97 protein-coding genes and 3 pseudogenes (2 of these 100 only partly in view) are annotated in these 115,343 nt (G+C 63.0%); 65 read left to right on the forward strand and 35 right to left on the reverse strand.

Annotation, left to right across the window (positions count from 1 at the left end):
* A protein-coding gene (pdxA, locus tag KI243_RS11585; RefSeq protein ID WP_017128800.1) for a 4-hydroxythreonine-4-phosphate dehydrogenase PdxA crosses the window boundary here: on the forward strand, positions 1-384 show its final stretch. 615 nt of this gene lie to the left of the window's left edge; only the last 384 of its 999 coding nucleotides appear in the window; its start codon lies off the left edge, out of view; it ends in the stop codon at positions 382-384.
* A gap of 57 nt (positions 385-441) precedes the next feature.
* On the opposite strand, the gene KI243_RS11590 is transcribed toward pdxA, so the two are convergent.
* From KI243_RS11590 to KI243_RS11600, 3 genes are all read right to left on the reverse strand, one after another.
* A complete protein-coding gene (locus tag KI243_RS11590; RefSeq protein WP_017128801.1) occupies positions 442-1,218 on the reverse strand; it encodes a DeoR/GlpR family DNA-binding transcription regulator in 777 nt (258 codons plus the stop codon).
* A gap of 139 nt (positions 1,219-1,357) precedes the next feature.
* Positions 1,358-2,806 (reverse strand): aldehyde dehydrogenase family protein, encoded by a 1,449-nt coding sequence (locus KI243_RS11595; RefSeq protein ID WP_042936682.1) that lies wholly within the window; start codon positions 2,804-2,806, stop codon positions 1,358-1,360.
* 148 nt (positions 2,807-2,954) lie between these two features.
* On the reverse strand, positions 2,955-4,229 hold the full coding sequence (locus KI243_RS11600; RefSeq protein ID WP_178992378.1) for a serine hydrolase domain-containing protein: 1,275 nt from the start codon (positions 4,227-4,229) through the stop codon (positions 2,955-2,957).
* A 114-nt stretch (positions 4,230-4,343) separates the two neighbouring features.
* Between KI243_RS11600 and KI243_RS11605 the strand changes: the two genes are divergently transcribed.
* Positions 4,344-5,258 (forward strand): LysR family transcriptional regulator, encoded by a 915-nt coding sequence (locus KI243_RS11605; protein ID WP_017128803.1) that lies wholly within the window; start codon positions 4,344-4,346, stop codon positions 5,256-5,258.
* Positions 5,259-5,274: 16 nt separating this feature from the next.
* Here KI243_RS11605 and KI243_RS11610 read toward each other — a convergent pair whose 3' ends face one another.
* The 13 genes from KI243_RS11610 to KI243_RS11670 form a co-directional block, all read right to left on the reverse strand.
* Positions 5,275-6,564: an MFS transporter gene (locus KI243_RS11610; RefSeq protein ID WP_212810844.1), complete on the reverse strand. Its 1,290-nt coding sequence runs from the start codon at positions 6,562-6,564 to the stop codon at positions 5,275-5,277.
* 82 nt (positions 6,565-6,646) lie between these two features.
* Positions 6,647-8,008 carry an outer membrane beta-barrel protein gene (locus tag KI243_RS11615; protein WP_212810845.1) on the reverse strand — a complete coding sequence of 454 codons (1,362 nt, stop codon included), beginning with the start codon at positions 8,006-8,008 and terminating at the stop codon, positions 6,647-6,649.
* Positions 8,009-8,106: 98 nt separating this feature from the next.
* The gene (locus KI243_RS11620; RefSeq protein WP_017128806.1) at positions 8,107-9,234 is read right to left on the reverse strand and encodes an NAD(P)-dependent alcohol dehydrogenase; all 1,128 of its coding nucleotides are present in this window, start codon (positions 9,232-9,234) and stop codon (positions 8,107-8,109) included.
* Between the two features lie 19 nt (positions 9,235-9,253).
* Positions 9,254-10,723: an aldehyde dehydrogenase family protein gene (locus tag KI243_RS11625; RefSeq protein WP_212810846.1), complete on the reverse strand. Its 1,470-nt coding sequence runs from the start codon at positions 10,721-10,723 to the stop codon at positions 9,254-9,256.
* 49 nt (positions 10,724-10,772) lie between these two features.
* Positions 10,773-11,768: an amidohydrolase family protein gene (locus tag KI243_RS11630; RefSeq protein WP_017128808.1), complete on the reverse strand. Its 996-nt coding sequence runs from the start codon at positions 11,766-11,768 to the stop codon at positions 10,773-10,775.
* A gap of 14 nt (positions 11,769-11,782) precedes the next feature.
* Entirely contained in the window at positions 11,783-12,712 is a 930-nt protein-coding gene (locus tag KI243_RS11635) for an MBL fold metallo-hydrolase (protein WP_212810847.1), read from the reverse strand.
* 48 nt (positions 12,713-12,760) lie between these two features.
* Complete coding sequence (locus KI243_RS11640; protein ID WP_177086385.1) at positions 12,761-13,609, reverse strand: VOC family protein; 849 nt, start codon at positions 13,607-13,609, stop codon at positions 12,761-12,763.
* 10 nt (positions 13,610-13,619) lie between these two features.
* Positions 13,620-15,284 carry a bifunctional 3-(3-hydroxy-phenyl)propionate/3-hydroxycinnamic acid hydroxylase gene (locus tag KI243_RS11645; RefSeq protein ID WP_177107124.1) on the reverse strand — a complete coding sequence of 555 codons (1,665 nt, stop codon included), beginning with the start codon at positions 15,282-15,284 and terminating at the stop codon, positions 13,620-13,622.
* An 18-nt stretch (positions 15,285-15,302) separates the two neighbouring features.
* The gene (locus tag KI243_RS11650; protein WP_017128813.1) at positions 15,303-16,142 is read right to left on the reverse strand and encodes an IclR family transcriptional regulator; all 840 of its coding nucleotides are present in this window, start codon (positions 16,140-16,142) and stop codon (positions 15,303-15,305) included.
* A 3-nt stretch (positions 16,143-16,145) separates the two neighbouring features.
* On the reverse strand, positions 16,146-16,997 hold the full coding sequence (locus KI243_RS11655) for a fumarylacetoacetate hydrolase family protein (protein WP_212810848.1): 852 nt from the start codon (positions 16,995-16,997) through the stop codon (positions 16,146-16,148).
* 19 nt (positions 16,998-17,016) lie between these two features.
* Positions 17,017-18,372 carry an MFS transporter gene (locus tag KI243_RS11660; RefSeq protein ID WP_177086384.1) on the reverse strand — a complete coding sequence of 452 codons (1,356 nt, stop codon included), beginning with the start codon at positions 18,370-18,372 and terminating at the stop codon, positions 17,017-17,019.
* Between the two features lie 315 nt (positions 18,373-18,687).
* Positions 18,688-19,815 carry an alkene reductase gene (locus tag KI243_RS11665; protein ID WP_103032869.1) on the reverse strand — a complete coding sequence of 376 codons (1,128 nt, stop codon included), beginning with the start codon at positions 19,813-19,815 and terminating at the stop codon, positions 18,688-18,690.
* A gap of 31 nt (positions 19,816-19,846) precedes the next feature.
* The gene (locus tag KI243_RS11670) at positions 19,847-21,046 is read right to left on the reverse strand and encodes an MFS transporter (RefSeq protein ID WP_042936686.1); all 1,200 of its coding nucleotides are present in this window, start codon (positions 21,044-21,046) and stop codon (positions 19,847-19,849) included.
* Between the two features lie 132 nt (positions 21,047-21,178).
* On the opposite strand from KI243_RS11670, the gene KI243_RS11675 reads away from it, so the two are divergent.
* Positions 21,179-22,075 carry a LysR family transcriptional regulator gene (locus KI243_RS11675; RefSeq protein WP_017128819.1) on the forward strand — a complete coding sequence of 299 codons (897 nt, stop codon included), beginning with the start codon at positions 21,179-21,181 and terminating at the stop codon, positions 22,073-22,075.
* Here the strand turns inward: KI243_RS11675 and KI243_RS11680 are convergent.
* On the reverse strand, positions 22,041-22,562 hold the full coding sequence (locus KI243_RS11680; RefSeq protein ID WP_017128820.1) for a thioesterase family protein: 522 nt from the start codon (positions 22,560-22,562) through the stop codon (positions 22,041-22,043). The genes KI243_RS11675 and KI243_RS11680 overlap by 35 nt on opposite strands.
* Complete coding sequence (locus tag KI243_RS11685; protein WP_017128821.1) at positions 22,559-23,713, reverse strand: iron-containing alcohol dehydrogenase; 1,155 nt, start codon at positions 23,711-23,713, stop codon at positions 22,559-22,561. The genes KI243_RS11680 and KI243_RS11685 overlap by 4 nt, the downstream gene beginning before the upstream one ends.
* A 195-nt stretch (positions 23,714-23,908) precedes the next feature.
* Between KI243_RS11685 and KI243_RS11690 the strand changes: the two genes are divergently transcribed.
* The 14 genes and pseudogenes from KI243_RS11690 (at position 23,909) to KI243_RS11755 (ending at position 41,182) form a co-directional block, all read left to right on the forward strand.
* On the forward strand, positions 23,909-24,709 hold the full coding sequence (locus KI243_RS11690) for an IclR family transcriptional regulator (protein ID WP_017128822.1): 801 nt from the start codon (positions 23,909-23,911) through the stop codon (positions 24,707-24,709).
* 181 nt (positions 24,710-24,890) lie between these two features.
* A complete protein-coding gene (locus KI243_RS11695; RefSeq protein ID WP_042936689.1) occupies positions 24,891-26,117 on the forward strand; it encodes a CoA transferase in 1,227 nt (408 codons plus the stop codon).
* Positions 26,107-26,931, forward strand: a complete 825-nt coding sequence (locus KI243_RS11700) for an enoyl-CoA hydratase-related protein (RefSeq protein ID WP_017128824.1) — start codon at positions 26,107-26,109, stop codon at positions 26,929-26,931. Before KI243_RS11695 ends, KI243_RS11700 begins: the two co-directional genes overlap by 11 nt.
* On the forward strand, positions 26,924-27,712 hold the full coding sequence (locus tag KI243_RS11705; RefSeq protein WP_017128825.1) for a crotonase/enoyl-CoA hydratase family protein: 789 nt from the start codon (positions 26,924-26,926) through the stop codon (positions 27,710-27,712). The genes KI243_RS11700 and KI243_RS11705 overlap by 8 nt, the downstream gene beginning before the upstream one ends.
* 34 nt (positions 27,713-27,746) lie before the next feature.
* Positions 27,747-29,828, forward strand: a complete 2,082-nt coding sequence (locus KI243_RS11710; protein ID WP_177119793.1) for a 3-hydroxyacyl-CoA dehydrogenase NAD-binding domain-containing protein — start codon at positions 27,747-27,749, stop codon at positions 29,826-29,828.
* A complete protein-coding gene (locus KI243_RS11715) occupies positions 29,825-31,006 on the forward strand; it encodes an acetyl-CoA C-acyltransferase (RefSeq protein ID WP_177119792.1) in 1,182 nt (393 codons plus the stop codon). The genes KI243_RS11710 and KI243_RS11715 overlap by 4 nt, the downstream gene beginning before the upstream one ends.
* A gap of 42 nt (positions 31,007-31,048) precedes the next feature.
* Positions 31,049-32,389 carry an MFS transporter gene (locus KI243_RS11720; RefSeq protein ID WP_052328599.1) on the forward strand — a complete coding sequence of 447 codons (1,341 nt, stop codon included), beginning with the start codon at positions 31,049-31,051 and terminating at the stop codon, positions 32,387-32,389.
* 16 nt (positions 32,390-32,405) lie between these two features.
* Positions 32,406-33,866 (forward strand): NAD-dependent succinate-semialdehyde dehydrogenase, encoded by a 1,461-nt coding sequence (locus tag KI243_RS11725; RefSeq protein ID WP_017128829.1) that lies wholly within the window; start codon positions 32,406-32,408, stop codon positions 33,864-33,866.
* Between the two features lie 53 nt (positions 33,867-33,919).
* A complete protein-coding gene (locus KI243_RS11730; protein WP_177086367.1) occupies positions 33,920-34,678 on the forward strand; it encodes an SDR family NAD(P)-dependent oxidoreductase in 759 nt (252 codons plus the stop codon).
* Positions 34,679-34,959: 281 nt separating this feature from the next.
* A pseudogene (locus tag KI243_RS11735) lies at positions 34,960-36,186 on the forward strand (carbohydrate porin).
* Positions 36,187-36,408: 222 nt separating this feature from the next.
* Positions 36,409-36,885 carry a (2Fe-2S)-binding protein gene (locus KI243_RS11740; protein WP_017128833.1) on the forward strand — a complete coding sequence of 159 codons (477 nt, stop codon included), beginning with the start codon at positions 36,409-36,411 and terminating at the stop codon, positions 36,883-36,885.
* Positions 36,882-39,056, forward strand: a complete 2,175-nt coding sequence (locus KI243_RS11745) for a molybdopterin cofactor-binding domain-containing protein (protein WP_212810849.1) — start codon at positions 36,882-36,884, stop codon at positions 39,054-39,056. Before KI243_RS11740 ends, KI243_RS11745 begins: the two co-directional genes overlap by 4 nt.
* Positions 39,057-39,239: 183 nt before the next feature.
* Positions 39,240-40,859, forward strand: a complete 1,620-nt coding sequence (locus KI243_RS11750; protein ID WP_177086363.1) for an FAD-binding protein — start codon at positions 39,240-39,242, stop codon at positions 40,857-40,859.
* Positions 40,856-41,182, forward strand: coding sequence for a ferredoxin family protein (locus KI243_RS11755; RefSeq protein WP_178992519.1), 327 nt, complete (start codon positions 40,856-40,858; stop codon positions 41,180-41,182). Before KI243_RS11750 ends, KI243_RS11755 begins: the two co-directional genes overlap by 4 nt.
* Here KI243_RS11755 and KI243_RS11760 read toward each other — a convergent pair.
* From KI243_RS11760 to KI243_RS11770, 3 genes are all read right to left on the reverse strand, one after another.
* Complete coding sequence (locus tag KI243_RS11760; protein WP_212810850.1) at positions 41,158-42,132, reverse strand: alpha/beta hydrolase; 975 nt, start codon at positions 42,130-42,132, stop codon at positions 41,158-41,160. The genes KI243_RS11755 and KI243_RS11760 overlap by 25 nt on opposite strands.
* Positions 42,133-42,300: 168 nt before the next feature.
* On the reverse strand, positions 42,301-42,888 hold the full coding sequence (locus tag KI243_RS11765) for a plasmid pRiA4b ORF-3 family protein (RefSeq protein ID WP_177109497.1): 588 nt from the start codon (positions 42,886-42,888) through the stop codon (positions 42,301-42,303).
* Positions 42,889-43,433: 545 nt separating this feature from the next.
* On the reverse strand, positions 43,434-44,354 hold the full coding sequence (locus tag KI243_RS11770; RefSeq protein ID WP_017128857.1) for a LysR family transcriptional regulator: 921 nt from the start codon (positions 44,352-44,354) through the stop codon (positions 43,434-43,436).
* 175 nt (positions 44,355-44,529) lie between these two features.
* Here KI243_RS11770 and KI243_RS11775 point away from each other — a divergent pair.
* From KI243_RS11775 to KI243_RS11805, 6 genes and pseudogenes are all read left to right on the forward strand, one after another.
* Positions 44,530-45,146: pseudogene (locus KI243_RS11775) on the forward strand (thermostable hemolysin).
* On the forward strand, positions 45,143-46,708 hold the full coding sequence (locus KI243_RS11785; RefSeq protein ID WP_177119031.1) for an AMP-binding protein: 1,566 nt from the start codon (positions 45,143-45,145) through the stop codon (positions 46,706-46,708). The pseudogene KI243_RS11775 and the gene KI243_RS11785 overlap by 4 nt, the downstream one beginning before the upstream one ends.
* Positions 46,683-47,564: a TauD/TfdA family dioxygenase gene (locus KI243_RS11790; protein WP_212810853.1), complete on the forward strand. Its 882-nt coding sequence runs from the start codon at positions 46,683-46,685 to the stop codon at positions 47,562-47,564. Before KI243_RS11785 ends, KI243_RS11790 begins: the two co-directional genes overlap by 26 nt.
* Before the next feature lie 9 nt (positions 47,565-47,573).
* Positions 47,574-48,701 (forward strand): aminotransferase class III-fold pyridoxal phosphate-dependent enzyme, encoded by a 1,128-nt coding sequence (locus KI243_RS11795; RefSeq protein WP_017128861.1) that lies wholly within the window; start codon positions 47,574-47,576, stop codon positions 48,699-48,701.
* On the forward strand, positions 48,679-50,019 hold the full coding sequence (locus tag KI243_RS11800) for an aminotransferase class III-fold pyridoxal phosphate-dependent enzyme (protein ID WP_042936706.1): 1,341 nt from the start codon (positions 48,679-48,681) through the stop codon (positions 50,017-50,019). The genes KI243_RS11795 and KI243_RS11800 overlap by 23 nt, the downstream gene beginning before the upstream one ends.
* A gap of 2 nt (positions 50,020-50,021) precedes the next feature.
* Positions 50,022-51,437 (forward strand): amidase, encoded by a 1,416-nt coding sequence (locus KI243_RS11805; protein ID WP_177116436.1) that lies wholly within the window; start codon positions 50,022-50,024, stop codon positions 51,435-51,437.
* Between the two features lie 6 nt (positions 51,438-51,443).
* Here the strand turns inward: KI243_RS11805 and KI243_RS11810 are convergent, their stop codons facing one another.
* From KI243_RS11810 to KI243_RS11825, 4 genes are all read right to left on the reverse strand, one after another.
* Complete coding sequence (locus tag KI243_RS11810; RefSeq protein WP_017128864.1) at positions 51,444-52,352, reverse strand: DMT family transporter; 909 nt, start codon at positions 52,350-52,352, stop codon at positions 51,444-51,446.
* A 150-nt stretch (positions 52,353-52,502) separates the two neighbouring features.
* Positions 52,503-53,693: a cyanate transporter gene (locus KI243_RS11815; RefSeq protein ID WP_042936715.1), complete on the reverse strand. Its 1,191-nt coding sequence runs from the start codon at positions 53,691-53,693 to the stop codon at positions 52,503-52,505.
* Positions 53,694-53,845: 152 nt separating this feature from the next.
* On the reverse strand, positions 53,846-54,298 hold the full coding sequence (locus KI243_RS11820) for a cupin domain-containing protein (protein WP_178992018.1): 453 nt from the start codon (positions 54,296-54,298) through the stop codon (positions 53,846-53,848).
* Positions 54,299-54,597: 299 nt separating this feature from the next.
* Positions 54,598-55,320 (reverse strand): pirin family protein, encoded by a 723-nt coding sequence (locus tag KI243_RS11825; protein ID WP_017128874.1) that lies wholly within the window; start codon positions 55,318-55,320, stop codon positions 54,598-54,600.
* A 199-nt stretch (positions 55,321-55,519) separates the two neighbouring features.
* Here KI243_RS11825 and KI243_RS11830 point away from each other — a divergent pair, with 199 nt between their 5' ends.
* On the forward strand, positions 55,520-56,971 hold the full coding sequence (locus KI243_RS11830; RefSeq protein WP_212810854.1) for a winged helix-turn-helix domain-containing protein: 1,452 nt from the start codon (positions 55,520-55,522) through the stop codon (positions 56,969-56,971).
* Here the strand turns inward: KI243_RS11830 and KI243_RS11835 are convergent.
* Together KI243_RS11835 and KI243_RS11840 are read right to left on the reverse strand one after the other, a co-directional pair.
* Positions 56,963-59,758 carry a winged helix-turn-helix domain-containing protein gene (locus KI243_RS11835; protein ID WP_212810855.1) on the reverse strand — a complete coding sequence of 932 codons (2,796 nt, stop codon included), beginning with the start codon at positions 59,756-59,758 and terminating at the stop codon, positions 56,963-56,965. The genes KI243_RS11830 and KI243_RS11835 overlap by 9 nt on opposite strands.
* Before the next feature lie 203 nt (positions 59,759-59,961).
* Positions 59,962-60,417, reverse strand: a complete 456-nt coding sequence (locus tag KI243_RS11840; RefSeq protein WP_017128878.1) for an AraC family transcriptional regulator — start codon at positions 60,415-60,417, stop codon at positions 59,962-59,964.
* 264 nt (positions 60,418-60,681) lie between these two features.
* Here KI243_RS11840 and KI243_RS11845 point away from each other — a divergent pair, with 264 nt between their 5' ends.
* The 10 genes from KI243_RS11845 (at position 60,682) to KI243_RS11890 (ending at position 72,680) form a co-directional block, all read left to right on the forward strand.
* Positions 60,682-61,605, forward strand: a complete 924-nt coding sequence (locus KI243_RS11845; protein ID WP_017128879.1) for a LysR family transcriptional regulator — start codon at positions 60,682-60,684, stop codon at positions 61,603-61,605.
* A 116-nt stretch (positions 61,606-61,721) separates the two neighbouring features.
* Entirely contained in the window at positions 61,722-62,138 is a 417-nt protein-coding gene (locus KI243_RS11850) for a DoxX family protein (protein ID WP_042936721.1), read from the forward strand.
* A gap of 48 nt (positions 62,139-62,186) precedes the next feature.
* Positions 62,187-64,025, forward strand: coding sequence for an amidohydrolase (locus KI243_RS11855; RefSeq protein WP_017128881.1), 1,839 nt, complete (start codon positions 62,187-62,189; stop codon positions 64,023-64,025).
* A gap of 66 nt (positions 64,026-64,091) precedes the next feature.
* Positions 64,092-64,718 (forward strand): isochorismate family cysteine hydrolase YcaC, encoded by a 627-nt coding sequence (gene ycaC / locus KI243_RS11860; protein WP_017128882.1) that lies wholly within the window; start codon positions 64,092-64,094, stop codon positions 64,716-64,718.
* Between the two features lie 267 nt (positions 64,719-64,985).
* A complete protein-coding gene (locus tag KI243_RS11865) occupies positions 64,986-65,882 on the forward strand; it encodes a LysR family transcriptional regulator (RefSeq protein WP_017128883.1) in 897 nt (298 codons plus the stop codon).
* Between the two features lie 100 nt (positions 65,883-65,982).
* Entirely contained in the window at positions 65,983-66,750 is a 768-nt protein-coding gene (locus tag KI243_RS11870) for a membrane protein (RefSeq protein ID WP_017128884.1), read from the forward strand.
* A 43-nt stretch (positions 66,751-66,793) separates the two neighbouring features.
* A complete protein-coding gene (locus KI243_RS11875; protein ID WP_178992038.1) occupies positions 66,794-67,231 on the forward strand; it encodes a hypothetical protein in 438 nt (145 codons plus the stop codon).
* 128 nt (positions 67,232-67,359) lie between these two features.
* Entirely contained in the window at positions 67,360-68,025 is a 666-nt protein-coding gene (locus KI243_RS11880; RefSeq protein ID WP_017128886.1) for a response regulator transcription factor, read from the forward strand.
* The gene (locus tag KI243_RS11885; protein ID WP_212810856.1) at positions 68,001-69,359 is read left to right on the forward strand and encodes an ATP-binding protein; all 1,359 of its coding nucleotides are present in this window, start codon (positions 68,001-68,003) and stop codon (positions 69,357-69,359) included. Before KI243_RS11880 ends, KI243_RS11885 begins: the two co-directional genes overlap by 25 nt.
* Positions 69,360-69,509: 150 nt before the next feature.
* Positions 69,510-72,680 (forward strand): hypothetical protein, encoded by a 3,171-nt coding sequence (locus KI243_RS11890; RefSeq protein ID WP_212810857.1) that lies wholly within the window; start codon positions 69,510-69,512, stop codon positions 72,678-72,680.
* Positions 72,681-73,181: 501 nt separating this feature from the next.
* Here KI243_RS11890 and KI243_RS11895 read toward each other — a convergent pair.
* Complete coding sequence (locus KI243_RS11895) at positions 73,182-74,573, reverse strand: aldehyde dehydrogenase family protein (protein ID WP_177127651.1); 1,392 nt, start codon at positions 74,571-74,573, stop codon at positions 73,182-73,184.
* A gap of 101 nt (positions 74,574-74,674) precedes the next feature.
* Between KI243_RS11895 and KI243_RS11900 the strand changes: the two genes are divergently transcribed.
* The 4 genes from KI243_RS11900 to KI243_RS11915 all read left to right on the forward strand — a co-directional run bounded on the left by KI243_RS11900 (position 74,675) and on the right by KI243_RS11915 (position 77,364).
* Positions 74,675-75,535, forward strand: coding sequence for a LysR family transcriptional regulator (locus KI243_RS11900; RefSeq protein WP_177119017.1), 861 nt, complete (start codon positions 74,675-74,677; stop codon positions 75,533-75,535).
* Positions 75,532-76,347 (forward strand): diaminopimelate epimerase, encoded by an 816-nt coding sequence (gene dapF / locus KI243_RS11905; protein ID WP_177057982.1) that lies wholly within the window; start codon positions 75,532-75,534, stop codon positions 76,345-76,347. Before KI243_RS11900 ends, dapF begins: the two co-directional genes overlap by 4 nt.
* Before the next feature lie 94 nt (positions 76,348-76,441).
* A complete protein-coding gene (locus KI243_RS11910) occupies positions 76,442-76,936 on the forward strand; it encodes a hypothetical protein (protein WP_177106670.1) in 495 nt (164 codons plus the stop codon).
* 131 nt (positions 76,937-77,067) lie between these two features.
* Complete coding sequence (locus KI243_RS11915) at positions 77,068-77,364, forward strand: DUF3144 domain-containing protein (RefSeq protein WP_177106669.1); 297 nt, start codon at positions 77,068-77,070, stop codon at positions 77,362-77,364.
* Between the two features lie 70 nt (positions 77,365-77,434).
* On the opposite strand, the gene KI243_RS11920 is transcribed toward KI243_RS11915, so the two are convergent.
* Positions 77,435-78,139, reverse strand: a complete 705-nt coding sequence (locus tag KI243_RS11920; protein ID WP_017128896.1) for a hypothetical protein — start codon at positions 78,137-78,139, stop codon at positions 77,435-77,437.
* 178 nt (positions 78,140-78,317) lie between these two features.
* On the opposite strand from KI243_RS11920, the gene KI243_RS11925 reads away from it, so the two are divergent.
* From KI243_RS11925 to KI243_RS11975, 11 genes are all read left to right on the forward strand, one after another.
* Complete coding sequence (locus KI243_RS11925; RefSeq protein ID WP_178990497.1) at positions 78,318-81,242, forward strand: EAL domain-containing protein; 2,925 nt, start codon at positions 78,318-78,320, stop codon at positions 81,240-81,242.
* 189 nt (positions 81,243-81,431) lie between these two features.
* Positions 81,432-82,187 (forward strand): GntR family transcriptional regulator, encoded by a 756-nt coding sequence (locus KI243_RS11930; protein WP_017128898.1) that lies wholly within the window; start codon positions 81,432-81,434, stop codon positions 82,185-82,187.
* A gap of 407 nt (positions 82,188-82,594) precedes the next feature.
* Positions 82,595-83,386, forward strand: a complete 792-nt coding sequence (locus KI243_RS11935; RefSeq protein ID WP_017128899.1) for an energy transducer TonB — start codon at positions 82,595-82,597, stop codon at positions 83,384-83,386.
* A 31-nt stretch (positions 83,387-83,417) separates the two neighbouring features.
* Complete coding sequence (locus KI243_RS11940) at positions 83,418-84,116, forward strand: MotA/TolQ/ExbB proton channel family protein (protein ID WP_017128900.1); 699 nt, start codon at positions 83,418-83,420, stop codon at positions 84,114-84,116.
* 1 nt (position 84,117) lies between these two features.
* Positions 84,118-84,519 carry a biopolymer transporter ExbD gene (locus tag KI243_RS11945; protein WP_017128901.1) on the forward strand — a complete coding sequence of 134 codons (402 nt, stop codon included), beginning with the start codon at positions 84,118-84,120 and terminating at the stop codon, positions 84,517-84,519.
* Positions 84,516-85,502 (forward strand): carbohydrate kinase family protein, encoded by a 987-nt coding sequence (locus KI243_RS11950; RefSeq protein WP_212810858.1) that lies wholly within the window; start codon positions 84,516-84,518, stop codon positions 85,500-85,502. Before KI243_RS11945 ends, KI243_RS11950 begins: the two co-directional genes overlap by 4 nt.
* 16 nt (positions 85,503-85,518) lie before the next feature.
* On the forward strand, positions 85,519-86,208 hold the full coding sequence (locus tag KI243_RS11955) for a hypothetical protein (RefSeq protein ID WP_017128903.1): 690 nt from the start codon (positions 85,519-85,521) through the stop codon (positions 86,206-86,208).
* Entirely contained in the window at positions 86,205-87,578 is a 1,374-nt protein-coding gene (locus KI243_RS11960) for an NCS2 family permease (RefSeq protein ID WP_212810859.1), read from the forward strand. The genes KI243_RS11955 and KI243_RS11960 overlap by 4 nt, the downstream gene beginning before the upstream one ends.
* Positions 87,579-87,711: 133 nt before the next feature.
* Positions 87,712-89,883 carry a TonB-dependent siderophore receptor gene (locus KI243_RS11965; RefSeq protein ID WP_212810860.1) on the forward strand — a complete coding sequence of 724 codons (2,172 nt, stop codon included), beginning with the start codon at positions 87,712-87,714 and terminating at the stop codon, positions 89,881-89,883.
* Positions 89,883-90,977: an esterase-like activity of phytase family protein gene (locus KI243_RS11970; protein WP_177072532.1), complete on the forward strand. Its 1,095-nt coding sequence runs from the start codon at positions 89,883-89,885 to the stop codon at positions 90,975-90,977. The genes KI243_RS11965 and KI243_RS11970 overlap by 1 nt, the downstream gene beginning before the upstream one ends.
* 36 nt (positions 90,978-91,013) lie before the next feature.
* Positions 91,014-92,117 carry a nucleoside hydrolase gene (locus KI243_RS11975; protein ID WP_212810861.1) on the forward strand — a complete coding sequence of 368 codons (1,104 nt, stop codon included), beginning with the start codon at positions 91,014-91,016 and terminating at the stop codon, positions 92,115-92,117.
* Positions 92,118-92,207: 90 nt separating this feature from the next.
* Here KI243_RS11975 and KI243_RS11980 read toward each other — a convergent pair whose 3' ends face one another.
* Positions 92,208-92,570 carry a helix-turn-helix domain-containing protein gene (locus tag KI243_RS11980; RefSeq protein WP_017128909.1) on the reverse strand — a complete coding sequence of 121 codons (363 nt, stop codon included), beginning with the start codon at positions 92,568-92,570 and terminating at the stop codon, positions 92,208-92,210.
* A 112-nt stretch (positions 92,571-92,682) separates the two neighbouring features.
* Between KI243_RS11980 and KI243_RS11985 the strand changes: the two genes are divergently transcribed.
* A complete protein-coding gene (locus tag KI243_RS11985) occupies positions 92,683-93,417 on the forward strand; it encodes an SDR family oxidoreductase (RefSeq protein ID WP_017128910.1) in 735 nt (244 codons plus the stop codon).
* 180 nt (positions 93,418-93,597) lie between these two features.
* Here KI243_RS11985 and KI243_RS11990 read toward each other — a convergent pair whose 3' ends face one another.
* Positions 93,598-94,050, reverse strand: coding sequence for a helix-turn-helix domain-containing protein (locus KI243_RS11990; RefSeq protein ID WP_042936887.1), 453 nt, complete (start codon positions 94,048-94,050; stop codon positions 93,598-93,600).
* A gap of 183 nt (positions 94,051-94,233) precedes the next feature.
* Here KI243_RS11990 and KI243_RS11995 point away from each other — a divergent pair, with 183 nt between their 5' ends.
* Positions 94,234-95,172, forward strand: a complete 939-nt coding sequence (locus KI243_RS11995) for an SDR family oxidoreductase (RefSeq protein WP_017128912.1) — start codon at positions 94,234-94,236, stop codon at positions 95,170-95,172.
* A 27-nt stretch (positions 95,173-95,199) separates the two neighbouring features.
* Positions 95,200-95,820 (forward strand): NAD(P)-binding domain-containing protein, encoded by a 621-nt coding sequence (locus KI243_RS12000; protein ID WP_017128913.1) that lies wholly within the window; start codon positions 95,200-95,202, stop codon positions 95,818-95,820.
* A gap of 428 nt (positions 95,821-96,248) precedes the next feature.
* Here KI243_RS12000 and KI243_RS12005 read toward each other — a convergent pair whose 3' ends face one another.
* Together KI243_RS12005 and KI243_RS12010 are read right to left on the reverse strand one after the other, a co-directional pair.
* The gene (locus tag KI243_RS12005; protein ID WP_017128914.1) at positions 96,249-97,343 is read right to left on the reverse strand and encodes an extracellular solute-binding protein; all 1,095 of its coding nucleotides are present in this window, start codon (positions 97,341-97,343) and stop codon (positions 96,249-96,251) included.
* A gap of 114 nt (positions 97,344-97,457) precedes the next feature.
* Positions 97,458-98,345: a LysR substrate-binding domain-containing protein gene (locus KI243_RS12010; protein WP_042936732.1), complete on the reverse strand. Its 888-nt coding sequence runs from the start codon at positions 98,343-98,345 to the stop codon at positions 97,458-97,460.
* 112 nt (positions 98,346-98,457) lie between these two features.
* On the opposite strand from KI243_RS12010, the gene KI243_RS12015 reads away from it, so the two are divergent.
* The 13 genes and pseudogenes from KI243_RS12015 (at position 98,458) to KI243_RS12075 (ending at position 113,035) form a co-directional block, all read left to right on the forward strand.
* Entirely contained in the window at positions 98,458-99,804 is a 1,347-nt protein-coding gene (locus tag KI243_RS12015) for an FAD-binding oxidoreductase (RefSeq protein ID WP_017128916.1), read from the forward strand.
* A gap of 47 nt (positions 99,805-99,851) precedes the next feature.
* Positions 99,852-101,405 (forward strand): aldehyde dehydrogenase family protein, encoded by a 1,554-nt coding sequence (locus KI243_RS12020; RefSeq protein ID WP_017128917.1) that lies wholly within the window; start codon positions 99,852-99,854, stop codon positions 101,403-101,405.
* Entirely contained in the window at positions 101,402-102,781 is a 1,380-nt protein-coding gene (locus KI243_RS12025) for an FAD-dependent oxidoreductase (RefSeq protein WP_017128918.1), read from the forward strand. The genes KI243_RS12020 and KI243_RS12025 overlap by 4 nt, the downstream gene beginning before the upstream one ends.
* A 184-nt stretch (positions 102,782-102,965) precedes the next feature.
* Positions 102,966-104,252, forward strand: coding sequence for a 4-aminobutyrate--2-oxoglutarate transaminase (gabT, locus tag KI243_RS12030; RefSeq protein ID WP_042936734.1), 1,287 nt, complete (start codon positions 102,966-102,968; stop codon positions 104,250-104,252).
* A 68-nt stretch (positions 104,253-104,320) separates the two neighbouring features.
* Positions 104,321-105,787 (forward strand): NAD-dependent succinate-semialdehyde dehydrogenase, encoded by a 1,467-nt coding sequence (locus tag KI243_RS12035; protein ID WP_244861841.1) that lies wholly within the window; start codon positions 104,321-104,323, stop codon positions 105,785-105,787.
* A gap of 9 nt (positions 105,788-105,796) precedes the next feature.
* On the forward strand, positions 105,797-106,126 hold the full coding sequence (locus KI243_RS12040) for a tRNA-binding protein (RefSeq protein ID WP_017128921.1): 330 nt from the start codon (positions 105,797-105,799) through the stop codon (positions 106,124-106,126).
* Between the two features lie 74 nt (positions 106,127-106,200).
* Entirely contained in the window at positions 106,201-106,920 is a 720-nt protein-coding gene (locus KI243_RS12045) for a haloacid dehalogenase type II (protein ID WP_042936738.1), read from the forward strand.
* A 78-nt stretch (positions 106,921-106,998) separates the two neighbouring features.
* Positions 106,999-107,853 (forward strand): EamA family transporter, encoded by an 855-nt coding sequence (locus KI243_RS12050; RefSeq protein WP_017128923.1) that lies wholly within the window; start codon positions 106,999-107,001, stop codon positions 107,851-107,853.
* Between the two features lie 209 nt (positions 107,854-108,062).
* Positions 108,063-109,184 (forward strand): branched-chain amino acid ABC transporter substrate-binding protein, encoded by a 1,122-nt coding sequence (locus tag KI243_RS12055; protein ID WP_017128924.1) that lies wholly within the window; start codon positions 108,063-108,065, stop codon positions 109,182-109,184.
* Positions 109,185-109,257: 73 nt separating this feature from the next.
* On the forward strand, positions 109,258-110,172 hold the full coding sequence (locus KI243_RS12060) for a branched-chain amino acid ABC transporter permease (RefSeq protein WP_017128925.1): 915 nt from the start codon (positions 109,258-109,260) through the stop codon (positions 110,170-110,172).
* A gap of 1 nt (position 110,173) precedes the next feature.
* Positions 110,174-111,453, forward strand: a pseudogene (gene livM / locus KI243_RS12065) (high-affinity branched-chain amino acid ABC transporter permease LivM).
* Complete coding sequence (locus KI243_RS12070) at positions 111,450-112,322, forward strand: ATP-binding cassette domain-containing protein (protein WP_017128927.1); 873 nt, start codon at positions 111,450-111,452, stop codon at positions 112,320-112,322. Before livM ends, KI243_RS12070 begins: the two are co-directional and overlap by 4 nt.
* Positions 112,319-113,035 (forward strand): ABC transporter ATP-binding protein, encoded by a 717-nt coding sequence (locus KI243_RS12075; protein WP_017128928.1) that lies wholly within the window; start codon positions 112,319-112,321, stop codon positions 113,033-113,035. Before KI243_RS12070 ends, KI243_RS12075 begins: the two co-directional genes overlap by 4 nt.
* A gap of 70 nt (positions 113,036-113,105) precedes the next feature.
* Here KI243_RS12075 and KI243_RS12080 read toward each other — a convergent pair whose 3' ends face one another.
* Together KI243_RS12080 and KI243_RS12085 are read right to left on the reverse strand one after the other, a co-directional pair.
* Positions 113,106-114,671, reverse strand: a complete 1,566-nt coding sequence (locus KI243_RS12080; RefSeq protein WP_017128929.1) for a PucR family transcriptional regulator — start codon at positions 114,669-114,671, stop codon at positions 113,106-113,108.
* Between the two features lie 111 nt (positions 114,672-114,782).
* Positions 114,783-115,343 carry the end of an FAD-binding and (Fe-S)-binding domain-containing protein gene (locus tag KI243_RS12085; protein ID WP_244861842.1) on the reverse strand. Its footprint extends 2,094 nt past the window's final position, so the window shows 561 of its 2,655 coding nt (coding positions 2,095-2,655); the start codon falls outside the window, past its right edge — the gene reads right to left on this strand; it ends in the stop codon at positions 114,783-114,785.

The following is a 115,343-nucleotide window of genomic DNA, read 5'->3' on the forward strand; positions in this document are numbered from 1 at the left end:
ATCGGTGTCTGTGGTATCAACCCCCATGCCGGCGAGAACGGCCTGTTCGGTTATGGCGAGGAAGAAGAGAAAATCATCCCGGCGGTGCAGGTGTTGCAGGCGCGCGGTTTCGACGTGACCGGCCCGCTGCCGGCCGACACGCTGTTCTTCCGTGCCGGGCGGGGCGACTTCGACCTGGTGGTCGCGATGTACCACGACCAGGGACATGGCCCGGTCAAGGTGCTGGGCCTGGAGGCGGGGGTGAACGTGACCGTCGGCCTGGAAGTGGTGCGCACTTCCGTCGATCATGGCACGGCGTTCGACATCGCCGGCAAGGGCATCGCAGACGAACGCAGCCTGCTCGAAGCGCTGCGCCAGGGAGCCGAGCTGGCGACGCGGCGATAAGCCGCCCGGCACCTTATCCCGGCATGAGGCCGTGCGGCACCCCGGGGTGCTGCCAGGCTATGGGTGGCTGGCCACGACGGTCTCCACCGTGACCATGTCCATTTCCCGGAACGGCTGGAGTTCCACTTCATCGCGCGATGAGGTGATCAGCCGCCATTCCCGCTCCAGTGGTGTCCAGTGCTGTTGCCGCGCCCGGCCCAGTTTCTCCGAGTCGGCCAGGACAAACACCTCGGCCGCGCGCCGGATGACGCATTCTTTCAGGTAGGCCTGCTGGGCACTGGCTTCGCACAGGCCGAATCCGGCCACGACACCATCGGCACCGAAGAATGCCCGGTCCACGCTGAGCCGGCTCAGTGACAGTTCGGCCAGCGGGCCGAGCGTGCTCATGCTGGATTCGCGAAGCTCACCGCCAATCAGGGTCAGCCTGGCGCCAGGGACATTGGCCAGCGCCATGACGACCAGCAGGTTGTTCGTCACCACGTGGATGTCCTGGTGGGAATACAGATGCATGGCCAGGGCGACGCAACTGGTCCCGCTGTCCAGGAAAATCGTGTCGCCATCCTGGATATGCAGCGCCGCGGCCTTGGCGATGGCGTCCTTCTCGTCGCGGCGAGCGCTCTTGCGTTCTTCCAGTGAAGCTTCCGGTTCATGCACGCCGATCAGCGCGGTGGCGCCACCATGGGTGCGGACCAGCAGGCGCTGTCTGGCCAACAGGGTCAGGTCACGGCGCACGGTGGCTTCGGAGGCGCCCAGCGCTGCGCTCAACTCTTCGACGTTGGTGTCGCGCGTTCGAACCATATCGAGAATAGTACGGTGGCGTTCGGCCGGCTTCATGAAAGATCTCGCTCAATGATGGGTTCCGATATTACAGGACAGTCTGTCGGTGACTCATCTATTTTGCGTTCGGGGCCGGCCGCCCGGCCCGTGCGCCTGCTGTCGAAAGGCATGCGCACGGGCCGGTTGCCGAGACGCTTCAGCCCTGGCGGAAAACCTGCAGGATCTGTTTGTACTCCATGAAGTCATCCAGGCAGGCCAGGCCGCCCAGACGACCTTGCCCGCTGTTCTTGAAACCGCCTTCCTCGAACTCGACCTGCATGCCGGCCCAGTCATTGATGCAGATATGGCCGGCATCGAGCTGGCGGGCGACGCGAATCGGCCGATTGACATCGCGACTCCAGATACAGGCGCTGAGCCCGTATTCGCTGTCGTTGGCCATGGCCACTGCCTGCTCCTCGCTGTCGAACACTTGCAGCGTCTGCACCGGACCGAAGACTTCCTCGCGCGAGATGGCCAGGCCCGCGGCCGGCACCTCCAGCAGCGCCGGGCGGTAGAACGCGCCGCCGGCCAGGGGGCCCTGGCCGATCAGGCCGCCACGCACGATTGCCGTCGCTCCCTCTTCGAGGGCGGCCCTGACCTTCAGGTCCACCCGTTCGGCTGCCTCGCGGTCGATCAATGGGCCCATCTGGCTGGCCGGGTCGGCCGCAGGGCCGGGCTGCACGGCCGAGAGGCGTTGCGCGAGCAGGTCCTTGAGCTTCTGAGCGATACCCCGCTGCACCAGGATGCGGCTGCCGGTCACGCAGAACTGACCGGCAAACACGGTCGAGGAGGCGACGATGGCCGGCACGGCCGCTTCCAGGTCGGCATCGTCGAATACCAGGTGTGGTGTCTTGCCGCCCAGTTCCAGGCCGATGCGCTTGAAATGCGCGGCACCGGCCGCGGCGATCAGGCGGCCGGTCGAGGTGCTGCCGGTAAAGTTGATCACCGGTACGTCAGGGCTGTCGACCAGGAACTTCGCGCCCTCGGCACCGCTCTCGATAAAAATGTTGATCGCACCCCGGGGAATCTCCGGCACGCTGGCCAGTATCTGCGCCGACAGCCAGGCACTCTGCGCGGCCTGGGCCGGCAGCTTGACGACCGCCGTACAGCCGGCGGCCAGCGCCGGGGCGAGGGCGCGGATCAGCAGGAAGGCCGGGGAGTTCCACGGCACGATCAGGCCTGCCACGCCCACGGCCTGGCGCAACGCCATGGACTGGGTGCCGGGGCGCGGTTCGGCCACCCGGCCAAACGTGTGCAGGGCCAGGCCGGCGGCAAAACGCAGGGCACGGACGATCTGCATGGCCTCGAAACCTGCCTCGATTTTCAGCTTGCCGTTCTCCGTGGCCAGGCAGTCGATGATCTCCTGCGAGCGCTGCTCGTAGGCATCGGCCAGGTGACTGAGGGCGGTCGAGCGACGCATGGCATCGACCTTCCAGTCGCTGTCGAGAAACACCTGCCGAGCGGCGGCCACGGCCTGTTGCGCCTCGACCAGGCCACCATCATGGAATGTGGCGAAGGCCGTGCCGGTGGCCGGGTTGATGCTGTCGCGCAGTGGCCCGCTATCCATCCATTGGCCATTGATCCAGTGCTTTGCTGGCTGTGTCATCTGAATACCCTTGAAGTGTTTGAGGAGGGAGAAAAAGAGCGTTACGAGGCGCCCACCCTATCCCGCGAGCGTCGGCTGGCGGGAGGCGCGTCGGGTCGGCAGATCGGCTCGACGGCCGGGTGGTGCGGGCCCGGATCGCGGCGTCGGCTCAGCCCGGGTAGGCGGCGTGGCGCAGCGCGGTCGGGAAGTCGCCGCTCATGCCGGCGACCGCGGTATTGGTCAGGGTCACGACACTCAGGCGTTGCACGGGGTCGACCCAGAAATTCGTGCCGTAGACGCCGGCCCAGTTCCAGCTGCCGGCATTGAGCGGCAATTTCGCCGCCAGCGGATCTTTCAGCACCGCCACCCCCAGGCCCCAGCCGAAACCCGGGCCGGCGGCTGCCACCGGCAGGTCGCCGATGGTGTTGCCGGTCATGGCCGCCATTGTCTGCGGGCGGATGATCCCGGCACCGCCGGTGCGGATCGCTTCGACGAAACGCAGGTAGTCCCTGGCAGTGCCGACCATGCCGACGCCGCCGGAAGCGAAGGCGCCGGCATCGAAGGCCCGGCTGGGCGAATAGACAATCGCACCGGGGCCGAAGGGCAGGGAAAAGGGCTCGCTCATGGCTTCGGGGCGAGGCAGCGCATCACCATAGGGGGTTGCCAGTACGGTGCCGGGCGCGGCGACGAAACGGAGACTGGCAATGCCCAGCGGCGTGGTCACGATCTGGGCGACCGCCTCGGGCAATGTCATGCCGGTGACGCGCTCGATAACCGCGCCGAGTACATCGATGGCCACCGAGTAGTGCCAGGCGGTTCCCGGCTCGAACAGCAAGGGGGCCGAGGCAATGCGGCGCAGATTCTCTGCCAGGGTCAGACCGCGGACGTCCAGTCCGTCGGAGATCCCGAGCCGATGGTAGGGGCCGTCCGGTGCTTCGAGAAAACCGTAGGACAGGCCTGCCGTATGGGTCAGCAGATGGCGCACGGTGATCGGCGGCTCGCGTCCGTCCGCGAGCTTGGGCCGAAAGTCGGGGAGCCAACGGGTCAGCGGATCATCCAGGCCGAGCCGGCCCTGGTCGACCAGGGCCAGGGCCGTCACGCCGACGATGGGCTTGGTCATCGAGGCCAGGCGACAGACTTCTTCCTCTTGCATGGGCCGGCGCTGTTCCCGGTCGGCAAAACCGGCCGCGCGCTGGTAGACGATTTCCCCGTCTTTGGCGGCGATGACCGTCGCCCCGACAATCCGGCCGCGGTTCACCGCGTCGAGGATAACCGCGTCCATCGCCCGGGCCCGGTCCCACGTCGGCCGGGGTGTCGCCGCCAGGGCCGTGGAAAGGGACCCGGCGAGGGCGGCACCGAGGCCGCCCACGGAGGCGCTGACGAGTAACTGGCGACGTGACAGACCCTGGGAGGCCGGTGCGTTCTGGTGTGTCTTGGAGTCCATGCGGATTCCTGTCTCAAACAGAGTGGTGTGGTTGCGCGTCACTCTATATATTTACTGTAAGGGTGATAACTCGTTGGTTTGGTGATTCAGTTTTTATCCGGAGTGAGAAATAAAATGCTTGATCGTATTACCGGCATGCAGATTTTCTCCCAGGCCGCGCACCTCGGCAGCCTGTCGGCCGGTGCCCGGCAGATGGGGGTATCGCCGGCGATGGCGACCAAACATGTGGACGCGCTGGAGAGGCGTCTGGGTGTGCGGCTGTTTCATCGCAGTACGCGAAAACTCACCCTGACCGAGGCGGGCCAGCAGTACCTGGACGCCTGCGGTCGCCTGCTGCCCGACCTCGAGGACGTGGAGGCGGCGATCGCGTCGCAGCGGGTGGAGGCGACCGGGTTGTTGCGACTCAATACGCCACTGTCTTTCGGTGTGCGCTTCGTGGCGCCGTTGTTGCCGGAGTTTTATCGCCAGCACCCGGGCGTTACCGTGGACCTGGGGCTCAATGACCGCGTAGTGGATCTGATGGAGGAGGGCTGGGACCTGACGATCCGCGTCGGGGTGCTCAAAGACAGCCGCCTGGTGTCGCGCAAGCTGGCCGACAGCGCCATGGTCGTCTGTGCCGCGCCGGCCTACTGGGATCGCCATGGACGGCCCGCGCGCTGGGCGCAATTGCACACGCACAATTGCCTGAGTTTTACCTTGTCGGGCCTGTCCCGTCCTGATGAGTGGCGATTCGGCAAGGAGGCTGACAGGCGGGTGGCGGTCAAGGGCAGCCTGCGCACCAACAACGGCGACGCCCTGGTGGCCGCCGCCACCGCCGGCCTGGGGGTGCTGTACGAGCCGGAGTTCATCGTCACGGACGCCATCCGCCGGGGAGAACTGGAGCCTGTCACGCTGGACGCCCCCCCGGCCGACCTGGGCGGGATTCACCTGGTGCGTTCGTCCGACCGTACGCCACCGGCGAAGGTCCGGGTGATGATCGACTTCCTTGTCGAGGCGTTCAACCCGCAGGCACCGTGGGCGCTTCCCTGAGGTCGTTCGACGGGGATCAGTCAGGCTTGCTCTCGGCCGCGTCCAGGCCGGCAGCCGGGAACGCCCGGGCCGGCGTCGATCGACGTTTGCCCGGCTTGGTCTCGCGCAGGAACAGGCCGGCCAGCAGGCCAATTCCCAGGCTGCCCAGTGCCAGCAACAGGGTTTTCTCGATGCCGTAGTGCTGCGCGATGAAACCCGCCAGTGCCGGCGCGACCGCCCCGCCGAACAACTCCGCGGCACCGACCACCAGCCCGGTCGCGGTGGCGATCTGCGCCGGCGACACCGACTCGCTGGTCAGCGGTCCGTTGATCACGCAAATCATGCTGAAGTTGAAGAAGGTGGTCATGAACAACAGGCCGAACAACTGCAGCGGTTCGGCCCCGGTGTGGATCAGCAGCCACAGCGACAACGCGGTGGCCACGAACGACAGCAGCAACACCGGCTTGCGCCCCAGGCGATCCGACAGCGAGGGCATGATCATGTCCCCGGCGAAGCCGCCGAAGCCGATGGCGGACATGACGAACCCCATCTGCGCGAGGCTCAGGTGCAGGTAGTCGGTCAGGTAGTTGGCGGTCATCACACTGACGACAAACAGGCAGGTCAGCGCGCAGCACATGCAGATGATATTCAGCGGCATGTTGCGGTGGCGCAGGACGGTCAGCCAGCGGTGTTTTTCGACGGGTTGGGCGGCGGTCGTCGCGACCTTGGCGGCCTGGGGACGGGTTTCCTTCAGGTTGCGGTAGATCAGCCAGGCCAGGACGAAACCCGGCAGCGCGACGATGGCAAAGACCCAGCGCCAGGACGGCACCACGGTGAGCAATTGCGTGGCGATGATCGGCGCCAGTCCCAGCCCGAGCAGGGGAAAGAAGCCCAGCTGGATGCCCATGTTTCGCCCCCGGCGCAACGGATGGGAGACCTCGGCGTTGGTGGCGATCGAGGTGGTGGTGAATGCCCCTTCGGCAACGCCCATGATCGCCCGGATCAGCAGCAACGAGGCGATGCCCGTCGCCAGGCCCGACACGCCGGCCAGCAGTGAGAAAACGATGAGCGAGGGGATCAGCACCTTGCGTCTGCCGAAGGTGTCCGAGATGCGTCCGATCAGGATCGAGGACAGCGCCCAGGCCAGGGCCAGCACCGCCGAGATATTGCCCAGGTCCTGATAGTCCAGGGCCAGGTCCTTCATGATCGCGGGGAACAGCGGCAGGATGATGAAACGGTCCAGTCCCACCAGGCCGAAACCGAAGGCCAGGAGCAGGACGGCCTGCCATTCGTAACGCGAGTCCCATGCAGTCTTGTGGTTGTTCATGGTTCGGATTTCCAGATTCGAGGATGAGGCATGCCCGTGGCCGGGGAATGTCCGGGGCCAGGAGCGCTGAGGGCACTGCGGTCTAGAAGTAGAACAACGCATCCATGCTGGCGGTCAGCTGATCGCGGTCGCGACCATTGCCGAAGGGGTGGTCCTGGCGGTTGCCGTCGAACCAGTCGTAACGCAGCTCCGGGCGTAGCGAGAGGTAGCGGTTGACGTCGTAGCGAAAGCCGGCGGTGAGGGCGTTGAAGTCGCCACGGGCACTGCTGACCGGGAACAGGGCGAAACCGTCGGGGTCGCTGAAGTGCTCGCCGCGCAGCGAGAACGCCAGGTCCTTGCGGTAGCGGTAGGTCACCACCGCGTTCGCGCCCCACCAGCGGGCACCGTCGAAACCCGGGCCGTTGACGATATCGATGGTCTGCGGCCGACCGTCGCCGGCCTGATGGCCATAAAGCACTTCGGCGCCCATCGACCAGTGCGCGTCGAACTCGTGCCAGCCGTTGAGCGAGTGCTGCTGCTTGAGTTGGCCGCTCGGCGAGATCAGCCGCTGGATCGGTGCCTGGACGTCTTTGTTGCTGCTGTTCTGCTCGTTGCCGACGACGAACTCATAGTCGATCCAGGTTTTCATGTCCGGCGTGCGCCAGCGCACCGCGCCCGTCAGCGATTTGCTGTCGTTGTTGTCACGCAGGTTGTTCCAGCCTTGCACCACGCCCAGCTCGACGCCCAGGACGCCGCTGTCGTTGTTCATCAGGCGCGTGCCCATCAGTACACCGGAAAAGGTGCCGGGCTCCGAGACCAGGGCATAGGTCTTGGTGGCGAAGGCATTGCGCGCTTCGCGGATGTCCGGCGGGATTTCGTAGCCGATCCCCGGACCGAAGATCCCGGCCATGACAGTCAGGCCGGTGCCGATCGGCAGGTACGCGGTGGCGGCCAGGTTGGGCACGGCGAGAAAGCGTTGCTTGTCGCGCTGGGCCTTGGCCGGATCGTTGTCGCCCGGGGCGTTCACTCCCCAGTGCATGTCCCAGCCGAAGGTCCTGGCGAACTGGGCATTGCGCCCGTAGTTGCCTTCGAAGGTGAAGCCGAAGGAGAACTTGTCGGGTGTCGGATCGGGCAGCGGAGTGACCCGCGGGATCATGTTCGAGTCCAGCGGCTTGTCGATGAACAGGCGCAACGAGCCGAACTCCAGGCCTTCGTCGCCGGCGCCGATCAGCGGGAAGTTGCTCATGCCGTCCTTGCGTTCGTCCGCCGTGGAGCGGTTGTTCCTGGAGTAGGTAGTTTCCGAAAGCCCCGAGACGACGATCCCGGTCTGTTTTTCCAGGCTGTCGCCGAAAAGCGCGGTAAACAGGGCGCCTTCGCCACGGTCCTCGGACGGTGCGGCATGGGCGGTGAGCGTTACGCAGGCGGCCAGGGCCGCACCAAGCTGAGCGATCTTGATGATATGCATTGCCTTTCTCTTGTTTTTATAGGTAGGCGAATCCGCTGCCCGGCCGTTCCCGGCGACTGCCAAGGGCCCGGCGGGCAGCGTGTTGTCTGCATCGGGAGTCAACCCATGCGCAGGATCGGTTTGACGGTCAGGCCGCTCTGGGCGTCGGCAACGGCCTGGTTGATGTCCTCGAAGTCGTAGAAGCGCACCAGCTTGTCGAAGGGGAACCGACCCTGGCGATACAGCTCCAGCAAGCGCGGAATGAACACCGAGGGAATGCTTTCGCCCTCGATCACCCCGCGAATGGTGCGGCCCTGGGTCATCACCTCGTTGACGTCGAAACTGGCTTCGGTGCCGGCCGGCGGCGCCCCGACGATGGCGCAGGTGCCGCGCGCCCTGAGCGCATCGATGGCCTGGCGCAGCACCGCCGGGCGACCGCTGGTTTCCAGGGTGCAGTGGGCGCCGCCGGCGGTGATGCGCCGGACCTCGGCCACCGGGTCGACATCCCGGCTGTTGATCACATGGGTGGCGCCCAGCGATCTGGCCAGTTCCAGCCGGCCGGGGGTGATGTCCACGGCAATCAGCGTGGTGGCTCCGGCAATGCGCGCTGCCATCAGGGCGCTGAGGCCGACGGCGCCGGCACCGAATACCGCGAAGGCGGTACCGGCCTTGGGCTGCAGGACGTTGAGCACCGCACCGGCGCCGGTCTGCACGCCACAACCCAATGGCCCCAGCAGTTCCAGCGGCAGGTCCTTGTCGACCTTGACGAGGTTGCGCCGGTTGGCAATCGAGTAGGTGGCGAACGACGACTGGCCGAAGAAATGGTCATGGATCGCGTGCCCGTGACTGTCGCGGGTCGAGCCGCTGCCGTCGAGCCGGCTGCCGCCGAAATTCAGGGCGAAGGTGTGGGTGCAATAGGTCGCCTCGCCGGTGCTGCAGGGTTCGCAGTGCCCGCAGGAGAGGTAGCTCATCACCACATGATCGCCGACGCTGAAATCCTTCACCTCGGCACCGACCGCTTCGATCACCCCGGAGCCTTCGTGGCCGAGGATCATCGGTAGCGGGCAGGGGAAGTACTGGTCGCGTACGATCAGGTCGGTGTGGCACACCCCGCAGGCGACCACTCGCACCAGTACCTCATCGGCACGCGGGGCCTGCAGCTCGATGGCTTCCATCTGGAAGCGACCGCCTTTTTCCCGGATCACCGCCGCCTTGGCGCGGTGCAGGTTTGACTGTGGCTGTTGCATGAACAATCACTCCTCGGTTTCAGAACGGATAGGGACGTGGCGCGTGCTGCACACTGATCCAGTGATCGGTGGTGAAGGCATCGATGATCCAGTCGCCGTTGAAACGACCCAGTCCGCTGTTCTTCACGCCACCGAACATGCTGTTGGGGCTGTCGTTGGCCGGGATGTCATTGATGTGCGCCATGCCCGCCTGGAGCTGTTGGGCAAAGCGCAGGCCACGGCCCTCGTCGCGGGTGAACACTGCGCTGCTCAGGCCGTATTCGGTGTCGTTGGCCATGAACAGGGCATGGGCTTCGCTGTCGGCGCGGATGATCTGCGCAATCGGGCTGAACAGCTCCGCCTGTGCCAGCGCCGAGTCATTGCCGACCGGACCGAACACGTGCGGCGGCAGCACCAGCCCCTGGGGTTCGCCACCGAGCAATTGCGCCAGGCCATCGGCCCGGGCCCGGGCGATATGTCCCAGCGCACCGTCCAGTTGCCGCCGGTTGATCAGCGGGCCGATCACCGTGTCGGCGGCGTCCGGGTCGCCGAACTTCAGGCGTGAGACCCGCTCGACGAACAACGGGACAAAGTCGTTGTAGAGCGAATGATCGACAATGATCCGGTTGGTGCTCATGCAGATCTGGCCCTGGTGCAGGAAGCGCCCGACCACCGCCGCATGTACCGCATGCTCCAGGTCGGCATCGTCGAGGACCACCAGCGGCGCGTTGCCGCCCAGCTCCAGCGCGACATGCTTGAGGGTGCTGGCGGCGGCGATCTGCGCATTGATATGGCGCCCGACATTGTTCGAACCGGTGAAGGAGATGAAGCGCAAGGTCGGGTGCTGGACGAAGGCATCGCCGATCTCGCTGTTCTGCCCGACCACCACGTTCAACAGCCCGGCCGGCAGTCCGGCTTCCTCGTAGATGCGTGCCAGCAGCAGGCCGCCGGTGATCGGGGTTTCCTGCGACGGCTTGACCACCACGGCGTTGCCCAGGGCCAGCGCCGGGGCGATGGAGCGGTGCGACAGGTGCATCGGCCAGTTCCAGGGACTGATGACCCCGATCACCCCGAGCGGCTTGCGGTAGACACGACTTTCCTTGTCGGCGATATCGATCGGCAGGATTCGCCCGACGACACGATTGGGGAAAGTCGCCGCCTCGAGCATACCGTCGCGCACGGCGGCCCATTCCATGTTGGCCTTGGTCCGGGTGCTGCCGCTTTCACGGATCAGCCAGCTGACGATTTCCTCGCGGCGCGTCTGCATGATCTGCACGGCGCGGTGGAACACGGCGCTGCGTTCGGCCGGCAGCGCTCGTGCCCAGAGCGTTTGCGCGGCCTGGGCCGCCTGGCAGGCTTGTTCGAGGTCCGCGAGGTTGGCCAGTTGCAGTTCGGCGAGCACTTCGCCGTCGTACGGGTTGACGTCCAGCAGGCACTGGCCTATGCCGCCGGGGCGTTGTTCAGCGTCGATGTATTGGCCGGCAAAGCCGGTGTAATGACTGCTACTCATGATCTTCACTCTCTGGAGGGTGGCGGGCGCCAGGCGCCCGTTGGCGTTCTCAGCGGCGTTGCAGGCGCGGGAACAGGCGCAGCGCGTTGCCCCGGGCAATGGCTTCGTGTTCGCTGGCACTCAAGCCTTCGAGGGCGCGGAAGTGGTTGACGTTGGCCTCGACGTTGGCGGCCGGCTGGAACGGAAAGTCCGTGCCGAACAGGATCTGCGACAGCGGTGCCAGGGTGCGCAGGCCGTCGAAGGTCGGCTGGTTGGCGGACATCGCCACGTCGTAGTACAGCCGTTGCAGTTCGGCGATCACCTCGGTCCCCGGCTTGGGTGCCGGTTTCATCGCCGGCATGCCGGACAACAGCGCGATACGCCGGGCAATCGACGGCAGCACACCACCGGCGTGAGGCAGGATCAGGTTCAGTTCCGGGCAGCGCTTGAAGGTGTTGGAAAACACCAGGTCGATCACCGTGCGCGCGGTGTCCACCGGGAATTCGAACAGCGGCGCCGGACGACCCAGGCCGACCGCGTCGAAGCATTGCGGCGAGGTCGGGTGCAGGAATACCGTGGCCTGGCGACGGTTGAGCTCATCGAAGATCGGCGCCAGGTCATCGCTGCCCAGGTACTTGCCGTCGGCATTGGTTTCGATCACCACGCCGTCGAATTTCAGCTCGTCGAAGGCGTAGGCGATTTCTTCCAGGGATTGCGCGACGTGGGGCAGCGGCAGGGTGGCGAAACCGCCGAACCGGCCGGGATGTTGCTGGATCACCGCCGCGGTCTCTTCGTTGATCGCGCGGGCCAGGGCCACGCGTTCGTGCTTTTCCTTGAGAAAACCGACGCTGGGCGACGACACCGACAGGATCATCGTGTCGATGTTGCCGGCGTCCATCACCGCGAGCGCTTTTTGCGGCGACCACTCCGGCACCGGATAACCACCGTCCAGGGTCAGCAGGCCGGCCCCGGTCAGCGCCGCCTTGTAGGTGGGCGACAGGCAATGGGCATGAACATCGATCAGGCCGCAGTGGCAGCGGGCCGTCGAAGCGGTTGGCAGGGACATGGGAACTCCTTGACTCAGTACAGTTGCAATTCGATCGGCAGCCAGTGGTAGCCGCCATCGCGGGCGACCAGGTGACCGTGGCCGGGGAACGGGAAGTGATAGGACAGGACGGCGTGGCGCGCGCGCGCAACTTCCTCGAGGACGCGCATGCGGGTGTGGGCGGCGGCCGCGTTGTCGTAGTCGAACAGGAACCCCCATTGCGGCCGCTGCAACAGCAGCACCTGGTGGTGGCACAGGTCGCCCCACAGCACCAGGGTCTGCTCCTGGCTCTCGATTTTGTAGAGGGTATGGCCCGGGCTGTGGCCGGGGGTGCTGACGGCGGTGATGCCGGGGAGCAGCTCGAAACCGTCACAGATCAGGATGATGCGTTCGCGCTCCACGTACGGCGTGAGGTTCTTGTGCGCGCCGAGGAAGTGATCGCGCATGTGCGGGTTCATCGCTTCGCCCTTGGGCGTGGAGAGAATGCTCAGGTCGGTCCAGTAGTCCAGCTCCCTGGGGTCGATGGCGATCCGTGCATTCGGGTAGAGCAGTTGACCGTCATCGTCGACCAGGCCCCAGCAGTGGTCGGGGTGGGCGTGGGTGAGGGCGACGATGTCGATGTCCGCCGGGTCGATCCCGGCCGCGCGCAGGTTTTTCAGGGCCTGGCCGGTCTGGGCGCCGAAAGTCTTGATGCCGAACTCGGCGTTGACCCCCGAACCGGTGTCGAACAGCACCAGTTGGCTGCCAGTGTTGACGATCAGGATGTTCTGGTTCAGCGACATCCGGTCCTTGGGCAGGAAGTTGTCTTCCAGCAACTGATCGATTTCCTTCGGATCAGCCCCGATGAAAGTCGGATGCGGCGCACCCATGTGCAAGGGGCCGTCGGTAATCACCGTGCACTCGAATTCGCCATGCATGAAACGGGTCCAGCCACCTTGCAGTTGCTGAGTGAATGAAGCGCTCATAGGTCACCTGTCTATTGTTTTTGTAGTGTTGATCGAGGGTGTTGCGCTTCAGCTCCTGATCCAGGCCTTGCCCCAGGAGTTGAGCGAGTATTCGCAGTGCGGCCAGACCCCGGCCTGGCGTTCCGGCCCGGTGATCTCCAGCTCCGAGGAAAACTCCAGGCGGTTGCGGTCGGCATCCACCACCATGAAGAACAGGTTGTTGCCGGGGCCGTGGCGGCCGGGGCCGAAGAAGATCGTGATGCGTTCGGCGGCGAAGCGATCGCCCCAGTCGCGAATGTCGTTCCACTCGTTGGTTTCGTAGCAGTGGTGATCCAGTTCGTTCCTGGAACCGCGGAAGAACGCCAGCGAATGGTGCTCGTTGTCCGAGCGCATGAAGCGGGTCATCAGCGCGCCGTTGGCCTCGTCGACCACATCGTCGGACACGGTGAAGCCGACCTTGTTGATGTAGAAGTCCAGCACCGCTTCCAGTTCGGTGGTCTGGAACACCACATGCTGCAGGCGACCCGGCATGCCGGGGTGGATGGCATCGGGAATCCCGCGGCCGACGCCGAACAGCAGTTGCCGGCCCTGGGGGTCGCGAATGCTGAAGGCGTTGTCTTCCAGCAAGGGCGAGCAGGCGTCCTCGGTCTGGCAGTCGCGGGCCTGCAGGTTCACCCGCAGTCGGTCGAGGCTGGCCTGGTCGGCCACGCCATAGGCTGCGGCGAGAAAACCGTTGCTGTCGGCCGGGCTGATCAGCACGGCGCGCTGTGGCCCGGTCAGTACCCAGGTGCCATCGGCCTGCCGATAGCCCTGCAGGTCAAGCATGCGCTGGTAGAAGTCCACCTGGCGCTGCGGCTCCTTGCTGGAGAGGTGCAGGTACAGCAGGTGCGCAGGGGTTTGGGTCTGCAAGTTATGCATGACGGTCTCCTTAGCGTGAATTTCGCAGTAATGATTCGTCGAGGGGCAGCGCATCGACCAGGGCACTGGCCGGGGTCTGCTGGACGCCCAGCAGGGCGGCGAAACCCTCGGCGATGTCCTGTTCTTCGGCGAGCGGGAAAATCGCCGCGACATAACGGTCGGGTCGCAACAGCAGGAGCTGGCCCGAAGGCTCGTCGAGCAGCGCCTGCAGGGCACCGTCGCTGTCGATCCATACCGGACCGGTGTGCGCCGGATCGGGCTTGCCGCCCTTGGGCAGGACCAGGATTCGCCGGGCTTCCAGGCGCTCCCACAGCGGGTGCCGCAACGCGTCCAGACGGCTGTCGACGGAACTGGCGTATTGCAGCAGGGCGAAACCGGTGCCGAGGACTTTGTCCAGCAGTACGCTGTTGCCTGCGGCATCCTCGACCCGGGGTTGCGGGAACATCTGTCCGCAGCTCAACTGCCCGCAACGGCCGTTGCCGATCACCAGGCCTTGGGTGAAGCGCGGCTTGGGCTTGAAACGCATCTGCAGGAAGTAGTCGCGCAGTGGTGGCAGCAGACCGATGACACGGAACGCACCACTGATCAGGTTGGCCCGCCAGACCGTGGACGGCGCCATGACCACGCCCAGGCCCAGGGCCAGCTTGATCAGGGCCCAGGCGTGATCGCGGCGCTCGGTTTCGTAACTGTCCAGCGCGGTGCTGCTGAGCTGGCCCTTGAATACGCCGGCCAGCTTCCAGCCGAGGTTGTGGGCGTCGCGCACACCGCTGTTCATGCCTTGCCCGGCATAGGGCGGGGTCAGGTGCGCGGCGTCGCCGGCGAGGAAGATGCGGCCTTCGCGCCAGCGTTCGGCGACCCGGGCGTGGAAGGTGTACACGGTCTTGCGCACGATGGAGATCGGCTTGTCACCCCGGAAGGGTTTGACCAGTTCCTTGATTCGCGCTTCGTCGAGCATCTCCTCGTCGCTTTCATCGGCCTTGAGCATGAACTCGTAGCGTCGGGTGCGGTGGGGGCCGGGCACGTCCACCGTCGGGCGGCGGGCGTCGCAGTACATCCGGCATTGCCAGAACGGATCGTCATCCTGGTCGGTGTCCACCACCAGCCAGCGCGACTGGAAGCTCGAACCCACCAGATTGATGCCCAGTTGCTTGCGCACCGGACTGCGGCCGCCGTCACAGGCCACCAGGTAGCGGGCCCTGACGATAAGGATGTCGCCGTCGGCGTTGCGCACGCTGGCGGTCACTCCCGTGGCGTCCTGTTCGACATGCAGCAGTTCATGGGCGAAACCGACCCGCAGGTTGTCGAAGCGTTGCATCCCTTCATGCAGGGTCGCCTCGAACAGCGGCTGGCGGAACGCATTGCGCTTGGGAAAGCCATACAAGGTCGAGGTCGGTTCGACCTTGCCGAAGCAGCGGCCGCCTGGACGGGTGTAGTAGTGCACGCCATAGCCGGGCACCACGTCCTTGAGCACGGCCTGGTCCATGCCCACGGCCTGCATGGTGCGCAGCGATTCATCGTCGATCGAGACCGCCCGTGGTTCGCCGACCGTGCTCTGCTTGCGATCGACGATAAACGTCTCCACGCCGGCCTGGCCCAGGTAGTTGGCCAGCGTCAGGCCGGTGGGACCGGCGCCGCTGATCAGCACGCCGGTGTTGATGATATTGGAAGTGGTCATGGTCGATACCGATGCTGTTTAGTCCAACGGCCGGGGACGCCCGGAAAAGGCCTGCATGAGCTGTGAAAGCTGCTGGGCCAGTTGCACGATCTGCTGCCCGTACTCGTCATCGCGCGCGGCGTCGCATTCACTGTCCGGACGCACGCAACTGATGCTGCCGATGGCCTTGCCGTCGCTGTCGAAGATCGGTGCCGCGATGCCGCAGATGCCGCTGTCGACTTCGGCCCGCGAGACGACGTAGCCTTTCTTGCGCAGGCGCTGCATCGAGCGGCGAAACTCTTCCCAGTTCTGCCCCAGGTGGCTGAGCCGGACCTCCTCGTGTTTTTCCAGGTACAGGCGGTTGTGCTGGCGCGAGCCCAGGTTGGCGAGAATGGCCTTGGACGTGGCGCCGAGGAACAGTGGGCGTGGCGTGCCGCGGGTATAGCTGACCTCGCTGGCAATGCTGCCGCTCTGGTGCACGCAGACCACCTGGTCCTTGAACAGCCGGCAGGTCAGCCAGACCTGTGACGGGCTCCACTGGGGGAATTGGCTTTCCAGCTGATTGGCGGCGCGCACCAGCGGATCGCTGACCCGCAGTTGCCGGTCCCAGGTGATGATCCGGGCGCCCAGTGCATACCGGCCGGCCTCGACCTGGAACAGCAGGTCCACTTCGGCCAGCTCCCGCACGTAGCGGTAGATCGTCGAACGGGTGAAGCCCATGGCAGTGCCCAGGTCGTCGACGGTCCATACCGGCTGATGCTCGGTGAACAGGTCCAGCACCTTGAGCATGCGCTCCAGGCTGGAGCCCTTGGCCTCGGCGGTGCTTTCCACCGACTCGGTCGACGCGGGAGAAACAGCGGGGTTGTGGGTGTCGGTCATGATTCAGATCTCGTCCGCGATGGTGTTGCGCAGGATGCCCAGGCCGGAAATCTCCACTTCGACCACATCGCCCGGTTTCATCCACACCGGTGGTTCGCGGAAGGCGCCGACGCCGCCGGTGGTGCCGCTGACGATGACATCGCCGGGGGCCAGTTCGGTGAAAGTGCTGCAGTACTCGATGAGTTTGCGCACGTCGAAAATCATGTCGCTGGTGGAGGTGTGCTGCATGACCTGGCCGTTGAGCCGGGTGGTCAGCTCCAGGTCCTGTGGGTCGCCGATTTCATCGGCGGTCACCAGCCAGGGGCCGAAACCACCGGTCTGCGGGAAGTTCTTGCCGGGCACGAACTGGATCGTGTGCTTCTGCCAGTCGCGTACGCTGCCGTCGTTGTAGCAGGCGTAGCCGGCTACATGATCGAGGGCGTTTTCGGCTTTTACATGGCGCGCCTTCTTGCCGATGACGATCGCCAGTTCACCTTCGAAGTCCAGCTTGTGCGAGATCCGCGGGCGCAGGATGGCTTGCAGGTGGGCGGTCTGACTGTCGGCGAAGCGGGTGAAGATCATCGGGTAGGTCGGCATTTCCCGGCCGGTTTCGCGCACATGGGTGGCGTAGTTGATGCCGATGCACAGTACCTTGCCGGGGTTGGGGATCACCGGCATGAAGGTGACTTCGGCCAGGGCCAGTCGTGGCAGCGCGGCGATGCGCTCTGGCGTCAGGCCGGCGAGCAGGCCGTGGGTGATCGCGGCCTTCAGGTCATAGCCCAGTTCGGCCTTCAACGATTGCAGGTCCACTACCTGGTCGCCGTCGACAAGGCCGTAGCTGGGGATACCCTGGTTGAGGAAGCTGGCAATTTTCATGGTGGGTCTCCTGGAAGGATCAATAAGTCGGGGTAGGGTGGGAAGCGTTGGCGCGGCGCTGGCCGAGGTGAATCGCCAGCAGCGCGCACAGGGCGATCAGGCTGGGAATCAGTGCCGCCATGAAGACTTGCTGGACGTGCCAGCCGAGGCCGACCATCAGGCCGCCGAGCAAGGGGCCGAGGATCGAGCCGATGCGGCCGATGCCCAGCGCCCAGCCGATACCGGTGGAGCGGATTTCCTGGGGATAGAGTTCGGCGGCCAGGGCGTTGAGCCCGGCCTGCGCACCCTGGATCAGCACGCCCATCAGCAGCAGGAGGGTGAGGAAACTCGCCGCCTGGAGCGGCAGCATCACCAGCAGCAGGACCAGCACCTGATAAACCAGGAACTCGGCGATCAGCACCCGATGGGCGCCCAGCGCATCCATCAGGCGGCCCTGTGCCAGCGAGCCGAGCACGCCGCCGAGACTGAACAGCACGATTGCCTGGATACCGGTGTGGGCGGGCAGCCGGGCGCTGCTCAACACGGTGGGCACCCAGCTCATGATCGAGTAGAGGATCAGCAGGTTCATCGCATAGGGCAGCCACAGCAGCAATGTCCGGCGCCACATGCCGTCTTCGAACAGCCGGCGTGGGGAAATGCGCGGGGCCTTGGTCCGAGGGCGGTCGAACAGCGTGTCCGGCAGCGTTTCCAGGCCCGGCACCAGCCGTGACACGATCCTTGCCACCTGTTCGCGGTTGGCCGCCGTGCGCGAGAGGAATTCCACCGACTCCGGCAGGCTGCGCCACAACAGGTCGGCGAAGACCAGCGGCAGCAGCGCCCCGCAGATAAACACCGCGCGCCAACCCAGGGCCGGCAGCACGTGTTCGGCAATCAGGCCGGCCGCCATGGCGCCCAGCGGCATGCCGCAGAACACCAGCGTGACCGCGCTGCGGGCATGGCGCCGGGGGGTGTATTCGCAGACCAGGGCAATCAGGTTGGGGATGGCGCCGCCCAGGCCGAGGCCGGTCAGAAAACGCACCAGCAACAGTTGTTCGTAACTCTGGGTCAGGGCGGTCAGGAGTGAAAACACGCTGAAGGTGGCGACGCAACCCAGCAGGACTTTCTTGCGTCCGATGCGATCGGCCAGGGGCGCCAGGCTCAAGGCGCCGATCATCAGGCCGAGCAGGGTGCTGGCGAACACCGGGCCGAAACTGGCCGCCGGCAAACCGAGGGATTCGGCCATCGGTCCGACGAGAAAGCCCATGACCTGGGTATCGAAACCGTCGATGGCGGCCAGGATCACGCACAGACCGATCAACTCCAGTTGCAGGCGGCCCATGGGGCGTTGATCGATCACGTCGCTCAGGACGTTTGCTGTTTCAGGCACGGTTGGCATGGCATGGACTCTTCTTTTTGTTTTTTGCGGCCCGTTTTTTCGGCAGGTGGGCCATGGAGTCAATCTATTCCCAATCAAAAATTCTGTAAATAGGGATTTATCAAATATTTCACATTGTGAGATTTAAGTGATTTTTGTGAAAAACTGCCAAGGCGGGTCAAGGCGATCAGGTCGCGAGCGGGGCAGCAGGAAAGAAGGGCAGAAAACAGGAGGGCGGGAAACAGGCGGGGACGGGGGGTATTCACCGGTACGGATGGGGAGAGTCCGCACAGGTGAATGCCCCGGATCACTCAGGGAAGGGGCGGATGCCCCGGGTCAGGCCGGCGATACCGCCTGTGGCGCGGCGCTCCAGGCCGGGTAATCGGTGTAGCCACGCTCGGTGCCGCCGAACAGCGAGCCGCCATCGAAGTCCGCCAGCGGCAGATCTTCGGCGAGGCGGTGCGGCAGGTCGGGGTTGGCGACGAAGGGGCGACCGAAGGCAACCAGGTCGGCATAACCCTTGGCGAGCACCCACTCGGCGCGGGTCTTGTCGTACTTGCCGGCAACGATGATCGTATTGTGGAAATGCCGGCGGATGTCCTGGCGGAACTGTTCGGTGAATTGCGGGGCGTCGTCCCAGTCCGCTTCCACCAGGTGCAGGTAGGCGATGTTCCTGGCCTGGAGGTACTCGGTGGCCTCGAGGATGGTCGGCAGGATATCCGGGCAGTCCATGCCGCGTGCGGTCAGGAACGGGGCCAGGCGGATCGCGGTACGCTCGGCACCGACCTCGTCGGCGATCGCATCGATCACTTCCTTGAGGAAGCGCAGGCGGTTTTCCCGGGAGCCGCCGTATTCGTCGGTGCGCACATTGGAGGTGGTGCGCAGGAACTGGTCGATCAGATAGCCGTTGGCACCGTGCACCTCCACGCCATCGAAGCCGGCGTCGATGGCATTGCGCGCGGCCTGGCGGAAGTCGTTGACGATGGCCTTGATCTCGTCATGGGCCAGCGCCCGGGGTGTCGGGCTCGGCACCATGGCGCCGATAGCGGTGGCCGGGTCGACCTTCCAGATCGAGCCGTCGAACGGCACTGCGGAGGGCGCGACTGGCAACTCGCCGTTATGGAAGTCCGAGTGGGACATCCGGCCGACGTGCCAGAGCTGCAGGAAGATCCGCCCATGGGCGTCGTGTACGGCCTTGGTCACCAGCTTCCAGCCGGCGATCTGCTCCGTGCTGTAGATTCCCGGCGTGAACGAATAGCCCTTGCCCTGCGGGGTGATCTGCGTGGCTTCGCTGACGATCAGCGCGGCCGAGGCACGTTGGGCGTAGTAGCGGGCATTGAGGGCGTTGGGGATATCGCCGGGCTGGGTGCTGCGTGCGCGGGTCATCGGTGCCATGACGATGCGATGGGTCACTTCGTGACGGCCGAATCGGGTAGGGCTGAACAGCTTTGATGTCGTCGACATTTTCGTCTCCAGGGTCAGGTGGGATAAGGGATCAGTTTCCGAGCGATACACAAGGTGCGGCGGCCTTCGGTTGCGCCGCCAACCGCGCTTCTTGCGACCAGATGAAGAGCAGGCCCAGCACCGGGATGATGGCCGCGGCAAATGGGATCGCGGCGGCACCGAGGTGGCTGTCGATCACCGCGCCGCCGATGAAGCCGCCCAGGGCGTTGGCGATGTTGAAGGCCGAGATATTCGCGGTGGCCGCCAGTTCGGGCGCTTTCGAGCCGTACTTCATGACTCGCATCTGCATGGGCGGCAGGTTGGCGAAGGTGGTCACGCCGTAGATGAACGCCGCGACCAGGAACAGCCATTTGTAGTGGGCGAGGAAACCCACCAGGATCAGCGCGGCGATCATCGCCAGTGGCCAGAGGCTCAGCGAGCGGCGCAGGTTGGCATCCGCGGTCCGGCCACCGATGCTGTTGCCGACCACCAGGCCGGCGCCCACCACGACCAGGACCCAGGTGATCGCACTGCGGTCGAAGCCGGCGATCTGCTCGGCCACCGGCGCGATGTAGCCGTACAGCGTCATGAAACCGACCCAGCCGAGCATGGTGAAGGTCAGGCTGGCCAGAAGATTGCGATCACGGAACACCGAGAGCTGGGTCAGCATCGAGGCCGGTTTGTTTTCCGGGCTGCGGGCAATGGTGACGGCAATCATCAGCATGGCGACGACACCCATGACCGCCACGACGAGAAAGGCGGTGTGCCAGTCGAAGGCATTGCCGATCCAGGCGCCGGCCGGTACGCCCAGGACGTTGGCCAGTGTCAGGCCACCAAACATCTGGCCCACCGCGCGCCCGGCCATGTTATCGGCGACCATGCGCGTCGCCACGACCGCCCCGATACCGTAGAAGGGGCCCTGGGTAAGGCCGGCCACCACCCGGCTGATCAGGAGCATGGTGTAGTCGGTGCTGAAGGCGGCAATCAGGTTGCCGGCGACAAACAGGCCCAGGAGCACGATCAGCACGTTGCGTTTTTCGAAGCGCGCCAGCCACAACGTCAGCAGGGGACCGCCGATCACGATGGCCAGGGCATAGGCGGTGATCAGGTTGCCCGCTTGCCCGGTGCTGATCTTCAGGCTGTCGGCGACCTGGGGCAGGATGCCGGCGATGAGGAATTCGGCGGTGCCGATGGCAAAGGCGGAAAGGGTCAGGATCCAGATCTGGATCGGCATTCTCGAGGTCAGTGACATGAGGGGGTCTTCCTGCGCACAAATCAGTGGGTTGTCGGCGTAGTCCCGCCGGTTGATGTGGCGAAGATAGACATTGCGGACCCAGTTGATAATTGCTTAGGATTCGAAATTATATTTCGGAGTTTCCGAATAATGACCCTGGATAACCTGGCGCTGTTCCTGATGATCGTCGAGAAGGGCGGCCTGTCTGCTGCGGGGCGCGAGCTGGGGTTGTCGCCTGCCTCGGTGTCCGAACGGCTGGCGGTACTGGAAAGCTATTACGGCGCGAGCCTGCTTACCCGCACGACTCGCTCCATCAGCCTGACCGACGAGGGCCGTTTGCTGGCCGATGGCGCCCGTCGCCTGCTGGCCGAGGCCGAGGAACTGGAAAGCAGCATCCGCCTGGGGGCGCAAAAAATTTCCGGGTTGATTCGCCTCACGGCCCCAGTCGATCTGGGGCAGGCGCAGATCGTGCCGATCCTCGACCGTTTCCTGGCCGAACATCCGTCCGTGACGATCGACCTCAACCTCACCGATGGTTTTGTCGACCTGGTCGGCCAGGGGATCGATTTCGCCGTTCGTTACGGCACCCTGGCCGACAGTACGTTGCGCTCCAAGCCCATCGGCGAGAACCGTCGCGTGGTCTGCGCGGCGCCCCGTTATCTTGAACTCAATGGCACGCCGCAACATCCGGACGATCTGGTTCGGCATGACTGCCTCGTCATGCGCTTTGGCGGCAATATCGATCGGATCTGGACCTTCCGGGTGGGCGACGAAAGTTATCGCGTGGCGGTGAAGGGGAGGCGGGTGGCCAATAACGGTGGCCTGGTCAGGCAGTGGTGCCTGGACGGTCACGGCATCTGCAACAAATCGGTCTGGGACGTCCAGGCCGACATCGCTGCCGGACGGCTGGTGGAAGTGCTCCCGGGCTATTCGCCCGGTCAGACGGCGCTGCAGATTGTCTATCCACCGGTGCGTGTCCTGCCGCGCCGTGTCCGTGCCCTGATTGACACCATCAGTGCGCAGCTGGCGCTGGAGGCGGAGGGCTGAGCGGCTCGAGGCAACGGTCGGCCAGCAAGGCTCCCGCCGGTGTCGATTCGAGCATCGCCAGCGCCGCCCGCAGTGTCGCTGGCAATGCCTTCACCGGCCGGCGGGTCGTGCTGTCCACATACACATGCACGAAATGCCCTTGCGCCACGGCAACGTCATGGTCGTCGCGAAAGACCGCCAGCTCGTAGCGCACGCTGCTGGTGCCGACATGGCCGACCCGCAAGCCGATTTCCAGCACCTGGGGAAACTGCGCCGAGGCGAAGTAGCGGCACTGGCTTTCCACCACCAGGCCAATGGTAGCAGCGCCGGCTTGCAGGGGCTGCAATGCGCCATGCTCCATCAGCCAGGTGTTCACCACGGTATCGAAACAGGCGTAATACACCACGTTGTTGATATGCCCGTAGCTGTCGTTGTCCGCCCAGCGTGTCGGCATCGTGCGCAGCACGGGAAACCGGTCACGGGGTTGCGCTGCCTGCCGCTGGGTCACAGGGCCTCCTGGTAGATCGCCAGGGCGGCGTCGTAGGTCATCTCGCGCGGGTTGTTGACCAGCAGGCGGGTCTGTTTCATGGCGTCCCCGGCCAGTTTCGGCAGGTCGTCGGCCCCAATGCCCACATCGGCCAGACGGGTTGGCAGGCCCAGTTGCAAGGGCAGGCGGGTCATGGTCCGCAGCAAGGCATCAGCCAGTTCGTCAATGTCGCCATGGGCGTCCGGTATCACCGCCCTGGCCAGTTGCGCATACAGCGGCCGGGCTTCGGTCAGGTTGAAGGCCATCACGCCGGGCAGCAGCAGGGAATTCGACAGGCCATGGGGTACATGGAACAACGCCCCGACGGGATAGGCGAGGGCATGGACGGCTGCTACCGGGGCATTGGCGAACGCCATGCCGGCCAGGCAGGCGCCGAGCAGCATGGCTTCGCGAGCGGCAACATCCTGTCCCTGTTCGCAGGCCCGGACAATGTTGGCGCTCAGGAGCCGCAGGGCATCCAGGGCCAGGCAATCGGAAATCGGGTTCTTCAGCCGTCGGCTGGTATAGGCCTCGATGGCGTGGACCATCGCGTCAATCCCGGTCGCCGCCGTGACCGGCTGGGGCAGGCCCAGGGTCAGCAGGGCGTCGAGCAGGGCGCAGTCCGGCAGCAGCAGGGGCGACACCACGCCTTTCTTTTCACCGCTGGCGGTGGTGACGATGGCCACGGGAGTGACTTCGGAACCGGTGCCGGCGGTGGTCGGAATCAGGATCAAGGGCAGGCGCTGGCCGCTTGCCAGGCCGACGCCATAGAGGGTGTCCAGTGGCTGCCCGTCCCGGGCCAGCAGGGCGGCGAGCTTGGCGACGTCCATGGGGCTGCCGCCGCCGATGCCGATCACGCCATCGGCACCTGCTGCTCGTGCTGCCGCGGCGGCGGCTTCGACCATGGCCGCCGTCGGGTCGGCCGTGACTTCGGTGAACAGGGTCACGGCGATATCACTGGCCTGCAGGCTGGCAAGCGCGGCGTCCAGCAGGCCCAGGCGCTTGACCCCGGCGTCGGACACCAGCAGCACCGAGTGCATGGCGTGCTGGCGGGCGATTTCGCCGAGGCGCTGGGCCGCGCCGGCTTCGACCAGCAGGGACTTGACGGTCTGGAAACTGAAACTGTTGAACATGGGCAGGTTCTCGCATGTCGTGGGGAATGCCCGGCCGCGAAGACAGGCGGTAGCCAGGGCTGTCCGGCGATTATCGACGTCGGTTACCGTAGGCAGTAGCCGGCAATTCCACTGAGTGGGATTGGTTGGGGCGCGTTGCGTCTGCTATCTGTAACCGTTGTGTGTTTGCCATTATTTCTACCCAGGAGTCTCCCGATGCCGAGAAAACCCACCGAGTCGCGCAGTTCGCCCTCCAACCGCTCGGTCGAACGCGCGCTGCTGATCCTGCGGGCCTTCCGTCCCGGCGTGGCAGCGCTGGGCAATGCCGAACTGGTGGAGTTGACCGGCCTGCCGCGCTCGACCATCAGTCGCCTGACCCAGACGCTGGTGGAAAACGGCTTCCTGCAATACGAACTGCAGCGTGGCACCTACCGCCTCGGTCCGCCGTTGTTGAGCCTGGCCCATGCCCTGCGCCTGGAATCGGAGATCCTCAAGCTGGCGCAGCCGCTGATGCGCGAGATTGCCGAGGGCCACAAGATCAATGTCGGCCTGGCCGTCGCCGACCAGACGGATATGGTCTACCTGGAATCCGTGCGCAAGAACCGCAGCGGCTTGTTCCGCCACGTCACCAGCGGCTCGCGGGTGCCCATCGAAATCACGTCGTTGGGGCAGGCCTATCTGTCGACATTGTCCGGGCCGGCGCTGGAAGCGCTCCTGGATCGACTCAAGCCCCGGCATCCGAAGAACTGGAAGCAGGTGCGTGCCGCGATAGCCAACGCGCGCAAGGCCGTGCACAACCGGGGTGTCTGCCAGGCATCATGGCAGGCCGGCATCACCTCCATCGCCTTGCCCCTGGATCTTGAGGACCAACCCCCCTATGTCTTCAACATCAGCTTCGCCAGCCAGGACTTCACCGCCGGGCAAATCGAAAGCGAACTGACCCCGTTGCTTGAAGGCCTGTTGCAAAAAATCCGTGAGCAACTGGCGCAGGTGCGCTCGCTGGAGGACCTGTCGTAGAGGGTTGGCGCCCCAGGGTGACGGGGCGTGACGCTGACGTTTCGCCGCGGCTGGATCCGGCCAATTCCACTGTGTGGGATTGGGCCGTCGCTGCCCGGCGAGTGCTTGCACATAATCGGTTGACATGACCCGCGGCCCTTGTGGCGCGGTGAAAACAAGAAACCGTTATGGAGATCGTTTTATGGGCACCTCATCCCGACCGTCAGTGTCGACCTCCGGTGCGCTCAAGGGCGTACGTGTGATCGATTTGTCCAGGGTGCTGGGAGGACCGCTGGCGGCGCAGATTCTCGCCGACCATGGCGCCGATGTGATCAAGGTCGAACCGCCGCAGGGTGACGAGACCCGTGAGTGGGGGCCTCCCTTCCGGGGCGATGCCTCGGCCTACTTCCTCAATGTCAATCGCAACAAGCGCACCCTGGCCCTGGACCTGTCCCTGGAAGAGGGGCGCGAGGTGCTGATGCGCCTGCTGGAAGGCGCGGATATCCTGATCGAGAACTTCAAGCCCGGGACGCTGGAGAAGTGGGGCATCGGCCATGACGTGCTGTCCCGGCGCTTCGAGCGACTGATTCACGCCAGCGTCACCGGTTTCGGCAAGGACGGACCGTTCGGCGGCCAGCCGGGATATGACCTGATGGCGCAGGCATGGTCGGGACTGGTATCGACCAACGGCACGCCGCAGAGCGGTCCGCTGCGCCTGGGCATCCCCGTGATCGACATGTCCACCGCCAGCAACGCGGTGATTGGCATCCTGCTGGCGCTGTACGAGCGTGATCGCTCCGGACGTGGCCAGCATGTCGACCTGACACTCTATGACACGGCCATCAGCCTGCTGCATCCCCACGCTCCCAACTGGTTCATGTCCGGCAAGGTGCCTGGGCTCACCGGTAACGAGCATCCGAGCATTTCCCCCTACAGCCTGTTCAACACCAAGACCCAGCCGGTGCTGATCACGGTGGGTAACGACAACCAGTTCAAGCGCATGTGCGCGGTGCTGGAACTGCCGGAACTGGCCGAGGACGAGCGGTTCTCCAGCAATGCCAGGCGCATCGTCAACCGTCGGGTGCTGACCGATGCCATGGAGGCGCAGCTGGCGAATTTCGAAGGCGTGGACATCTGCCAGAAGCTGATGGCCGTGGGTGTGGGCGCTGGCGCCGTGCAATCGGTGGATCAGGCCCTGACCCATCCTCACACCCTGCATCGTCAGATGGTGGTGCAGTTGGGTGAGTACCAGAGCACCGGTATTCCGATCAAGCTGTCTCGCACTCCGGGCCAGGTGCATAGCGCGCCGCCGCAATACAACCAGCATGCCCGGGAGATTCTCGGCGAGGCAGCCTATTCGGATACGCAGATCGATCAGATGCTCGATCGTGGCGTGCTCCTGGCCGAGAGGAAGCGCCATGGCCAATGACGCCGCATTTGCCCCGGACAGCAGCCCCGCGGTCCTGTATCTGCTGGACCGCCACGTGGCCTGGATCACTCTCAACCGTCCGGCCCGGCGCAATGCGCTGAGCGCGGACATGGACGCCGAACTGCGTGCCTGCGTGAGCCGTGCCGAGCACGATCCGGAGTGTCGCGTGATCTGCATCAGCGGCATGGGCGAAGGCTTCTGTTCCGGCGCTGACCTGAGCGTGGCGCCGGGGCTGTCGACGGCACTGCCTTACACCCCGCAGCCGCATAGCCTGGAGGCCTTTCGCTTCGGCTACCTGATCCAGGCCCGCAAGCCGATCATCGCGGCGATCAACGGCGCGGCCGTGGGCGTCGGGCTGGTCCTGGCGGCGTTCTGCGACATCCGCATCGCCTCGGCGGGCGCGCGATTGGGCTTTACCTACAGCCGGGTCGGCCTGGTCGCCGAGTACGGCATTGCCTGGTGGTTGCCCCGTCTGGTCGGGCCGGGGGCGAGCAACGATCTGTTGTTGTCCGGTCGCCTGGTCGAGGCAGCCGAAGCCCGGCAGATGGGGTTGGTCAATCACGTGGTCGATGGCGAGGGTTTCAACGCCCATGTCGAAGACTATCTGCAGGCACTGGTGGAGCGTTGCTCGCCACGTTCCCTGGCGGTGATCAAGCGCCAGGCCTGGGCCGCCCATGAACAGACATTGCTCGAGTCGGTCCGCAGCAGCCAGCAGGATCTCGACGTGGCACGGCGCAGTGCCGATCATCAAGAAGGATTGCAGGCATTTCGCGAGAAACGCTTGCCCCGGTTTTCTGGAGACACCCATGACTGACGTTCCCTTTGTCACTGCCGTCGAGCGCGACGGCATTGTCCTGCTGACCCTGAACTCACCGGATACCCGCAATGCCCTGAGCACCGCCAGGGAGTTCGACGCCATCGAGCAGGCCTGCGCGCGGATCCAGAGGGATCGGGGAATTCGTGTCGCGATACTGACCGGTGCCGGCAAGGCGTTCTGCGCCGGCGGCGATGTGAAACTGATGCACCGGCGTGCCCTCGACCGCAGCGCCGAGCCCATTGAGGAGCGCTACCGCTACCAGGAAGGCATCCATCGGGTGACCATGGCCCTGCATCGCCTGGAGGTGCCGGTCATTGCCGCGATCAATGGCCCGGCCATTGGCGCCGGACTGGACCTGGCGTGCATGTGCGACCTGCGTATCGCCAGTGAAAAGGCGACCTTCGCCGAGAGTTTCGTCAAGGTCGGGATCATTCCCGGTGACGGCGGGGCCTGGTTGCTGCAGCGGGCGATCGGCGTCTCCCGGGCCGCGGAAATGACCTTCACCGGCGACACGATCGATGCGCCCACGGCCCTGGGCTTCGGCCTGGTCTCCCGGGTGGTCGGGCACGAGACGCTGCTGGATGAAGCCTGGGCATTGGCTGCGCGCATCGCCGTCAACCCCGGTCACGCGTTGCGCATGGCCAAGCGGCTGATGCGCGAGTCGGCCCACGCGCGGCTGGAAACCATTCTGGAAATGTCGGCAGCGTTCCAGGCGCTGGCCCATGCCACCGACGACCACCGCGAACGGGTCGAGGCGATTGTTCGCCGTATCGGCTGACCTTGCCGCTTCACTCTTTCGGGACTTGCCTGCCATGACCACACTTTATGAAGTACACGCAGGGATTGCGTTGCTGACACTGGACAATCTTCCGGTGAACGCCTTGAGCCACGCCTTGCGTCGTTCCCTGGCCGAGCGCCTGGAGCGTTGCCTGGCCGACCCGGCCGTACGCGGCATCATCCTGATGGGCGCGGGAGGGCGGGCTTTTTCGGCGGGAGCGGACATCGCCGAATTCGGCTCGCCCGCCAGTCACGCCGAGCCGTCCCTGGGGGCCCTGATCGGACAGATCGAGAACGCTCGCCTGCCGATCCTGGCCGCCATCGACGGGCACGCATTGGGCGGCGGGCTGGAGTTGGCCCTGGGGTGTCACTGGCGCGTCGCCAGCCGTCGCTCGCGCCTGGGGCTGCCGGAAATTCACCTGGGGCTGATTCCCGGGGCTGGTGGTACCCAGCGCCTGCCCCGGCTGATCGGCCTGCAGCCGGCCTACGAGATGATGCTCGGCGGCCAGCCGATCGACGCCGAACGAGCGGCGCAGCTCGGGCTGGTGGATGAGGTGCTCGACGGTGAGTTCGCCGCGCGGGCACTGCGCTGGTTTGTTGCCTTGCTCGACGGCGGCCAGGGTGTGCGTCGCAGTTGCCAACGGGAGGTTGTCGAACAGGCGTTGCCGGCACTCCCCGGACGCGTCGCCAGCCATGCCGCGCAGGCCTTGCGGCAATGCGTCGAGGCGTCCGTGCGGCAGCCGTTCGAGGCTGCGCTGGAGCTGGAACGCACAACGTTCGCCGCCCTGGAAAGCAGTGCCGAGTCGGCGGCACTGCGCCATGCTTTTTTCGCCGAGCGTCGCGCCGCCACACTCTCCGGGCTGGCCGCCGGAACCCGCCCGCTGGCCCTGCACAAGATCGCCGTGGTCGGCGCCGGTACCATGGGCAGCGGGATCGCCATGTGCTTTGCCAATGCCGGATTCAGCGTCGGCCTGCTCGATGTCAATCCGGACTCGCTGACCCGTGGGCTGGCCGGGATCCGGCAGAACTACAAGGCGCAAGTGGACAAGGGGCGCCTGAGTGTCGACGCCGCGCAGCAGTTGATCCGACGGATCGCACCACATGACAGCTTCGAGGCCATCGCCGATGCCGATCTGGTGATCGAGGCAGTGTTCGAGGACCTGGCCGTCAAGCAGACGGTATTCGCCACCCTGGATCGGGTCATGAAGCCGCAGGCCTTGCTGGCGAGTAATACCTCGACCCTGGATATCGACCGTATCGCCGGGTTCACCGGCCGTCCCGGGCAAGTGCTGGGCCTGCACTTCTTCAGTCCGGCCCCGGTGATGCGCCTGCTGGAAATCGTGCGCGGTCGCGCGACCCGCGATGAGGTGCTGGTCACGGCGCTGGACCTGGCCAGGACCCTCGGCAAGATCGGGGTCGTGGCGCGCAGTGCTGACGGCTTTATCGGCAATCGCATGTGGCACCAGTATTTGCGCCAGGCCTCGCTACTGGTGGAAGAGGGGGCCTCGCCGATGCAAGTGGACCGCGCGCTGCAGGACTGGGGATTCGCCATGGGGCCGCTGCGGGTCGCCGACCTGGCGGGCCTGGATGTCGGCTACGACATTCGTCAGCGGCAATACCGCGATTACCCGGATCAGCGCTGGTCCGGTTGGCTCGACCGCGTCAGTGAACTGGGGCGCCTCGGCCTGAAGGGTGGCACCGGCATCTACGCCTATCCGCAAGGCAGCCGGCAAGCCGTGGAGGACCCGCTGATACAGACATTGATCGAGGACTATCGGCGTGAGCGGGGCGTGGTGGCCCGCACGTTCAGCGACGAGGAGATCGTCAGTCGTTGCCTGGATGCGCTGAGTGTCGAGGGTATCCGCCTGCTCGAAGAGGGGGTTGCCCAGCGAGGCTCGGATATCGACGCGGTGTTTCTCAATGGCTACGGCTTCCCCCGTGCGCAGGGCGGGCCGTTGTTCCAGGCCGACCGGGCCGGACTGGCGGCGCTGATCGAGCGCCTGGCCCGCCGCGCGGGCGAAAGTGATGCGCGGTTCTGGGCGCCACCGCGGCTGCTGTGCGATGTGATGGAGCATGGCGGCAGGCTGTCGAGCCATGAGGGGGAGGGACGTCCATGAACGAGGTCGTGGTGCTTTCCACCGCCCGCACCCCCATTGGCAAGGCCTATCGGGGCGCCTTGAACGCCACCCACGCGGCAACGCTGGGCGGGCACGCAGTGGAGCATGCGCTGGCGCGCTCCGGTCTGCAGGCCGGCGAGATCGACGATGTGCTGATGGGCTGCGGTCGCCCCGAAGGCACCGCCGGCGAGAATATCGCACGGCAGGTGGCCTTGCGTGCCGGGTTGCCGGTGTCGGTGCCCGGCGTGACGATCAATCGCTTGTGCTCCTCCGGGTTGCAGAGCATCGCCATGGGGGCGCAGATGATTGCCTGCGGTGACGCGCAAACGGTGATCGCCGGTGGCCTGGACAGCATTTCCTGCGTGCAGAACGAACACATGAACCATTTCATGGCGCAGGATCCCTGGCTGCTGGCCCGGCGTCCCTCGATCTACCTGAACATGATCGAGACCGCCGAGGTGGTCGCCGGGCGCTACGGCATTTCCCGGGAGCGCCAGGATGTCTTTGCCGCGCGCAGCCAGCAGCGCAGCGAGCGGGCCCGACTCGAAGGCCGGTTCGCCACGGAAATCGCGCCGATGGAGGTGTGGCGTCAGGTGCGCGACAAGGAGACCGGCCAGGTACGTGGCGAAGCCTGTCGCCTGAGCGAGGACGAGGGTATCCGCCCCGGGACCACCGTCGAGGCGCTGGCTGGTCTCAAGCCGGTGATCGAGGGCGGCTGCGTCACTGCCGGCAACTCCAGCCAGTTGTCCGATGGTGCGTCGGCCTGCGTACTGATGGATGCCCGTCGGGCCGAACGCGCCAACCTGCAGCCGTTGGGCTATTTCCGCGGCTTTGTCGTAGCCGGTTGCGAGCCGGATGAAATGGGCATCGGCCCGGTCCTGGCGGTGCCGCGCCTGTTGGCCCGGCACGGCCTGCGTGTCGACGATATCGATCTCTGGGAACTCAACGAAGCCTTTGCCGTGCAGGCGCTGTATTGCCAGGAGCGGCTGGGGATCGACGACGAGCGCCTGAACGTCAATGGCGGCGCGGTCGCCCTCGGTCATCCCTACGGCATGTCGGGATCGCGCCTGGCCGGCCACGTGCTGATCGAAGGACGACGACGGCGCGCGCGTTGGGTGGTGGTGACGATGTGCATCGGCGGAGGGATGGGCGCAGCCGGTTTGTTCGAAGTGGTCTGAGACCGCGAAATTCAATAAAAACAACAACACGAGAGCTTTCTTATGAACACAGTCAATAATGGGGTGATGGCGGGGGCTTCCACGCCGGCCTCACCAGCAACGGCGCGCGACGCCACTCGCCAGTCCATTCGCCGGGTGGTATTGGCCGGTGCATTCGGGACGGTTGTCGAGTACTTCGATTTCAGCGTCTATGCCTTCCTGGCGACCACCCTGGCAGCGGTTTTCTTCCCTGCCCAGAATCCCACCGCGGCGCTGCTCTACACCCTGGGCGTGTTTGGCGCGGCGTTTGTCGCCAGGCCCCTGGGCGGGATTCTGATCGGACACCTCAGCGACCGTTATGGCCGCCGCCCGGCCCTGACGGTAGCAGTGGTCGGCATGGCGTTCGCCAGTACGCTGATCGGGTTGTTGCCGGTCTATGCCAGTATCGGGATTGCCGCGCCAGTGCTGCTGTTCGTTCTGCGTTGCGTGCAGGGGCTGTCGGCCGGCGGCGAACTGGGCAGTGCCGGCTCCTACGTGGCCGAAGTGGCTCCGGATGGGCGGCGTGGCTTTCTCACCAGCACCACCCAGGTCGGCACGCTGGTCGGTACCATGCTGGGTTCGCTCTGCGTGGGCCTGATGCACATGGGCCTCAGTGACGAGCAGATCCTGTCCTGGGGGTGGCGGATTCCGTTCCTGATCTCCCTGCCTCTGGGGATCGCCGCGCTGATCGTGCGCAGCAGGATGGAGGAGTCCAAACAGTTCGAGTCCGTGGAGGAGCAGGGCGCGGTCGCGAAGATCCCGGCATTGTCGGCGCTGGTCTCCCACCCTCGGGCGGTGTTCACCGTGTTCGGTCTGACGCTGGTGTCCTTCGCCTCCTACTACCTGGTGTTCACCTACATGGCCACCTACTTCGAGCGCCAGGGCATCATGCGTCCGGGGCTGGCGGCCTGGTCGACGACGTTGACACTGCTGCTGGCGGCGGTGGCCATTCCGGTCTGGGGCAAGATCACCGACCGCATCGGTCGGCGCCCGATCCTGATTGGCGTGTGCGTCGCCAACCTGTTGCTGGCCTGGCCGTTGTTCCTGTTCATGCAGAGTTCGGTGGGCGCAGCGTTCTTTTCGCAGATCGTGCTCGGTCAGATCGAAGCCGCTTACCTGGGAGTGATCCTGGCCGCCTATTGCGAGATGTTCCCGGCCCGGGTGCGCTCCAGCGGCTTCAGCCTGGGCTACAACTTCTCGGCGATTCTCGCCGGCGGCAGCGCCCCCTACCTGGCCACCTGGCTGATCTCGGTAACCGGCGTGCCCCATGCCCCGGCCTGGATCCTGATGGCCATGGCCTTTCTTTCCCTGCTGGTGGCCTTGACGGTATCCGAAACCGCCAATCGCCCGATGCCGACTGTTTAACGCACTGGAGTCCCTCATGAGCATTGCGAGTTACCCGCAGATTTATCAATTCATTGCCGGACGCTGGGTCGAAGGCGGCGCGCAGACCGTCGAGCAGGTGCTCGACCCGGCCACCGAACAGGTGCTGGGCCGTTACCGCCACGCCTCGCTTGGCGACATCGACGCGGCCCTGGCCGCCGCGGACGAGGCATTGCCCGGATGGCGCGGCAAGACGGCCGAAGCGCGCTACCAGATCCTGCGCACCTCCGCCGGACTGCTACGCCAACGCACTGAAGAAGCGGCGGCGATCCTCAGCCTGGAGCAGGGCAAGCCGCTGGCTGAAGCACGGATGGAGATCCAGGTCAGCGCCGACGTGCTCGACTGGTATGCCGAGGAAGGCCGCCGCGCCTACGGTCGGGTGATTCCCGGCGCGGCCAACAGTCGCCTGCTGGTGGTCAACGAGGCGATCGGCGCGGTGGCGGCGTTTACCCCGTGGAATTTTCCCGCGACCACCGTGGCCCGCAAGCTGGGTGGCGCGTTGGCCGCCGGCTGCACGGTAATCATCAAGGCCTCCGAGGAAACCGCGGCGACGGCCGTGATCATTTTCCAGTGCCTGGAGCAGGCCGGGTTGCCGGCGGGGGTGGCGAACCTGCTGCTGGGTATCCCCGCGGAAATTTCCACGCGACTGTTGAGCAGCAAGGTGATCCGCAAGGTGTCCCTGACGGGGTCCTTGCCGGTCGGCCGGGTGCTCGGGCATCTGGCGGTGGACAACGATCTGGTGACTACTATGGAACTGGGCGGCAACGCGCCGGTGATCGTGTTCGACGATGTCGATGTCGAGGCGGTCGCCACGTTATGCGCCACGGCCAAGTTCCGCAATGCCGGACAGGTCTGCAATGTGCCAAGCCGTTTCTATGTGCATGAGCGCATCGCCGAACGTTTTGCCGCCACGGTTCAGGCGTTCGCCCGGGACCTGCGGGTCGGCCCCGGTGTCGAGGCCGGCACGCAGATGGGGCCGCTGGCCAATGCCCGGCGGCTGGCGGTGATGCAGCAACTGATCGATGACGCACGGGAGCGCGGGGCCGACCTGCTGGCCGGCGGCAAGCGCCTGGAACGCGACGGCTACTTTTTCGCGCCGAGCGTGCTGGCCGATGTCCCGGATGCGGCCCGGGTGCTGGTGGAAGAGGCGTTCGGCCCGATCATGCCCATCACCACGTTCAGTGATCGCGATGAAGTGCTGGTGCGTGCCAATGACACTGCCTATGGCCTGGGCTCCTTTGTCTTTACCGAGTCCCTGGATCATGCCACCTACGTCAGCGATGCCCTGGAAGCCGGGATGGTCGGCGTCAATACCACGGTGCTTTCGCGCACTGAAACCCCGTTCGGCGGAATCAAGGCCTCCGGGCATGGTTTCGAGTCGGGCATCGAGGGCCTGGAAGCGTACCTGCGCAAGAAGGTCATCCTGCAACACCCACCGGTTCGCGGCGCTGCACGCTGAATCTTGTCGATCAGGCCGACCGGACAAGCGGGCCGGCCAACAGGGAGAACATCATGTCAGTTGAAAAAGTCGCCGTCGTCACCGGCGCCGGCAGTGGCGTAGGCCTCAAGACCGCCGGGTTGTTGCATCGCAAGGGCTTCCGGGTGGTGTTGCTGGATATCGATGGCGATGCGGCCTTGACCCAGGCCACGGTCCTGGATCCGAGCGGCCTGAGCGTATTGGCGGCACGGGTGGATATCTGTGACGCGGGGCAGGTGCGCGCGGCCATCGACCAGGTACGCGCGCGTTGGGGACGGGTGGATGTACTGGTCAACAACGCCGGCATGCCCCAGGCCAATCTGCCTTTCGAGGCGGTTTCGGCGCAACTCTGGAGCCAGGTGCTGGACGTCAATCTCATGGGGATCGTCCACCTTGCCCAGGCGGTGGTACCGCTTATGCGCGAGCAGGGTAGCGGGCGCATCGTCAATGTCACCTCGGTGGCAGGCAGCCGCGCCCGGCCCGGAATGAGTGCCTATTGCGCGGCCAAGGCCGCGGCGATCTCCCTGACCCAGACCCTGGCGCTGGAGCTGGCGGACGCCGGCATCCTGGTCAACTCGGTGGCTCCCGGCTCGCTGGAAACCCCCATGTTCAGGAAATTCCTGCAACCGGATGAAGCCTGGGACGCGGCCATGGAGCGCTACTTGCCGAACATCCCGCTACACCGCTTGGGGCAGCCCGAGGAGATCGCCGAAACGGTGGTCTGGGTGGCGAGTGAAGCGCCCGGGTTCATGACCGGGCAGAACATCATTGTCGACGGAGGGCGATGCCTGTAGCACGGCCGCACCCGTGTTGCGTCGCCCGACGGCGCAACACGACGTGCAAGCAGGGGCCGTCATGAAAGTTCATCCAACGCGTTAACCCAAACCCGATAAACGTTTTAAAAAAACAGTTTCGTACTTCGAAGCTGCGGATTCTTTTTGTCTGATAAATCCAATAATAAAAGGTGGCAAATATGAAGGTTTCATCGCGCTCAAGCGTTTTTCTGCTGGCCGGGACCGTGATGTTGAGCGAGTCGGCATTATCGGCGCAGGCCTTTGACACGGCCTCTCCCTGGATGCTGGGCGATTGGGGCGGCTTGCGCCGGGAGTTGCAGGAAAAGGGTTACGACTTCGGTCTCAGTTATATTCCGGAAGTGGCGACCAATATCAAAGGCGGCTATGACCATGATCGTACGGCGCGGTATGCCGATCAGTTCGCCCTGAGTTCACATTTCGACCTGCAGAAGATTCTCGGTATCCAGGATGCCGATTTTCAGTTGACGATAACCGAGCGCAGCGGCCGGGACATCACCAACGACCGGCTGGTGGACCCGCGAGCGGGTTACATCTCGTCCTCTACCCAGGAAATCTATGGCGCCGGCCAGACCTGGCGCCTGACCAAGATGTGGTATCGCCAGATGTTTTTCGACAAGGCACTGGATATCAAGTTTGGCCGGATCCCGGTGGGTGACGATTTCGACACCATCGGTTGCGAGTTCTAGAGCTGGGCCTTCTGCGGTGCCTTGGGTGGACATGGTTCGAAGGTGTGGTATAGCGCCCCCGTCAGCCAGTGGGCGGCACGGGTCAAGTACAACTTCAACAAGGATACGTATTGGCAGGTCGGTGCGTTCGAGTTCAATCCCACGGAGCTGGAGCCGAACAACGGTTTCAAACTCAATACCAGCGGGCGTACCGGCACGACGTACCTGAGCGAACTGGGTTGGAACCCACTGTTCGGTAGCGGCTATCCGGGCATGTACAAACTTGGTGCCTATTACAACACCGCAAAAACCACGGATGCCCTGGATGATGCCAATGGCGCGCCGCAACCCCTGACGGGCCTGCCCCTGGCAGAGCGCAACAACAAGCAGGGCTGGTATGCCTACGCCCGGCAGAAAATCACCGCGGACGCCGGTGATCCACGGCGCGGTCTGAGCCTTTTCGCCCATTACTCGGCCAACGACAAGGCCACCTCGATGATGGACTACCAGGTGGAACTGGGGGCGATCTACACCGGGGTGTTCGCCTCGCGTCCCGAGGATGACCTGGGCTTCGCGGTGGGGGCGCTCCATGTCAACCCGGCGTTTGCCAAGCGCATCGAACTGCAGAACCAGGTACGGGGGCTGGTCGACTACAACGACCCGCGCTATCAGCCTGAACGTACCGCCGAATACGTCGCCGAACTGCATTACGGGATCAAGGTGGCACCCTGGTTGACCGTGCGCCCGAACATCCAGTACCTGGCCAATCCCGGGGGGCTTATCAGGTCGACGACTCGGTGGTACTGGGTGTGCAGGTCATGAGCAACTTCTAGGGCCTAGCCGCTCCCGAACAGACGGGAGGCCTGCAACGGGCCTCGCCGTCATCCATCGCGACGTCCGGCGCGCCTTGTTAGCCGGACTTCAAAGGCTCTGAAGGCGGCATCGGTTCTCCGGGGTGGGTGTTGGCCCTAGGATGCTCGGTAGCATTTTGATCAGTGGCGACGCCTGGCGCACCGCTGACCCATCGACTGGCAGGAGCTGAACATGACCCAGACATTGAAGATAAATGGCACCGTGCACACGGTCGATGTCGATGACGATACGCCGCTGCTCTGGGTCCTGCGGGATGTCCTCGGCATGACCGGCACCAAGTTCGGTTGCGGCATGGCGTTGTGCGGTGCCTGCACCGTGCACATGAACGGCGTGGCGATCCGCTCCTGCCTGATGCCGGTCAGTGCCCTGGCCCAGGCCGAGATCACCACCATCGAGGCCGTGGGCGAGACTGTCGCCGGCAAGAAGATCCAGGACGCCTGGCAGGCCCTGGAAGTGGTGCAGTGCGGCTACTGCCAGTCCGGACAGATCATGTCGGCGACGGCGCTGCTGGCAAGCAATCCCAATCCCAGTGACAGCGATATCGATAACGCCATGGCCGGGAACATCTGCCGGTGCGGCACCTATGCGCGCATTCATGCGGCGATCCGCCAGGCGGCCGGGGCGAGCTTCGTCAAGGTGGGCGCATGAACATCAGGTTCGACACGACTGCTGGCGGCCGGGTGTCGCGGCGCGGCTTGCTGAAAATCGGCGCGGCCACCGGCGGCGGGTTGCTGTTGAGCCTGGCCTTGCCCGGTGCGATCGGTGCCGGCCTGGCCGATGACAACACACTGTTCGAACCCAACGCGTTTATCCGCGTCGACCGCCAGGGCAAGGTGACTTTCACTATTGCCCAGGTCGAGATGGGGCAGGGCACCTACACCTCGATCCCGGTATTGATCGCCGAAGAGCTGGCGGTGCGTCTCGACCAGGTGGTGATCGAGCATGCCCCGGCGGACAACAAGCGTTATGCCAATCCGCTGCTGGGTTTTCAGGTCACTGGCGGCTCGACCTCGATCCGCAGCGCCTGGGACCCCCTGCGCCAGGCCGGCGCCACCGCCCGGACCCTGTTGCTCCAGGCGGCCGCCCTGCAATGGGGCGTGGCCCCGAGCAGTTGCGTGGCAAGCGAGGGAGTGGTCCGGCATGAGGCTAGCCGGCGTTCCCTGACCTACGGTGAGTTGGTGGAGAAGGCGGCGACCCTGCCGGTGCCGGAAAAGGTCGAGCTGAAAAGCCCGGAGCATTTCCAACTGATCGGGCTGACGAGCAAGCGCACGGATTCGCCGGCCAAGGTCAACGGCACGGCCCTGTATGGCATCGATGCACGACCGGAAGGGTTCAAGGTCGCCGCGGTGACGGCCTGTCCGGTGATCGGCGGCAGCCTCGCCAGCGTCGACGACCGCGCGGCCCTGGCGGTCAAGGGCGTGCTGCGGGTCATCCGTATCGACAACGCCGTGGCCGTGGTGGCCGAGCATATGGGCGCGGCGCGCAAGGCCCTGGCCTTGCTCGATATCCGCTGGAACGAAGGCGCCAACGGGCAATTCTCCACGGAAAAAATGCTCCAGGCGATCGAGCAGGCGTCCCGGGCCACGGGGGCCGTGGTGCGTAATGTCGGTGATGTCGCGCAGGCGCTGGCGCAGGCCGACAGGAAGTTCGAGGTGGTCTATCAGGTGCCGTTCCTGGCCCATGCCTGCATGGAGCCGATGAATTGCACCGTGCATGTCCGCGCACAAGGCTGCGACCTCTGGCTGGGGAGCCAGGTGCCGGCGCGGGCGCAGGCAGTGGCCGCGCAGTTGACCGGTCTGGCCGAATCCCAGGTCCAGGCGCACAACCACTTGCTGGGCGGTGGTTTTGGCCGGCGCCTGGACGTCGACTTTGTCGCCCAGGCGGTGGCTTTCGCCAAGCAGGTGGAGTTCCCGCTCAAGGTCATCTGGTCCCGGGAAGAAGACACCCGTCACAGCACCCTGCGGCCCTACCATTTCAACCACCTGAGTGCCGGCCTGGATGCCCACGGGCGGCCGACGGCCTGGACCCATAAGGTGACGGGCTCGTCGATCCTCGCGCGCTGGTTGCCGGCACGCTTTGCCAACGGTATCGACGGCGATGCCATACGCGACCCGAGCGGTCCCTATGACTTCCCGAACATTGGCGTCAGCTACATCCGCCATGAACCGCCCGAAGGCATTACCACCGGTTTCTGGCGCGGTGTCGGGCATACCCAGAACGTGTTCATGGTCGAGGGCTTTATCGATGAGCTGGCGGCGAGCGCCGGGCAGGACCCGGTGGCCTATCGGCTGGCGCTGCTGGACAAGCACCCGCGTGCGCGCAAGGTCCTCGAGGCGGTCGCACAGCATTCGGGCTGGGGCACCCCGCTGGAGAAAGGCCGGGGCCGCGGCGTTGCGCTGACCTTCTGCTTCGGCACCTACGCCGCCCAGGTGGCGGAGGTGAGTGTCGATGCCGCCGGGCAGGTGCGCGTGCACAAGGTGACCTGCGTGGTCGATTGCGGGCGCGCGATTGTGCCTGACAGCATCGTCGCGCAGATGCAGGGCGGGGCGGTCTTCGGCCTGAGTGCGGCGTTGTTCGGCAACATCACCTTCAAGGACGGGAAAGTCGAGCAGGGCAATTTCGACACCTACCGGGTCCTGCGGATGAACGAGATGCCGGCCATCGAAACCCATCTGCTGGACAGCGAGGAGTCTCCCGGCGGGATTGGTGAGGTGTCCACGGTGACGATTGCACCCGCGCTGGTGAACGCCGTGTTTGCCGCGACGGGCAAGCGCCTGCGTCAGTTGCCTGTCGATAGCCGCCAGCTGGCGGGTGCCTGAGTCGTTTCGATCCAGCGCTGTCCGATTGGCGGCTCGAACGACCGATTATAAGCAAAGAACACTTTGGCCGGTGCCTCTGCGACGGCGTTGCTGTATCAATACCGGCTGCAACGCCATCAACCACCTGACTGTCGTCGGGCTCGCTCTATCCAGTACTTCAGCGAATCCAACGAGGGGACCAACATGTCAGGTTTGCAAGAGCGCGTGGGCGGCCGGGAGTGGCGTGCCGATGTGCTGATCATCGGCGGGGGGCCGGCGGGTACCTGGGCAGCCATCAGCGCCGCCGCCCGTGGTGCCAGTGTGGTACTGGCCGACAAGGGCTACTGCGGCGCATCCGGGGCCACCGCGCCGTCGGGCACCGCCGTCTGGTACGTCGAGCCCGATGCGCGCAAGCGCGAAGCGGCCAAGGCCAGCCGTTATGCCCGGGGTGGCTATCTGGCCGAGACCGCCTGGATGGACCGCGTGCTCGCGCAGACCTACAGCAATATGCAGACCCTCGCCGACTGGGGGTATCCCTTCCCGCTGGACAGTGCCGGCGAACAACGCCGCATGTCCTTGCAGGGCCCCGAATACATGCGCCTGATGCGCAAGCGGGTGAAGCAGGCGGGCGTGCGTATTCTTGACCACAGTCCGGCCCTGCAACTGCTGACCGACCCTGACGGACGCGTCAGCGGTGCCACGGGTATCTCGCGGCAGAAACATCAGGCATGGCGGGTGGAAGCGGCGGCGGTGGTGATCGCCACCGGAGGTTGTGCGTTCCTCAGTCGCGCCCTGGGCTGCAACGTGCTGACCGGCGACGGGCACCTGATGGCCGCCGAAGCCGGTGCGCAGTTTTCCGGCATGGAGTTTTCCAACGCCTATGGCCTGTGCCCGGCATTCGCCTCGGTGACCAAGTCGGCGTTTTACCAGTGGGCGAACTTCTATCATGGCGATGGCCGGCTCATGCAGGGCGCCGGTTCCGCACAAGGGCGCAGCGTCATTGCCAAGGCGCTGCAGAGCGAAGCGGTGTATGCGCGGCTGGACAAGGCCGACGCCCTGGCCCAGGCGCAGATGCGCCTGGCGCAGCCGAATTTCTTCCTGCCGTTCGACCGTCTCGGTATCGATCCCTTCAGCCAGTTGTTTCCCGTGACCTTGCGCCTGGAAGGCACCGTGCGCGGCACGGGCGGCCTGCGCATTGTCGACGAGCAGTGCGCCACCAGCGTGCCGGGGCTGTTCGCCGCCGGCGACGCGGCGACCCGCGAACTGATCTGTGGCGGTTTCACCGGCGGCGGCAGCCATAACGCCGCCTGGGCCTTGTCTTCCGGCTTCTGGGCCGGGGCCGGGGCGGCGCAATTCGCCCAGGGCAATCGGCTGTCGGGAGGTATTCATCTGCGCGAGCAGGGTGGTGCCGGTCTGCTCGATGCGCGGGGTCGGCAGCTGGACCCCGGCGCCTTGATCAAGGCGGTGCAGGACGAAGTCTTCCCGTACCAGCGCAACTGGTTTCGGCGTGGCGACGAGTTGCAGGCCTCGCTGGGCCGGCTCGATACCTTGTGGCAACAGGTACGCACGGCGGCACCGGCCTCGGACAGCGAGCAGACCCTGCGCCTGCGCGAAGCCAGCGCGATGCTCGCCGTCTCGCGCTGGATGTACCGCAGCGCCCTGGAACGCACGGAAAGCCGGGGCATGCATCGGCGCAGTGACTACACCCGCCTCGACACGACCCAGCGCCATCGCGTGCTCAGTGGCGGCCTGGACGAAGTCTGGACCGCTCACCAGTCGCTGGCACCGGTGGACGAACAACTTCTCGCGGAGCAGGCGGCATGATCGAACTCATCGACGCCCAACGCTGCACCGGTTGCAACATCTGCGTCCTGGCCTGCCCGACCAACGTCTTCGCGCCGTTGGAGGGGCAGGCACCACGGATCGCCCGGCAGGATGACTGCCAGACCTGCTACATGTGCGAAGTCTACTGCCCGGAAGATGCCTTGTTCGTCGCTCCCTACGCTGATCGGCCCGCCACCGATGCCGAGATCGCCCGGCAGGCCGGACAGTGGCTGGGCAGCTACCGCGAGGCGGTGGGCTGGGGCAAGGGCCGCCAGTCCACCGCCAGCGCCGACCAGAGCTACCAGTTGCTGGGCAAGGCCTGAGTCACCGGGGCCTGGTCACGGATGGTCTGGTCGAGGATGGCCTGGTCGAGGAAAAGCGCCGCGTTTTCCAGCGCCTGCATCCCTTGCGGCAGAATCGCCGCGAACAGATGCCAGACGTGAAACATCTGCGGCCAGACCTCCAGCGACACCCGTACGCGGTTCTCCCCCAGGTGGGTGGCGAGCCGCATGGCGTCGCTGAGCATCACTTCGTTTTCCCCGATCTGCACAAGAATCGGCGGCAGCCCCCGGACATCGGCGAACACCGGTGAGGCATCGGGATCGGTAGGCAACGCACCGTTGAGAAAGGCCTTGGCGAGTAGCGTCAACCCCAGGCGCGAGGCCTGCGGGTCGAGGCCGTCGCGGTTGTCGATGGAGGCGCCCGTATGCGCAAGGTTGGCCCATGGCGACAGCGCCGCGCCGCCTGCGGGCAGAGGCAGGCCGGCGTTGCGCGCCTTGACCATCACCGAGACGACCATCGCACCGCCGGCCGAGTCCCCCGAGAAAACGATGGAGCGCGGGTCGTTGCCCTGCTCAAGCAGCCAGCGATAGGCCGCTAGGGTGTCATCGATCGGGATCGGGAAGGGATGTTCGGGTGCCAGTCGGTAGTCCGGCAGATAGACCCTGGCCCCCAGCAGCTTGGCGAAGTGCCCGGCCAGGCCCAGGTAGCCCTTGGGACTGCCGCCTACGTAACCCCCGCCGTGGATGTAGAAAAGAATCCGCTCGCCTTGCAGTCCGTCGGGAATCACCACGGCGCCGGGGATGCCGCCCATATCGATGGCATGGGTGGTAACGCCCTCGGGAATCGGGTGCGAGGACAGCACCTGTTCGTAGGCCTGGCGTTGCTGGTCAAGGGTGGTGGTCGTTTCCTGACCCAGGAGAAAAGGGCCGAAGTCGGCGGCCGATGCGACCCAGGCGTCGAGACGGGCCTGGACAAGGGGAGTGAATGCCATGGAAGGTTCCTCGTGTGGCAACCCCGCGACAGGTTCGGGGTTGGCGAATGAGGTTCCAGTTTATTCCTGGCATTGACGAATGGATTTCCCCTCTGTGGGGCCGGATGTGTTGACCGAACGTTCGTTGAAGACGTTCTGGATAGCGCCAGGGGCGTGCCAATAGCGGGCTCAGGCGCCGATCTGCCTCAGCAACCGATTGACCCGGACCGCGTCAAACGCGGCCGGATCAAAACCGCTCTCGCCGAACCACTCCAGCATGTTTCCGTGCTCGGGATGAGTGGGGTCGGTCAATGCGGCCAGACACTCGCCATACCCGGGCGCGCCACCGATATCTTCCGGTGGGCAGGCGTTGGCCCCGTCGATGCAGTACGGCAACGCGGGGCAGGCCTCGGCGGGCAGGGTCTTTTCCAGGGTGATCAGGTGCTCCCAGTTGTCGCCGAAATCGTAGACATAGTGGAACGTGCTGTGCTGCTGCAACACGTGAACCAGGGCATTGCCTTGTTCCGCGACCGGCGAGCCGTCCTGATGACTGCCGGAGACTGGAGCCCTGTAGTGCCTGCCGGCGATTTCAAAGCGGTGCGGGTGGGTGTCACTCCAGCCCATGCTCGTCTGGATGACCCGGTGCAGGGTGTCCAGGGAAATGCTGTCAGGCACCGCGACCTGGCGCCAGATCGTGGGAATGATGGTTTTCAGTTCGATGCGCAGTATCTGCACGCTGGCGGTGTGTGGCTCAGCCGGGCGGGTGGTCTGGGGCATAAGGCGCAGGCAGCCTCGCGGTGGTCAATGGCAGGGAGTTGTCAGTCCGATACTAGCGGTGTTGCACCGTGGCGAAAATCAGATGGGACGGACAGGTTTGGTGTGAATAGGCCTACATGCCTGGCTGGGGTTTAAACCTCGATCTATCCCTTGGGAGCGTTTCGTCACCGTCGGGAGTAGTTGGCTGCAACTAGTCGGACCCTATGCCCGCCCCCCTGTTACGTACAACGCCCCCAGAAAGGAACAACGGGTGTATTAGCAAAAGATTATCAACATAATAATGACGTCAATATGTTGCCAACGTCCCTTGTTGCTGCGGCAAATGCCCATGAACGGCTGCATTCGTGCATATCGGCGGGTATGTAACATGTTTTTGCACAGTGCCTGGCGAGAGGTTTTCCGTGTCTCGTGCCCGGAGTATGAGTATCGACGGATTGTCCGACGTTTTTACAACTAAGCCGCCACTTGGCCTTTAATTGACACCGCACCAATTTAACCGGAACCGGTACACACTCAAACGCGTGTCCCGGCTCTCGGCGACACTCCTAGGCGCAGACCTTGGCAATCTGTTCGCGCAGCCAGGTGTTGGCACTGTTCTGGCCGGCCTTGCGGTCCCATAGCATGTCCATGGTAAAGCTGGGCAGGCCCGCCGGGGGTTTGCAGAAGGAAAACTTGCTTTCGTCGCAGATCAGCGCCTGGATGCGACGGGGCAGGGTGAGCACCAGGTCGGTGCCGTTGATCATCTCAAGCGCCGCGACATAACTGTTGGAGCGAGCAACTATCTGCCGGGTATAACCCTGTTTGCCGAGCCAGCCGTCGACCATGTTGGTGTCCGACATCCAGGGCGTTGGAAAGATATGTTGGCGCTCGACAAAAGTTTCCAGGTTGAACTTGTTGTCGGGTGGCATGAAGTTCTTGTCGACCACGCACACCAGGTCGTCGTCCAGGAGTATTTTGGATTTGAAGTTCTTCGCGTCGCGATGAAAATTGGGGCCGGAGCAGATAACCAGGTCGAAACGGCCATCGGCAAGTTTCTCGACCGGAATGTCTTTATGAAACTTGTGGATGTTCAATATGACCGGGAAACTACTCTTGATAAAACTCTTCAGCAGGCTGGGAAGAATCAATAGTTCAAAATATTCAGGTGCACAGATATTGAACGTGATCTCTTTCTTCGCCGGATCGAAGGGTTTGGTTTCCGAATGACAGAGGTTGATGCTCTTTATGATGTTGATGACATGGCTGTACATGCTGGTGGCCTTGCTGGTGGGCCACATGGCATTACGGGTGTGGATGAACAGCTCGTCCTCGAAGCTGGTGCGCAGCTTTTTCAGGCAGTAGCTCACGGTGGACTGGCTGACACAGAGGGTTTCGGAGACCTCGGTGACGCTGTTCTGCTCATAAAGTGCGACGAATACCATCAGGTCCTGCATGTCCAGTTTTCTGAGCAAATTGCTATTGAGCATAAAATCCGTCTCGGTGAATATCCATGGGTATTACTTTTCTTCATGTTTTTACTAAATCTGCCTATTTGTATATTAGCGGATGCAATTTAGTTTTTAAATAGCCTGTAGGAGTCCTCCTCCATATATTCGCGGCTCACATTTTGATAACCCCTGCACAGGGACGGAGGAGGACGAAATGTTGGTACGTGTCACGGAAAGCCAGACACCCTTGTGGACGCAGGCAACGGAAGTTGTGAAGGAAAAATTTCGCAGCTCTTATAAGGCAAGCGTGGAACCAAACCCGCAATATTTTGCACTAACGCAAGACGCCGAGGAACGGATTCTTTCTTGCGCCGGTATAACTTTTGCCGACCATCGAACACTGTTCTCCGAGCAGTATCTGCCGGAGCCGGTGGAGACGATTCTGTCGCGCCGCTTCGAGAAAACCATCGACCGCGCGAACATCGCCGAGATCGGCAGCCTGATCTCCCATCACCTGACGGCAGGCATCATCATGGTCAACATGATTCCCCTGCTGGCCTGGTGCATGGGGGCCACTACCTGCTGTGCACGGTCACGCCTCGGGTCCGGGAGATGATGGAGAGCTGCCAGATCGTCTTCGAACCTCTGCTCGCCGCCGACCCGCAGCGACTGGCCGATGAAGCCGGCAAGAAGTGGGGCAGCTACTACTCGAAATTGCCGGTCACCGGGTTTATCCGCGTCGACCCGCAGCGCTCGCGATTCGCCGCGCTGACCCTGAACACCCTGTTCAGCCAGCTACCGACCGATCTGCCAGTGAGGGCGCAACCATGAGCCGTGCGTTCATTGCCGACTTGCGGCTGGCCTTGCAGGTCAACCGTCATGAAGTCTGCTCGGTCGATTGTGTCGCCGCAGGTCCCGAGCATGGGATTGCCCTGACCTATGGCGAGCTGGAACACCGGGCGTTGAACCTCGCCGCCGAGCTGCAGCGCCGCTTCAACGTCACCCCTGGTGGCGAACGTGCGGTACTGGGCATTGCCACGCGCAACAGCAGTGACTGGTTGATCGCCGACCTGGCCTGCCTGTTTGCCGGGATCACTGCCTTGCCGCTGCCCCTGGCCTTCAGTCAGTCCCAGGCCGAGCACCTGGCCGAGCGTTGCGACGGTTTCCTGGTGGACAACGCGGGCTTGCGTACCCTGGCCGAGCGCTGGCTGCTCGATTTCCCCGCCGACCGCCTGCGCCGTATCAGCGAGCCGGCCCTGGAGCAGCCGTTGCTGCACGAGCCGGACGACAGCGACTGGATCTGCAAGATCATCCACACCTCGGGTACCACCAGCCGGCCCAAGGGTGTACGCCTAAGCACGGCGGCGGTGGGGGCGGTGCTGACGTCCCTGCGCCAGGGCATGCCGGCCGATGCCCATCGTCGCTATCTGTCGCTGGTGCCCCTGAGCCTGCTGCTGGAGCAGGTCACCGCCGCGTACCTGCCGCTGCTGGCAGGTGGGACCGTGTATTTCCTGCCGGAAGAAGAGCCGCTGCTGGGTGAACCGGGGGCTTCGCCCCAGAACCTGATCGACTGGATCCTGCGGGTCCAGCCGACAGCCCTGACGGTTCCGCCGGTGATGCTCAATCGCTTCTACGAGCAACTGGCCCGGGGTGATGCGCAGGGCGAGCGCCTGTCGCGCTACCTGCATTCGGGTGTGCATATCACCTGCGGTGGCGCGGCGGTCGGCCTCGATATCCTCAATGCCCTGGCCGAAGACGGTATCCCGGTGTTCCAGGGCTACGGGCTGTCCGAGAACGCCTCGGTGGTCAGCATGAACACCGCGCAGCACCAGCGCCTGGGCAGCGTCGGCAAGCCACTGCCCCATGTCCAGGTGCGCATCGGCGCCGACCAGACCATCGAGGTCAAGAGCAGTTCACTGTTCAGCGGTTATTCCGGGCTGGACCCGAGCGCCTGCTCGATGTCCGCGGACGGCTGGATGGACACCGGCGACCTGGGTGAACTGGATGCCGACGGCTACCTGTATGTGCGGGGGCGCAAGAAGAACGTGATCTGCCTGCCCAATGGCCGCAACGTCAGCCCCGAGCAGGTCGAGCTGGAATACCGCGAATACCCGGGGGTGCGCGATGCCGCGGTGTTCTTCGACGAGGATCACGGCCTGGTGGCCCTGCTCTGTGTCGAGGCGCAACCGGACCACGCCGCACTGGCCAGTTGGTCGGGCCGTCGCTTCTCCGATATCGAGCGCCCGAGCCACCTGTGGCTGCTGACCAAGGACGATCCGCTGCTCGAACAACTCTACACCGTGACCGGCCGCCCGAAGCGCGCCGATATCGCCACTGTCTTCGCCACTCTGCAAGGGAATGCACACCATGAACACGCCTGCCTATCACTCTGAAAACCCCGATATCTCGATTGTCGAACCGCGCCATTTCGGCAGCCTCGGCAAGACCGAACTGTACGAATTGCTCGGACACTACGGCGTCGTGCTGTTTCGCAACTGCACTCACAACGCCGAGGATTTCAGTGCCTTTGTCCGCCAGCACAGCTCGCGGCTGAGCCTCGATCCGGCCCGGGTCATGGTCGGTGGCGCGGCGCAACTGGTGGATGCGGGGCGCGATGCCGTCGGCCTGCATTGCGAGAACGGCAACTCGCCGTTCTGGCCGGACATCACCTGGTTCTATTGCCAGGAAGCACCGCGCAAGGGCTCGCAAACCACCCTGTGCGATGGCGAGCGGGTCCTGGCGAAACTCTCGCCGCAGTGCCGCGAGTTCTTCGAACTGAACCCGATCCGCTACAGCCGCACCGTTGCCGGCGACAAGTGGCGCCGCCTGGTCTGCCACTATTCCTCGACGCTGTCGGACCCGGCGGCGGTGGTCATCGATGACCTGCTGCAGGTCATCGGCGACGATCCGCGCACGCAGATTTCCTTCAATCCGACCGACGACTCGATCCATTACGCCTTCACCACCTCGGCGATCCTGGTCTCGGAGTTCAGCCGGCGTCCGGCCTTCGCCAACAGCATCCTCGGACCGTCCTTCAACTATGAGGCGCCGGTGATCGATACGCTGTCGGGGTTGCCGATCCCGGGCGAGTTCCTGGTCGAGATCGCCGCCGTGACCGCCCAGGAAACCTACCCGGTGGGCTGGCGCGACCACGACATGGTGATGATCGACAACCGCAGGGTGATGCACGGCCGCCAAGCCATCGTTGACGACCGTCGGCGCATTTTCAACGCCCTGAGCTACCGCTGAGACCTCTCTATGAAAACCAGGAACAAACAAATCATCACCGGCCAGTACGAGACCTACACCGACGGCAACGGTCGCCAGATCGTCGACCTGAGCGGCGGCTTCGGCTTCCAGGTGCCCGAGGTGATCGACGCGGTCAGCCGCCAGGCCGGCATCATGGGCCTGTCCAACCGGGTGCTGATGTCCGAGCCGCTGATCGCCCTGTGCCGCACCCTGGCCGAGCAGTTGCCCGAGCCGCTGGTCAGCTCCTATGTGTGCAGCTCCGGCGACGAAGCCTTCGAGGGTGCGTTGAAGCTGTGCAAGGGCCTCAAGCCCAAGGGCAAGACGATTGTCTTCATCCAGGGCGGCGACTATGGCTCGCTGAGTTACGGGCGCTGCCTGAGTGCGTCCCAGGACTATCAGGAGGTCCAGCGCTTCCTCGGCTTCGAGCGGGTGGCGATCAGTCAGGTCGGTGACCTGGACACGGTCGACTGGAACGACTGCTTCGCGGTCTGCCACACCAGCACGGTGATCGATGGCAGCGGTCACCTGCGCCTGATCGACCAGGCACTGCTCGACCAGGTGTATGCCCGGGCCGCCAAGGCTTCGGCGCCGGTCATCGCGGTCGATGTGCAGAGTTGCCTGGGCAGCCTGGGCCACCTGTTCGGCTTCCAGCGCTATCGCAACACGCCGGATATCGTGGTCCTCGGCGGCGCCCTGGGGGGCGGCGCCATTCCCATCGGCACCTATACCTGCAGCGAGCGGATGGCCTATGACGTCTACGGTCGCAGCAGCCCGGCGAAGCACGGCAGCACCACCGCGGGCAACCCGATGGCCTGCGTGGCCGCGCTGACCGCGCTGGACTATGTGCGCACCCACGATTCGGCCAGGCAGTGCCTGGAGAATGGTCGGCTCCTGGCCCAGGCACTGGCCCCGGTCGGGGCGGTGGCCTGCGGCGCCTGGGTCAGTGTGCCCGTGCCCGCCGACCTGACACCGGCCGAGCTGTGCGAGGCGCTGTACGAACAAGGCGTCTACGTCAGCGAACCACGGGGCCGCGAGCTGATCCTGCGTTGCCCGATCACCGCCCGTGCCGAACCCATCCAGCGTGCCGCCCAGATTATCAAGGAGACTTTCAGCCATGTCCTTAACCCTGCCTCATGAGCAACTGCTGGATGATTGCCAGCGTCACTGGAGTGCCTCGGCGGCCAAGCTCTACCGCCTGGGCAAGACCAGCGTCGAACAGCACACCGATGGCATCTATGTCACCGACCATGCCGGCAAGCGCTTTATCGACTGCGCCTGCAGCTACGGGGTGTTTATCGTCGGCCATCGCAACCCGCTGGTGCGCGAGCAGGTGCAGAACCAGCTGAACCGCATGGCGTGGGTTCCGGAAGGGCGCGTGCATCCGTTGCAGGAGGCGCTGTCCGAGCGCCTGCGCGACCTGGTCCCGGGCGACTGGGGCGATGTGCAGTACATGGTCTCCGGCGCCGAGGCCATCGAGCAGAGCCTGCGTTACGTGCTCAAGGTACAGAAGCACCGTCGCGGCATCGTGGTCATGGGCGATTCCTATCACGGCAAGACCCTGGCGGCGATGAGCATCCTCGGCCAGCAACAGCACCATCGCAGCTACGGCACCCATGCGCCGCAGGTGACCTACGTGCCGTACGGCGATTTCGCCGCCTTGCAGAAGGCGGTGGGCGAGGGCGTGTGCGCGGTGTATGTCGAGCCGATCCTCGGCGGCGCGCACCTACAGGTTCCGCCGGTGGGCTACATGGCCAACATCCGTGCCCTGTGCGACGCGACCGAGACCCTGCTGGTGGCCGACGAGATCCAGACCGGCTTCGGCCGTTGCGGCAAGTGGTTCGCCGTGCAGTACGACGAAGTGGTGCCGGACATCATGATCCTTTCCAAGGGCCTGACCGGCGGCTACACCTCGTTTGCCTGTGCCATGTACAGCCAGCGCCTGACCCGGCAGCATCCGCTGCGCGAGATCGAGCCGGACCAGCGTACCAACGGCGGTCACCCGGTGGCCTGTGCCTCGGCCCTGGCGGCCATCGATTATATCGAGCAGCACGACCTGGTGGAGCAGTCACGGGTCAATGGCGGCCTGCTGCGCCACGGCCTGCAACGGCTGGCCGAGCGCTACCCGCAGATCGTCGAGGACGTGCCGGGTGTCGGCCTGATGACCGGCCTGCGCCTGCGCGGCTCGGTCTATGAAGCGCTGATGAGCATGGAGCTGGGCAAGCGCGGCATTCATGCCGGGCATTCGATGAACGAGAAGGCCAGTCGCCCGGTGTTGCGTTTCTATCCGCCGTTGAACATCACCCCCGAGGCGCTGCGGCATGTGCTGACCATGACCGAGGAAGCCCTGGAGGCCATCGCCCAGCGGCCGGCCCTGGGGATCAAGGCGTTCTCCCTGGTGGTGCGCAACATGTACCAGATCCCCAACAAGCTGCTGCGCAGCAAGGGGGAGCGCTGAACATGTTCAATCCGGACACCCTGACCCTGCGCGAAATGGCCGGCCTGTTGCGCCGGGGCGCGCTGACCAGCGTGAACCTGCTGGAGTTCTACCTGCAGCGCATTGCCGAGCGCAATCGCTCGATCAATGCGCTGATCCAGCTGGAGTCGGTCGACGAACTGCGGCGCCAGGCCCGCGAGGCTGACGAGCTGGCCAGTATCGGCAAGCTGCGCGGACCTTTGCACGGGGTCCCGCTGACCATCAAGGACGTCTGTCATGTGCGGGGTTTTCGCATGTCGCGGGGCCTGGAGGAATTGCTCGGCGAGACCAGCGAGCAGGACGCCACGGTGGTGGCACGGCTGCGCGAAGCCGGGGCGATCATCCTTGGCATCAGCAACGTGCCCGAGCTGTGCATGGCCTTCGAGACCGAGAACCTGCTCTATGGCCGCACCCTCAACCCCTATGATCCGCAGCGCTCCGCCGGCGGCAGCAGTGGCGGTGAAGCCGCAGCCATCGCCGCCGGCTGCTCGCCGGCCGGCCTGGCCTCGGATGCCTGCGGCAGCGTGCGGATTCCGGCGCACTTCAATGGCATCTGCGGCCTCAAGCTGACCCAGGGCCGGGTGCCGTTGACCGGGCAGTTTCCCAATGACCGCTCGGGCCTGTTCCACCTGACTTCGGCCTTTGGCGTGATGGGCCGGTATGTCGATGACCTGGCCTTGCTCGGGCCGTTGATCAGCGGTGCCGACGGTCAGGATCCGGACACCGTCGACGTGCCCTTTGTCGAGAGCAAGCCCCTGGCCGAGCTGCGTGTGGCACTGTCCTGGGAATCGGCGCGGACCCGGGTCAGCCCTGGGGTGAAGCAGGTGTTGCAGCGGGTCGAGGCGTGCCTGGGGACGGTGGTCGCCGGGCTCTCTGCGGCGGTGCCGCCGATGCTCGATGAGGCCTGCGACGTGTTGTGGCGGGTGTTCATCACCGGCGCCGATGGCGGTCGTGGCTGGCAGCGGCTGTTCCAGGCGATGAACAAGCAGGCCTATACCCCGGCGACGGCGGAGCTGGTTCGGCTCAGCGGCGATGTCGAGCTGAGCGTCGACGAAATGAAGCGCGACTGGATTGCGATCGACACCTTCCGCTACCAGTTGGCGAAGTTCTTCACCGAGCACGATCTGTTCATCTGTCCGGTGTTCCCGGACGTGGCCTTTGCCCATGGCGAGTCCCTGGACGACCGTGACCGTTATGCCTTTGTCTTCCCGTTCAGCCTGTCCGGTTCGCCAGCGGTGGTGATTCGCGCCGGCCATGACCCGGACAGCGGTTTGCCGATCGGCATCCAGATCGTCGGGCCCCATTGGCAGGAAGAGCGCCTGCTGGCCGTCGCCGCGTTCCTCGAGCGCCAGCTGGAGCGCTGGACCCCGGTCATGCCCCGGGGTGCAACGACTCCCTGAGGCCGTTTACGCCAGCACCGGCTTGGGGGCACGACTGGTCATCACCAGCACCCCCATGCCGACCGCCACCAGCACGGCACCGACGGCTTCGATCAGCGTCGGTTGCTGCCTGAGCCAGAACCAGTGGAACAGGGTCACGAACAGCGTGTTCAGGTAGACATAGGAAATCACCGTCGACGGCGCGATCACCCCGATGGCCCGATGCAGCAGCCAGAAGGTGGCCAGGGTGCCGAACAGCGCCAGGTACAACAGCCAGAACATATCCCGCCCCGTCAGCAGCGCCCCGCTGCGCCAGCCCCCACTGAACAGACAGAACGCCAACAGGAACAGCGCGCCGAAGAGCATGTTCCAGAAGGTCATCGCCACCGGATCGCGGCCCTTCAACACGCCGGCCTTGAAGCGTTGGCTCAAGGGCGAGTAGAGCGCCATCGCCAGGCAACCGACACCGAATACCAGCACCGGATACAGCGCGGGCAATTCTCCTGGCGCCGCGCCCTTGAGGATCAGCATCACGGCGCCAGCCGCCGCGAGCACCATCGGTGCCAGGCGGGTCTTCAGGTTCGGGCTGGGCAACAAGAACACTTCGAAGCACAGCGTCATCAGCGGCACCAAGGTGTACAGCGTCGCGGTATTGACCGCGGTGGTGTAGCGCAACGCCTCGAACAGCGAGCCGAAATACGCCGCCAGCAACAGGCCCAGCACCCCGTGGGCGAGCAGGCCCTTGAGCGAGATCGGCGAGGTGTTGTTCAACAGCAGCGGCAGGAACAGCAGGGCGGAAAACAACAGGCGCAGGCCGGTCAGCAGGATCGGGTCGATCGACTGGCCGACCTCGGCGGCGGCAAAAAAAGACGCGGCGATCAGGATCGCCCAGATCAACATGCCGCCGTGAGCGGTGGCAAAACTGGCTGGTTTCATGAGTGTTTCCAGGGTTGGGCGTGCGTGGCCATGATGGCCTGCGGGCACGGGTGGGAAGAGGCGTGGCGCAATGGCGCGGGGAGACGGGAAACGGTCCTTTCAAGGCTGGCCGGGCAGCCGCTGGGGAGACCCTGGAAGGACCGTCGACGCTTACTGGATATGCTGTGCGTAATGCTTGGGATTGAAGCGCAGCACCATCACGATCATTACCGCCATCACGGCCGCGAGGGACCACCAGGCCCACTCGAAGCTGCCCAGCTGGTCGCGGATCATCCCGGCGATCAGCGGCGAAAGGCCGGCGATCAGGTAGCCGATCCCCTGCACGAAGGCGGTCAGGCCGCCGGCGCGACGCGGGTTGTCCAGATGATCGAGGGAGACGATCAGACTCATCGGGAACAAGCCGCCGATCCCCAGGCCCAGCAGGCACGGCCACAGCAGGGTGAAGCGTTCGGGGCTGAGGATCAGGCCGCAGAAGCCGGCGATGATCAACAACAGCAGCACCGCCAGCACCAGGCGGCGATCCTGGCTGCGGTTGGCAATCGCCGGGGTCACCAGGCCGGACACCACTTCCATGGCGGTCAGCAGGCCCAGCAGCAGGCCGGCGCTCTGTTCGCTCCAGCCTTTTTCCACGTAGTAGGGCGCCAGCCAGGCCAGCACACAGGTGTAGGAGGCGGTGCCGAGGCCGAAGAAAATCGCCAGCAGCCAGGCCCGCGAGTTACCGACGAACGATTCCTGGCGACCGCTGGCCGGTGCCTGGGGCAGGTGCGGTACCGCCGAGCGCTGGGCGAACCAGACGATCAGGCCCACCAGTGCCAGCAGTCCCCAGACCGCCAGGCTGATCCGCCAGCTGCCGGTCTGCGCCAGGACAAACGGCGAGAACGACGCCGCCAGTGCCGCGCCGCCCATGATCGAGGTGACGTAGACACCCATGAACAGCGAGACATTGTTGCTGAAGCGCGACTTGATCAGCGCCGGCATCACCGCCTGGATCAGGGCGATGCCGAGGCCGGCCAGTACCGCGCTGAGGATCAGTTCGGCGGTGCTGTCCAGGTACAGCCGCGACGCGGTGGCCAGGCCGATGACCAGCAGCGACACGACAATGGTGCGGTGCTCGCCGAAGCGCTGGGCGATGCGCATGCCGAGGAACATCGCCAGGCCCATGGCCATGACCGGCAGCATGGTCAGCAACGCGGCGGCGCTGAAACTCAGCGGGATATCGCCACGAATGGCCGACAGCAGCGGGCCGACAGCGGCCATTGACGGCCGCAGGTTGAGTGCGACCAGTACCACGCTGACCATCAGCCAGACGGCATGAGCGCTTGAAGCTCTAACGTTTTCCATGTGGGAGCCTTAGATTACAAAGCTCCGATTAGGCCACCTCGGGTGCGCCAGGGCAATTTGAAAACTAGGCGGCGATATCGAGAAATTAGGATTCGCTGCCGTGCGGCCAGGCAAACGCCACGCGCTTGGGGTGGCGTTTGCCTGCATTGGCGTTACGGTTTCAGGTCCACCAGCGACTTGCCCTTGTGCACCACGTAGGTGGCCAGTTCCGAGGCCTGGTCCTTGCCGATGTTCTTCGCCAGGTGGGCGACGCCCTCGGGGATAAACAGCGAATCGCCGGCCTTGAGCGTCACGGGCGGCTGCCCTTCGAGCTCATATTGCATGGTGCCCTTGAGCACATAGGCGACTTCCACCCCGGGATGGGAGTGGCGGGGCGCGGCCACGCCGGGTTCGAAGTCGACCCGGGTCTGGATCACTTCGCGGCCGGACGTGGCGTCGAGGTCCTTCTGCACCAGGTCGGTACGGTGCAGTCCGGTCTGCCAGCTTTTCATGGCCGGCGCGGTGGCTTCCTGGGCCTGGGACAAGTTCGAGAAGGCGGCGAGGGCGGTGACGGCCAGGACCAGGCCGAAGGTTCCAAGGGGGTTACGGGACGCAATGACGGACATCATGGTTCTCCTGCACATGCACGGCTGGGCCGCGCGGGACACCGCGGATACGGCGAGTCCATCAGGCCCCCGTCGTGTATCGCGCGCATGTCGTGCAGGTCGGGATTTGTATGCGAAGTTGGCTGGAGGCGGCGGGGATACAGTCACATACAATCGCGCAGGGTCGAACGCACCGGTCTGCGGGTTTCATCTGGATCACCACCGCGCGCGGGGCGGATGGTCATCGACGAGACTGTCGAGATGTTCGCCGTCGCCGAAGCATGAAGCCCGGGGGCATCGGGCCCCCGGGCGGTTCACGCTCATGGCATTTGCGGCAACTCCTGCGGTCGCAGGTCGAACACCAGCACTTCGGCATCCACGCCGTTGCCCAGGGTCAGCAAGCGTTCTTCGCGCACCCGCACGCCATCCCCGGCCTGCAGGACCAGGCCATTGAGTTCGACGCTGCCACGGGCCACGTGCACGTAGGCGTAGCGGTCGGCGGCCAGTTCGATGCTGGTGGATTCCTGGCCGTCGATCAGACCGGCGTAGACCCGCGCATCCTGGCGCACCTGCAATGAGCCCTGGGCACCGTCGGGGGAGATGATCAAGGCCATTTTCCCGCGCTTCTTCTGGGTGCTGAAATGCTCCTGCTGATAACGCGGTTGCGCCCCACTGACCTGCGGCACGATCCAGATCTGCAGGAAGTGCACGGGCCGGTTGGCCGAGTGGTTGTACTCGCTGTGGGCTACGCCGCTGCCGGCGCTCATCAATTGCACATCGCCGGGGCGGATCACCGAGCCGGTGCCCAGGGTGTCCTTGTGTTCCAGGGCGCCGTCGAGCACGTAGGAGAAAATCTCCATGTCGCGGTGCGGGTGCTGGCCAAAGCCCTTGCCGGCCGCGACCCGGTCATCGTTGATCACCAGCAGGTCGGAAAAACCCTGTTCGTTGAGGTTGCGGTAGTTGGCGAAGGAAAAGGTGTGGAACGACTTCAGCCAGCCGTGATTGGCGACGCCGCGATCAGTGGCTTTACGAAGGGTCAGCATGATGAATTCTCCTCTGCGGGACGTGAATTCGTCCGAGTGGAGAGAAGGTTAATGTTTACCCGTTGGTGCAATAAGTAGATGGAAATTGAAAGACTGTCTCTTTCAAGTTGACAGTTTTATCACGCCGATGCTGTATTCTCTGGCGACACTCACCTCGTGCCGGTCAACCCTGGCCGGGTCCATCAGCAAGTGAACGGGCATGAACAGTCTCAGACAGTCACACGGCGCCACGGTGCTGCATTTCGGCAACCACGCCTTTCACCTGGGCCGGCGCCTGGTCCTGGCCGGGGATCGGCCGCTGCGCATGGGCGGGCGGGCGCTGGACATTCTCCAGGTGCTGCTCGAACACGCTGGCGAAGTGGTCGGCAAGGACGAACTGATCGCCCGGGTCTGGCCGAACTCGGTGGTCGAGGACATCAACCTGCGGGTGCATATCGCTGCCTTGCGCCGGGCCCTGGGTGACGGCCAGGACGGCCAGCGCTACATCGTCAACCTGCCCCAGCGCGGCTACAGTTTCGTTGCCCCGGTCCGGCACGAACACGAAGCGTTGCCGATGGCCGTCGAGGGGCTGCCCCCGCCCCGGCACAACCTGCCGTCGCGGCTGACAGCGGTGATCGGGCGTGATGCGCTGGTCGGCAGTCTGGTCCGGCAGTTGCCGGTCCGGCGCTGCCTGACCCTGGTGGGACCGGCCGGTATCGGCAAGACCACCCTGGCCCTGCGGGTCGCCGAACTGCTCCTGGAGCATTACCGCGACGGTGTCTGGATGATCGACCTGTCGACCGTCGATGATCCGGCATACCTGGTCGATCATCTGGTACAGACCCTGGGGTTGCAGGGCGGCCTGCAAGCACTGGTGCCCCAGCAGGCCTTGCTGCTGCTGGATAACTGCGAGCACCTGCTCGAGCCTTGTCGCCACCTGGTCGAGCAACTCTTGCTCGACTCGCCGCGGTTGGCGGTGCTGGTCACCAGCCGCGAGCCGTTGCTGGCCATCGGCGAAACCGTCCAGCGCCTGCCGGCCCTGACGACGCCGCCGGCTAGCGCGCTGGGCAGCGTCGCCGAGGTGATGGGCTATTCGGCGGTACAGCTGTTTGTCAGCAGGGTCCGGGCCTGCCAGCAGGGGTTTGTCCTGCGCGAACGCGACCTGGTGGCGGTGCGCGAGATTTGCCGGCGACTCGACGGCCTGCCCCTGGCCATCGAGCTGGCGGCTGCGCAGATCGACGCCCTGGCACTGGTTGGCGTGCAGGCCCAACTGGGCAACTGTTGTCAGTTGCTGACCCTGGGGCGACGGACCGCCGTGCCACGGCACCAGACCCTGAAGGCGGCGCTGGACTGGAGCTATGAACGCCTGAGCGCCGATGAACAGACGCTGTTGCAGCGCCTCGCGGTGTTCAAGCCGGGCTTTACCCTGGACGCCGTCCTCGCGGTCTGTGGTTGCACACGACTGGGCCCGGGGCAACTGCTGGAACTGGTGCCACGGCTGGCGCACAAGTCCTTGCTGGCGGTGACGCGCCGCGGCGGCGTGACCCGCTATCGGTTCCTCAACACCACCCGCGGCTACGCCCTGGAACGGCTCGAGCGCAGCGGACAAAAAGCCGCCCTGGAGCGGCGTCATGCCGACTACCTTCGCCAGGCGCAACGGGCTTCAGGCTGACTGGCGCAGCGGCAACACATCGAGCAATTGCCGGGCGCTGATCAGGTCCGGCGTGGCAAAACCCTCGCTGAAGCGGGCATGGATCGGGGCGAGCAGGTCATGGGCCGACTGCACGCGTCCCTGTTGCCGCCATAGCCGGGCCAGGGTGACAGCGCTGCGCAGTTCCCAGGCCAGTGCCCCCTGGGCTCGTGCCACTTCCAGGGCCTTGAGCAGCAGCGCCTGCGCCGCGTCCGGGGCCTGTTCCGCCAACAGCACCTGCGCCTTGGCGCGCAGGATTTCCGCCGTGCTCCAGCCTGCCGCGCCGCTCTCGGCCCGCTCCAGCAAGGCGTCGTCGACCAGACGGTGGTCGAGGGTGACCATGATCTCCTTGACCAGGCCACTGGCGGGCGACGGCGCAGATGCCGAGGCCGTGTTGTCGATCACCTGGGCGTAGTGCTGGCCCCAGGTGTGGAACAGCAGCACCGAATGCTGCCGGGCCCGTTCCAGCAGCAGCCGTAGGAGATCACGGGCTGTGCGGGTATCGCCGTTGCAGTGGGCGATCGGGCAACCGGACAGGGCCAGGGTGTAGCACACCGAGGTGCCGTGATTGATCTGCAACGCGATGTCCAGGGCCTGGCGCGCGGTCTTCCAGGCCTGTTCCGGGTAGCCCTGCAACCAGAGGATGCGCGCCAGGATGGTCAACGACGCCACGCTCTGATCGTACTGGACGCCGAAACCATGGGTGAACCGGTTCAGGTGGCCGCTGTGGGCCATGCGCTGGATCACCTGCTCGGCGTGATCGCGGGCCCGTTCCTGGTGGCCGGCGAAATGCAGCGCCAGGACCCGCAGGCGATGGGTGCTGAGGGACAGCAACGCGTCGTCATGCAAGCCCAGTCGATCGAACTGCCGGCTCTGTTGCAGGGCTTCACGGTAGTTGCCGCAACTGAGATTGACCGCCATATGGCCGGACACGGCGCGCAGTTGGCCGTTCACGTCATGGTGGTGTTCGGCCAGGTCACGGGCGCTGCTGAAGGCATCGATGGTTTCGCGGCTGCCGCCCTGGGTGTGGTAGCAGGAACTGCCCAGTGCCAGCTTGAGGGCGATGCTCAGGCGCGGGCACGGTTGCGTCGAGGTTTCCAGGCGTGCCAGGGCCTTGCGCACATGGTCGCCATGCTCCCTGAGCAACGACAACTCCTGCCACAGCGGGGTCGAGGCCACGGTCAGGCTGACCGCCAGGGCTTCCGGGCCCCGAGGGCCCAGTCCCCATTCCAGGGCCGCGCGCAGGTCTTCCAGGCTCCGGGCGTAGCGCTCGATCCACACCTCGGTGGCGGTGTCCGGCCACTCGGCCTGGGCCTGTTCCATCAGGGCCAGGCAACGTTCGGCGTGGGCCCGGCGGGTGCCGGGCAACTCGCAGGCCAGGTCGAGTTTTTCCAGGGCATAGGCACGGGTGGTGTCCAGCAGGCGGTAGAACACCTGCTCATCGCCGACCTCCACGTTCAGCAGGGATTTGGCGACCAGTTGGGTGATCGAGGCGAAGACCTCGCGGGCTTCGACGTGCGCGCCGATGACCACCGCCGCGGCCGAGGCCAGGGTAAAGCCACCCCTGAAGATGCCCAGCCGGCGCAGGCAGATCTGTTCGCCGGGGCTGAGCAGGGCGAAGCTCCAGTCGAGGGTGGCGCGCAATGTCTGATGGCGCGCGGGCGTCGTCAGGCCGTCCTGGGCCAGCAGGCGAAAACTGCCCTGCAACTGCGCCAGCAGGCCGCCCAGGCCGAAGCGGTCGACCTGGGCGGCCGCCAGTTCGATGGCGAGGGGAATACCGTCCAGGCGGCGACAGATCTCGATGGCCAGCGGCAGTTCGGCTTCCGTCAGTTCGAAGTTGTCCAGGCTGGCCATGGCGCGTTCGACGAACAGTTGCAGGGCTGGAAAGCCCAAGGCCTGGCGACGATCCAGGGGCGCGATGGCGGGCGGGCAATCCAGTGACTCCAGGCGCTGGACGAATTCGCCTTCGGCCCGCAGGCTCTCGCGGCTGGTGGTCAGGATATGCACCTGGGGCGCGCCGCGCAGGATGCTTTCGCAGAGCAGGGCGACGCTGTCGAGCAGGTGCTCGCAATTGTCGATCACCAGCAGCATCTGGCGCTCGCGCAGGGCGCCGACGAGAAGGGCAATGGCGTCGCCGTCGGGCAGGCCGACCCCGAGCAGCGTCGCCAGGTGACTGCCGAGCATGGCCGGGTCGGTGAGCGGTGCCAGGTCCAGCAGGCGGATGCCGTCGCGGTAGGCCCCGATCAGTTGTTCGGCCACGCTCAGGGCCAGGGTGGTCTTGCCGATGCCGCCGGGGCCGACCAGGGTAATGAAACGCTGGCGTGGCAGGTGCTGCAACAGGCTGTCGAGCAACGGCTGGCGGCCGATCATGCGGGTCCGACGCACCGGCAGGTTATGGCCCTGGAGCGTTGGGGCGAGGTTTTGCGGCGGGACCTGACGGACGTCCAGTTGGTACGGCGCGACAAAGCTGTAGCCGCGCTGGGCTACGGTCACGATATAACGCTGGCCGGCCTGACCGTCGCCCAGGGCCTTGCGCAGCGCGGCCATGTGCACTCGCAGGTTGATGTCCTCGACCACGCTGTTGGGCCAGACCCGGGTCATCAGGGTCTGTTTGCTGACCACCTGGCCCGCGTGCTCCAGCAGGATCAACAGGATATCCATGGCTCGTCGTCCCAGGCGCAGGGGGCGCTCGGCTTCCATGACCAGGCGTTGCCCGGGGTGGATCCGGTAGGGCCCGAAACGCACGGTCTGCTCGGGAGAAAGGTTCAACGGTTGGCTCCTGCTGCATGTCCTGTGGTCGCCGCCGTGGCCTGTCGCGGTGCCCGAGTATATTCCTCAGGTTTTGTCCGCTGCGCAATCTCCCGGCAGGCAACGGACGAACAGGCCCGCGGGGCCGGGCGATGGGCAATGCGGGGAGCTGTCACAGGGGGGAGGGTGGCGCGGTGGGCCGAGGCCCTGTGGCACCTGGCGGATTATCGAGAAACCGGCCGTTCGACGTAGCACAGGTGGCGTGTCGCCTGCGGGGCAGGAGCGGTGCCCAGCTTCTGGCAACGCCAGGCAAACGGGTTGATGCCTTCGCTGCGGGTGAAGATGTGACAGAAATGCGACTGGTCGCAGAAACCGCATTCCAGGCTGATCTGCGTCAGGCTCAGGTCGGTGTCGCGGATCAGTTGCTTGGCGCGCAGGATGCGTTGCTGGCGGATCCAGTCCTGGGGGGACAGGCCGGTCGTGCATTTGAAGGCGCGGGAGAAGTGGCTGCGCGACAGCGCACAGGCCCGGGCCAGCTCGGTGACTTCCAGGGGCTCGCTCAGACGCTCGAGAATCAGTTGCTTGACCAGGTTTTCCCGCCAGGGGGCCAGGCCGCCCGGGGTGGGTGCCCGCGTTTCGCTGGCAAAGGAGGGGACGCTGTTGTGCTGAAGTGGAATCATAAGCAATGTCCGTGTCGGGAGCAGGCGCTGGCGCACAGCACGTCGGGTCAGCGCCGTTTCTCCGGAAAAACCGATGAGAGGGCAGGGCACTTCATTCTTGGGCGGGGGGCGCGAACCGGCGAGTTAAACGTTGTTAATTTCGGGTCGTGCTCGTCGCGCGGGGCCGCCCCCGCGCAAGTCAGCACACCGCTGCAAGTATCGAAGGCGGGCGCAGGCGCAGACTGGAGGCGCCAGCCCGACTGAACCTGCAAGGAGATTGCGCCGATGAACCGAAACGACCTGCGCCGCGTCGACATGAACCTGTTGGTGATTTTCGAGGCCTTGATGTTCGAGAAGAACCTGACCCGGGTCGCCGAAAAACTCTTCATGGGCCAGCCGGCGGTGAGTGCCGCCCTGGGGCGCCTGCGCGACCTGTTCGACGATCCGTTGCTGTTGCGCAATGGCCGTGGCATGGAGCCGACGGCACGGGCCCAGGCCATCCTCAAGGAGCTGCAACCGGCGATGGACACCATTTCCGGGGCGGTGAGCCGGGCCAAGGCATTCGATCCGGCGACCAGCGGCGATGTGTTTCGCATCGGTCTTTCCGACGACGCCGAGTTCGGCCTGTTTCCGCCCCTGCTGAGCCGGTTGCGCGAGGAGGCGCCGGGGATAGTCGTGGTGGTACGCCGGGCCAACTACCTGCTGATGCCCGCGCTGCTGGCCTCCGGGGAGATTTCGGTCGGGGTCAGCTACACCACCGAACTGCCGGCCAATGCCAAGCGCAAGACCCTGCGCGACATTCCCTGCAAGGTGCTGCGCGGGGACAAGCGACCCGGCCTGCTGACCCTGGATGAGTACTGCGAGCGGCCCCACGCGATGGTGTCGTTCTCCGGCGACCTGAGCGGCAATATCGACCTCGACCTGGCCAAGGTCGGCCGCAGCCGGCGCGTGGTCCTGGGTGTTCCGCAGTTCAGTGGCCTGCGGGCCCTGCTGGCCGGCACCGAGATGATCGCCACCGTGCCCGACTACGCCGCCTGCGCCCTGGTCGAGGGCTGTGCGTTGCGGGCCGAGGATCCGCCGTTTCCCATCGATGCCGCGCAACTGTCCATGGCCTGGAGCGGGGTCCACGACAACGACCCGGCGGAACGCTGGCTGCGCTCGCGGATCGCGCAGTTCATGTCCGCGCCGCTGGACATCCGGACGCCCTAGGGGCGCCCACGGGAAAGAGAGCACGTACATTCAATTTTTCCCTGCCCCGTCGCCGCACTATCCACCGACAGTCCGGCGTCACCACGCCGGTGGTTTTTCATTGCGATGGGTGGCTCATGGACGCTTTGCGCCGGGATGAACGGGCTCGGGATCTTGGATGGTTGTTCCTGCGGGTCAGCGCCGGGCTGTTCCTGTTGTGGGTCCATGGCCTGCCGAAACTGCTGCACTACAGCAGCGAACTGCAGAACATCGAAGATCCTTTCCACCTGGGCGCCGACCTGACCCTGGGCCTGGCGATCTTCGCCGAGGTGTTCTGCCCGCTGCTGATTATCGCTGGCGTACTGGTGCGTCTGGCCTGCTTGCCTATTCTCTGTGTGCTGTGGGTGGCGCTGCTGATCGTGCATCCGCAATGGACGATCGCCGAAGGCCAGTTCGGCTGGCTGCTGCTGATCCTGTTCACCAGTCTTCTGATTGCCGGCCCCGGACGGCTGGCGCTCGGCGAGCGCCTTGCCGGGGCCTGGCGCCATGCCTGATACCAGGGACGATCCGTTCTCCATGCTCACTCTGTCGAAGGAAACGCGATGAACGCCGATCTGATTCTGTTCAATGGTCAATTTCATACCGTCGACCGTGAAAAGCCCCTGGCCAGTGCCGTGGCCATCCGCGACGGGCGCTTCGTGACGGTCGGCAGCGATGCCCAGGCCATGGCCCTGCGCGGTAGCGACACCCAGGTCATCGACCTCAAGGGCCGCTGCGTGATCCCCGGCCTCAACGACTCGCACCTGCACCTGATCCGTGGCGGCCTGAACTACAATCTCGAACTGCGCTGGGAAGGCGTACCGTCCCTGGCCGATGCCTTGCGCATGCTCAAGGACCAGGCCGAGCGCACGCCGACGCCCCAGTGGGTGCGGGTGGTGGGCGGCTGGAACGAATTCCAGTTCGCCGAGAAGCGCATGCCGACCCTGGCGGAGCTGAACCAGGCCGCGCCGGATACCCCGGTATTCGTGCTGCACCTGTATGACCGCGCCTTGCTCAACCGGGCCGCCTTGCGCGTGGCCGGCTACACCCGCGACACGCCGAACCCGCCGGGTGGCGAGATCGTCCGCGATGCCAACGGCGAACCGACCGGCATGCTGGTGGCCCGCCCCAACGCGATGATTCTCTACTCGACCCTCGCCAAGGGCCCCAAGCTGCCGCTGGAATACCAGGTCAACTCTACGCGCCAGTTCATGCGCGAACTCAACCGTCTCGGCCTGACCAGCGCCATCGATGCCGGCGGCGGCTTCCAGAACTACCCCGACGACTACGCGGTGATCGAGCAATTGGCCAGGGACCGGCAGTTGACGGTGCGCATCGCCTACAACCTGTTCACCCAGAAGCCCAAGGAAGAACTGGCCGACTTCAAGAACTGGACCGGCAGCGTCAAGTTGCATCAGGGCGATGACTTCCTGCGTCACAACGGCGCCGGCGAAATGCTGGTTTTCTCGGCGGCGGACTTCGAAGACTTCCTCGAACCACGCCCCGACCTGCCGCAGACCATGGAACAGGAACTGGAGCCGGTGGTGCGCCACCTGGTCGAGCAGCGCTGGCCGTTCCGCCTGCACGCCACCTACAACGAATCCATCAGCCGCATGCTCGACGTGTTCGAGAAGGTCAACCGCGATATCCCGTTCAACGGCCTGCCGTGGTTCTTCGACCATGCCGAGACCATCACCCCGCAGAACATCGAGCGGGTGCGGGCCCTGGGCGGCGGCATCGCGATCCAGGACCGCATGGCGTTCCAGGGCGAATATTTCGTCGAGCGCTACGGCGCCAAGGCCGCCGAGGCCACGCCGCCGATCAAGCGCATGCTCGCCGAAGGCGTGCCGGTAGGCGCGGGCACCGATGCCACGCGGGTGTCCAGCTACAACCCGTGGACCTCGCTGTACTGGATGGTCAGTGGACGCACGGTTGGCGGCCTGGCCCTGCATGAGGAAGGCCTGTCGCGCCAGACCGCCCTGGAGCTGTTCACCCACGGCAGCGCCTGGTTTTCCTCCGAGCAGGGCAGCAAGGGCCAGATCAAGGTCGGCCAGCTGGCCGATCTGGCGGCGCTGAGCGCGGACTACTTCAAGGTCGAGGAAGAGGCCATCAAGTGGATCGAGTCGGTGCTGACGGTGGTCGGTGGCAAGGTGGTCTACGCCGCCGGCGACTTCGAGAAGCTCGGCCCGGCCGGCCTGCCGGTGCTGCCGGACTGGTCACCGGTGGCGAAGGTGCCGGGGCACTGGCGTCCGACTTCGCCGCTGCAGGCCCAGGTCCACCAGTGCAGCGGTCCCTGCGCCGTGCACTCCCACAGCCATGAGCGGGCGCGCCTGTCGAATGCGCCGGTCAGCGACTTCCAGGGATTCTGGGGCGCATTCGGCTGTTCGTGTTTTGCCTTCTGATTCCCCATCGGCGCCGGACCGTATGGCCGGCGCCCACTGTACTCTCACGTCACCAAGGAGTTTCACATGAGCAACGTTCCCTACAAACGCCTGAACAAAGACGACGCGGTGGTCCTGCTGGTCGACCACCAGACCGGCCTGATCTCGCTGGTGCAGGATTTCTCGCCGAACGAGTTCAAGAACAATGTCCTGGCCCTGGCCGACCTGGCGAAGTTCTTCAAACTGCCGACCATCCTCACCACCAGCTTCGAAAATGGCCCGAACGGCCCGATGGTGCCGGAGCTCAAGGAACTGTTCCCGGACGCGCCGTACATTCCCCGTCCAGGCCAGATCAATGCCTGGGACAACGCCGATTTCGTCAAGGCGGTAAAGGCTACCGGTCGCAAGCAGTTGATCATCGCCGGCGTCGTGACCGATGTCTGCGTGACCTTCCCGACCTTGTCGGCCCTGGCCGAAGGCTTTGAAGTGTTCGTGGTCACCGATGCCTCGGGTACCTTCAACGAAACCGTGCAGCAGGCGGCCTGGGCGCGGATGACCGCCGCCGGTGCGCAACTGGTCAACTGGTTCTCGGTGGCGTGCGAGCTGCAAGGCGACTGGCGCAACGACATGGAAGGCCTGGCGAACCTGCTGTCGCCGCGCATCCCGAACTACCGCAACCTGATGAACAGCTACTCGGCACTGACAGCCAAGTAACGGCCATGTCGGTGCCGCCCGGGACCTGGCGGTGAGGCACCGACCGGCGGGAGCCGGCTTGCTGGCGATGGCGTACGCACGGGCAGCACAAGGCTCAAGGGCCTCATGGCTGCGATGCGGCGTCCAGGCAGGCCAGCTCCTGCAGTGGTCGGGAACAGGAAGGGGCTCGGCGCTAAGGCCCCCACAGGTTTCGTGGTTACCGATTATGAGATGTGAGGAAGGAAAAAAGTCGTTATAAAGGGGCTTGCTGTCAACCCGAGCGTGACAATGAACCCTTTCGAAGACATGCGTATGTTCTGCCAGGTCATGGACTCGGGCAGTTTCACCGCGGCAGCGGATCAACTGGGCCTGTCCAAGCAGTTCGTCAGTCGTCGCCTGATGCAACTGGAGGAACGCCTCGGGGTGCGCCTGCTCAATCGCTCGACCCGCCGCCTGGATGTCACGCCCCTGGGGCAGAGCTACTACGAATCCGCCTTGCGCCTGCTCGCCGAAGTCGAGCACATGGAGCAGGGCATCGCCGGCCAGACCGCCGAGCCGCGCGGCACCCTTCGCCTGAGTGCGCCCCTGTCGTTTGCCCTGGCTCACCTGGGATCGCTGCTGCCGGCATTTCTCAAGCGTTACCGTGACGTCACTGTCGAAGTCGACCTCAGCGACCGTCCGGTGGATCTGCTCGGCGAGGGCTATGACCTGGCGCTGCGCATCGGCGTGCTGGAGGATTCGAGCCTGATTGCCCGGCGCATCGCCACCATCGACCGGGTGTACTGCGCCAGCCCGGCCTACCTGGCCGAACGCGGTACACCCCTCAAGCCCGACGACCTGCATGCCCACGATTGCCTGCCCTATGGCCATGGCCGCCAGGTGCAGTGGCGTTTCGAGGGGCAGGGCAAGCCGGTGGTGGTCAATGTCACGGGGCGCATGCGGGTCAACAACGGCGAATTGCTCAGGGATGCGGCCATCGCCGGCATGGGCATTGCCTACCTGCCGACCTTTATCGTCGACGCGGCCTTGCGCGACGGCCGCCTGGTGACCTTGCTCGACTCCCTGCGCCCCGAGCCACTGCGCTTGTCGGCGGTGTATCCGCAGCACCGCCAGGCGTCGCGGCCGGTGCAGGCGTTCATCGAGTTCCTGCGCGAAAGCCTGGCGCGTGACGATGGCGGCCTCTAGCGCCCGGACGGGCAAATCTCCGCGCCTCAGTCCCGGCTAAGTTTGCCCGGGTAGTCTCCCCCAGCGCCAGTTGCCGCGCTGCCAGGGAGATAACCTTCACATGAAGCCGCTAACCGGAGCCGACTGGCTCAACAAAGTCCCCGAAGTGACGTTGTCGTTCTGGGTCATCAAGATCATGTCCACCACCGTCGGCGAAACCGCCGCCGACTACCTTGCCGTCGATGCCGGGCTGGGCCAGGGCCTGACCAGTATCGGCATGGCCGTGCTGCTGGCCATCGCGTTGTTCGCTCAACTCCGTACCCGCGCCTACACCCCCTGGATCTACTGGCTGAGCGTGGTGCTGGTGAGCATCGTCGGTACGCAGATCACCGATGTGCTCACCGACCAGCTGGGTATCAGCCTGTATGCCAGCACGGCGGTGTTCAGCGTGCTGCTGGCGATCAATTTCCTGGTCTGGTTCAGGCTGGAGCGCAGCCTGTCGATTGCCGATATCGTCACCCCGCGCCGGGAGCTGTTCTATTGGGCGACCGTGCTCTGCACCTTTGCCCTGGGCACGGCGGCCGGCGACCTGGCGACCGAGGCGCTGGGCCTGGGTTTCACCCTCGGCTCGGTGATTTTCGCCGTGCTGATCGGCGCCACATTCGCCGCCTGGCGCCTGGGCGGCAATACGGTCCTGACCTTCTGGATCGCCTACATCCTGACCCGTCCGTTCGGTGCTTCCCTGGGGGACCTGCTGACCCAGGCCAAGACCTATGGCGGCCTCGGCATGGGCGCGGCATGGACCAGCGCGATCTTCCTCAGCGTCATCCTGATGCTGGTCATCGTCGCCCAGCTCGGCGTCGGCCAGCGCAAGCCGGTTTCCGACTGACCCCGTCTTCAACCTCACTCATTTCAATTATCAAGGAATCATCATGCTGACCGTTCGTAGCAGTATTCGCAAAGCCGCCATTGTCGGCGCCATCGCCTTGTTGAGCCTGGCCACCGCCTGCTCGAAATCGCCGGATACCCCCAAGGCCGGCACGGCCAATGCACAGGCCGATTCGAGCCATGCCTCGCCCTCCAAGCTGGGCGACCTGTCGGCCTTCCAGGGCATCGCCAGCCAGGTTGCCGGGTTGGTCGAGCAGAACGACCTGGCCGGTGCAAAAACACGGATCAAGGACCTGGAGCTGGCCTGGGACTCCGCCGAAGCCGGGATCAAGCCCCGTGCCGCCAGTGACTGGCACCTGCTGGACAAGGCCATCGACAACGCCCTTGAAGCTCTGCGCGCGGGTTCGCCGAAGCAGAGCGACTGCAAGGTCGCCATGACCGATCTGCTGAAGACCTTCGCGAGCCTGCAAGGCGGCAAGTGATCGCCAGCCAGCTCGCCCGCCGCATGCATCCAGGTCAAAACGCTGCACGCGGCGGGCGACAGATGCTTCAATAGAGGCTCGGCATCCGCGTCGCGGGTGCCGGGCCTTGCTGATGGTCGGAGAGGGATATGCGCATACTGCTGGTCGAAGATGACCCGATGATCGGGGAGGTGATCCAGGGGGCCCTGAAGGATGCCGGCTATGCCGCCGACTGGGTCAACAATGGCCTGACCGCACTGGCGACCCTGGACACCCAGCACTACGACCTGGTGCTGCTGGACCTGGGCTTGCCCGGCAAGGATGGCCTGGCGGTGCTGGACAGCATTCGTTCCGCCGACAATGCCGTGCCGTTGCTGATCATCACCGCCCGCGACAGCCTCGATCAACGCCTGCGCGGCCTTGATGGCGGTGCCGATGACTTCCTGCTCAAGCCGTTTGAAATGGCCGAATTGCTGGCACGCATGCGTGCGGTACTGCGGCGCAAGGGCGGCAGTGCCTTGTCGCTGCTGAGCAATGGCCTGGTCACCCTGGACCTGGTGTCCAAGCAGGCCAGTACGGCGGAGCACCCCGAGGTGCAACTGTCGAATCGCGAGTTTTCGCTGCTCCAGGCGCTGCTGATCCGTCCGGGGGCGATTCTTTCCCGTGCCGATCTCGAAGATCGTCTCTATGGCTGGGGCAACGAGGTGGAAAGCAATGCCGTGGAGTTTCTGATCCACGCGCTGCGGCGCAAGCTGGGCAGCCAGGTGATCAAGAATGTCAGGGGGATGGGATGGATGGTTTCAAAAGGCGTCTGAGCGAGTCCGTCCAGCTCAGGCTGTCCGTCGGCCTGTCGCTGGCGATCCTGGTCGTTGCGGTGGTGGCGGGTATTTTCGCCTTTGTCTCGGCGTTCGATGAAGCGCTGGAGTTGCAGGACAATACCCTGCGCCAGGTCGCCGTGCTGGTCGAGCGCCAGAACATGACCCTGAGTCCGTCGGCCCCCGGTATGTCGATCAGGGACGACGACGAGGAGTCGCGGGTGGTCGTCCAGTACCTGCGCGATGGGGCCCGGGCTTCGGGCAATATCGATGACGGCGGCCCGCTGCCATTGCCGACGAGCCTGGCCGATGGCCTGGCGACCCTGACCGTCGGCGGCGAGCCGTTTCGCGTGCTGGTCAAGACCCTGGGCACGGGCGAGCGCATCGCCGTGGCCCAGGAAACCGGTGCACGGGACAAGGATGCCCGGGAAAGTGCCTGGCGCGGCCTGCTGCCTTTTCTGATCCTGCTGCCGGTGCTGTTGCTGGTGGTGGCCGACCTGGTGCGCAAGCTGTTTCGTCCGATCGCGGTCCTGGCGCAGGACATCGACCGGCGCAGCGAGCAGGACCTGCATCCCATCGACGAACGGCACCTGCCCAGTGAAATCCGCTCCTTTGTGCTCGCCATCAATCGCCTGTTCGACCGGGTGGCTCGCTCGATGGACAGTCAGCGGCGTTTTGTCGCCGATGCCGCCCACGAACTGCGTTCACCCTTGACCGCGTTGTCGCTGCAGGCCGAGCGCCTGGCCGCCGCCGAGCTGTCGCCGGACGCCCGCGAGCGGCTGGTGCCGTTGCAGCGGGGTATCGAGCGCGGCAAAAGCCTGATCGATCAGTTGCTGGCGCTGGCCACGGCGCAATCGGCGTCGACAACCCCCGCCGCGCCGATCTCCGTGCATGGCATCTACCGCCGCGTGCTGGAAGACCTGCTGCCACTGGCCGAACTCAAGCAGATCGATGTCGGCGTGGAAGGCGAGCAGGACATGCGGGTGTCGCTCAACGAGATCGACCTGTTGGCCCTGGTCAGGAACCTGGTGGACAACGCCATCCGCTATACCCCGCAAGGCGGGCGGGTGGACCTGTCGGTGAGCGCGGAGCAGGGCGGCGTGCTGTTGCAGGTCCGGGATAACGGCCCGGGGATTGCCATCGAGGAGCGCGAGCGGGTGTTCGACCCGTTCTACCGCAGCCTGGGCAATACCGAGGTCGGCTCGGGGCTCGGGCTGTCGATCATCAAGGCCATTGCCGAGCGCACCGGCGCGCGTATCCGCCTGGGGTACAGCGATGAAGTACGGCAGCGCGGCCTGAGCGTTTCGGTCTGGTTACCGGCGGCCGTGGGCTGAGGCGTGCCTATCGCACCGTGCTGACCCCTGCGAAAGTGCTGGTGAGTTCCTGCGTGAGCGACTGGACCTCCGTGAAGGTGGCCTGTAACAATTGCGCAAACAGGAAATACCCTGACGTTTATCGATTCAAGGTTGAAGGTGCATTGCATAATGGATGATTACAACGATAGGGGGGCTCAGGGGAGCAATGGCAATCCGGCTTTTCATGGCTTCATCTATCAGAAAAAAGTCACCGTATGGATCGCGTTGCAACTACTGTTGAATCGTGTCGATGGCTGCAACGAAATCATCGTTGAGCCAGTCTCGCAGGAAGACGTCGAGGCTTGCATCGATGACGAGGAATCGACAGTCAGCATTGGTGGCGTCCATAAGCTACTGATTCAGATAAAAAACCGCGGAAAGGGCTATTGGACGGCCAGCGCGTTTTCGGAACTGGTCAAGGACCGGGTTGCACGAAGTGCTTCGGGGCCAGGTACCAGGCCCAGGGGAAAGGCACTGCTGCTGGAGGATCCCTCCCGGCGTTATATTTTTATTACCAATTGCAGTGTCGCTGGGGAACTGGCGGCAGCCGAGCTTAAAAATGTCGATGAGGCACTGGACCCTTCGTTCCTCCCTCCAAAACTGACAGAGATAGAGGCCGAACAACAGGCGCTGACCGGTCGTTGGGGGCTTATCCAGAATCTGACTGAAAATGACCTGCGGGCACGTATCCATGACTTGCTTGAATCCAGGGGCAAGGTACCGATTTCGAACCTGCCGGCGGCGATAGATAAGTTGGAGCGCTTGGTCGAACTGCGTATGGCGGGGCTGGTGGAGCCCCTGACGCGTGATCATGTTCGGGATGTCATCACCACTGAAGGCGGGGGAGCGGTACGCGACCAGGAGTTGCGCGAGTTCATCGCACCGCCTGCCTTGGCACGAGCAGAGTCGCTGTTGGACACGTTGCATGCGGTGATGCTGATCGGACCGCCAGGCTACGGCAAATCGTTGATTGCCAAAAACATGGTTCATGCCCTGCGTGAAAGACCGCGACCCTATGAGGTTGTGAGGGAGTCGGCAGGGCTTGCCGCAATTGAGCGCTATCTGGCGCAGAGGGGCTTGTATGTCTTTCATCTCGACGACCCCTGGGGGCAATCGAAGCTTGAAGCCGATGCGGACAAATGGGTTATTCAACTCCCTCGGTTGCTGGCGCGTGCCTCTGCCGACAAGCTGTTCATCATCACTTCGCGTACCGATATTCTTCGTCAGAGTCGGGTCGGGGAGGATGAAGAACCGTGGCGTTCGCTGACCTGTGAAGTATCGGATAGCGATTATGGCGATGACGTCAAATGGAACATCCTGGAAAAGAAGCTTGAGCAAGCCCAGGCATGGATGCTGCCGTTCGCTGAGCGGTATCGTTCCGGGCTGCTCCAGGATCTACAAAGTCCCCTGGCAATCGATCGCTTCTGCAAAGGCTTGCTGGCTTGCGGGGACGAGTCGGTTGCATTGATCGAACAACTGGTCGATCAGGCACAGGTTTCCAGCATTCGCCAGATTGTCCGTCAGCAAGTTCTGGGATGGCCGGAACGCGGCGTGGAGTGCGCTACGGTGATCTGGGCGATGATTCGCCGGAACCAACGTATTTCATTTGAGGGGTTGAGTACGATCCGGCGTGCCCTGGATGACCTCAGTCCGCCGCTTTCCATTGATCTCGAGCGCTTCGTACAGCATTTCCTGATCTCCACACTGGACGAGGATGAGAAAGAGGAGATCGGTGCCCACGGTAAGGTCATTGAGGCCTTTGAGGAAGTGATTACCGACAGTCCCGCTGTATTGGAACGGACCTTGGGCCGGTGCGTGGAGGCCCTGTATGCGCAGTGGTGCGATGACCCGGCCTGTCTCAACGCCTTGATAAATCTGCTTGAAGCAATCAGCAGTCGGTGGCCCCAACAGCTGTGCCTGAATCGTATTCAGCAGGACAAGGTCGATGAGTTCCTGCGCCAGTGCATTGCTACCACCAATGATTTTCAGTTCGTTTACTATTTTGAGCGGGTCATCAGATGGGGTTCGCAGCGTTGCTCCATTGCCCGGTTCTTACGCGATTTGACGGCATTCAAGCCGGTGGCATCCGGGCGAGTGGTGAAGTACTGGAGTGCGCCGGTGCTGAGTCCGGAGTTCAGGGAAGAGTTGGAAAGAGAGCCATTGATACCGCCGCTCTTGAGTTCATGGATACGTTATCGATTTATCGATGGCGACATTGTCTATGACGGTCCGCAGCTTTTTACCTGGCTCGCCGGGCTGGGTGGGGACCTCGGGGAGGCTTGGGCACAGTCTTGCCACTGGGCGACCCCGGCAGGTCGCAACCAACCTAATACACTGGCGCTTTTCCAGTGCGCGGCGCTGGCCGGTGCTTTTCATTACGATGATGAGATGTTCAGTCTGATTGAGGGTATCGAGGACGGGCTACGTGAACACCGGGACGAGGTGGGTGACTACGAGGAGCAGAGTTTCCAGGGCATTGACGATGCGTCGATTGAGCGCCTGTTCAGGACCATGCTGGATGAGGATGAGGAACTGGTTCATCGTCTTACCATGGCTTACGTCCAGATGCGCCGCCGGAACGAAGGGTATCAATGGATTGAGGGCCACCCACGCCATGATCTGATTCTCCCCGCCTGGTCGATGACCCTGGATGAACAATCCTCGCAGGTGTCTGCCTTGGAGAGGGAGAGCCTTGAGCTGCTCAAACGTGCCTATGATCAGTCCCTGATCCTGGCGGATCATGATCTCGAAGGTATTTGCGAAGACCTGGATATCCCCGAGATCGATGATTTCCTCCAGCTTGAGCCGATGAAAATTGTTGAAGAACTGCTGAGCTTGGAGACACAGCGCAATGGCGATCCCCATGAGCTGATCGAGCAAATGTACTACCTGGAAAACCTTGCAGTCGCCAAGGCCTTGAGAGAGGCCGTCGGGCGTATGGATGCCGTGAGTGTGCGCAAGCATCTTCCGAGCCTCATGGAGCATGATCATGCCGATGTACGCAGGCATGCCGTGAGTTTTTTTGCCGGCCTGGTCGAGCCCCTGGGGTTGGACAGATATTGGCTCTACAACGGTGCCAGCGATAAAAGCGCGCACGTTCGTCTGGAGTTGGCGAAGGTCATTGGCCACTTCAAGTGGCAGGACGGAGTGGAATGCCTGATTTCCCTGCTCTCGGATTGTCGGGATTATCAGGCGGACGAGGGGGGCCGCGTTTCGAGGTGGCCCGCGCGGCTGCCCGGGCACTGGCGGGTATGCACAACCTTTCAGAAGAACATCGACAGGCGATACGAACGTTCCTGAGTCAGCCCCCTCGGGATCCGCAAGATCCTGTCGTCAATGACTTGCTCAGTAGATCGTTCCCACGCTCTGCGTGGGAATGCAGCCCGTGACGCTCTGCGTCACAGGTCACAGCTTCGCGGGCAAGCCCGCTCCCACAGCGCGGGAACGATCCAATGAGCGGTATCAGTCGGCTCAGGTCGGAGAGATGGTGGCCAGCAGGCCGATTGCGATTGTCAGTAAGAGAAAACCACCCAGAAAAAGCGCCATCTTGCCCATTTCAGGCCTCCTGAATCACAGGGTTGCGGTACAGCGGAAAAAGAGTCTTGGAGAACTCTGCCTTGAAGCGCCGCCCGAGGCCGGGTGGCAGGCTTATTGTCGGGGGGAATCTGATCTCGATACAGAGGCAGGTAGTGCAGAAAAATACGGATCAGATGGGGAGGGGAGGTGTTCTGGCGTGAGTTCACGCCAGATCAACAGGGTGGCGAACGGCAAAGCCCGTTCGCCACCGGTACGCGCGTGCCGTCAGTTGCGATCCAGCCACACGGTCTGGGCGTTGCAGAACTCGCGTACGCCGAAGTGCGACAGCTCGCGACCGAAGCCGCTTTTCTTCACGCCGCCAAAGGCCACCCGTGGGTCGGAAGCGCTGTAGCCGTTGATGAACACGCCACCGGTTTCCAGTTCGTCGGCGATCTGCTGCGCCAGCGCGACATTGGCGGTGTAGACCGTCGAAGTCAGGCCGAAGTCGCTGTCGTTGGCCAGTTCCACGGCGTGCCGGGCATCCCGCGCGGTGATGATCGAGGCGACCGGCCCGAACAGTTCCTGCTTGAACGAGGTCATCTGGTCGGTGACATCGGCGAGGATGGTCGGCTCATAGAAGTTGCCATGCCCCGCGATCTTGCCGCCGCCCAGCAACAGGGTCGCGCCCTCGGCCAGGGTGGCCTGGACCTGCTGGTCCAGTTCGTCACGCAGATCGAAACGCGCCATCGGACCCACATAGGTCTCGGCCAGCAGCGGATCGCCGACCACCAAGCGACGGGTCGCCTCGACGAACTTCTCGGTGAAAGCTTGCACCACCCCTTCCTCGATGATCAGGCGCTTGGCCGCCGCACAGACCTGCCCGGTGTTCTGGTAGCGACCGATCACCGCGGCCCGGACCGCCGCATCGAGGTCGGCATCGTTGAGCACGATGAACGGGTCCGAACCGCCCAGTTCCAGTACGCACTTCTTCAGGGCCGCACCGGCCTGAGAGCCGATCGCGGTGCCGGCACGCACGCTGCCGGTCAGGGTCACGGCGGCAATGCGCGGGTCGGCGATGGCCTTGGACACGCCGTCCGGCGTCACGTTGATCACCTCGAACGCACCCTCGGGGAAGCCCGCCTGCTTGAAGGCATCGAGCAGCAGGTAGGCGCAGCCCATCACGTTCGGTGCGTGCTTGAGCACATAGGTGTTGCCGGCCAGCAGGGTCGGCACCGCACCGCGCAGCACCTGCCAGATCGGGAAGTTCCAGGGCATCACGGCAAGGATCGGACCCAGCGGGCGGTATTCGATCCGCGCCTTGCCGTTGTCCACCAGGGTCGCTTCCGGCGCGAGCATGGCCGGGCCCTGGGCGGCGTACCAGTCGCAGAGCTGGGCGCATTTCTCGATTTCGCCACGGGCCTGGGTGATCGGCTTGCCCATTTCCCGGGTGATCATCTCGGCCATTGCGGTGGCGTTGTCGCGCAGCGCCTTGCCCAGGGCGATCAACAACTGCGCCCGCTGTTCCACGGACGTGCGGCGCCAGCCGGCGAAGCCCTTGGCAGAACGCGAGAGCGCGGCATCGAGTTGCGCGGCCGACTCATAGGGGTAGTGACCGATCTGCTCGCCGTTGAGCGGGTTGATCGAGAGCGCGTGGGTCTGGTTCGACACAGTAGTCATGGCACCGTCCTGCTGGGTGGGTAATGAATCCAGCGTACGGGGCTGTTGCTTTTCTGGAAACTGAATAATACTGAGTGAAACGTTCACGATTGGAGAATGACTTGGATCTGGTCCAGTTGGAGATTTTCAAGGCTGTTGCCGAGCAGGGCAGCATCAGCGCCGCCGCGCAGTTGATTCACCGGGTGCCGTCGAACCTGACCACGCGGATTAAGCAACTGGAGCAGGACCTGGGCGTCGAGCTGTTTATCCGCGAGAAAAGCCGCCTACGCCTGTCGCCGGCGGGCTGGAGCTTCCTGGACTACACCCGGCGCATTCTCGATCTGGTGGCCGAGGCGCGCCTGACCGTGTCCGGTGAAGAACCCCAGGGCCCGTTCGCCCTCGGCTCGCTGGAAAGCACGGCGGCGGTGCGCATTCCGGCGTTGCTGGCGGCCTACAACCAGCAATACGCCAAGGTCGAGCTGGACCTGTCCACCGGGCCTTCCGGGACCATGATCGAGGGCGTGCTCTCCGGGCGGCTGGTGGCGGCGTTCGTCGACGGACCGATCCTGCACCCGACCCTGGAAGGCGTGCCGGTGTTCGACGAGGAAATGGTCATCATCGCGCCGTTGCACCACGCGCCCATCACCCGCGGCGGCGATGTCAACGGCGAGAGCATCTATGCGTTCCGGGCCAACTGCTCGTACCGCCATCACTTCGAAAGCTGGTTCACCGAGGACGCGGCGGTGCCCGGCAAGATCTTCGAAATGGAGTCCTACCACGGTATGCTCGCCTGCGTCAGCGCCGGCGCCGGCCTGGCGCTGATGCCCCGCAGCATGCTCGAAAGCATGCCCGGTTGCAGCACGGTGAGCGTCTGGCCGTTGTCGCAGAAATTCCGTTTCCTGCAGACCTGGCTGATCTGGCGGCGAGGCACCGTGTCGCAGAACTTGAGGGTATTCGTGCAGTTGCTTGAGGAGAGGAAATGACGCTCAGCTTGGTAAAGATGCATGCTCATGGCGACGACTTCGTCATCATCGACCGCCGCGGCGAGGCTGACCCGATAACGCCCGCCGTGGCCCGACGGCTGGGGGATCGCAACCGGGGTATCGGTTTCAACCAGTTGGCCGTCGTGCTCGACTGCGAGGATGCCGCCGCCCGCATCGTGTTCTGGAATCCCGACGGCACGCCTCTCGACACCTGTGGCAGCGCCACCCGTGGTGTGGCCGACACCTTGATGCGCCAGGGTAATACCTCGTCGGTGCTGCTGCGAACCAACCGCGGGCTGCTGAGCTGCGTGCGGCAGGCGGACGGCGGTGTTTCGGTGGACATGGGCAAGCCTTCGCTGCATTGGCAGGACGTGCCGCTGGCCAGGGAAATGGATACCCTGGTCTTGCCGCTGGCGGGCGAGCCGGTGGCCTGCAGTATGGGCAATCCCCACTGCACCTTCTTTGTCGAGGACCTCGCGGCTATCGACATCGCCGCGCTGGGCTCGAAGATCGAAATCGACCCGTTGTTCCCGAAAAAGACCAACGTGCATTTCGTCCAGGTCATCGATCGCGGCCATATCCGCCTGCGTATATGGGAGCGCGGCGGCGGCATTCCGCAGGGCTCGGGTTCGTGCTGCTGTGGTGCGGTGGTCGGCGGCATTCGGCGTGGGCTGCTGGACGACAGCGTCGACGTGGAATGTGACGGCGGCACCGTGAACGTGAAATGGGACGGTAGCGGCGGGGTGATCCTCAGCGGACGGGTGGAGAAGGTGTGGGAGGGGACGGTTGCGGAGCATTTGCTGCTGGCTTAGTGTTGCGAGGCTTGAGGAGAGTGGCTATTTGATATCTCGGCAAGTAATCTGCGCGGCGAATCTGCCGCGTGAATTTCTTTTCAAGGAGCCATGATTGATCAAAGCACTCTGTATCGCCCTGACGCTGGTCTGTCTCGCCGGTTGCAGCAAACCAGGACCTGTTGTGCTGGACAAAGCCGGGCATGGGCTGCAGCAGAAACAGCGTCCGCTGATTGTCGGTAAATGGTACAGCGACTCGCCGACCACTGAAGGTGGGCATGTCATGGAGATTGCCGAGCATCGTGCCAATGGCACTTACGTGGTCAGCTTTCGTGTCATCGACAAGACGGGCAAGGTGAAGGACTCCCAGGAAGCAGGTTTCTGGGGCACGGCCGGGAACATCTACTTTACCATCACCAAGGGCTGGATCCAGGGTTCCAAGTTCATCCCGGCCCCGCCAGGCGTGGCTGATCTTGAAGATGCCTACCAGATTCTCGAACTCAAGAATGGGAAATTCCGCTACAGATCGGTCGAGAACAAGAATGTCTACAGCGCTATAAAAGTGGACGACACCTTCCAGTTCCCCGGCATCCCGCCTTCGAAAGGCTGATGACCCACAGGACCGAAAGCACGTGCGGTGATCAGGCGCGGTGATTATCCTTCATCGTGTTTTTAGCCGCCTGTGTCAGGGCGTCTCCCGTTAGCGGGCAATCATGAAAATGAGCAACGAGATCTCCAGCAATGTCAGAAACCACCGATGATTCGTTCTACGACCGCGCGGACGAGCATATCCATCTGTCCAACGAGCAACTCAAGCGGTTCGACGACTTTGGCAAGGTCAACGCCTCGATGATGTTCGGCACCACCCGCTTCAACGCCTGGGTCAGCGCGCGCGGCTTCAAGTCCGGCGAGGAGATGGCCCAGGCCCGCGAGGCGATGCTGAACTACTTCTGCAATCAGTACCGGATGATGCTCGAGGACAATCTCGACGACCATATCAACAACTTCAGCCAGTACATGGGCGCACAGCAGGCCTGATCGCCAAGCCAGGTGCCACTGCGACGGCCGACGCGGGACCGTCGCAGTCTGACTCGAAGCCGTCACCCCATCACTTGGCAGCCGTGTCCTTTGGCGCACCACCGTTGCCATACAGCGCCAGATGGTTGGCGATGCACATATCGTATGCCTCGACCAGGAACAGGTGCGGCTTGGATGCGATGGGCGGAACCAGGCAGCGGGTAGTCACGCGTTTGCCCAGCATTTCCGTATCGATATAGATCACGTTCACCGGCGACTTTTTCGGGTTTTCCTCGGCGCTGAAGTAAGCACGGGTGTATTCCTCATCACCGGCGGTTTTTTCCAGCTGTTGACCATCGATCTGGGTGGTCAGTACGTCCCCGGCAGGAAACTCCTTGTCCGCCAGCAGCGCCACGCCGATGGGACCGGTGAACCCGGCCAGCAGCGAAGTCTTGCGCAGTTGCGACTGCAGGTTGGCGTAGGTCACGAAGTGCAGCACCTTGATCGTCGGTTGGTTGCTCAACTCCGGAAATTTCTCATAGGTGCGGTGGGCCAGCAGTCGCGGGCCTGTCGGTTTGGTCGCGTCGTCCGCGACACGATAAATGGCATAGGCACTGCTGGTGATCAGCAGGCTGAAGATTTCCTTTTCACCCTCGCTGCGGGGGCGCAAATCCTGAACGGTGATTTTGCTGGACTGATCGAGCCCCGGAAATTCCGGCGGTGGCAGGGAGGGCTGGGTGGCGCAACCGGCAATGACGAGAATGCTGGTCAGGAAAAGGGCTTTCAACGCGTGCATGGGACGTCCTGTTGTCTATTGAATGGAGGCATTATGCCATTAATGTGCCCGCGCTTCAGCCAGGCTTGCCAGCAAAGCGAATAAACGATTGAAAAAAAACGCTATAGGCTTTACTTGAGAAGCACATTGCTAGTAATCAGTCAGTGACTATCGCCAGTTTTTGGCTCAGGGAGCGTTGATGAGTGTCCGTCCGTTGACCGATTCCCCGAGGCAATCGAACGATTGCGATGTTGTCGCCTCTCAATTCCAAGGGACTCCGGATACGGTTGGCATGGCCTACGTCGGCAACGAAGATACGATCGAACAGCTGCTGGACTCAGCACGGCACTGGACCCATACCACCGCCTGGGTGGTTTACCGTGCCGGTGAACAGCTGCATCGGGTCGGGCAGGGCGACCCATTGCTGCCATGGCCTTCAAGCATCGCCAATGACGAGTTCGAAGCCTTTTGTCAGGCCCGCAAGCTGCACCGCTGGCCGACCGGCAGGGGCGAAAGCGTACTGGGCTGGTTGCTCGCGCCTGCCAGCGAGTCCACGGAGCCGGCGCTCGCCGAGTTCGCCCAGCGCCTGGGCATCGAGGTCCAGACCAATACCCTGGCTCGTGCCCAGATCACCCAGCGTGTGCTCTATGAAATCACCTACCTCGCCAGTTCGACCCGCGACCGCTCGGTGTTCCTGGTGGGCGTTCACCGGCTGCTGGCCAGCCTGATCGACGCCGAGAACTTCTACCTCGCGCTATATGACCCGCTCAGCGGCAAGATCGACTACCCGTACTATGTCGACATCATCGATGTGGATGCCCTGGAGTCCGAGAACTACGAATACCTCGACATGTCGCACCTGTCCCTGACCGGCCAGGTGCTGACCAGTGGCCAGCCCTTGCTGATCGACTCCGCCGGCATTCTCACAGCCCAGGCCGAGGGGCGTTTTCACTGTGTGGGCGACCGTCCCGAATTCTGGATGGGCGCACCGCTGAAAAACGCCTCGGACGAGGTGTTTGGCATGCTGGCGATGCAGGTCTACGACGTTGCCCGTATCTACAGCGCCGAAGACCGCGCGCTGTTCCTGGTGGTGGCCCGCCACGTCGCCATGGCCCTGGACCGCATCCTGCACCGGGCGGACCTGGAAGAGACCGTGCTGCGTCGCACCCAGGAACTGTCGACCCTCAACGATGCCCTGAGGCAGGAAGTGCTCGACCGCGAGCGCGCCGAACATCTGCAGAGCGCGTTGTTCCAGATTGCCGAACTGTCGAGCCAGCCCGGCGACATGGCCGAGCTGTTTCAAACCCTGCACGGTATCGTCGGCGAGCTGCTGTTTGCGCAGAACTTCTACATCGCCCTGTTCGACGACGCCACCGGCGAAGTGACCTTTCCGTACTACGTCGATGAGCGCCAGACGGTCCGTCCGGCGGCACGGCGCGGGCGCCTGGGCTTGACCGAGTACATCATCCGCCAGCGTCGCCCGTGCCTGATCGACGTCGACGAAGCCCATCGCCTGGCGGCGAACGGTGAAATCGTCCTGGGCCACAAGTCCGTCCGCTCGTACTCCTGGCTGGGTATTCCGTTGTTCGAGGGCGATGTGGTGCGCGGCGTGCTGGCCGTCCAGAGCTACACCTCGCAGGTGAGCTACACCCTGCGCGACCAGGAACTGCTGACCTTCGTGTCGCGCCATATCGATACCGCGTTGTCGCGCCGTACCGCCGCCGAAGCCATCCACGCCGCCAACCTCATGCTCGAAGCCCGGGTGCAGAACCGTACCCGCGAACTCGACCATGCCAACGCCAAGCTGCAACACGAAAACTCCCACGATGCACTGACCGGACTGGCCAACCGCACCTACCTGCAACAGCGCCTGAACCAGGCCTGGTCGCGGTTCGACAGCGACGGCGGGCACCTGGCGGTGATGTTCATCGACCTCGACCGCTTCAAGATGGTCAATGACAGTCTCGGCCATCACTTTGGCGACCTGCTGCTGATGCAGGCCGCCGACCGCCTGCGTGGCTGTCTGCGCGACACCGATATGCTGGCGCGCCTGGGCGGCGACGAATTTTCGGTGCTGGCGCCCGAGGCGCCGCTGGAGGTGGTGATCGACATCGCCGAACGGATCCTGGTGGCCTTCGACCTGCCGTTTTTCATCAATGGCCATGAAGTGTTTTCGTCCTGCAGCATCGGTATCGTCAGTGCCGACAGCCAGTTCCACCAAGAACCGGCGGACCTGCTGCGCGATGCCGACGCGGCGATGTACCGGGTCAAGAGCGCCGGGCGCGACAGCTACGCGGTGTTCAACCAGGAGGTGCGTCGCGAGGTCTCCGACCAGGTCGAGCGGGAAGGGGCCTTGCGCAACGCCCTCAAGCGCACCGACGAACTGCTGCCGTATTTCCAGCCGATTGTCAGCGTCGACAGCGGCGAACTGCTGGCCCTGGAAGCGCTGGTGCGCTGGCACCAGCCGGGTGGCCGGGTGGTCGCGCCGGGTGAGTTCCTGCCGGACTTCGAGGGCCTGCGCCTGATCGGGCGTCTGGACCTGTACATGCTGACCAGCATTGCCGTGATCCTCGCCCAACCCCAGCACGCCAACTGGCCGCCGGTGCACGTCAACTGCTCCAGCTACAGCATGACGCGCCCGGACTTCGCCAGTGAAGTGCTGGCCCTGCTGGCGCGGCACGGCGTCGAGCCGTCGCGGATCTGCCTGGAACTGACCGAAGGCGCGCTGGTGGCCGAACCGGCGATGGCCCGGCGCACCATGCAGCAACTGGCCGACAACGGCATGTCGGTGGTGCTCGATGACTTCGGGGCGGGGTTTTCTTCCCTGAGTTATGTGCACCAGTACCGTTTCAGCGGCTTGAAGATCGACAAGTCATTCATTCTTGAGCTGACCAGCAGTTCCCGCAGTCGGGCGATTGTCCGGGCGATTGTGCGGATGGCGGAATCGCTGGATTTGAGTGTGGTGGCTGAAGGGGTTGAGGATGCCGCGACCTTGGAGTTGTTGCGGGAGATGGGGGCGGGGCAGGCGCAGGGGTATTACTTTGCCCGGCCAATGGGGTTGGAGAGGTTGATGAGGTGTTTTTCGGGTGACGAGCCCTCGCTTTGGTACAAGGCGATCTGTTGAGGAAACGGCTTCCCGGAGGGCTAGGCGCGATGCGCGAGCAATCAATCGCCATGCGCATTTTTCGGATACACAGCTAGCGCGTTCAGCCATCGCGAGTTGCCTAATAGGGAAAAATTGGATTAACTGGTATGTACCAATTCGGTAGATATAAGATGCTGTGTCCCCAACAGTCATTACGGAAGAGTTAACTTGCCCCTTACGGATCCCATCCCGAGCAACGAGGTCGCAGTACCTCTCTACAAGCAACTGGCCGAGACCCTGCGCCAGCAGATCGAGTCGGGAGAACTGAATGATCAGGAGCCACTGGCGCCGGAGCGTGAGCTTGCCCTGCATTACAAGGTAAGCCGGGACACGGTGCGCAAGGCGATTCGTTTGCTGGATGAAGAGGGGATGATCTACAGCGATCATGGCCGGGGGACGTTCATTACCTCGGCGCCCTTGCGGAACATGGCCAAGGCCATTGGCAGTTTTACCCTCGACACCTTGAAGCGTGGCGGTGTGCCTGGGCAGAAAGTGCTGGTCTTCGAGAAGGTGACTGCGGGTATGGCGATTGGCAGTGTCCTTAATATTAAACCCGATACTGTCCTGCATCATGTCAAGCGCGTGCGTCTGATCGACGGCGAGCCTATTGGTATCCAGGATTCCTGGCTGTGTCTGCCCAAGGGCCTGGGGTTTACCCGTGAACAGCTTGAGCGCAAGGGCTCGCTGTATCGTTTGCTGGTCGAGGAGCTGCAGATACAGCCGAGTCTCGCACTGGAGAGTATCGGTTCGATACTGGCCTCGGAGCAGGACGTCGAATTGCTGAACCTGGACAAGGGCGCGCCGCTGCTGCTGTGCGAGCGCGTCACCATGTCTGAAAGGCGGGTGCCCATCGAGTATTGCGAAATGCGCTACGGGCCCTCCTATCGCTACAAAAACAAGGTGACGCAGTGGGGCGGCAACTGAGCCGCCAGCAACCGCACCCTGCCATCAACTTCCCTCAAGGTACGAACCAATGCGCCAGCCACGGGCGCATTGCACGGCAGTTCTGCCGCCTCTTCATCTCCCTGAAATTTCATAAAAACGCAGATTGCCTGGGCAAAAAGCGGGCATGGGTCGTTCGCGTTGCACCGATTTGTTTCTTTTTTCTTTTATAGGTACGTACCTCTACAAGAAAATAACGTTCATGAAAGGGCTTTTGTAGCCGCAATGTCACATTGCATCGGCATATTTCGCATATTCGCCTTGCGACAATAAAGGTACGTACCAATTGGTATGATCGTTGCCTTTGTTCAACAAGGTGCCCGGTGCTCTGTTCGTGTTCGACGAGCATTCGGTTCGTTCGATGTGAACATGGAGACAGGCATTTGCCCATGGCCAACCACTCTGCAAGCCTCGTCCTGGACGATGAAGCTCTTTTCCCCGCGCATGGCGACGAGGCTGCTGCTGTGCCGTTTCGACTGACCGTACTGGATGTACCGGCAAGCGGCTTGCTGCTACGGACGATCATCCTGATGGCGCTGCTTTCCATCGTCGTTCACGGCGCGTTGTTGTGGTGGGGCTATCAGTCCGAAGAGCGCATCACACCGGCCCAACCTCAAGAGATGTCCATCGAATTTGCCGCTGAGGCCGTGCCAGCACCTGCGCCGCCTCCCGAGCCGGCGCCAGAGCCGGTCGAGCAGCCGGTGCAGTCACCTGCTCCAGAAGACGCCGAGGCAGTGGCAACACCTCCCAAACCGGAGCCAGTGAAAGCACAGCCAGCCAGGCCCAAACCCCTGCCAGCGACGAAACATGTTGAGCCGACGCAGCCTTCCACGCTTTCCGCGGCTCCTGGCACAGCGCCAGCTCCGAACCCGGCGCCCGCACCGGCGCCGGTTAAGGAAACTGCCGCTGTCTCTGGCCTTGCGGGCCTTGGCAATCCGGCACCGGCTTATCCGCAGATGGCCCTGCGCCGCTTATGGGAAGGCCGGGTGGAGTTGCGTATCAGCGTCACCGCGGAAGGCCGCGCGGCTTCGGTAAGTGTTACTCGCTCCAGCGGTCATGAGTTGTTGGACAGCGCAGCCGTAGAAACGGTGCGTACCTGGAAGTTTTTGCCGGCAAAGCGGGGGGATACGCCAGTTTCCGGAACAGCGACCCAAGTCATCGACTTCAAGTTGCCCAAGTGATCCTGAACCTTTCATTCAAGAGGAAACCTACATGCTCGACTCATTGACTCCGCTGATCGTCCCCGCCGCTCTGTGGGTGTTGATCGCATTTTCCGTTGTCACCTGGGCGCTGTTGATGATCAAGGTGGTGCAGTTCGGCAGGCAGAAAAGTGAAAGCCGGCACTTTCTAAAGGCGTTCTGGGCGTCGCCTGATCTGTCTTCCGCGGTCAAGCAGGCCAGCCAGCTACCTGGCGGTCTGGCGCGTATCGTCGCCTCTGGTGTCGACGCAATGAACCTGGAGGAAAATTCGCGAAGCGCACTGGCGCAGTCCATCGATCGTTCCGAGCGCGTCGAAAGGCATTTGAAACAGCAGATTCAGAAAGAGCGTCGGCACCTCGAGGCCGGGCTTGCGGTGCTTGCCAGTATTGGCAGCACCTCGCCCTTCATTGGCCTGTTCGGGACGGTGTGGGGAATCATGAATGCCTTGCAGGTCATCGGTCAGACCGGTTCCGCAAGTCTTGAGACGGTCGCCGGGCCCATCGGCCACGCTTTGCTGGCAACCGGAGTGGGCATCGCGGTCGCTGTGCCGGCGGTGCTTATCTACAACTTCTTCCTGCGTCGTCTGAAGCTGTCCATCGCTTACATGGACGACTTCGCCCATGACTTCTACAGCCTGGCCCAGCGCAGTGTGTTCACCATCAGCCAGCAGCCGATTGTGCAGAATGCAAGAATCTTCAAGGAGGCGAGCTGAAATGGCCTTCTCGACCCAGGACAGCGACGAAGTGCTCAGCGAGATGAATGTCACGCCGCTGGTGGACGTCATGCTCGTGCTATTGGTGGTGTTCATGGTCACTGCACCGCTGATGACCAACTCCATCAAGGTTTCCTTGCCCAGGACCGATGCCGTGGCGCCTTTGCAGCAGAAGGACCCGGTGACGGTAAGTGTCGACCGCGACGGCAGGCTGTTCCTCGACAAGAACGAGATCGAGGCCGGGCTGTTGGAGGCGCAGCTGGCAACGATCAAGTCTACCGACAGTGAAACCCGCGTGCGTTTGCAGGCCGATACCGCGGTGAACTACGGCGCAGTGGCCAAGGCCATGGCCTCCATCGAGCGCGCGGGTATCACCCGGGTTGCCGTGGTGACCGCACGATGAGCGGCGACATGATCAGGCCCGGCCCCTTGTTTGCCCAGCGCTCGGATCGGTCATCGGACCTTTTCACGCTGGGGGATCCCTGTGTCGATATCTATTTTGCGACGCATCAGGTTCCCGTGGCCGGTGAAAAGCGGTTGGGGCGGATGCTCGGTTGCTTCGCAGGCGGCACTGAGTCGAATGTGGCCTGTGCGGCCAGCCGCCTCGGGCTGACGGTAAGCGTCTGCGGTCGAGTGGGGGATGACGTTTACGCCGCCATGCTGCTGGCCGAGTTTTCCCGTTTTGGTGTGAGTACCGCACAGGTGACGCGCACGCCTGGGGCGACCAGTGCTTCGGCGCTGATCATGGTCCCACCCGATGGAGAGAAGGCCCTTGTCTACAGCCCCATGACCGTGCCACCGGCCCCGGTCGGTGACAGGCTCGGGCTGCTTGAACAGAGCCGGGCATTCTACAGTGCGCCTTATGATCTTCCGCGCTTTCTGCTCCAGGCCGAGGCGGCTCAGGGATTCGGCACCGACGTGATCATCGATATCGAAGCGGCGATGGCCCCTGATACAGAGACATTCCATACGCTGCTCGGCGGTGCGGATGTGGTGTTCATGAACCGCGACAGCTTCAGTGAACTGACCGGGCTGCAACCTTCCATTGAGGCGCTACAGGGGTTGCTTCACTGCGGGCCGCGCCTGCTGATCGTGACACTGGGTGTCGAGGGTGCGATGGCCGTCAGCCGTACTGAAAGCTGCTGGCACGCGGGCTTCCCGCAAGTAGCCGTGGACAGCACCGGTGCAGGCGACTGTTTTGCCGGGGCGTTTCTTGCCTGTGCGCTGCGGGGCGGCACGTTGGCCGAGTCGATGAGTTTTGCCTGTGCGGCGGCGTGTTTCGCCGTGCGGGATTTCGGCGCGCGTAGCGGTTATCCCCGACGCGCCGATGTCGAGAGTCGATTGCGTTCGGCCGACCTTCAACAATTTCCAGCAAGCGTGCGCTGACCGATACGGACTACTTATGAGCAATTCTGGATTTCTGGCTCCGGCCTTCATCACTTTCACCGGCGTTGACAGCGACGCGTTGATTCCCGGCATGCGTGCGCTATCGGAGCAATATCCGATCGAATGGGGCGTGCTGATCGACCCGGCGCGACTCGACAACAGGCTGTTTCCGGATGCCGAGACCGTCGATCGCATACGGTGCAGCGGTTTGCGTCTGTCGGCTCACATCTGTGGCGTACCGGCGGCACTGATCGCCAGCGGCGGCGAGCCGGATCTGAATCTGGATGGGTTTTCCCGGCTACAGATCAATCATGGTTTCAGTGGCAGTAACGGCCAGCAGATCGAGCACTGTATGCGTTTCGCTTCCCGTCACGGCATGCGGGCGGCCCTGCAATGTCAGGCCGCGTTCCCCGAGGTGTCCGGCGTCGACTGGCTTTACGATGTTTCATTTGGCACAGGCATGCAGCCGGAGCAGTGGATCGCGCTCAAGGGGGATATTCCGTTCTGCGGCTATTCCGGCGGTCTCAATCCGCAGAATGTACGCAGCGTGCTGCAACAGCTCGACCTGGGTTGCGGGAGCGCATACTGGATCGACATGGAGTCAGGCGTGCGCAGCCATGGCCGTTTCGACCTGGCCAAGTGTGAGGACGTGTGCCGCGCGGTGTATGGGCCGCTGGCGGTTGAACTGCCCAAGGTGGCGATGTGAATCGCGGGCCTGCCAGCATTGCAGCCGCTGCACCGCGTCCTGAGGCGTGGCGCAGGTATTTCCGTCTGGCGGAGCATGGCAGCACGGTGCGGCGCGAGCTGTTGGCGGGCCTGACCACTTTTACCACCATGGCCTACATTATCGTGCTCAATCCGGCCATTCTGGCGCCTACCGGTATCGCCCAGGCGGACCTGCTCTGGGCGACAGTGATCGCGACAGTGGCCGGCACGCTGCTGATGGGCCTGTGGGCCAACCTGCCCATCGGTCTGGCGCCGGGGATGGGCAGTAATGTCGTGTTCGCCCAGGTGCTGGTGAGCAAGATGGGCGTGTCCTGGCAGATCGGTCTGGCCATGGTGTTCTGCAATGGCCTGCTGTTTTTCCTGCTGTCCATGAGTCGCTGGCGCCAACGCATCATCGAAGGCTTTCCTGAACCGATAAAACGGGGCATCGGCTTGTCCATTGGCGGTTTTATCGCCTGGCTTGGCTTGAGTAATTGTGGGGTCATATACAACTTGCCAGGCGGCGGGATGACCATCGGGCCTCTTGGTCAGCCGGCGCAATTACTGGCGTTGGCAGGATTGCTGCTGACGCCTGCGTTGCTGACCCTGCGCGTACCCTGTGCACTGCTGTTGGGAATGGTCGCAGTCAGTGTGGCTGGCCTGTTCGTGCCCGGTAGTGACGGCGCGCCTTTGACCGCCACGCCACAAGCTGTTTTCGCGCTGCCGCCGTTCAATCCGCAGATGCTCTTTGCCTTCGATTTGCATGGCTTCTTTACGCACTTTTCAGTGCTTTTGCCGGTGACCCTGTATTTCCTTGTTTCTGAGTTCTTTTCCGGCACCGCTACCTTATTCGCCGTTACCCGGCGGGCCAATCTGCAAGCGCCGGGGCTGGATATTCCCAATGCCCGTGCCGCCTTTTCCAGTGATGCGCTAAGCAGCGTGATCGGCGCCGTCGTGGGGACTACCACGGTGACCGCCTACGTGGAGTCGGTCGCCGGTGTGGAGGCCGGAGGGCGTACGGGGCTGACGGCCCTGGTGGTGGCGGGGCTGTTTGCCGTATCGATTCTGTTCTGGCCATTGATCCATTGCGTCCCGGCACAGGCGAGTGCCGTCGCCTTGGTGGTGGTGGGTTTTTTGATGCTCAGGTCCATGGGCGATCTGGACTTCACGCAGGCAGAAAGTGCAATTCCCCCGTTGTTGATGTTGTTGGTAACCCTGGTCACGACGGACCTGATGGCGGGTATGGCCATCGGCTGTTTTATCTACACGCTGATCGTGCTGGCGCGGGGGCAGTGGGCTCGATTGACGGCGATTCTGATCGGACTGGACGGCGTGTTCGCCTTTTATCTGTGGGTGAAAGAGGCGCTCTGAGCGTGCTGTAGACGTTTTTTTGCAACCGGCTTTGTTCATGATGGCGGCAAATCCTGATTTTGCTGTTACGGGTTCCTGCGCCTCGTGAAAAGCCACAACCACTTATTTGTCGGTATTTGTTGGGAGACAGGACATGGCTTATCAGGCAGGCAAATCGAAGCGGGTGTTGTATTGTGCGGGCGCTCTCTGTGCCGGACTGGGCGGTTTCGCGCTGACACCTCTTGCTCAGGCAGCCAGTGAGCTGGCCAGTGGCGAGACGGTGGTGCTGCCGGAGGTTCAGGTCTCGGCGTCATCGCCCGGTACGGACGCCCCGGTGAAGTCGCTGCGGCGGGTGACCGCCAACGGCGCGCTTGGCAGCACGGCGGAGATCGACACGCCTTTCTCGTTGAAGACAGTCGACGCCAGGGATATTCGCGAACGACAGGCGTCGAGCATCGACGAAGTGCTGGCAGGGGACAGCTCGGTGCGTCAAACCGCCGGTGCTGTCGTCGGCGTCGTCTCCTACGTGTCCGTGCGCGGCCTGCTGCTGGATCAGGTCAACGGTTATAAGGTCGACGGGCTGAGCTACATCAACCGCGCGGAACTCCCCCTGGAAATGGTTGACCAGGTGCAGGTGCTCAAGGGGTTGTCGGGTTTCATGTACGGTTTTGGTTCACCGGGCGGCGTGGTCAATTACCAGCTCAAACGTCCGACCGACAACCCTGTGCTCGACTTCGGCGCGCGCTACAAGTCCGATGGCGTGTTCTCGGAGAGCGTCGATAACGGCGGCCGCTTTGGGCCCGAGCAGCGTTTCGGCTACCGTGTCAATGCCGTGCACGAAGGCGGTGATACTTATGTCGATGGCGGTCATGTGCGCCGTGATTCCGGGGGGCTGGCGCTGGATGCGCGTCTGACCGACAGCTTCACCTGGGACTTCGATGCGTTGCAATCGACACGTCTGGCCAAGGGTGTCTACTACGGTATTTTCCCGGGTGCCGGTGTAAGTATCCCCCATACCATCCCAGGCGATAGCAAACTCGCCGAAGACGGTTCGTATTTCCGCACGCGGACGTCCCTGGCAACCACCGGCTTCAAGTGGGAGCTGTCGCCTGAATGGACGGCCAATGTGCATTACCGCTATGGCGAGCAATACACCGGCTGGCGCGAAGGCAGCCTGAACCTGCTCAATAATAACGGCAGCTATCGCATCGCCCAGTCGGCGCAACTGGAAACCTTTACCTCCGACCAGCTGCAGGCCTCCCTGGAAGGCAGTTTCCAAACCGGGCCGTTCTATCACAAGCTGGTGGTCGGGGCGTCGTCCCTGGACATTCTGCAGCGCCGCGACGCCAATGCGGCAAGTGCGACTATCAACGGTGGCAACCTGTACGACCCGGTTGATCTGTCCGGTTACTCCATCAGTACCGCAGGGCACAATCGTCATCGATTCCTCAATATCGATGAGGACGCCGCCTTTGTCGCTGACACCATCGACCTGACCGAGCAATGGTCGATTATCGCCGGCTGGCGCTACACCGATTTCCAGCAAAAAAACTACGATCGCAACACTGGCGTACAACTGGTCGGGGCGGCGGGTGACTATCAGGAGAAAAAGGTCACGCCGACTTACGCCCTGATGTATCGCCCGTGGAAAGACACCACGATCTATACCAGCTATGTGGAGTCCCTGGAGAAGGGCGGCGTGGCCAGTATCAGCAACTCCAACTACGGCGAAGTGTTTGCGCCCATCGAGAGCAAGCAGTACGAATTGGGGATCAAGACCCAGGGGCAGGGTTGGAACACCACGGCGGCGCTGTTTCAGATCGACCGAGGGGCACAGTACACCGACAGCACCAACGCGTTCCGTCAGCAAGGCAATGTCCGTTACAAGGGAGCCGAGCTGGGCGGTGAGGTCAGCCTGGCCAGCGAGTGGACGCTCTCTGCCAACGCCCTGTGGCTTGATTCGAAATACCACGCAGTGCCTGGCCTCGAAGGCCACAATGCGGCGGGTGTGTCGGATTTCCAGGCTGCCAGTCGTATTCGCTATGCCCCCGGTGCCTTGCAGGGTTGGGCATTCAGTCTGGGAGCCAATTACTACTCGAGCTATGACTTCAATGCGGCCAATACTCTCAAGGTCGATGGCTACACTTTGTTCGACGTCGGCGCACAGTACCAGACCAGGCTGTTCGGCGAGAGAACCACCCTCAATGCCGTGGTCAATAACCTGACCAATGAGCAGTACTGGGTGACCTACAGTTCCTCCTCGCCGAGCCTGATGCAGGGCGCGCCGCGCAATGTGGCGCTGAGCTTGAGTGTGGAAACCTTCTGATGCGCGCCCGATCGGTGTTTGTAGCGTTATTGCTTGGGGGCGCTCAACTGTTCGCGCTCCCTGTGAACGCGGTGTCGGCCCCGGAAATCATTGATCTGGTTGACTTGCCAGCTGGCCTGCGCGTAGGTGGTACCGTAGTGGGAGGACTTTCTGGCCTGGACTATGACCCTGGGCAGGACCGCTGGTATTTCATTACCGATGAGCATTCTCTCGATGGCGCCGGCCGCCTTTACAGCGGCTCATTGAAAAGGCACGGCAGGCGCCATGACCTGAAGCTGAATGCGACCTGGCCGTTAAGCGACTGCAAAGGCCAGAACTATGTCCCGCTAAGCCAGAACGGACCGGTTTCTGACGGTGAGGCTGTGCGCGTGGACCCGCAAGGCGGGCTGCTGTGGTCCTCGGAAGGCTATTACAAGCGTGGCATCGGCCCATCGATCAGTTTCTCCGACAAGCGCGGCAGATGTACGGCCGAACTCTCGTTGCCGAGGCCTCTGCAACGAGATCCGGCAGGCCGCAGCGGCCCGCGCAGCAACAAATCATTCGAAGGGCTGACGTTCGATCCGGGGGGCCAGTCGTTCTGGGTGTCGGTCGAAGATGCACTGCTGCAGGACGGTCCACTGTCGAGCCTGCAGCAGGGCGGCCTGACCCGTCTGTCACGGCTGGATCGCCAGGGCAATCTCCTGCAACAGTTTGCCTATCGTCTCGACCCGATCCAGGCACCGGGCGTGGGTGGGATCGCCGACAACGGCATCAGCGAAATCCTCCTGGATGGTTCCAGCGACATGTTGGTGCTGGAGCGTTCCGGGGCGAAGAACAAAGCGGGCGCGTTCGATTTTCGCTGTCGGCTGTACCGGGTCTCGCTGGAGGGTGGTACGGATATCTCGAACATCGGCCGCCTGGCCGAGGCGCAGGTCAAGCCGCTGAGCAAGACACTGGTGTTCGACTTCGGTCGACAACTGTCACTCAGGCCCTATAACTTCGAAGGCATGGCCTGGGGGCCGCGCTTGCCGGATGGGCGGCGGTTGCTGGTGATGGTGTCCGACAATGGTTTCGAGACGGTCAATACCAAACTGCTGTTGCTAGCCGTGCCCTGAGTTGCGGAGATAGCCAGCGTGGATGAGGAACGGGTCATGATGATTCAACGCAACGGGCTACGTACATTTCACACCCTGGCATTGCTGCTGACGTTATCACTCTTCGGTGCGATGACTGACGCCGCCACTGCCAAGCGCAGGATCATCGTCGATCAGGATGCCTGGGGGCCTGCCGGCTCCAATCTCAAGTCCCTGCTGATGCTGCTTTATGCGCCGGATGTCGAAGTGCTGGGTTTTACCGTGTCCAGTGGTGATGGCTGGCGCGACGAGAATGTCGCCAGCCTGTTGCGTCTGTTGGAGGTGGTCGGGCGCACGGACGTGCCAGTGTATCCAGGTGCTGTATTTCCATTGGTGAACAGCGAGGTTCGCACCCGCCGCTGGGAAGCCCTCTATGGGCCGCTGGTCTACAAGGGCGCATGGAGCACGGGCGTGGCGGGCAAGCACCCGCAAACGCCGTTCGAGATTCCCGCTTTTGCCCAGGGCTTGCCCCACGCCCGGCCAGCCGCCCAGAGTGCTGCGCAGTTCATGGTAGACATGGTGCGCAGATATCCTGGCGAAGTGACAATCTGGTCTGGTGGGCCGCTGACCAATGTGGCACTGGCTGCGCGACTAGACCCGCAGTTCGCCGCCCAGGCCAGGGAGCTGGTATTCATGGGGGGCAGTTTTTTGCCCGAGCCTGCGAACAACACCTTCGCCGACGAATACCGGCAGACACCCCGCCAGGAGTTCAATATGCGTTTTGATCCGGAGGCGGCCTCCCTGGTCCTGCACGAACCCTGGCGGCAGATTACCCAGATCCCGGTGGATCCTTCCACGCGCACCCTGTGGACCAAGGATGACGACGAAGAAATTGCCCGCACCGGATCCGAGCTTGGCCAATACCTGAAAAAGTACGACCAGCCGCTACCCATTTGGGATGAAATTGCCGCCGGGGTTTGGTTGGATCCTTCATTGATCCGGCACCGAATGACGGTACTGGTCGATATCGATACCAGTTTTACTGCGGGCTACGGCAACACTCTGTCCTGGCCACAAGGCAAGGGGCCAGGTTTGGGCGAACGTGCTGTGGAGGTGATCACTGACGTCGATGTACCGGGCCTGATGGGGCAGGTGAAGACACTATTGAAGGCCGTCCGTTGATCTGGCAAACGCCTGGTCAGTTGCGATGTCCGCCTACCGCCCCCCAAGAATGCGCGGCGTCATCCGACTCAGCAGTTCTTCAGTATTCTGCTAGGACAAAGCGTCGCGCTTGGCGAAGATACTTGCCATTTGCGCCGCGTTCTCGGTTCCCCAGGTGCACAGCGGCACAATCGCTTCAGCCAGGCTGCGACCGAGCGAGGTCAGCGCGTAGTCCACGCGAGGTGGCACTTCCTTGTAGTCGGTCCGCATCAGGACTTGATCGGCTTCCAGATCCTTCAATTGCTGGATCAGCACCTTGTCGCTGACGCTCGGGATCAGACGCTTGAGCTCGCCGTAGCGCTTCGGGCCGTTGCGCAGGAAAAACAAGACCAGCGGTTTCCACTTGCCGGAGATGATGCGCAGCGTGGCGTTGAGCCCGCAACCGGTGTCACAGATTTCAGAAGTCGCCGTCATTTTTTGATACTTACCAAAAGGTGCATACTTGTCCTTAGGTTATCAGCGCTGCATCCTTGTCTCAAGCAAGAAATTCCCTGCTTGGTTGCAACTCCAACTAAGGATGCACGACATGAACCGACTGAATGGAAAGACCGCTGTCATTACCGGTGGCGCTACCGGCATCGGCCGCGCCGCCGCAAAACGCTTCATCGAGGAGGGCGCCTTCGTCTTCATCTTCGGCCGTCGGCAGGAAGCGCTCGATGCCGCTGTAGCCGAGCTCGGGCCCAATGCCCGCGCAGTGAAGGGCTCTGTCTCCGATCAGGCCGACCTCGACCGACTTTACGCGACGGTGAAAGCTGAGCGCGGAACTCTCGATATTCTCTTCGCCAATGCCGGAGCGGGAAGCCAGCTTGCGCTCGGCAAGATCACCGCCGAGCACATTGACGAAACCTTCGACACCAATGTGAAGGGGACGATTTTCACCGTCCAGAAAGCGCTGCCGCTGATGGGGCAGGGTGGTTCGATCATCCTGACCGGGTCGAGCGCCGGCACCACGGGCGCCCCGGGAATGAGCGCCTACAGCGCGAGCAAGGCGGCCGTGCGCAACCTTGCGCGGACCTGGGCGGAGGACTTGAAGGGCACTGGCATCCGGGTAAACGTACTGTCGCCCGGGGCGACGGCGACCGAACTCGCGAAGGAGGCGCTGGGCGAGGAGGGCCAGAAGGTCTACGCCGCGATGACCCCGCTTCAGCGCATGGCTGATCCGACGGAGATCGGGGCCGTGGCCGCCTTTCTCGCGTCGCCGGACAGCAGCTTCATGACTGCCAGCGAAGTCGCCGTTGACGGCGGTCTTGCGCAACTCTGACGCCCCAGGCCCAGGCGCTCCCATCGATTGTTCGGCGCGTCGTAGGACCCGGTAAACCCAGGGAGACACCATTCAATGTTGCCCTGGCTGCGTTGATGCAGAAGCTTGTCCTCCCCCAAGCGTCCTGCCGGGGGTGGCATCTGGTTTGTGCGCCGTGACAGGGCGCGTTTGCCGTCTTGTTCATCCCCCGCTCTCAGGAAAGATGCACCCGCCATTGCGCACCAGTTCCTTCACTTCCTCACTCACCTGCACGGGGTTTTGACTTAATCGAGCAATAAACGCCTCGCGGTGTCGCACGTACGACTTCGGATCATGCTTCGCGCTCCAGAGCACAATGCTGATCACAACTGGAATGAGGTCCAGGCCCTTCTCGGTCAACGTGTAAAAGTCCTTGCGCTTGTCATCGGGGCTAGGCGCCTTCGACAGAACGCCTTGCTCCTCAAGAAAGGCCAGTCGGGAAGCAAGAACGTTGGTCGCGATTCTCTCTTCCGATTTCAGGAAGTCGCCATACGTCTTCTTTCCAACAAAAACGATGTCGCGAATGATCAGGAGCGACCATCGGTCGCCGAAAATCTCCACGCCGTAGTTCACCGCGCAGTGGGATCGAAAGTCTTCTTTCAAGGTTGTCTTCATGACGGCGATCTTAGCATTGCTTGCATGGCGCAAGTAAAATTCAATAGATCACTTGCGTTTTACAAGTGATCAGCTCAGCATGGATCGTGTGCTGAATGAGTTCGTCGGGTCGCACCCGCAGCCTTGGCTGAGCGTTCCCGTATCACCATTTCTCGCACCCCATCACGCATATGGAGTCATGACATGCACGTTTTAGTCACTGGCGGAACCGGTCACATCGGTTCGTACATCATTCCCGAGCTCATCGCCGCCGGCCACGAGGTCACCGGCCTGGCCCGGTCCGACAAGTCCGCGGCTGCACTGATCGCACTCGGCGCCAAGGTGTGTCGCGGGGATATTTCCGACCTCGATGGTCTCAAGGCTGCGGCGGCGGAGGTTGACGGCGTTATTCACGTTGCGCACCGGCAAGACCTGCTCCCCATTGGCGGGATCGACGCCGTGGCCGCTGCGGAACTCCAGATCATGCTCGCGTACGGCGAGGCGCTGGCTGGAAGCGGCAAGCCGCTGGTCGTGTCGGGGAGCATTGGCGGGCCCGGGTGGGAAAAGCTGAGCCGACCAGCCACCGAGCAAGACCCGTCGCTTCCCGGCGGCGATGTGTACAAGGGGACGTTGCGGGTTCGCAACATCGTCGAAACCACCGTGATCGGCCTCGCGGAGCGGGGCGTGCGGTCGTCGATCGTGCGCATTCCTACGATCGCGCACAGCACCACCGACGTCGCCTTCCTTCCGCTGTTGATCGGGCTGGCGAAGGAAAAGGGCGTCATCGGTTACCCGGGAGAAGGCGCGAACCTGTGGCCTGCCGTACACGCCCGTGACCTCGCCATCTTGTTCCGCCTGGCGCTGGAGAAGGGGGAGGCTGGCAAATATTGGCACGGGGTCGAGAGTGAGGGCATCCGGTTCCGCGAGATCGCCGAGGCCATTGGCAGCCGCCTGGGCGTGCCGGCCGTGAGCATTCCCGCGGACGTACTGATGCTGCCGGGATACTTCGGGTTCCTCGCGAATCTGGTCACCCTGGACCTCCCGGCGTCCAACCTGATCACCCGCCAGACCCTCGGCTGGGAGCCTGCTCAGCCCGGCCTGCTCGAGGACCTGGACAACGGCCACTACTTCCCTGCCCGCTGAGTACTCCCATTCACGAGGAAACTACACATGAACACCATCAGCATCATTGGCTCAGGAGGCATGGCCGCGGCGATCGCCGGTCGTACCGCCAAGGCGGGATACACGGTTGAGGTGGTCAGCCGCGACGCCGCCAAGGCGCGGGCGCTGGTCGCCAAGCTCGCAGCCGGAGCGATCACAGGGACGTACGGGGCCACTCCGGCCGGCGACATCGTCATCCTCGCCGTGCCGTACACCGTTGCGGCGTCGGTGGTGGCCGATTACGGGGACGCGCTCGACGGCAAGGTGATCATCGACATCACTAACACGGTCTCCCCGGACCTCACGCGCCTCGTCTCTCCCGCCGGTAGTTCCGGTGCGCAGGAGATCGCCAGGATCGCCCCCGCCAGCGCGCATGTCGTGAAGGCATTCAACACCCTTTTCGGTCACGTCCTTGCCAAGCGGGGACGCCTCGACACGTTCATCGCCGCCGACGACCCGGAGGCCAAGGCGCGCGTCTCGACGTTCATCGAGAGTCTTGGGCTGCGCCCGTTGGATGTCGGCGGCCTGCACATGGCCCAGACACTCGAGGCGCTCGGCCTGATGATGATCGGCCTGGCGAAAAACGGTGCCGGCACTTGGGATATCGCCTTGAACGTCGACATCGGCTGAAACGTCGACACCCGTCCTCGGATCGATGCTCGACACCTTGAAGCGAGACGATATTCTCCTGGGTGATGCCTGCTACACCACCTATTTTCTGGCACACCATCTGATCCGGATGATCACGGCGCAACCAGCGGCATTTCGTTTGGTTAAGTAACGAGGCTGTCCCATCCCAGGCGGGTGGGCCGAACGACTTATAAATCCCACTGCCTGCCCAGGGTGTTGAGTTTTACCTGGATATTCTCGCCAGCTTGCTGGTTTCTGGGATAGCTCAATTTCGAGATTATTTGAAATTATCAATGCATCATCTAGATCGCTGTTTCTTAGGCAGAACATCAAGTTTATTGATGTTCTGCTTGTTTTTACGTCCCTTTGGGCATGTTTTTAAAAGCAGGAGCTATAAGCGAAAAATACCCGGGCAAATCATGCCGGCACTATTTACTGTAGAGGCGCCGCCAGTATTGAGTCATCACGCGTACGCTCTTCAAGTCCAGTGGAGCGAAGGTGTAGAAGCTGCGGATCTCTTCTTCATCCGGTGCGTAGCGCCCGTCTTTTATCGTTCGGTTCTCTTGCTGGGCTTCCTGCACAGAACTTGGATAGCTGTTGTACTCGGTGATGACCTTTGCAACGGTCGGGTCCAGCAGGTTGTTGATCCAGGCGTAGGCCTCTTCCTTGTTTTGCGCATCTTTGGGTATGCCCATCATGGTGAACCAGATAGGGGTCTGACCTTTGGGCGTGATGTAGCGGATATCCAGATTGAGCTTGTTATCTCGAATGATACGGTTGATCACCCCCGCATCGCCGCTCCACGCCATGGCGACACAGATGTCCTCTCGGGTGATCTGGTCGCGATAGGTCGAGTTGATCTGTTTGATGTCGGGCCACACTTTCCTGAGCTGCTCGTAAGCGGCCTTGTAGTCCTCTGGGTTCGTACTGTTGGGATCGCGGCCGAGGTAGGCGAGTGTCAGGGAGAATACGTCTTGAGGCGAATCTAGAAAGGAGATGCCGCACTTGGCCAGTTTCTGGGTAACTGCCGGATTGAATAGCAGGTCATAACTGTTCAGGTCGGCGTTCTCGCCCAGGATGGCTTTGACCTTTGGCACATTGACCAGCATGCCATCGGTGCCCCATAGGAAAGGCACGCCGTATTGATTGCCTTGGTCATGCGTCTGAATTTTCTTCAGAAGTTGAGCGTCAAGATGAGTCCTGTTGGGGATCTTTGACCAGTCCAAGGGCGCATACGCACCCGCCTGGATCTGCTTCACCATGTTTGATGAGGACGGGTAGACGACATCGTAGCCGGAGTGGCCGGTCAGCAATTTGCTTTCCAGGGTGTCATCGCTGTCCTGGATGTCGTAGTGCAACCGAATGTTGTTCTTTGCCGAGAAGTCGGACTGGACCGTTTGCGGAATGAGCTCGGACCAATTGAGTACGTGAAGCTGGCGTTCCTGAGCGCCAGTGCTGAACATCAGAAACGTCAACGCTGTAGCGAGGGTGGCACGCAGCAGGTGGCTTTTTTTATTTTTCATCGTGTGAGCTCTCGGTTTTCGATATGAACAGAGCCTTGAGGGGTACCTCAAAACACTAGAGAGCCGCCTGGGCACGCGCAACACACAATTTTCAGAGTACGGTATTAAGAAAAGTTATATCGAAAGGTTTTTGAGCTTTTCCAGAAGCCAAAGTCGGAAAGCCTTGGCCTCAGGTTTGAGACCGCCAGGCGGACTCAGCAGCAGGTACCCCTCCAGGCGCGCTTCGTGCCCAATCGGACGAACCAGCAGACCCTTTTCCAGTTCATCCATCACCAGTAGCGAGTTGGTAAGGCCCACGCCTGCCCCCGAAAGAGCCAGATCAATGACCTGGTCTGCGCTGACGTAAGACATCTCGCTGCTTAATCTGGCTTTGACCCCCTGGCTATGAAACCAGTGCCTCCACCAGTACCCGTCGTCCTCGTGTAGTAGCGTCAAATTCAACAAGTCTTTGGGGACCTGCAAGGGAGGACACTGGGCCAGGAAGTCGGGAGCGCACACCGGGAAAATGGCTGGCTGACAGAGCAGTTCAGTGGCGCCCTCGAAGTCTTCGGGATCGCCAAAGGCAATCCCCAGGTCGGTACGTTCCGCCGAGATTTGGCGAAACGAAGCGTTGGGTTCCAACGCGATACGAATACCGGGGTGGAGTGCCCGAAACTCTGGCAGTTGGTGACGCAACCATTGTCCGGCAAGACCGGGTACTACCAGCAGGCGTAACCAGCGTTGCTCGCGACGAGAGGTGAACTCATAGGAGACGTCGGCTATTTGAGTCAATGCCGAACTGACCTGTTCGAAATAGCGCCATCCGTCGGCGGTCAGCAGAACACCGCGAGGCGTTCGCTTGAACAGTGACGTGCCCAAGTACTCCTCCAGGGCTTTCACATGACGTCCGATGGCTGGTTGTGTCACATGCAGCTCTTTGGCGGCTGAAACGTAGCTGCCCAGGCGAGCGGCTGCTTCGAACGCACGAACAGCGTTCAGAGGAGGAAGTCGGTGGTTCGACATGCTTGTCCAGGTGTTAGTTTTTTTAACACCCTACCACAGAAAACGCAGGTTGTTCGGGTGGGCGACCGATTCCATTCTGTCCGCAACTTGAGCTGTTGCTGACTGGAATCCGATGAGCCCGACGATCTTTCACCCGAGTTTATACGACCGCCAACACTTTCATGCCAGCTACTGGGGCGCCATGACCCCGAGGATGGCGTTCACCCCATTGACCGGTGACACAGAGGTCGAGGTGGCGATTATCGGGGGCGGGTTGGCAGGCCTGTCCACCGCCTTTCATCTGGCCCGCGATCATCACATCGAGGCGCTGGTGCTGGAGGCCGGTGACATCGGCTGGGGGGCGAGCGGCCGCAATGCGGGCTTCAACACCCTTCCTGCCAGCAAGCTGTCTGTCGAGCAGATATTTCAACGTTGGCCAGAGCCTGACGCACGCGCGTTCTTCGACTCACAACGTGAAGGGCAGGAACTGGTCTACTCGTTGGCAAAAGAGGAGGGGTTTGATCTTCAGCGTTGCGGTAACGGCAACTTTACAGTGGCCCATTCTCCGGGTGCCTTCAGAGAGCTGATCGAGCAGTTGCCATGGCTGAGGATGGCTGCAATTCCTTGCCGAATCCTCACCCGTGATGAGTTCTCTGTCATCGGGCACGGCGGCCCTGAACAGTTTGGCGCCTTGCATGTGGAAACAGGAGGGGGTCTGAACCCTCTTGCTTTCACGCAGGGGCTTGCGCAGAGCGCGCGTCGGCACGGCGCACGAATTTGTGCCAACACGCCCATGGTGAGTTGGGAAAAACAGGGGGGGCTGCACCTCTTGCGTACACCCCATGGGGTAGTGCGTGCCCGGCAGGTGGTGTTGGCCACCAATGGCTATCGCGACGGCCCTGAGCCCAAGAGCATCGCGCGACGCGTGCTTCCCGCCATTTCCAATATTCTGGTGAGCGCCCCTCTTTCGGCCCGGCAATGGGAGAGCATCGGTCTGTCTGACCGATCGCCGATGATCGATACACGCATGCTGGTGACCTACTACCGTCGTCTGCCAGATGACCGGCTTCTGCTGGGCGCGCGCAGCGATACATGGGGCGATCCGCTACATGACAACGCCATGCGCGATAGGTTGCTGAGCTTATTGGCCCGCAAGTTCCCAGACAGCGGAGTGTTGGGTGTCGACTACTTCTGGCGTGGACTGTTGACGCTGACACGCAAGTTCACCCCGACGTGGGGGCGTTCCCTTGAGGACGCGTCAGTGCTGTTCAACCTGGGTTGCTTCGGCTCAGGGGTCAATACGATGCCATGGATGGGGCGCACGCTCGCACGGGCCATTGCCGGCGTGCCGCTGAGCGCGATGGAGGACTGCAAGGTCTACCGCCAATTGCCAGGACAACTCCCCAAAAGCCCCTGGTTGCAACGTGGCGGACTGCGCCTGGCCTATTTCCATTATGCCCTTCAAGACTGTCTCAAATGAGCCCGGTCACGATAGGCACCTTTCCTCATTACAAAGAGAGAGTCTGTATGACGGCAACTGCCCAATTGATGCGTGAGCGGTCGGCGCAGCATTTCATCAATGGCGATTATCAGGCTGGCCGCGGCTGCGTCAGCACCATCATCAATCCGGCGACCGAGCAGCCTGTGGGTGACTACGCCGAGGCGACGGCCGAAGAGATGGAGCAGGCCATCGCCCTGGCCAATCAGGTGCAGAAAGTCTGGTGGGCACTCAGTGCGTTGGAGCGTGCGGAGGCCTTGCACCAGGTGGCGGACAACTTGTACACGCTCAGCGCTACGGTTGGCGAATGCCTGACACGAGAAATGGGCAAGCCCTACCGCGAGGCTGAATGGGAAGTCCGTGCCTGCGCTTCAGCGCTGCGTTACTACGCCGAACTGGCACGCCAGGAGCAAGGGCGTGTTGCAGGGCCGGCCATCGCCGGGCAGTTGCACATGAGTCTGAAGGAGCCGCTGGGCACCGTGGTTTCCATCGTTCCCTACAACTTTCCCGTCCTGCTCATGGGGTGGCAGGCCGCCGCGGCGCTGGCTGCCGGCAACGCCATCATTGTCAAGCCATCCGAGCAGACCTCGCTCACGCAGCTCTTGCTGATGCCAGCGTTCGCACCTCTGCCCAGAGGCTTGATTCAGGTGCTGACCGGTGGGGCTGAGGTCGGGCGCCACCTGGTGGCGCATCCGCATACTCATGGCATTGCCTTTACCGGCAGCGTCAGCGCCGGTCAGGCGGTGGCACAAAGCGCGGCCTTGCGATTCAAACCCACGCTCATCGAAGCCAGTGGCAATGACCCGTTTATCGTGATGCCTTCTGCTTGTGTGGAGACGGTGGCGCGCGCAGCCGCGTATGCGGCATTTCTCAATTGCGGACAGGTGTGCACCTCCGCCGAGCGCTTTTATGTTCACGAGCAGGTGTACGAGTCTTTCGTCCAGGCGCTGAGTGCCGAGGCCCGCAAGTTGAGAATTGGAAATGGTCTGGAGCATGTGGACATCGGGCCGCTTGCGTCAGAGCGAGAGCTCAATCGAGTAGAACGGCTCGTGGCCCAGGCCCTCGAGCAGGGCGCGCGATTGGTCTGCGGTGGGAAAAGGCCAGGCCATTTGCACCGGGGGTGGTTCTTCGAACCCACTGTGCTTGAGGTCAGGCATGACATGGACATCATGCATGGTGAGTGTTTTGGCCCGATCGCACCGATTTGCAAAGTTCGCAGTCTCGACGAGGCGATCGTGTTGGCCAATGATTCCGAGATGGGGTTGGGGGCCAGTATTTATACCGAGAACCTGGCAGAGGCCATGCGTGCGATCAACGAGATCGAATCCGGTATCGTCTGGGTCAATACCCCGCTCAATGACAACGACTGTGTACCGTTTGGTGGCCGGAAAATGACCGGCACTGGACGTGAATTGGGCGTTGAGGGGCTTGAGCAGTTCCGCCGCTCAAAAATGGTGATGATTGCACCTCGTGCGGTCGATGATCCTGAATGGTTTCCCTATCCGCAGGCTGATGCGTTTCCTGTCACGACCACCCGTGTCAGTGCTTCGGCCATCCTGGGTGCTGGAGAACTCGGCCAATGAATCGCCGTACGTTGCTCAAGCAGGCTGGCGTTGTCACGATGGTGGCGGCTTCGGCTGGGGTAGGTGGCGCCTTCGCTGGGCCGGCGCGCAAAAAAGTCATCATTGTCGGCGCGGGCGTATCGGGTCTGGCAGCAGCCAGCCAACTCGCGGCTCGAGGGTATCAGGTCACGGTATTGGAGGGGCGCGAGCGCTTGGGCGGGCGCACCTGGACCAGCGCCGTCTGGCCTGACGCGCCTGTGGATCTGGGGGCGAGCTGGATTCATGGCGTCGATGGGAATCCACTGACCACGCTCGCGCACCAGGCCGGTATCGATCTGGTGTCAACCAGCTACGACAGTACCCTTGACTACGACGTTGATGGCAAGCCTGTTGGCCCGGCACGCCAGCAACGCCTTGAACAGCTCAGGAAGGCCTATGAGCAGGCCCTGCGCAAAGCCCAGCGACAGCCCCAGGACCACTCGGTACGCGCCAGCGTTGAAGATCAGCTTGACTGGGGTGGGCTGTCGGAGCCGGACAAGGAGCTCCTCGGTTTCATCACCAACAGTGCCGCAGAGCAGGAGTATGCCGGCAGTCGAGAAGAACTGTCGACGCACTGGTTCGACAGTATGGGGGGCTATCCGGGTGAGGACGCGGTGCCTGTCGGGGGGTATCGGAAACTGGTCGACTATCTGGCTCGTGGCCTCGATATACGCCTGGGACACATCGTCTCCAGCATCACCCAGGACGCCTCCGGTGTCGTTATCGTGACGTCGAAAGGCACACTGGAGGCCGACAAGGTGATCATCACTGTGCCACTGGGTGTCTTGAAGCAAAGAGCCATTGAGTTCAGACCCGCACTGCCCGAAAAAAAGCTTCAGGCGATTGCCAGACTTGGAATGGGGCACTTCAACAAGTGCTACTTGCGCTTCCCCCGTCAGTTCTGGCCGGCAGAGGATTGGCTGGAGTTCATTCCCTCGCAGGCGCAGCACGGTCAGTGGAGCCAATGGCTGAACCTGGCGCGCCTCACGGGACAGCCGGTGCTGCTGGCGTTCAATGCGGGTGAGTTCGGCGGCGCCATTGAGCACTGGAGTGATCAGCAGATGGTGATCGCTGCGATGACGCGTCTGCGGCAGGTTTTTGGTGCGAACACACCTGATCCAATCGCTTATCAGGTGACGCGCTGGAGTCAGGACCCTTTCAGTTACGGTGCCTACTCGTTCAATCGATTGGGAACGGCGGCTCACACCCGCGACGATCTGGCTGCTCCCATCGCCGGTCGCTTGTTCTTCGCCGGCGAGGCAACCCACCGAGAGATGTTCGCGACGGTGCATGGCGCCTTGTTATCCGGCAGGCGCGCGGCTCAGGAGGTCGAAAAGGGTTTTGCGGCTCAGGGGTAAGTCCAGCGCCTTTATGCCGCAGGGTCAACGACGGGCGCGGCCTGTCGTTGTCCGTGGCAGGGCTGACCGTGGTTTGCTGTATGAAAGATAGGATTTCCAGACGGCCCTCTACTATTTTTCATCCATGGTTAGCCCGATGGGTGCGATCTAGCATTCAAACATCTTCACACAAGGTGTTCTGAGCATGTCTTCCTTCCAAGCAAGTCCTCTCGCAGCGATGCGTGCCAAACATGTTTCCAACGGTGTGGCCGTTGCTCATCCCATCACGGTCAGTCGAGCCGCGGGCGCCTATATCTGGGACGACCATGGCAACAAGTATCTGGATTTCGTTGGTGGCATTGGCGTTCTGAACGTCGGTCACAACCACCCCAGGGTGGTGGAGGCCGTACGCAAGCAGTTGGAAAGCTACTCCCACGTGTGCTTCCAGGTAGCGGCCTATGAGCCATACGTGGCGCTGGCTGAGAAACTGAACGCGTTGGTATCGCCCGAGGCGTCATTCAAGTCGGTCTTTTTCACCACCGGTGCCGAGGCTGTCGAGAACGCGGTCAAGATCGCTCGAAGCCATACGGGGCGTCCGGGGGTGATTGCTTTCCGTGGCGGGTTCCATGGTCGTACGTTGCTGGGGATGACACTGACCGGTATGAGTCAACCTTACCGGCAAACCTTCGGGCCCTTTGCGCCGGACGTTTATCACACGCCTTATCCAAACCCTTATCGCGGCGTGAGCAGCGAGCAGGCACTGGCAGCCTTGCAGGAAGTCTTCGACACACAGATCGCGGCTGATCGCGTCGCTGCGATCATTATTGAACCGGTCCAGGGAGATGGCGGTTTTGTCGCGGCCCCTGTCGAGTTCATGCAGGCACTGCGCCGTCTGACTCATGAGCGCGGCATCGTGCTGATCTGCGATGAGATCCAGACCGGGTTTGGTCGTACGGGGAAGATGTTCGGCTTCCAGCACTCCGGTATCAAGCCAGACCTGGTCACTGTGGCCAAGAGCCTCGCCGGCGGCCTTCCTCTTTCGGGGGTGGTTGGACGCGCCGAATTGATGGACTCGCCCAAGCCCGGTGGCCTCGGAGGGACCTATGGGGGCAACCCGCTGGGTTGCGCCGCCGCTTTGGCCGTGCTCGACATCTTCGAGAGTGAGCAACTCGTTGCCCGCAGCCAAGCCATTGGCGAGCAGTTGGGGGATGGTTTGCGAGCGCTGCAGCAACGCTTCTCGAGCATCGGTGAGGTGCGCGCCACCGGTGCGATGTGCGCGGTCGAGTTGGTGACGGACCTTGTGAGCAAGGAGCCTGATGCTGGTCTGGCGCAGCGAGTGATCGATGCGGCACGTGAACAGGGCCTTTTGCTCATCAAGTGCGGCGTCTATCGCAATGTCGTGCGTTTTCTGTGCCCGTTGGTGATCTCCGAATCGGATGTCACTCAAGCCCTGGTGAATTTTGAGGCCGCCCTGCAAGTCAGCGGTGCCTGAACCCTTGGCGGGGGGATGCCCCCGTTCATGAGCGTTCCAATGATCGATCCTGTGCGGAGAGAAATAACGTGTCGAGTAAGAATCTGGAAGCACTGACCGGTAAAGCGGCTCTATGGGTGTTGCCATCCTTGAGCGAGCGTTCGCAGCAGCTTCCCGTCTATGCGGTCGTCAACCCGGCAACCGCAAACCCCATTGCCTGGGTACCTGATTGCAAGGAGGCCGAGGCTGAGGTGGTTGCGGAGCAATCCCTGCAGGCCTTTGCGTCCTGGAAGCAAACAACGGCCTATGCTCGCAGCCAATTGCTGAGGAAATGGTTCGACCGAATGGTGGCTTCGATCGATGAGCTGGCCAAGGCCATCTCCCTGGAGATGGGTAAGCCGATCAAGGAGGCCCGTGGGGAGGTGATGTATGCCGCTGCCTTTGCCGAGTGGTATGCCGAAGAGGCCAAGCGCTTGTATGGCGAGACCTTTGCCAGTCAGTTCGAACACAAGCGCCTGTATGCGCTGCGCCAACCGGTAGGGCCCGTCTATGCAGTCACACCGTGGAATTTTCCCGCGGCGATGATCACGCGCAAGGTAGCGCCTGCGCTCGCCGCCGGTTGCACAGTGATCGTCAAGCCTGCCGAGCAATCGCCGCTGACGGCGCTTTTGCTGGAGAAGTACTGGCTGGAAGTGGGTGGGGTACCGGGAACCTTTCAGGTCATTACCAGCAATCAGCCCGCGGCCGTTTCCAGCGTGTTTTTCGAAGACGCGCGCATACGCAAGCTCACCTTTACCGGCAGCACCGATGTGGGTGTGCATCTGTATCGTCAGTCGGCGGCCACCATGAAGCGGGTGTCGCTTGAATTGGGCGGACATGCTCCGTTCATTGTATTTGCCGATGCGGACATCGAGCGCGCGGCCGAAGAGATCCTGCAGTGCAAATTTCGCAACGCCGGGCAGACCTGCGTGTGCACCAATCGTATCTACGTGCACCGTTCGATCCGAGACTCGCTGGTAGCGGTACTGTCGGCCAAGGTGGCAGCACTGCGTGTCGGCGACCCTGCCCTTGAGGACACACAGATCGGTCCCCTGGTTGATGAGCAAGGGCTGCACAAAGTGCGCGAGCACGTGGACGATGCGGTCAGTCAGGGTGCACGGGTCGCCGTCGGTGGGCGGGCGTTGCAGGGGTTGTACTTCGAACCGACGGTGCTGGTCGATGTTGCCCCGGGCATGCGCATCTTGCAGGAGGAAACCTTCGGCCCTGTTGCGCCCGTGCTGGTGTTCGACACGGTTGACGAGGTGGTCGCCGCCGCCAACGACACACCCTTTGGCCTGGCCGCTTATCTCTGGACCCGGGACCTGGACACGGCACACCGTGTATCCGAGGCACTGGACTACGGCATCGTTGGCATCAACGACGGAGCACCGTCGACGCCCCAAGCGCCTTTTGGCGGGGTGAAGATGAGCGGGATCGGGCGCGAAGGGGGTCAATGGGGTATCCAGGAGTATCTGGATACGAAGTTCGTATCCGTTGGCCTTGCGCCCAGAACTTGAGGATCTTTGATGACACCTTATGAAGCGTTCAGCCATGTCGACATTCGTATCGGGCAAATCGTGCGTGTCGAACTCAATGAAAAAGCGAAGAAGCCGGCCTACAAGTTCTGGATCGATTTCGGCGAGCTGGGCACCAAGACCACCAGTGCGCAGTACACCCGTCTCTATCAGCCGCAGGAGCTGATCGGCAAGCAGGTGGTGTGTGCCGTCAATCTGGGCGACCGGAGCATTGCCGGATTCACCTCGCAGGTTTTGATGCTGGGGGCCGAGGCCGGTGAGGGCGAAGTGGTTTACCTGGCACCGGAACGTCAGGTCGAGCCGGGCCGCAGAGTTTTCTGAAGCCGTAACCTGGAGCCGTCATGAGCCGGCGGCCCCACCCTGATATCCATTTTCTTTCCAAAAAGGACACCATGATGAAACTCACTGATTTCAAAGCACTGACATTCGACTGCTACGGTACCCTGATCGACTGGGAATCGGGAATCGTCAATGCCTTGCAGCCTGTGGTCAAGCGCAGTGGCAAGGCGTTGACGCGCGACCAGATTCTCGAAGTCTTCGGGCGCCACGAGTCTCCCCAGCAGTCGCTGACACCGGATGCCTTGTACCCCGATATCCTGCGTTTGGTCTATGACCGTATTGCCAAGGAACTGGGGGTGGAGCCCGATGCCGCCGAGCGTGAAGCGTTCGGTACTTCGGTCAAGGACTGGCCCGCGTTCCCTGATTCGGTCGAGGCGCTGCGCTACCTGAAAAAACACTACAAGCTGGTCATCCTGTCGAACATTGACCGCAATGAATTCAAACTCAGCAACGCCAAGCTGGGCGTCGAATTCGATCACATCATCACGGCGCAGGATGTGGGTTCCTACAAACCCAACCCGAATAACTTCACCTACATGATCGAGGCGTTGGCCAAGGCCGGCATCAAGAAAAACGAGATCCTGCATACCGCAGAGAGCCTCTACCACGATCACGTACCTGCCAACGCCGCAGGCCTGGCAGGGGCGTGGATCCATCGTCGCCACGGCCAGGAAGGTTTCGGGGCAACCCACGTGCCGGCGACTGAGGCTACCTACGACTTCCGTTTCACCAGCATGGCGCAGATGGTCGAGAGCCATCAGAAACTGGTGGGCTGATCTTCGGCTGCAGGGAGCCTCCGGCTCCCTGTGTCCTGAGAGAGGGCATCAATCGTTTTGTCAGCAGGGGTGTTGCTTATGAGCACGGTCACGTGCGGCGTGCGTACGCAGGGTTACTGGTTGGCTGCCGTCGGTGCCATCCTGGTGTGGAGCACATTGGCCCTGAGTGTGACCTTTTGTGCTGATGTCCCGCCGTTGTTCATGACCGGTATTGCGCTGAGTATTGGCGCATTGATGGGATTGCCCTGGGTGAAGGCATGGTCGATGCCCTGGCCGCTGCTGCTTATCGGCACGGTGTGCATGCTGGGCTATCACGTCATCTACTTCTATGCCTTGCAAATGGCCGATCCCATCGGTGTCAGCCTGATCCACTATCTCTGGCCGGTCATGATCGTCGTCCTGGCTCCGTTGTTCGTTCGGAACGGAACCCTGAGCAAGCGTTGTCTGCTGGCCGGTATCGTCGGTTTTCTGGGGGCGATCATCAGCTGTGATACCTCACAGTTGGTGGGGGCTGATGGCCTGCTGGGTTATGGGCTGGCGCTTCTGTCCGCATTGGTCTGGGCAGTTTACTCCCTGCTGGCCAAGAAGTACCCGGGCGTGCAAAGCGCTTCTGTCGGGTTGTTCTGCCTGATATCCGGGGTCGTCTGTCTGGTGGGGTTTCGCATGGGGCATCCATGGCCCTCCTTGGATACCCGCGAAACCCTGGCCCTTGTCTATATGGGCATCGGCCCCATGGGTGGCGCGTTCTATCTGTGGGACCTGGCGATGAAGAAAGCCGATCCCCAGCAGGTTGCAGTGCTCAGTTATGCCACCCCCGTGTTGTCCACGGCCTTTCTGGCACTGTACCTGGGGCAGGGCATGCAGTTATCGATATGGTTCGGTGCTCTGCTGGTAGTTGTTTCGATGGTGATGACTCGAAGTTTCAAACTTTGATCATGTACTTCTAAAAATAAAAAGGCGTCATCGGTTAAATAAACGTTTTGTGTTTATGTGGCCTCCCATTAAGTACTGCCCATTCTACTGAAGTAATAGTTCGATAAATGATCGGCGCGTCGCGCGAATAGCGGGATTTGTGTTGATCGTTTGTTCGGCTGTTGTTTTCGCAAAAGCATAATAAGTCCAATAGCAAAGAGAGTAACAGAATGGAAAAGCGCAATATTCACACCCTTGTGGGTGGCGTTTCGATCACCCTCGCAATGGCTCTTTCCACCCCCGTTCTGGCCGACCTCAGAATCGGTGTTGCCGGGCCGCATACAGGGCCCAATGCGGCCTTTGGCGAACAGATGTGGCGGGGCGCCCAACAGGCTGCCGAGGATATCAATGCCAAGGGAGGCATCAATGGCGAGAAAATCGTCCTGGTGAAGGGGGATGACGCCTGCGAGCCTAAACAGGCGGTGGCGGCCGCCAACAAACTGGTCGACTCCGACAAGGTCGTGGGGGTCATCGGGCACTATTGTTCTTCGTCCTCGATGCCGGCCTCGGAAATCTATGACGAAGCCGGTGTGCTGACCATCACGCCGGCTTCCTCGAGTCCCAAGCTGACCGAGCGCGGCTTGGCGACCTTCTTCCGTATGTCCGGTCGGGACGACCAGCAGGGCCAGGTCGCGGCGGACTACATTGCCCACACGCTCAAGGCTACCCAGGTGGCGGTCATTCATGACAAGGACACCTTCGGACAGGGAGTGGCCGACACCACTCGCTTGAAGCTCAAGGAATATGGCGTCGACACGGTCCTCTACGAAGGCCTCACCCGGGGTGAAAAGGACTTCAACGCGCTGGTGACCAAATTGCGTTCGGTCTCGCCGCAAGTGGTGTACTTCGGTGGTTGCCATCCGGAAGCAGGCCCTCTGGTGCGTCAAATGCGCGAGCAGGGGATGACGGCCAAGTTCGTATCAGATGATTGTGTGGTGACCGACCAGTTGGTCACCACGGCTGGCGGAGCGCAGTTTACCGACGGTGTATTGATGACCTTTTATGCCGACCCACGCAGCTTGCCGGGCGGGCAGCAGGTGTTGGTGAAGCTTCGCGAGAAGGGCTTCGAACCGGAAGGCTACACCCTGTTCTCCTATGCCGCCCTGCAGGCAATGGCGGCGGCGTTCAACGGCGTGGGGACCACCCAAGGGCTCAGGGCTGCCGATTGGCTCAAGAGCCATACGGTCGACACCATTCTCGGCCAGAAAAGCTGGGACAAGAAAGGTGACCTCAAAGAGTCGCCTTATGTGATGTACCAGTGGGATGCACAAGGGCGCTACCACCAGCTCTAGAAGAACTGGCCCGGTTGACATTCAGGCCTGCGTGCAATGAGCGCGGGCCTTTTCAAAGGCGCGGAGAACCAACGTGGATGCTTTCTTTATTCAACAGACCGTCAACGGCCTGACACTGGGTGCTGTCTACGGCTTGATCGCCATTGGCTACACCATGGTGTACGGCATTATCGGGATGATCAACTTCGCCCATGGCGAGGTCTACATGATCTCGGCCTATATCACGGCCATTACGCTGGCCTTGCTGAGTTACTTCGGCGTTGAGTCTTTCGGGATACTCATGCTGGGCACTTTCGCCTTCACCATCGTGGTCACCGGAGTGTATGGCTTTGTGATCGAGCGAGTGGCTTACAAGCCCTTGCGTCAGTCAACACGACTCGCTCCCCTGATCAGTGCGATTGGTATCTCACTGATCCTGCAAAACTACGTACAGCTCAGCCAGGGGGCCAGGCAGCAGGGTATTCCGACTCTGCTTCAGGGGTCGCTGCGCTGGACGCTGGACAGCGGCTACGTGCAATTGACCTACACCAAGCTGTTCATCCTGGTGGCGGCGCTGACCGGCATGCTGGTCCTGAACCTGGTCATCAAGCGCACCCGTCTTGGACGCATGTGCCGGGCGACCCAGCAGGATCGCAAGATGGCTTCGATCCTGGGCATCAATACCGATCGGATCATTTCCTGTGTGTTCGTGATCGGGGCTGTCATGGCGGCCTTGGCGGGTGTGCTGATCACGCTGGATTACGGAACGTTCGACTTCTACGCCGGGTTTGTCATCGGTATCAAGGCATTCACTGCCGCCGTCCTCGGAGGGATTGGCTCGCTGCCGGGCGCAATGCTGGGAGGCCTGGTACTTGGCGTGGCCGAGGCCCAGTTTTCGGGCTTGGTGAACACTGATTACAAGGACGTCTTCAGTTTCGCTCTGCTGGTTCTGATTCTGATATTCCGCCCCCAGGGACTGCTCGGGCGGCCGCACGTGACGAAGGTGTGAAATGACTATTTCCAAGAATGCTATCAACTGGCGTACCTGCACAATCGATGCGGTAATGGCTGGCTTCATGGCGCTGATCGTGTTCGGGCCGATTGTCGGTGTGGTGCTGGACGGCTATGGTTTTGAGTTGCATGCGAGCCGGGTGTTGGCGATGGTCTCTGTGGTTGTGATAGGGCGCTTCATGGTGGGCATCGTGCTTCAGGGGCCCTCGGTCAGCGCTTGTCCGGCGGCACGGGGCGAACGGGTGGCGGGGTGCAGGTCTTGCCGGCCGGGCATCGGTCATGGTCACGCTGGATGCTCCCGGCAGCCATCGTGATGGCGGCGGCGATCCCCTTCATCGCCGACAAATACATCCTGACGGTGGTTATTCTCGGACTGATCTACGTGCTCCTGGGGCTGGGACTCAATATCGTTGTCGGGCTGGCCGGGCTACTGGACCTGGGCTTTGTGGCCTTTTATGCGATTGGCGCTTATGGGTTGGCACTCGGTTACCAATACCTGGGACTTGGCTTCTGGAGTGCGTTGCCGTTGGCTGCCTTGTGCGCGGCGCTGGCAGGCTGCGTATTGGGTTTTCCGGTGCTGCGCATGCACGGGGACTATCTGGCCATCGTGACCCTGGGGTTTGGCGAGATCATTCGCCTGGTACTCAACAACTGGGTGGCCTTCACGGGCGGGCCAAACGGTGTTCAGGCTCCGGCCCCGACGTTCCTGGGCGTGGAGTTCGGGCGTCAGGCAAAGGACGGTGGAGTGGCGTTCCATGAGTTTTTCGGTGTCGCCTACAACCCCAACATGAAGTTCATCTTTATCTACGCCGTCCTGGTGCTGGTGGTCATGCTGGTGCTCTACCTCAAAAAACGCCTGACCCGCATGCCCATCGGCCGGGCTTGGGAGGCCTTGCGTGAGGACGAAATCGCCTGTCGGGCGATGGGGCTGAACCACGTACTGGTCAAGCTTTCGGCCTTCACCTTGGGCGCGGCAACAGCTGGTATCGCGGGGGTGTTCTTTGCCAGTTACCAGGGCTTTGTCAATCCCACGTCTTTTACCTTCTTCGAGTCGGCGCTGATCCTCGCCATCGTGGTACTGGGGGGGATGGGCTCGACGCTTGGGGTGGTGATTGCTGCCTTCGTGTTCACGGTCATGCCGGAGCTTTTGCGTAACTTTGCCGAATTCCGGGTCCTGCTGTTTGGTGTGCTCATGGTGTTGATGATGATCTGGAAACCCCGAGGCCTTATTCGTGTCAGCCGTGTGGGCGTGGCCGCACGCAAGGGAGTGATGCCATGAGCGACGCTATTTTGCAGGTTGAAAAACTGATGATGCATTTCGGCGGCATCAAGGCCCTGAACAACGTCAATTTCGACGTCAGGCCGCGGTCGATCACTGCCCTGATCGGCCCCAACGGGGCCGGCAAGACAACCGTATTCAATTGCCTGACCGGTTTTTACAAGGCCACCGGTGGGCAGATCACATTGAACGCCCGTGAGGGGCACATCGATATACGAAAAATACTGGGCGAACCTTTTCATCCGACTGACTTCGTTTCCCCGGGGCGGTTTGCTCGCCGTCTCTACTACAAGATGTTTGGAGGTACCCACCTGGTCAATCGTGCGGGGCTGGCCCGTACCTTCCAGAATATCCGGCTGTTCAAGGACATGTCGGTGGTGGAAAACCTGCTGGTTGCACAGCACCTGTGGGTCAACCGCAACCTGCTGGCCGGCGTGCTCGACACCCAGGGCTTTCGTCGTGCTGAAGAGCAAGCCCTGGACCATGCGTTCTACTGGCTGGAGGTGGTTGACCTGGTTGATTGTGCCAACCGGCTGGCGGGGGAGCTGTCCTATGGGCAACAGCGCCGCCTGGAAATAGCCCGGGCCATGTGCACTCGGCCACGAATCGTCTGCCTGGATGAACCGGCGGCGGGTTTGAATCCTGCCGAAACCGTGGCGCTGAGCGGCATTATTCGCCGGCTGCGGGACGAGCATGACATGACCGTGTTGTTGATTGAGCACGACATGGGAATGGTCATGGACATCTGCGACCACATCGTGGTGCTCGATCATGGCGATGTCATTGCCCAAGGCGGGCCCGAGCATATTCGCCATAACGAAACCGTTATCGCCGCGTACCTGGGGCGCGAAGAGGAGGAGCTCGCATGAATGGGCCACTGCTGCAGTTTCACGAAGTCGATGTGTTCTACGGTCCCATCCAGGCACTTCGCCAGGTATCGCTGGAGATCAACAGGGGCGAGACCGTTTCCTTGATCGGGGCCAACGGTGCCGGCAAGTCGACGTTGCTGATGTCCATTTTTGGGCAGCCTCGGGCAACCTCCGGGAAGATCCTCTATCGGGGCGCTGATATTCGCGACAAGTCGGCTCATTACATCGCCTCGAATGGTATCGCCCAGTCGCCTGAAGGGCGGCGCGTATTCCCGGACATGACGGTCGAGGAAAACCTGCTGATGGGCACCATTCCCATCGGTATGGACAATGCCGAGGCGGACAAGCAGCGGATGTTCGAGATGTTCCCACGCCTGCGTGAGCGTCGAAACCAGCGAGCGATGACGATGTCCGGCGGAGAGCAGCAGATGCTGGCGATTGCCCGGGCATTGATGAGCCGCCCGGATCTGTTGCTGCTCGATGAACCCTCCCTTGGGCTGGCGCCCATCGTGGTCAAGCAGATCTTTCAGATCGTGCGTGACCTGGCCCGCGACGGCATGACGATTTTCCTGGTCGAGCAGAATGCCAACCATGCACTGAGGCTCTCGGACAGGGCCTATGTGCTGGTCAATGGCGAGATCCGCATGACGGGGTCCGGACGTGAGTTGCTGGAGAACGCCCAGGTCAGGGAGGCTTACCTGGGAGGGCATTGATGGCATGACCGGTCTGTAGCGACCGGTTTCGGGAGCGCCGGCAACCTGTCTGTCGGCGCTGCGGTTTTGGTCAGAGGTCCTGAGCGAGTTTGTACATCTCGGCTGCGACTTGAAGTTGAAAGCGTGACTCGGGTTTATCCAGCGACACCTCCAACAGCGTTTCGATACGCTCCATCCGGTAGCGCAAGGTGCTGATATGTACATTGAGCGCCTTGGCGGAGTTCACCAACTGATAGCCTTCGTTTGCCAGTACACAGACGGTTTCCAGCAGCATGGCGCTGTTCTTGTTGTTGGCCAGCGGGGTGATGTAGCGCTCGATCAGCAGGGCACGAGCATCCTCATCGCCCATCAGTGCCCTGGGGAAGAGCACCTCGTTGAAGCTGTGCAGTTTGCCGGGGCGCAGCAGAGGTAGCAAAGCCGCTACGTCTTGCGCCCCCAATGCCATGCCTGAAACGCCGCTATGAACGCGGCTGACGGCCATGGCACCGCCATCATTACGCAGTGATTTCCAGATACTTTGGGCGGAAACATCCGCCGGTACGATCAAGCTGATCTGGTTCAGTGAAACGGACATCAGGGGGGCGATATCCAGGTCCTGCATGATGCGGGTGATGCGTTCGGCTTTCTCTTTGCGTCGTTTGAAGCCTTCAAGGCTCAGTGGAATGGGCTCGTCGATGAGAAGCAGGCAGACCCTGTAGGGACGGCTTTCACTCCAGCCCGAGACCAGCGCCCGCTCGATGGCCCGCGGGGTCTCAGGGAATTTCCCCTCCAGCAAGCCAGCGACCAGGGCATAACCGAGTCGGGTTTCCTGATCGAGGAGTTCACGCTGGTGGGTCAGGTGGAGGGCCGCGATCACCGCTGCATGCTCCAGGGCGCGCGAATGAAGCTCTTCAAACGGTTCGCCCTGGCCTTGCAGCCAGACCACACCCATCAGTTCGCCTTGCAGGAGAACGGGGCAGGCCAGCCGGGTGCTGGTCCCTGGCTTGTCCAGCGTCACCACCCTGGGCTGCGAGCTTTCGAGGGGCGTGATGGTGGCTTTGCCTTGTTGCAGCTGATCAATGAAGCGTCGTTCCAATGCCTCGTCGATATGGGGATCGCTGCTGCCCAGAACGGTGCCTGATGACGAGACGATACGTGCGGGAAGTTCCAGGGCTCCGGACAGTGCTACTGCCAAGGCGTTGAGGTTGTTGGCTTCAATGGCTGCCCGGGTCAGCGCCCGGTGAATGAGATCGGAGCGACGAATGATTTCGCTCTGCAGATTGATGATCTTCGCCAGGATTTCTTGCGTAATCTCGCTAAAGGGCACCTCCCAAGGAAGCTCCAGTAGCGGAAAGTTGCACAGGTCGGCTTCTTCCACCGTGGCAGAGGGAAAGTGCTCGCGAAAATGCGGGACTGCCAGCACGACGCCCGCCAGACCAATCTGGTTCAGGCTACGAATCATCTCCCGGCATGCCTGGTCATCCCGTGGCCAGTTGTATCCCGTGGTCAGCAACAGGTCGCCGCTGCTCAGCCAATGGAGGATGTCGGGATGATCAACGATATGGACCCAACTGATTTCCCGATCCAGGGCGTGCGCGCCAGCCACCACGGTGGCTTTTCTGAGGATGGTCTGCTCCAGGGCGGTCGCTAGTTTCATGTCCGGTCCACCGTTTAGACGAAGGGGGATTCAAGGGGCAGGTCCTGCCTGCCTCTGTCGGTAAAAACGAGGCGGCCCCCGAAGAGGCTGCCCTGTGCGGCATCGACCCTTTCAGGGCAGCAATTTTGCCAGCAGTTGCGCCAGATGGAGAGGTTCTCGACCACTGACTTTGCGGATCTGCCCGCGGCAACTGAACCCGTCGGCCACGATGCTGGCGTCTTGTGGAACCTTGTCCAGATGGGGCTTGAACTCCTGCTGGCCGATCGTCTGCGCAATCGGTGCCGTCTTGCCGTGATAACCATAGGCGCCGGCGACGCCACAGCAGCCGCTGGGTATTACCTGGCCGTTTCCACCGAGTTTCCCCAGCAGAGCCTGTTCGGCTCCCATCCCACCACACGATTTCTGGTGGCAGTGACCGTGGACATGCACGGAGTCGCTCAATGAAGGCAGGGTCAGCCCTTGCTCCCGAATGAATTCGCTCAGCGTCATGATGGATCGGGTCAATTGCTGGGCCCGCATGTCATCGGGAAACAACGCTGGCATTTCATCGCGAAAGACCGACAGGCAGCTGGGTTCAAGGACGACGACAGGCAGTTTGCGCAGCAGCGCCGGTTCCAGTTGTTCGAGTATCGCCAAGAGGTTGGCTTTGGCTCGGTCGAGCATCCCCACGTC

The sequence above is a fragment of the Pseudomonas sp. Ost2 genome, from assembly GCF_018326065.1.
GTDB classification, from domain to species: Bacteria; Pseudomonadota; Gammaproteobacteria; order Pseudomonadales; family Pseudomonadaceae; genus Aquipseudomonas; species Aquipseudomonas gingeri.

Excerpts from the sequence above, each read along its gene's own strand:
- KI243_RS11590 (WP_017128801.1), bottom strand. The coding sequence starts at position 1,218 with ATGAAGCCGGCCGAACGCCACCGTACTATTCTCGATATGGTTCGAACG.
- KI243_RS11595 (WP_042936682.1), bottom strand. The coding sequence starts at position 2,806 with ATGACACAGCCAGCAAAGCACTGGATCAATGGCCAATGGATGGATAGC.
- KI243_RS11600 (WP_178992378.1), bottom strand. The coding sequence starts at position 4,229 with ATGGACTCCAAGACACACCAGAACGCACCGGCCTCCCAGGGTCTGTCA.
- KI243_RS11605 (WP_017128803.1), top strand. The coding sequence starts at position 4,344 with ATGCTTGATCGTATTACCGGCATGCAGATTTTCTCCCAGGCCGCGCAC.
- KI243_RS11610 (WP_212810844.1), bottom strand. The coding sequence starts at position 6,564 with ATGAACAACCACAAGACTGCATGGGACTCGCGTTACGAATGGCAGGCC.
- KI243_RS11615 (WP_212810845.1), bottom strand. The coding sequence starts at position 8,008 with ATGCATATCATCAAGATCGCTCAGCTTGGTGCGGCCCTGGCCGCCTGC.
- KI243_RS11620 (WP_017128806.1), bottom strand. The coding sequence starts at position 9,234 with ATGCAACAGCCACAGTCAAACCTGCACCGCGCCAAGGCGGCGGTGATC.
- KI243_RS11625 (WP_212810846.1), bottom strand. The coding sequence starts at position 10,723 with ATGAGTAGCAGTCATTACACCGGCTTTGCCGGCCAATACATCGACGCT.
- KI243_RS11630 (WP_017128808.1), bottom strand. The coding sequence starts at position 11,768 with ATGTCCCTGCCAACCGCTTCGACGGCCCGCTGCCACTGCGGCCTGATC.
- KI243_RS11635 (WP_212810847.1), bottom strand. The coding sequence starts at position 12,712 with ATGAGCGCTTCATTCACTCAGCAACTGCAAGGTGGCTGGACCCGTTTC.
- KI243_RS11640 (WP_177086385.1), bottom strand. The coding sequence starts at position 13,609 with ATGCATAACTTGCAGACCCAAACCCCTGCGCACCTGCTGTACCTGCAC.
- KI243_RS11645 (WP_177107124.1), bottom strand. The coding sequence starts at position 15,284 with ATGACCACTTCCAATATCATCAACACCGGCGTGCTGATCAGCGGCGCC.
- KI243_RS11650 (WP_017128813.1), bottom strand. The coding sequence starts at position 16,142 with ATGACCGACACCCACAACCCCGCTGTTTCTCCCGCGTCGACCGAGTCG.
- KI243_RS11655 (WP_212810848.1), bottom strand. The coding sequence starts at position 16,997 with ATGAAAATTGCCAGCTTCCTCAACCAGGGTATCCCCAGCTACGGCCTT.
- KI243_RS11660 (WP_177086384.1), bottom strand. The coding sequence starts at position 18,372 with ATGCCAACCGTGCCTGAAACAGCAAACGTCCTGAGCGACGTGATCGAT.
- KI243_RS11665 (WP_103032869.1), bottom strand. The coding sequence starts at position 19,815 with ATGTCGACGACATCAAAGCTGTTCAGCCCTACCCGATTCGGCCGTCAC.
- KI243_RS11670 (WP_042936686.1), bottom strand. The coding sequence starts at position 21,046 with ATGTCACTGACCTCGAGAATGCCGATCCAGATCTGGATCCTGACCCTT.
- KI243_RS11675 (WP_017128819.1), top strand. The coding sequence starts at position 21,179 with ATGACCCTGGATAACCTGGCGCTGTTCCTGATGATCGTCGAGAAGGGC.
- KI243_RS11685 (WP_017128821.1), bottom strand. The coding sequence starts at position 23,713 with ATGTTCAACAGTTTCAGTTTCCAGACCGTCAAGTCCCTGCTGGTCGAA.
- KI243_RS11690 (WP_017128822.1), top strand. The coding sequence starts at position 23,909 with ATGCCGAGAAAACCCACCGAGTCGCGCAGTTCGCCCTCCAACCGCTCG.
- KI243_RS11695 (WP_042936689.1), top strand. The coding sequence starts at position 24,891 with ATGGGCACCTCATCCCGACCGTCAGTGTCGACCTCCGGTGCGCTCAAG.
- KI243_RS11700 (WP_017128824.1), top strand. The coding sequence starts at position 26,107 with ATGGCCAATGACGCCGCATTTGCCCCGGACAGCAGCCCCGCGGTCCTG.
- KI243_RS11705 (WP_017128825.1), top strand. The coding sequence starts at position 26,924 with ATGACTGACGTTCCCTTTGTCACTGCCGTCGAGCGCGACGGCATTGTC.
- KI243_RS11710 (WP_177119793.1), top strand. The coding sequence starts at position 27,747 with ATGACCACACTTTATGAAGTACACGCAGGGATTGCGTTGCTGACACTG.
- KI243_RS11715 (WP_177119792.1), top strand. The coding sequence starts at position 29,825 with ATGAACGAGGTCGTGGTGCTTTCCACCGCCCGCACCCCCATTGGCAAG.
- KI243_RS11720 (WP_052328599.1), top strand. The coding sequence starts at position 31,049 with ATGAACACAGTCAATAATGGGGTGATGGCGGGGGCTTCCACGCCGGCC.
- KI243_RS11725 (WP_017128829.1), top strand. The coding sequence starts at position 32,406 with ATGAGCATTGCGAGTTACCCGCAGATTTATCAATTCATTGCCGGACGC.
- KI243_RS11730 (WP_177086367.1), top strand. The coding sequence starts at position 33,920 with ATGTCAGTTGAAAAAGTCGCCGTCGTCACCGGCGCCGGCAGTGGCGTA.
- KI243_RS11740 (WP_017128833.1), top strand. The coding sequence starts at position 36,409 with ATGACCCAGACATTGAAGATAAATGGCACCGTGCACACGGTCGATGTC.
- KI243_RS11745 (WP_212810849.1), top strand. The coding sequence starts at position 36,882 with ATGAACATCAGGTTCGACACGACTGCTGGCGGCCGGGTGTCGCGGCGC.
- KI243_RS11750 (WP_177086363.1), top strand. The coding sequence starts at position 39,240 with ATGTCAGGTTTGCAAGAGCGCGTGGGCGGCCGGGAGTGGCGTGCCGAT.
- KI243_RS11755 (WP_178992519.1), top strand. The coding sequence starts at position 40,856 with ATGATCGAACTCATCGACGCCCAACGCTGCACCGGTTGCAACATCTGC.
- KI243_RS11760 (WP_212810850.1), bottom strand. The coding sequence starts at position 42,132 with ATGGCATTCACTCCCCTTGTCCAGGCCCGTCTCGACGCCTGGGTCGCA.
- KI243_RS11765 (WP_177109497.1), bottom strand. The coding sequence starts at position 42,888 with ATGCCCCAGACCACCCGCCCGGCTGAGCCACACACCGCCAGCGTGCAG.
- KI243_RS11770 (WP_017128857.1), bottom strand. The coding sequence starts at position 44,354 with ATGCTCAATAGCAATTTGCTCAGAAAACTGGACATGCAGGACCTGATG.
- KI243_RS11785 (WP_177119031.1), top strand. The coding sequence starts at position 45,143 with ATGAGCCGTGCGTTCATTGCCGACTTGCGGCTGGCCTTGCAGGTCAAC.
- KI243_RS11790 (WP_212810853.1), top strand. The coding sequence starts at position 46,683 with ATGAACACGCCTGCCTATCACTCTGAAAACCCCGATATCTCGATTGTC.
- KI243_RS11795 (WP_017128861.1), top strand. The coding sequence starts at position 47,574 with ATGAAAACCAGGAACAAACAAATCATCACCGGCCAGTACGAGACCTAC.
- KI243_RS11800 (WP_042936706.1), top strand. The coding sequence starts at position 48,679 with ATGTCCTTAACCCTGCCTCATGAGCAACTGCTGGATGATTGCCAGCGT.
- KI243_RS11805 (WP_177116436.1), top strand. The coding sequence starts at position 50,022 with ATGTTCAATCCGGACACCCTGACCCTGCGCGAAATGGCCGGCCTGTTG.
- KI243_RS11810 (WP_017128864.1), bottom strand. The coding sequence starts at position 52,352 with ATGAAACCAGCCAGTTTTGCCACCGCTCACGGCGGCATGTTGATCTGG.
- KI243_RS11815 (WP_042936715.1), bottom strand. The coding sequence starts at position 53,693 with ATGGAAAACGTTAGAGCTTCAAGCGCTCATGCCGTCTGGCTGATGGTC.
- KI243_RS11820 (WP_178992018.1), bottom strand. The coding sequence starts at position 54,298 with ATGTCCGTCATTGCGTCCCGTAACCCCCTTGGAACCTTCGGCCTGGTC.
- KI243_RS11825 (WP_017128874.1), bottom strand. The coding sequence starts at position 55,320 with ATGCTGACCCTTCGTAAAGCCACTGATCGCGGCGTCGCCAATCACGGC.
- KI243_RS11830 (WP_212810854.1), top strand. The coding sequence starts at position 55,520 with ATGAACAGTCTCAGACAGTCACACGGCGCCACGGTGCTGCATTTCGGC.
- KI243_RS11840 (WP_017128878.1), bottom strand. The coding sequence starts at position 60,417 with ATGATTCCACTTCAGCACAACAGCGTCCCCTCCTTTGCCAGCGAAACG.
- KI243_RS11845 (WP_017128879.1), top strand. The coding sequence starts at position 60,682 with ATGAACCGAAACGACCTGCGCCGCGTCGACATGAACCTGTTGGTGATT.
- KI243_RS11850 (WP_042936721.1), top strand. The coding sequence starts at position 61,722 with ATGGACGCTTTGCGCCGGGATGAACGGGCTCGGGATCTTGGATGGTTG.
- KI243_RS11855 (WP_017128881.1), top strand. The coding sequence starts at position 62,187 with ATGAACGCCGATCTGATTCTGTTCAATGGTCAATTTCATACCGTCGAC.
- ycaC (WP_017128882.1), top strand. The coding sequence starts at position 64,092 with ATGAGCAACGTTCCCTACAAACGCCTGAACAAAGACGACGCGGTGGTC.
- KI243_RS11865 (WP_017128883.1), top strand. The coding sequence starts at position 64,986 with ATGAACCCTTTCGAAGACATGCGTATGTTCTGCCAGGTCATGGACTCG.
- KI243_RS11870 (WP_017128884.1), top strand. The coding sequence starts at position 65,983 with ATGAAGCCGCTAACCGGAGCCGACTGGCTCAACAAAGTCCCCGAAGTG.
- KI243_RS11875 (WP_178992038.1), top strand. The coding sequence starts at position 66,794 with ATGCTGACCGTTCGTAGCAGTATTCGCAAAGCCGCCATTGTCGGCGCC.
- KI243_RS11880 (WP_017128886.1), top strand. The coding sequence starts at position 67,360 with ATGCGCATACTGCTGGTCGAAGATGACCCGATGATCGGGGAGGTGATC.
- KI243_RS11885 (WP_212810856.1), top strand. The coding sequence starts at position 68,001 with ATGGATGGTTTCAAAAGGCGTCTGAGCGAGTCCGTCCAGCTCAGGCTG.
- KI243_RS11890 (WP_212810857.1), top strand. The coding sequence starts at position 69,510 with ATGGATGATTACAACGATAGGGGGGCTCAGGGGAGCAATGGCAATCCG.
- KI243_RS11895 (WP_177127651.1), bottom strand. The coding sequence starts at position 74,573 with ATGACTACTGTGTCGAACCAGACCCACGCGCTCTCGATCAACCCGCTC.
- dapF (WP_177057982.1), top strand. The coding sequence starts at position 75,532 with ATGACGCTCAGCTTGGTAAAGATGCATGCTCATGGCGACGACTTCGTC.
- KI243_RS11915 (WP_177106669.1), top strand. The coding sequence starts at position 77,068 with ATGTCAGAAACCACCGATGATTCGTTCTACGACCGCGCGGACGAGCAT.
- KI243_RS11920 (WP_017128896.1), bottom strand. The coding sequence starts at position 78,139 with ATGCACGCGTTGAAAGCCCTTTTCCTGACCAGCATTCTCGTCATTGCC.
- KI243_RS11925 (WP_178990497.1), top strand. The coding sequence starts at position 78,318 with ATGAGTGTCCGTCCGTTGACCGATTCCCCGAGGCAATCGAACGATTGC.
- KI243_RS11935 (WP_017128899.1), top strand. The coding sequence starts at position 82,595 with ATGGCCAACCACTCTGCAAGCCTCGTCCTGGACGATGAAGCTCTTTTC.
- KI243_RS11940 (WP_017128900.1), top strand. The coding sequence starts at position 83,418 with ATGCTCGACTCATTGACTCCGCTGATCGTCCCCGCCGCTCTGTGGGTG.
- KI243_RS11945 (WP_017128901.1), top strand. The coding sequence starts at position 84,118 with ATGGCCTTCTCGACCCAGGACAGCGACGAAGTGCTCAGCGAGATGAAT.
- KI243_RS11950 (WP_212810858.1), top strand. The coding sequence starts at position 84,516 with ATGAGCGGCGACATGATCAGGCCCGGCCCCTTGTTTGCCCAGCGCTCG.
- KI243_RS11955 (WP_017128903.1), top strand. The coding sequence starts at position 85,519 with ATGAGCAATTCTGGATTTCTGGCTCCGGCCTTCATCACTTTCACCGGC.
- KI243_RS11965 (WP_212810860.1), top strand. The coding sequence starts at position 87,712 with ATGGCTTATCAGGCAGGCAAATCGAAGCGGGTGTTGTATTGTGCGGGC.
- KI243_RS11970 (WP_177072532.1), top strand. The coding sequence starts at position 89,883 with ATGCGCGCCCGATCGGTGTTTGTAGCGTTATTGCTTGGGGGCGCTCAA.
- KI243_RS11975 (WP_212810861.1), top strand. The coding sequence starts at position 91,014 with ATGATGATTCAACGCAACGGGCTACGTACATTTCACACCCTGGCATTG.
- KI243_RS11980 (WP_017128909.1), bottom strand. The coding sequence starts at position 92,570 with ATGACGGCGACTTCTGAAATCTGTGACACCGGTTGCGGGCTCAACGCC.
- KI243_RS11985 (WP_017128910.1), top strand. The coding sequence starts at position 92,683 with ATGAACCGACTGAATGGAAAGACCGCTGTCATTACCGGTGGCGCTACC.
- KI243_RS11990 (WP_042936887.1), bottom strand. The coding sequence starts at position 94,050 with ATGAAGACAACCTTGAAAGAAGACTTTCGATCCCACTGCGCGGTGAAC.
- KI243_RS11995 (WP_017128912.1), top strand. The coding sequence starts at position 94,234 with ATGCACGTTTTAGTCACTGGCGGAACCGGTCACATCGGTTCGTACATC.
- KI243_RS12000 (WP_017128913.1), top strand. The coding sequence starts at position 95,200 with ATGAACACCATCAGCATCATTGGCTCAGGAGGCATGGCCGCGGCGATC.
- KI243_RS12005 (WP_017128914.1), bottom strand. The coding sequence starts at position 97,343 with ATGAAAAATAAAAAAAGCCACCTGCTGCGTGCCACCCTCGCTACAGCG.
- KI243_RS12010 (WP_042936732.1), bottom strand. The coding sequence starts at position 98,345 with ATGTCGAACCACCGACTTCCTCCTCTGAACGCTGTTCGTGCGTTCGAA.
- KI243_RS12015 (WP_017128916.1), top strand. The coding sequence starts at position 98,458 with ATGAGCCCGACGATCTTTCACCCGAGTTTATACGACCGCCAACACTTT.
- KI243_RS12020 (WP_017128917.1), top strand. The coding sequence starts at position 99,852 with ATGACGGCAACTGCCCAATTGATGCGTGAGCGGTCGGCGCAGCATTTC.
- KI243_RS12025 (WP_017128918.1), top strand. The coding sequence starts at position 101,402 with ATGAATCGCCGTACGTTGCTCAAGCAGGCTGGCGTTGTCACGATGGTG.
- gabT (WP_042936734.1), top strand. The coding sequence starts at position 102,966 with ATGTCTTCCTTCCAAGCAAGTCCTCTCGCAGCGATGCGTGCCAAACAT.
- KI243_RS12040 (WP_017128921.1), top strand. The coding sequence starts at position 105,797 with ATGACACCTTATGAAGCGTTCAGCCATGTCGACATTCGTATCGGGCAA.
- KI243_RS12045 (WP_042936738.1), top strand. The coding sequence starts at position 106,201 with ATGAAACTCACTGATTTCAAAGCACTGACATTCGACTGCTACGGTACC.
- KI243_RS12050 (WP_017128923.1), top strand. The coding sequence starts at position 106,999 with ATGAGCACGGTCACGTGCGGCGTGCGTACGCAGGGTTACTGGTTGGCT.
- KI243_RS12055 (WP_017128924.1), top strand. The coding sequence starts at position 108,063 with ATGGAAAAGCGCAATATTCACACCCTTGTGGGTGGCGTTTCGATCACC.
- KI243_RS12070 (WP_017128927.1), top strand. The coding sequence starts at position 111,450 with ATGAGCGACGCTATTTTGCAGGTTGAAAAACTGATGATGCATTTCGGC.
- KI243_RS12075 (WP_017128928.1), top strand. The coding sequence starts at position 112,319 with ATGAATGGGCCACTGCTGCAGTTTCACGAAGTCGATGTGTTCTACGGT.
- KI243_RS12080 (WP_017128929.1), bottom strand. The coding sequence starts at position 114,671 with ATGAAACTAGCGACCGCCCTGGAGCAGACCATCCTCAGAAAAGCCACC.